At 64.3% G+C, this 113,226-nt stretch carries 104 protein-coding genes, 1 tRNA gene and 1 pseudogene (1 of these 106 running past the window's edge); 29 read left to right on the top strand and 77 right to left on the bottom strand.

Annotated elements, in window-relative coordinates; translation table 11 throughout:
• Positions 1-278 precede the first annotated feature (278 nt).
• A tRNA-Ala gene (locus SLT36_RS05465) sits at positions 279-354 on the top strand.
• 138 nt (positions 355-492) lie between these two features.
• Here the strand turns inward: SLT36_RS05465 and SLT36_RS05460 are convergent.
• The 13 genes and pseudogenes from SLT36_RS05460 to SLT36_RS05400 form a co-directional block, all read right to left on the bottom strand.
• Complete coding sequence (locus tag SLT36_RS05460) at positions 493-1,035, bottom strand: hypothetical protein (RefSeq protein WP_432286227.1); 543 nt, start codon at positions 1,033-1,035, stop codon at positions 493-495.
• A 368-nt stretch (positions 1,036-1,403) separates the two neighbouring features.
• The gene (locus SLT36_RS05455; RefSeq protein WP_432286226.1) at positions 1,404-1,850 is read right to left on the bottom strand and encodes a transposase; all 447 of its coding nucleotides are present in this window, start codon (positions 1,848-1,850) and stop codon (positions 1,404-1,406) included.
• A 112-nt stretch (positions 1,851-1,962) separates the two neighbouring features.
• Complete coding sequence (locus tag SLT36_RS05450; protein ID WP_432286225.1) at positions 1,963-3,057, bottom strand: quaternary amine ABC transporter ATP-binding protein; 1,095 nt, start codon at positions 3,055-3,057, stop codon at positions 1,963-1,965.
• Positions 3,058-3,070: 13 nt separating this feature from the next.
• Complete coding sequence (locus SLT36_RS05445; RefSeq protein ID WP_432286224.1) at positions 3,071-4,948, bottom strand: ABC transporter permease; 1,878 nt, start codon at positions 4,946-4,948, stop codon at positions 3,071-3,073.
• A gap of 132 nt (positions 4,949-5,080) precedes the next feature.
• Entirely contained in the window at positions 5,081-6,031 is a 951-nt protein-coding gene (locus SLT36_RS05440) for an ABC transporter substrate-binding protein (protein ID WP_432286223.1), read from the bottom strand.
• 292 nt (positions 6,032-6,323) lie between these two features.
• Positions 6,324-7,589 carry an amidase gene (locus SLT36_RS05435; protein ID WP_432286222.1) on the bottom strand — a complete coding sequence of 422 codons (1,266 nt, stop codon included), beginning with the start codon at positions 7,587-7,589 and terminating at the stop codon, positions 6,324-6,326.
• A 71-nt stretch (positions 7,590-7,660) separates the two neighbouring features.
• Positions 7,661-8,596 carry a LysR family transcriptional regulator gene (locus SLT36_RS05430; RefSeq protein ID WP_432286221.1) on the bottom strand — a complete coding sequence of 312 codons (936 nt, stop codon included), beginning with the start codon at positions 8,594-8,596 and terminating at the stop codon, positions 7,661-7,663.
• Between the two features lie 33 nt (positions 8,597-8,629).
• Positions 8,630-9,841 carry a DUF1116 domain-containing protein gene (locus SLT36_RS05425; protein WP_432286220.1) on the bottom strand — a complete coding sequence of 404 codons (1,212 nt, stop codon included), beginning with the start codon at positions 9,839-9,841 and terminating at the stop codon, positions 8,630-8,632.
• Positions 9,842-10,453, bottom strand: a complete 612-nt coding sequence (locus SLT36_RS05420; protein ID WP_432286219.1) for a hypothetical protein — start codon at positions 10,451-10,453, stop codon at positions 9,842-9,844.
• On the bottom strand, positions 10,450-11,319 hold the full coding sequence (locus tag SLT36_RS05415) for an NAD-dependent epimerase/dehydratase family protein (protein WP_432286218.1): 870 nt from the start codon (positions 11,317-11,319) through the stop codon (positions 10,450-10,452). The genes SLT36_RS05420 and SLT36_RS05415 overlap by 4 nt, the downstream gene beginning before the upstream one ends.
• Positions 11,320-11,331: 12 nt before the next feature.
• Positions 11,332-12,327, bottom strand: a complete 996-nt coding sequence (locus tag SLT36_RS05410; protein ID WP_432286217.1) for a PDR/VanB family oxidoreductase — start codon at positions 12,325-12,327, stop codon at positions 11,332-11,334.
• 19 nt (positions 12,328-12,346) lie between these two features.
• A complete protein-coding gene (locus SLT36_RS05405) occupies positions 12,347-13,531 on the bottom strand; it encodes an aromatic ring-hydroxylating oxygenase subunit alpha (RefSeq protein ID WP_432286216.1) in 1,185 nt (394 codons plus the stop codon).
• A gap of 115 nt (positions 13,532-13,646) precedes the next feature.
• Positions 13,647-13,888 (bottom strand): annotated as a pseudogene (locus tag SLT36_RS05400) (VOC family protein); the annotation flags it as partial.
• 270 nt (positions 13,889-14,158) lie between these two features.
• Here SLT36_RS05400 and SLT36_RS05395 point away from each other — a divergent pair.
• Entirely contained in the window at positions 14,159-15,343 is a 1,185-nt protein-coding gene (locus SLT36_RS05395; protein ID WP_432286215.1) for an MFS transporter, read from the top strand.
• Positions 15,344-15,470: 127 nt separating this feature from the next.
• On the opposite strand, the gene nadE is transcribed toward SLT36_RS05395, so the two are convergent.
• The 5 genes from nadE to SLT36_RS05370 all read right to left on the bottom strand — a co-directional run bounded on the left by nadE (position 15,471) and on the right by SLT36_RS05370 (position 20,388).
• Entirely contained in the window at positions 15,471-16,289 is an 819-nt protein-coding gene (gene nadE / locus SLT36_RS05390; RefSeq protein ID WP_432286214.1) for an ammonia-dependent NAD(+) synthetase, read from the bottom strand.
• Between the two features lie 207 nt (positions 16,290-16,496).
• Positions 16,497-17,690, bottom strand: coding sequence for an amidohydrolase (locus SLT36_RS05385; protein ID WP_432286213.1), 1,194 nt, complete (start codon positions 17,688-17,690; stop codon positions 16,497-16,499).
• Between the two features lie 48 nt (positions 17,691-17,738).
• On the bottom strand, positions 17,739-18,509 hold the full coding sequence (locus tag SLT36_RS05380; protein ID WP_432286212.1) for an amino acid ABC transporter ATP-binding protein: 771 nt from the start codon (positions 18,507-18,509) through the stop codon (positions 17,739-17,741).
• Positions 18,509-19,477 carry an amino acid ABC transporter permease gene (locus tag SLT36_RS05375; protein ID WP_432286211.1) on the bottom strand — a complete coding sequence of 323 codons (969 nt, stop codon included), beginning with the start codon at positions 19,475-19,477 and terminating at the stop codon, positions 18,509-18,511. The genes SLT36_RS05380 and SLT36_RS05375 overlap by 1 nt, the downstream gene beginning before the upstream one ends.
• Positions 19,478-19,482: 5 nt before the next feature.
• The gene (locus SLT36_RS05370) at positions 19,483-20,388 is read right to left on the bottom strand and encodes a transporter substrate-binding domain-containing protein (RefSeq protein WP_432286210.1); all 906 of its coding nucleotides are present in this window, start codon (positions 20,386-20,388) and stop codon (positions 19,483-19,485) included.
• 308 nt (positions 20,389-20,696) lie between these two features.
• Between SLT36_RS05370 and SLT36_RS05365 the strand changes: the two genes are divergently transcribed.
• Positions 20,697-21,563, top strand: a complete 867-nt coding sequence (locus tag SLT36_RS05365; RefSeq protein ID WP_432286209.1) for a LysR family transcriptional regulator — start codon at positions 20,697-20,699, stop codon at positions 21,561-21,563.
• A gap of 55 nt (positions 21,564-21,618) precedes the next feature.
• On the opposite strand, the gene SLT36_RS05360 is transcribed toward SLT36_RS05365, so the two are convergent.
• Positions 21,619-23,097, bottom strand: coding sequence for an amidohydrolase family protein (locus SLT36_RS05360; RefSeq protein WP_432286208.1), 1,479 nt, complete (start codon positions 23,095-23,097; stop codon positions 21,619-21,621).
• Positions 23,098-23,211: 114 nt separating this feature from the next.
• On the bottom strand, positions 23,212-24,780 hold the full coding sequence (locus SLT36_RS05355) for an ABC transporter substrate-binding protein (RefSeq protein ID WP_067956292.1): 1,569 nt from the start codon (positions 24,778-24,780) through the stop codon (positions 23,212-23,214).
• Positions 24,781-24,972: 192 nt separating this feature from the next.
• On the opposite strand from SLT36_RS05355, the gene SLT36_RS05350 reads away from it, so the two are divergent.
• Complete coding sequence (locus tag SLT36_RS05350; RefSeq protein WP_432286207.1) at positions 24,973-26,448, top strand: amidohydrolase family protein; 1,476 nt, start codon at positions 24,973-24,975, stop codon at positions 26,446-26,448.
• Between the two features lie 61 nt (positions 26,449-26,509).
• Here SLT36_RS05350 and SLT36_RS05345 read toward each other — a convergent pair whose 3' ends face one another.
• Positions 26,510-27,256: an aspartate/glutamate racemase family protein gene (locus SLT36_RS05345; RefSeq protein WP_432286206.1), complete on the bottom strand. Its 747-nt coding sequence runs from the start codon at positions 27,254-27,256 to the stop codon at positions 26,510-26,512.
• Between the two features lie 11 nt (positions 27,257-27,267).
• Positions 27,268-27,903 carry a flavin reductase family protein gene (locus tag SLT36_RS05340; RefSeq protein ID WP_432286205.1) on the bottom strand — a complete coding sequence of 212 codons (636 nt, stop codon included), beginning with the start codon at positions 27,901-27,903 and terminating at the stop codon, positions 27,268-27,270.
• Between the two features lie 137 nt (positions 27,904-28,040).
• Here SLT36_RS05340 and SLT36_RS05335 point away from each other — a divergent pair, with 137 nt between their 5' ends.
• Positions 28,041-28,718, top strand: a complete 678-nt coding sequence (locus tag SLT36_RS05335) for a GntR family transcriptional regulator (protein ID WP_192313353.1) — start codon at positions 28,041-28,043, stop codon at positions 28,716-28,718.
• 16 nt (positions 28,719-28,734) lie between these two features.
• Here SLT36_RS05335 and SLT36_RS05330 read toward each other — a convergent pair whose 3' ends face one another.
• From SLT36_RS05330 to SLT36_RS05295, 8 genes are all read right to left on the bottom strand, one after another.
• Positions 28,735-29,715: an ABC transporter ATP-binding protein gene (locus SLT36_RS05330; protein WP_263005727.1), complete on the bottom strand. Its 981-nt coding sequence runs from the start codon at positions 29,713-29,715 to the stop codon at positions 28,735-28,737.
• Positions 29,712-30,695: an ABC transporter ATP-binding protein gene (locus tag SLT36_RS05325; RefSeq protein WP_432286204.1), complete on the bottom strand. Its 984-nt coding sequence runs from the start codon at positions 30,693-30,695 to the stop codon at positions 29,712-29,714. The genes SLT36_RS05330 and SLT36_RS05325 overlap by 4 nt, the downstream gene beginning before the upstream one ends.
• Positions 30,688-32,184: an amidohydrolase family protein gene (locus tag SLT36_RS05320; RefSeq protein ID WP_432286203.1), complete on the bottom strand. Its 1,497-nt coding sequence runs from the start codon at positions 32,182-32,184 to the stop codon at positions 30,688-30,690. Before SLT36_RS05320 ends, SLT36_RS05325 begins: the two co-directional genes overlap by 8 nt.
• The gene (locus SLT36_RS05315) at positions 32,181-33,374 is read right to left on the bottom strand and encodes an amidohydrolase family protein (RefSeq protein WP_432286202.1); all 1,194 of its coding nucleotides are present in this window, start codon (positions 33,372-33,374) and stop codon (positions 32,181-32,183) included. Before SLT36_RS05315 ends, SLT36_RS05320 begins: the two co-directional genes overlap by 4 nt.
• Before the next feature lie 5 nt (positions 33,375-33,379).
• On the bottom strand, positions 33,380-34,330 hold the full coding sequence (locus SLT36_RS05310; RefSeq protein WP_432286201.1) for an ABC transporter permease: 951 nt from the start codon (positions 34,328-34,330) through the stop codon (positions 33,380-33,382).
• Between the two features lie 17 nt (positions 34,331-34,347).
• Positions 34,348-35,316: an ABC transporter permease gene (locus tag SLT36_RS05305; RefSeq protein ID WP_154387000.1), complete on the bottom strand. Its 969-nt coding sequence runs from the start codon at positions 35,314-35,316 to the stop codon at positions 34,348-34,350.
• A 59-nt stretch (positions 35,317-35,375) separates the two neighbouring features.
• On the bottom strand, positions 35,376-35,519 hold the full coding sequence (locus SLT36_RS05300) for a hypothetical protein (protein WP_432286200.1): 144 nt from the start codon (positions 35,517-35,519) through the stop codon (positions 35,376-35,378).
• 391 nt (positions 35,520-35,910) lie between these two features.
• Complete coding sequence (locus SLT36_RS05295) at positions 35,911-36,213, bottom strand: hypothetical protein (protein WP_432286199.1); 303 nt, start codon at positions 36,211-36,213, stop codon at positions 35,911-35,913.
• Positions 36,214-36,316: 103 nt separating this feature from the next.
• On the opposite strand from SLT36_RS05295, the gene SLT36_RS05290 reads away from it, so the two are divergent.
• Complete coding sequence (locus SLT36_RS05290) at positions 36,317-38,125, top strand: HAMP domain-containing methyl-accepting chemotaxis protein (protein ID WP_432286198.1); 1,809 nt, start codon at positions 36,317-36,319, stop codon at positions 38,123-38,125.
• A gap of 151 nt (positions 38,126-38,276) precedes the next feature.
• On the opposite strand, the gene SLT36_RS05285 is transcribed toward SLT36_RS05290, so the two are convergent.
• The 6 genes from SLT36_RS05285 to SLT36_RS05260 all read right to left on the bottom strand — a co-directional run bounded on the left by SLT36_RS05285 (position 38,277) and on the right by SLT36_RS05260 (position 43,085).
• The gene (locus tag SLT36_RS05285; protein WP_432286197.1) at positions 38,277-38,708 is read right to left on the bottom strand and encodes a GlcG/HbpS family heme-binding protein; all 432 of its coding nucleotides are present in this window, start codon (positions 38,706-38,708) and stop codon (positions 38,277-38,279) included.
• A 98-nt stretch (positions 38,709-38,806) separates the two neighbouring features.
• Positions 38,807-39,619, bottom strand: a complete 813-nt coding sequence (locus SLT36_RS05280) for an ABC transporter ATP-binding protein (protein ID WP_432286196.1) — start codon at positions 39,617-39,619, stop codon at positions 38,807-38,809.
• Positions 39,620-39,642: 23 nt separating this feature from the next.
• Positions 39,643-40,407: an ABC transporter permease gene (locus tag SLT36_RS05275; protein ID WP_432286195.1), complete on the bottom strand. Its 765-nt coding sequence runs from the start codon at positions 40,405-40,407 to the stop codon at positions 39,643-39,645.
• Positions 40,408-40,559: 152 nt separating this feature from the next.
• Positions 40,560-41,102: a VOC family protein gene (locus SLT36_RS05270; protein WP_208993677.1), complete on the bottom strand. Its 543-nt coding sequence runs from the start codon at positions 41,100-41,102 to the stop codon at positions 40,560-40,562.
• 28 nt (positions 41,103-41,130) lie between these two features.
• The gene (locus SLT36_RS05265; protein ID WP_432286194.1) at positions 41,131-42,123 is read right to left on the bottom strand and encodes an ABC transporter substrate-binding protein; all 993 of its coding nucleotides are present in this window, start codon (positions 42,121-42,123) and stop codon (positions 41,131-41,133) included.
• A 50-nt stretch (positions 42,124-42,173) separates the two neighbouring features.
• Positions 42,174-43,085 (bottom strand): fumarylacetoacetate hydrolase family protein, encoded by a 912-nt coding sequence (locus tag SLT36_RS05260; RefSeq protein ID WP_432286193.1) that lies wholly within the window; start codon positions 43,083-43,085, stop codon positions 42,174-42,176.
• Positions 43,086-43,215: 130 nt separating this feature from the next.
• On the opposite strand from SLT36_RS05260, the gene SLT36_RS05255 reads away from it, so the two are divergent.
• Together SLT36_RS05255 and SLT36_RS05250 are read left to right on the top strand one after the other, a co-directional pair.
• On the top strand, positions 43,216-44,025 hold the full coding sequence (locus SLT36_RS05255; protein WP_432286192.1) for a glutathione S-transferase family protein: 810 nt from the start codon (positions 43,216-43,218) through the stop codon (positions 44,023-44,025).
• Positions 44,026-44,036: 11 nt separating this feature from the next.
• Complete coding sequence (locus tag SLT36_RS05250) at positions 44,037-44,636, top strand: malonic semialdehyde reductase (protein WP_432286191.1); 600 nt, start codon at positions 44,037-44,039, stop codon at positions 44,634-44,636.
• Between the two features lie 104 nt (positions 44,637-44,740).
• On the opposite strand, the gene SLT36_RS05245 is transcribed toward SLT36_RS05250, so the two are convergent.
• The 3 genes from SLT36_RS05245 to SLT36_RS05235 are packed head-to-tail and all read right to left on the bottom strand — an operon-like array spanning position 44,741 to position 47,018.
• Complete coding sequence (locus SLT36_RS05245; protein ID WP_432286190.1) at positions 44,741-45,145, bottom strand: RidA family protein; 405 nt, start codon at positions 45,143-45,145, stop codon at positions 44,741-44,743.
• Positions 45,142-46,056 (bottom strand): dihydrodipicolinate synthase family protein, encoded by a 915-nt coding sequence (locus SLT36_RS05240; protein WP_432286189.1) that lies wholly within the window; start codon positions 46,054-46,056, stop codon positions 45,142-45,144. Before SLT36_RS05240 ends, SLT36_RS05245 begins: the two co-directional genes overlap by 4 nt.
• A 5-nt stretch (positions 46,057-46,061) precedes the next feature.
• Entirely contained in the window at positions 46,062-47,018 is a 957-nt protein-coding gene (locus tag SLT36_RS05235) for an alpha/beta hydrolase (RefSeq protein ID WP_432286188.1), read from the bottom strand.
• 197 nt (positions 47,019-47,215) lie between these two features.
• Here SLT36_RS05235 and SLT36_RS05230 point away from each other — a divergent pair, with 197 nt between their 5' ends.
• The 5 genes from SLT36_RS05230 to SLT36_RS05210 all read left to right on the top strand — a co-directional run bounded on the left by SLT36_RS05230 (position 47,216) and on the right by SLT36_RS05210 (position 51,555).
• Entirely contained in the window at positions 47,216-47,620 is a 405-nt protein-coding gene (locus SLT36_RS05230) for a VOC family protein (RefSeq protein ID WP_067956254.1), read from the top strand.
• A gap of 99 nt (positions 47,621-47,719) precedes the next feature.
• A complete protein-coding gene (locus SLT36_RS05225) occupies positions 47,720-48,655 on the top strand; it encodes a 2-hydroxyacid dehydrogenase (protein ID WP_432286187.1) in 936 nt (311 codons plus the stop codon).
• 81 nt (positions 48,656-48,736) lie between these two features.
• Entirely contained in the window at positions 48,737-49,387 is a 651-nt protein-coding gene (locus SLT36_RS05220; RefSeq protein WP_067965975.1) for a GntR family transcriptional regulator, read from the top strand.
• A 305-nt stretch (positions 49,388-49,692) separates the two neighbouring features.
• Complete coding sequence (locus SLT36_RS05215; RefSeq protein WP_432286186.1) at positions 49,693-50,637, top strand: sugar ABC transporter substrate-binding protein; 945 nt, start codon at positions 49,693-49,695, stop codon at positions 50,635-50,637.
• Between the two features lie 114 nt (positions 50,638-50,751).
• A complete protein-coding gene (locus SLT36_RS05210) occupies positions 50,752-51,555 on the top strand; it encodes a sulfite exporter TauE/SafE family protein (RefSeq protein WP_432286185.1) in 804 nt (267 codons plus the stop codon).
• Positions 51,556-51,663: 108 nt separating this feature from the next.
• Here the strand turns inward: SLT36_RS05210 and SLT36_RS05205 are convergent, their stop codons facing one another.
• From SLT36_RS05205 to SLT36_RS05165, 9 genes are all read right to left on the bottom strand, one after another.
• A complete protein-coding gene (locus SLT36_RS05205) occupies positions 51,664-52,725 on the bottom strand; it encodes an Ldh family oxidoreductase (RefSeq protein ID WP_432286184.1) in 1,062 nt (353 codons plus the stop codon).
• 2 nt (positions 52,726-52,727) lie between these two features.
• Positions 52,728-53,690 (bottom strand): hydroxyacid dehydrogenase, encoded by a 963-nt coding sequence (locus SLT36_RS05200; protein WP_432286183.1) that lies wholly within the window; start codon positions 53,688-53,690, stop codon positions 52,728-52,730.
• Between the two features lie 51 nt (positions 53,691-53,741).
• Complete coding sequence (locus SLT36_RS05195; protein ID WP_432286182.1) at positions 53,742-54,527, bottom strand: FadR/GntR family transcriptional regulator; 786 nt, start codon at positions 54,525-54,527, stop codon at positions 53,742-53,744.
• Complete coding sequence (locus tag SLT36_RS05190; protein ID WP_432286181.1) at positions 54,524-55,606, bottom strand: four-carbon acid sugar kinase family protein; 1,083 nt, start codon at positions 55,604-55,606, stop codon at positions 54,524-54,526. The genes SLT36_RS05195 and SLT36_RS05190 overlap by 4 nt, the downstream gene beginning before the upstream one ends.
• Complete coding sequence (locus SLT36_RS05185) at positions 55,603-56,595, bottom strand: ABC transporter ATP-binding protein (protein ID WP_432288257.1); 993 nt, start codon at positions 56,593-56,595, stop codon at positions 55,603-55,605. The genes SLT36_RS05190 and SLT36_RS05185 overlap by 4 nt, the downstream gene beginning before the upstream one ends.
• On the bottom strand, positions 56,595-57,605 hold the full coding sequence (locus SLT36_RS05180) for an ABC transporter ATP-binding protein (RefSeq protein ID WP_432286180.1): 1,011 nt from the start codon (positions 57,603-57,605) through the stop codon (positions 56,595-56,597). The genes SLT36_RS05185 and SLT36_RS05180 overlap by 1 nt, the downstream gene beginning before the upstream one ends.
• Positions 57,602-58,567 carry an ABC transporter permease gene (locus SLT36_RS05175; RefSeq protein ID WP_432286178.1) on the bottom strand — a complete coding sequence of 322 codons (966 nt, stop codon included), beginning with the start codon at positions 58,565-58,567 and terminating at the stop codon, positions 57,602-57,604. The genes SLT36_RS05180 and SLT36_RS05175 overlap by 4 nt, the downstream gene beginning before the upstream one ends.
• Before the next feature lies 1 nt (position 58,568).
• Positions 58,569-59,525, bottom strand: coding sequence for an ABC transporter permease (locus SLT36_RS05170; protein ID WP_432286177.1), 957 nt, complete (start codon positions 59,523-59,525; stop codon positions 58,569-58,571).
• Between the two features lie 79 nt (positions 59,526-59,604).
• Positions 59,605-61,254: an ABC transporter substrate-binding protein gene (locus SLT36_RS05165; protein WP_432286175.1), complete on the bottom strand. Its 1,650-nt coding sequence runs from the start codon at positions 61,252-61,254 to the stop codon at positions 59,605-59,607.
• A gap of 378 nt (positions 61,255-61,632) precedes the next feature.
• On the opposite strand from SLT36_RS05165, the gene pdxA reads away from it, so the two are divergent.
• The 9 genes from pdxA (at position 61,633) to SLT36_RS05120 (ending at position 71,480) form a co-directional block, all read left to right on the top strand.
• On the top strand, positions 61,633-62,616 hold the full coding sequence (gene pdxA / locus SLT36_RS05160; RefSeq protein WP_432286174.1) for a 4-hydroxythreonine-4-phosphate dehydrogenase PdxA: 984 nt from the start codon (positions 61,633-61,635) through the stop codon (positions 62,614-62,616).
• Positions 62,613-63,530, top strand: coding sequence for a dihydrodipicolinate synthase family protein (locus tag SLT36_RS05155; protein WP_432286172.1), 918 nt, complete (start codon positions 62,613-62,615; stop codon positions 63,528-63,530). Before pdxA ends, SLT36_RS05155 begins: the two co-directional genes overlap by 4 nt.
• Positions 63,531-63,562: 32 nt before the next feature.
• Positions 63,563-64,726: a sialidase family protein gene (locus tag SLT36_RS05150; protein WP_432288255.1), complete on the top strand. Its 1,164-nt coding sequence runs from the start codon at positions 63,563-63,565 to the stop codon at positions 64,724-64,726.
• A gap of 37 nt (positions 64,727-64,763) precedes the next feature.
• Positions 64,764-65,894, top strand: a complete 1,131-nt coding sequence (locus tag SLT36_RS05145) for an iron-containing alcohol dehydrogenase (protein ID WP_432286171.1) — start codon at positions 64,764-64,766, stop codon at positions 65,892-65,894.
• A gap of 310 nt (positions 65,895-66,204) precedes the next feature.
• Positions 66,205-67,332, top strand: coding sequence for an ROK family transcriptional regulator (locus tag SLT36_RS05140; RefSeq protein ID WP_432286170.1), 1,128 nt, complete (start codon positions 66,205-66,207; stop codon positions 67,330-67,332).
• A gap of 50 nt (positions 67,333-67,382) precedes the next feature.
• On the top strand, positions 67,383-68,138 hold the full coding sequence (locus tag SLT36_RS05135) for an ABC transporter permease (protein ID WP_432288253.1): 756 nt from the start codon (positions 67,383-67,385) through the stop codon (positions 68,136-68,138).
• Positions 68,138-68,914 carry an ABC transporter ATP-binding protein gene (locus tag SLT36_RS05130; RefSeq protein WP_432288251.1) on the top strand — a complete coding sequence of 259 codons (777 nt, stop codon included), beginning with the start codon at positions 68,138-68,140 and terminating at the stop codon, positions 68,912-68,914. Before SLT36_RS05135 ends, SLT36_RS05130 begins: the two co-directional genes overlap by 1 nt.
• Positions 68,915-68,945: 31 nt before the next feature.
• The gene (locus SLT36_RS05125) at positions 68,946-69,920 is read left to right on the top strand and encodes an aliphatic sulfonate ABC transporter substrate-binding protein (RefSeq protein ID WP_432288250.1); all 975 of its coding nucleotides are present in this window, start codon (positions 68,946-68,948) and stop codon (positions 69,918-69,920) included.
• A 69-nt stretch (positions 69,921-69,989) separates the two neighbouring features.
• Positions 69,990-71,480, top strand: coding sequence for a sulfatase family protein (locus SLT36_RS05120; RefSeq protein ID WP_432286169.1), 1,491 nt, complete (start codon positions 69,990-69,992; stop codon positions 71,478-71,480).
• A gap of 125 nt (positions 71,481-71,605) precedes the next feature.
• Here the strand turns inward: SLT36_RS05120 and SLT36_RS05115 are convergent, their stop codons facing one another.
• The 7 genes from SLT36_RS05115 to SLT36_RS05085 form a co-directional block, all read right to left on the bottom strand.
• Positions 71,606-71,962, bottom strand: coding sequence for a DUF779 domain-containing protein (locus SLT36_RS05115; protein ID WP_432286168.1), 357 nt, complete (start codon positions 71,960-71,962; stop codon positions 71,606-71,608).
• Positions 71,963-72,118: 156 nt separating this feature from the next.
• Positions 72,119-73,636 carry an aldehyde dehydrogenase gene (gene adh, locus SLT36_RS05110; RefSeq protein ID WP_432286166.1) on the bottom strand — a complete coding sequence of 506 codons (1,518 nt, stop codon included), beginning with the start codon at positions 73,634-73,636 and terminating at the stop codon, positions 72,119-72,121.
• 172 nt (positions 73,637-73,808) lie between these two features.
• Entirely contained in the window at positions 73,809-74,213 is a 405-nt protein-coding gene (locus SLT36_RS05105; RefSeq protein WP_432286164.1) for a GFA family protein, read from the bottom strand.
• An 88-nt stretch (positions 74,214-74,301) separates the two neighbouring features.
• Complete coding sequence (locus tag SLT36_RS05100; RefSeq protein ID WP_432286162.1) at positions 74,302-75,267, bottom strand: helix-turn-helix domain-containing protein; 966 nt, start codon at positions 75,265-75,267, stop codon at positions 74,302-74,304.
• Between the two features lie 137 nt (positions 75,268-75,404).
• Complete coding sequence (locus SLT36_RS05095) at positions 75,405-77,207, bottom strand: NAD(P)/FAD-dependent oxidoreductase (RefSeq protein WP_432286161.1); 1,803 nt, start codon at positions 77,205-77,207, stop codon at positions 75,405-75,407.
• 29 nt (positions 77,208-77,236) lie between these two features.
• On the bottom strand, positions 77,237-77,500 hold the full coding sequence (locus SLT36_RS05090) for a hypothetical protein (protein ID WP_432286160.1): 264 nt from the start codon (positions 77,498-77,500) through the stop codon (positions 77,237-77,239).
• 11 nt (positions 77,501-77,511) lie between these two features.
• Positions 77,512-79,410 (bottom strand): sigma-54-dependent Fis family transcriptional regulator, encoded by a 1,899-nt coding sequence (locus SLT36_RS05085; RefSeq protein WP_432288249.1) that lies wholly within the window; start codon positions 79,408-79,410, stop codon positions 77,512-77,514.
• Positions 79,411-79,655: 245 nt separating this feature from the next.
• Between SLT36_RS05085 and SLT36_RS05080 the strand changes: the two genes are divergently transcribed.
• A complete protein-coding gene (locus SLT36_RS05080) occupies positions 79,656-80,381 on the top strand; it encodes a hypothetical protein (RefSeq protein WP_432286159.1) in 726 nt (241 codons plus the stop codon).
• Positions 80,382-80,437: 56 nt separating this feature from the next.
• Here SLT36_RS05080 and SLT36_RS05075 read toward each other — a convergent pair whose 3' ends face one another.
• From SLT36_RS05075 to SLT36_RS05045, 7 genes are all read right to left on the bottom strand, one after another.
• The gene (locus SLT36_RS05075) at positions 80,438-80,977 is read right to left on the bottom strand and encodes a chromate transporter (protein WP_432286158.1); all 540 of its coding nucleotides are present in this window, start codon (positions 80,975-80,977) and stop codon (positions 80,438-80,440) included.
• Between the two features lie 3 nt (positions 80,978-80,980).
• Positions 80,981-81,565: a chromate transporter gene (locus SLT36_RS05070; RefSeq protein ID WP_432286157.1), complete on the bottom strand. Its 585-nt coding sequence runs from the start codon at positions 81,563-81,565 to the stop codon at positions 80,981-80,983.
• A gap of 1 nt (position 81,566) precedes the next feature.
• The gene (locus SLT36_RS05065; protein WP_432286156.1) at positions 81,567-83,201 is read right to left on the bottom strand and encodes an ABC transporter ATP-binding protein; all 1,635 of its coding nucleotides are present in this window, start codon (positions 83,199-83,201) and stop codon (positions 81,567-81,569) included.
• Positions 83,202-83,203: 2 nt separating this feature from the next.
• Positions 83,204-84,103 carry an ABC transporter permease gene (locus tag SLT36_RS05060; protein ID WP_432288248.1) on the bottom strand — a complete coding sequence of 300 codons (900 nt, stop codon included), beginning with the start codon at positions 84,101-84,103 and terminating at the stop codon, positions 83,204-83,206.
• A 1-nt stretch (position 84,104) separates the two neighbouring features.
• A complete protein-coding gene (locus tag SLT36_RS05055) occupies positions 84,105-85,022 on the bottom strand; it encodes an ABC transporter permease (protein WP_432286155.1) in 918 nt (305 codons plus the stop codon).
• Between the two features lie 72 nt (positions 85,023-85,094).
• Positions 85,095-86,621, bottom strand: coding sequence for an ABC transporter substrate-binding protein (locus SLT36_RS05050; RefSeq protein WP_432286154.1), 1,527 nt, complete (start codon positions 86,619-86,621; stop codon positions 85,095-85,097).
• 47 nt (positions 86,622-86,668) lie between these two features.
• Complete coding sequence (locus SLT36_RS05045) at positions 86,669-87,295, bottom strand: RraA family protein (RefSeq protein ID WP_432286153.1); 627 nt, start codon at positions 87,293-87,295, stop codon at positions 86,669-86,671.
• 130 nt (positions 87,296-87,425) lie between these two features.
• On the opposite strand from SLT36_RS05045, the gene SLT36_RS05040 reads away from it, so the two are divergent.
• On the top strand, positions 87,426-88,316 hold the full coding sequence (locus SLT36_RS05040) for a LysR family transcriptional regulator (protein WP_115730255.1): 891 nt from the start codon (positions 87,426-87,428) through the stop codon (positions 88,314-88,316).
• A 178-nt stretch (positions 88,317-88,494) separates the two neighbouring features.
• Positions 88,495-89,430 (top strand): Lnb N-terminal periplasmic domain-containing protein, encoded by a 936-nt coding sequence (locus SLT36_RS05035; protein ID WP_432288246.1) that lies wholly within the window; start codon positions 88,495-88,497, stop codon positions 89,428-89,430.
• A gap of 277 nt (positions 89,431-89,707) precedes the next feature.
• Here SLT36_RS05035 and SLT36_RS05030 read toward each other — a convergent pair whose 3' ends face one another.
• Positions 89,708-90,802 (bottom strand): fatty acid desaturase, encoded by a 1,095-nt coding sequence (locus SLT36_RS05030; protein WP_432286152.1) that lies wholly within the window; start codon positions 90,800-90,802, stop codon positions 89,708-89,710.
• A 225-nt stretch (positions 90,803-91,027) separates the two neighbouring features.
• On the opposite strand from SLT36_RS05030, the gene SLT36_RS05025 reads away from it, so the two are divergent.
• Positions 91,028-92,293, top strand: a complete 1,266-nt coding sequence (locus tag SLT36_RS05025) for an AGE family epimerase/isomerase (RefSeq protein WP_432286151.1) — start codon at positions 91,028-91,030, stop codon at positions 92,291-92,293.
• A 22-nt stretch (positions 92,294-92,315) separates the two neighbouring features.
• Here SLT36_RS05025 and SLT36_RS05020 read toward each other — a convergent pair whose 3' ends face one another.
• Positions 92,316-94,292 carry an acyltransferase family protein gene (locus SLT36_RS05020; protein WP_432286150.1) on the bottom strand — a complete coding sequence of 659 codons (1,977 nt, stop codon included), beginning with the start codon at positions 94,290-94,292 and terminating at the stop codon, positions 92,316-92,318.
• 232 nt (positions 94,293-94,524) lie between these two features.
• Here SLT36_RS05020 and SLT36_RS05015 point away from each other — a divergent pair, with 232 nt between their 5' ends.
• Entirely contained in the window at positions 94,525-95,856 is a 1,332-nt protein-coding gene (locus tag SLT36_RS05015; RefSeq protein ID WP_432286149.1) for a sensor histidine kinase, read from the top strand.
• A gap of 11 nt (positions 95,857-95,867) precedes the next feature.
• Here the strand turns inward: SLT36_RS05015 and SLT36_RS05010 are convergent, their stop codons facing one another.
• Positions 95,868-96,950, bottom strand: coding sequence for a DNA topoisomerase IB (locus SLT36_RS05010; RefSeq protein ID WP_432286148.1), 1,083 nt, complete (start codon positions 96,948-96,950; stop codon positions 95,868-95,870).
• A 204-nt stretch (positions 96,951-97,154) separates the two neighbouring features.
• On the opposite strand from SLT36_RS05010, the gene SLT36_RS05005 reads away from it, so the two are divergent.
• Entirely contained in the window at positions 97,155-97,922 is a 768-nt protein-coding gene (locus tag SLT36_RS05005; RefSeq protein ID WP_432288245.1) for a metallophosphoesterase family protein, read from the top strand.
• Here SLT36_RS05005 and SLT36_RS05000 read toward each other — a convergent pair.
• The 6 genes from SLT36_RS05000 to SLT36_RS04975 form a co-directional block, all read right to left on the bottom strand.
• Entirely contained in the window at positions 97,919-100,303 is a 2,385-nt protein-coding gene (locus SLT36_RS05000) for a polysaccharide biosynthesis tyrosine autokinase (protein WP_432286147.1), read from the bottom strand. The genes SLT36_RS05005 and SLT36_RS05000 overlap by 4 nt on opposite strands.
• A 152-nt stretch (positions 100,304-100,455) precedes the next feature.
• The gene (locus tag SLT36_RS04995) at positions 100,456-101,349 is read right to left on the bottom strand and encodes a UTP--glucose-1-phosphate uridylyltransferase (RefSeq protein ID WP_067956202.1); all 894 of its coding nucleotides are present in this window, start codon (positions 101,347-101,349) and stop codon (positions 100,456-100,458) included.
• Between the two features lie 64 nt (positions 101,350-101,413).
• On the bottom strand, positions 101,414-102,364 hold the full coding sequence (locus SLT36_RS04990; RefSeq protein ID WP_432286146.1) for a glycosyltransferase family 2 protein: 951 nt from the start codon (positions 102,362-102,364) through the stop codon (positions 101,414-101,416).
• A complete protein-coding gene (locus SLT36_RS04985) occupies positions 102,354-103,283 on the bottom strand; it encodes a glycosyltransferase (protein WP_432286145.1) in 930 nt (309 codons plus the stop codon). The genes SLT36_RS04990 and SLT36_RS04985 overlap by 11 nt, the downstream gene beginning before the upstream one ends.
• Positions 103,280-104,266 (bottom strand): glycosyltransferase family 2 protein, encoded by a 987-nt coding sequence (locus SLT36_RS04980; RefSeq protein ID WP_432286144.1) that lies wholly within the window; start codon positions 104,264-104,266, stop codon positions 103,280-103,282. Before SLT36_RS04980 ends, SLT36_RS04985 begins: the two co-directional genes overlap by 4 nt.
• Positions 104,267-104,295: 29 nt before the next feature.
• The gene (locus tag SLT36_RS04975) at positions 104,296-105,456 is read right to left on the bottom strand and encodes a glycosyl transferase family 1 (protein WP_432286143.1); all 1,161 of its coding nucleotides are present in this window, start codon (positions 105,454-105,456) and stop codon (positions 104,296-104,298) included.
• Positions 105,457-105,622: 166 nt separating this feature from the next.
• Here SLT36_RS04975 and SLT36_RS04970 point away from each other — a divergent pair, with 166 nt between their 5' ends.
• Positions 105,623-107,026, top strand: a complete 1,404-nt coding sequence (locus tag SLT36_RS04970; protein ID WP_432286142.1) for a polysaccharide pyruvyl transferase family protein — start codon at positions 105,623-105,625, stop codon at positions 107,024-107,026.
• Here SLT36_RS04970 and SLT36_RS04965 read toward each other — a convergent pair.
• The 6 genes from SLT36_RS04965 to SLT36_RS04940 all read right to left on the bottom strand — a co-directional run.
• Positions 106,928-108,388 (bottom strand): lipopolysaccharide biosynthesis protein, encoded by a 1,461-nt coding sequence (locus SLT36_RS04965; protein ID WP_432286141.1) that lies wholly within the window; start codon positions 108,386-108,388, stop codon positions 106,928-106,930. The two genes, SLT36_RS04970 and SLT36_RS04965, sit on opposite strands and share 99 nt — an antisense overlap.
• Entirely contained in the window at positions 108,385-109,566 is a 1,182-nt protein-coding gene (locus SLT36_RS04960; protein WP_432286140.1) for a glycosyltransferase, read from the bottom strand. The genes SLT36_RS04965 and SLT36_RS04960 overlap by 4 nt, the downstream gene beginning before the upstream one ends.
• A gap of 33 nt (positions 109,567-109,599) precedes the next feature.
• A complete protein-coding gene (locus SLT36_RS04955) occupies positions 109,600-110,679 on the bottom strand; it encodes a glycosyltransferase (protein WP_432286139.1) in 1,080 nt (359 codons plus the stop codon).
• 40 nt (positions 110,680-110,719) lie between these two features.
• Positions 110,720-112,051 carry a UDP-glucose dehydrogenase family protein gene (locus SLT36_RS04950; protein ID WP_432286138.1) on the bottom strand — a complete coding sequence of 444 codons (1,332 nt, stop codon included), beginning with the start codon at positions 112,049-112,051 and terminating at the stop codon, positions 110,720-110,722.
• 64 nt (positions 112,052-112,115) lie between these two features.
• Complete coding sequence (locus tag SLT36_RS04945; protein WP_432286137.1) at positions 112,116-112,937, bottom strand: glycoside hydrolase family 16 protein; 822 nt, start codon at positions 112,935-112,937, stop codon at positions 112,116-112,118.
• 121 nt (positions 112,938-113,058) lie between these two features.
• Positions 113,059-113,226, bottom strand: partial view of a hypothetical protein gene (locus SLT36_RS04940; RefSeq protein WP_067956188.1) — the final stretch only. The gene runs 234 nt beyond the window's last position; 168 of the gene's 402 nt are visible here — the last part of the coding sequence; its start codon lies off the right edge, out of view — the gene reads right to left on this strand; it ends in the stop codon at positions 113,059-113,061.

Genomic DNA, 113,226 nt, shown 5'->3' with positions numbered 1-113,226 from the left:
CCATTGCACGCCTGAGCGGCAAGTCCCGCCCGGCCGAACCTGCTTCTTCCGCCGGGAGGGATCCCCGTTGCACAGCCAACGCCCACCGCAAGTGTCGCCGCCGTTCCCTTGGAATTAGCAGCGCCTTCCACGGCCCGTCTCGACCAACTTCTCGGCAACGTGTGTGCTCGTCGAAATACGGAGCCCCGCCGCAGCCCATGCGGGCGACGTCGCCCCTACGTCAACTGCTCGCTTGACAGACGGCTCCGGCCGCCAATAAATGCGGCCATCCGCTGGACGGGGCTGTAGCTCAGCTGGGAGAGCGCGTCGTTCGCAATGACGAGGTCAGGAGTTCGATCCTCCTCAGCTCCACCAGCGGATTAGCTGCTCCGAATTTGATTGAGAAATCAATACGTTGGACAGCCGTCGGCTCCAAATTGGCTTTCATTCAGACCAATCATTCAGACCAATACAACGGCGGCCCCGCCCAAATTTGAACGGGGCCCTTTCAGATCATCTTTCGGGCCGATCCTCAATGAGCGCCCCGAGGGACGCCGTGAAGGGTATCCAATTGCCCAACGGCATCAGACGAGCGGCGGCATGCATCTGCTGCTGCGTCAGTTCCTCGCCCTTCCACGCCGACCTAATCACGCCCCGCCCGAAGTTTCGGAGGCCGTCGAGGTTGTCGAGCGCCGGGGAACCGAAGAACGCATCAGCCGTGGACCCGGAAGCCCTAGCGTTCCCGAAAAGTGGCCCCATCGGAGTTGCCATTGCAAGCGTATCGAGGAACATTGGGACCACCGAGGCGGTCGCCGTGCGGGCCCAACCGTTCTTGAGGAGGTTCGCCGGGTCCATTGTCTCCTCGAAGAACTTCTCACGGCCTTCGTCGGTCGTCATCTGACCTGACTGGCGCACCATGAAGGTGGCGGTGCCGGCGGCGAGTTCCCCGAGCATGAGGACCATCATCCGAGGATCGGTCGCCATGCCGTGGTTCATCGACCAAAGAGTGGACTTTGCCCACGCGCCGAAGACGAACGAGCGAAACTGCGTGAACAAGTTGGCCACCGGCCATGACATCCACTTCGAGAGGGCCCCGAAGTCGTTCTGCTGGACGAGACGGTCGCGACATGGCCGCCCGGAAGCCCGTAAGGCTCACCAGCTTCCACGTTTCCTGCACCTGATTGAGGCCCATGTTCGACATCAGACGGACGAACTGGAACGCCTTGATGCGGCGGACCCACTGCGCGAACTCCTTCTCGGAGCCGTAGATCGGGATGCCGTTGATCCGCTTCCAGCCGAAGTCGATGTTCTCCAGCATGTTTTGAAGCTCCTTGTCCTTCTCCCGCTTGCTGCCCGGCATGAGCCGGTAGCTCTCCGAGAGGGACTGCTTGAGCCTCGCCAGATCGGCCTCCGAGCGGATGCCATCAGCGATGCAGTTGCTTCAGTTCGGCCAGCAGTTCTTCCCGGCTTTTGGCTTCGTCACTGGGTGCAACAGGCACTGCGGGGGCCGGCGGCTTCGACATGGGGCGTCCTCCGGGACGTCGGCCGAGTGCCTCTATCCCACCCGCATGATAGCGCTTCTCCCAGCCCGCCAGGCAACTGGCATTGCGGATATTGAACAACGCCGCCGTCTGGCGATACGACAGACCTTCTCGCCACATCCGCTCGAGCACTGACAGCTTGAACGTCGCGTCGTAATGATCGTATTTGCCCGACAGGCCCGCCCAGCCATGCGCCTGGTACAAAGCCACCCACTTGCGGACAGTCGCCGCGTCAACTCCACGCTTCGACGCCGCACTCGCGTAGCTTTCATCCCCGCACAAATAGCTATCGACAACCGAGCGCTTGAAACGCGCACTGTGTTTGGACATGCAAAACCCCCGAAGGTTGTGTCCAACTTTCGGGGGTCAGTTCAATCCGGCGGGCTTTTTTCTTGTACCTGTTGGGCCAGAATTGTCTGGCGTTCGCGCCGACGGGCCGCTGCTAGGCAGTTGCAGGGCGGTCGAGCAACGCCGCGATCACCGCGTCACGCTGGACCGCACCGACGACCGTTCCCGCGGCGTCGACGACAGCGACCGGTCCGGAAGCGGCCAGCACCTGGTCGGCAACCTCGATCACCTTGGCCGTGGCCGGAACGGCGCGCGCGATGCAGGCGACCTCGCCCATCGGCCGCGCCAGAGAACCAACCGAGATGACATTTGCGCGGCGCACATTCTTGGTGAAGTTGGCGATGTAAGCGTCCTTCGGATTGAGCACTATGTCCTCGGGCGTGCCAATTTGGACGATACGTCCGCCTTCCATGATGACAATACGATTCGCGAGCCTGACCGCCTCGTCAAAATCATGGGTGATGAACAGGATGGTCTTCCTGACAATCTTCTGCAGGCGCAACAACTCGTCCTGTAGCTCGTGGCGGATGAGCGGGTCGAGCGCCGAGAATGGCTCGTCGAGGAACCAGATGTCGGGGTCGACGGCGAGCGAGCGGGCGATGCCGACGCGCTGCTGCTGGCCACCGGACAGCTGCGTCGGGAAATGGCCGCTCCGGTCCTTGAGACCGACAAGCTCGACCATCTGCCGGGCGCGCTCCTCGCGTTTGGCCTTGGCTTCGCCACGCACCTCGAGCGGCAGCGCGACATTTTCCAGCACCGTGCGGTGCGGCAACAGGGCGTAGTTCTGAAACACCATGCCCATGCGGTGGCGGCGCAGCTCGATCAGCCGCTTCGGAGAGGCAGCCAACAGGTCCTCGTCGTCGATCAGAACCTGGCCGCAGGTCGGCTCGATCAACCGGCTGACGGTGCGTACCAACGTCGATTTGCCGCTGCCCGAAAGGCCCATCACGGTAATCAGCTCGCCTGGCCAGATGTCGAAGGAAGCCCCCTTTACCGCCCCGAACAGGTTGTGTTGGCGCAATTCCTCGTCGGTCGGAGGCGCCGACCGCCTGGCAAACAGTTTGTCGGCATTCGCCCCGTAGACCTTCCAGAGGTCGCGGACCAGCAGCTTGGGCTTGTCGTGGGATTGAGCCATTTCCGGCACCTTGTTGGCGGAGGTGAAGTTCGATGCATAGGGATGTGCGGTCATTGGAAGTGTCCCGTTAAGCCGAGGCAGAAGCCTGCGCTGCCATTCGTTTTTCCGCGAGGCCGCCGACGAGGCGATTGGCCACCACTGCCAGGCAGGCCACTGCGAGACCTGCCGTAAGCCCCTGCCCGGGATCGACCCGTGCCAGAGCCGTCAGTGTCTCGCGGCCGAGGTCCTTGGTGCCGATCAGCGCCGTCACCACCAGCATCGCCAGCCCCATCACCATTGTGCCGTTGATGCCGAGCAGGATCTGCGGCGCCGCGGTCGGCAGCTCGACCTTGAACAGCGCCTGCCGCGAAGTCATGCCGAGCTGCGTTCCCGCTTCGCGCAACGACGAAGGAACGCTGCGGATTCCGAGCTCGGTGAAGCGGATGGCCGGACACAGCGCATAGGCGGTGATCGCCACGAAGGCCGGAAAATCGCCCGCGCCGAAGAACATGATTGCCGGAATCAGATAAACGAAGGCTGGCAAGGTCTGCAGCGTGTCGACGATCGGCAGGATGATGCCGGCGGCACGCCTGCTGCGACCGGCGAGGATGCCGAGCGGGATGCCGATAGCTGAAGCCACGACGACGGCCACGGCACAGAGATAGACCGTCAGCATCGTCACCTGCCATAAACCGACGATCACTGTGGCAAACATCAGCGAACCGACGAGTACGGCGCGGCGCCAGCCACCGACGAGATAGCCCAGCAAGGCTGTAAAGAGCACGCCGGCGACCCATGGGATGCCCGCCATGAAGGCCTTGACCGGCATCAGCAGGTTGACCAGCAGCAGGGTCTTGATACCGTCCATCAGCCAGAACAGGTTGACGTTGGTCCATTCGACGATGCTGTCGGCGAAGGAGCCGGTCGTGGCACGCCACTCGGCCGGATAGGCGGCGAGTTGCGGAACCGTCAGCGACGCCACGGTCGGCACCACGAGCAAGGCGCCGATCAGCACCAAGAAGCTCTTCAGCGGCATGCGCGGCGCATCGTTGCGACTGACCGAGCTCTGGAAGAACTTGTCGAGCAGGATGGCCATCAGTGTAATGGCGAGGCCCGCCTCGAGGCCGCGCCCAAAATTGAGCTGGCGCAGGGCGACGAGGATGTCGTAGCCGAGCCCGTTGGTGCCGACCAGCGAGGCCAGCACGGTGCACGAGAACGACAGCATGACGATCTGGTTGATGCCGACGCGCAGCTCGGCCTGGGCGGTGGGAATGAGCACGCTCCACAACTCCTGCCTGCGGTTGCAGCCGAGCGAGCGCGACAGTTCGCCGACCGAATTCTGCGCGAGGTTCAGACCGGCGACGGTGGTGCGGATCATCGTCGGCACCGCAAAGATGACGGTCGCCAGGATCGCCGGAGCGTAGCCGAGTCCAAAAAACACGATGATCGGCACGAGATAGGCAAAGATCGGCATGGTCTGGAGCTGGTCGAAGGCGAGCAGAGCCGGCGCCTGGATGCGCGGACGCCGCCACAGCATGATGCCGAGGCCAAGCCCGAGACCGGCGCCGATGGGAACTGCGACCGCCAGAAGCGACACCGTCTGCATGGCGCTGCGCCAAAGACCGAAGGCCAGGAGGTAGCCGGCGGTCAGCGCCGCGAGCGAGGCAAGACGCACGCCGCCGAGGCGCCAGCCGGTCAGCGCGGCCGCAGCGGCGAGACCCAGCCAGGACAGCGGCGGAAGGATGGTCGAGCGCTGGGCGCCGAAGCCTTTATAGATGCCATCGACCAACACCACCTGGATGGCCTTGGTCGGCCATTCGATGACGGTGGTCAGGGAGCGCGAGACGTCTTTGACGGCGAAGTCGCCGACGAGGCGCGCCTCGGACGCAGATTTCAAAGCGCCAGTCAGCCATTTGGCCACCGGCACGATGCGCTCACTTGGCCATGCGACGAGCCATTGGGACATATGCGGAGCCATCGCGAAAACCATCGCGATGGCCACGAGGCAGGCCAGAAGAGCGGCCTGCCGCGCGTTGAACGCGGGCGCAGGCGATGAGATTTGAGCTTGGTACGTCATGTCGTCACCTGCACCATCAACTTACTGGAGCCAGGCGGTCCAGCGGTCCTTGTTCTTCTCCATCCAGATGTCGATGGCCTCGGAGACACTCTTACCGTTGAGGCTGATGTCGATAAGCGACTCGCCATATTCCTTGTTGTCGAGTTTGAAGGCCTCGAACACCTTGAAAGCCTGCGGCCACTTCGCCTTGGCGTCGTTCCAGGCGAGCTTGTAGATCCGGCCGTGCGGCCGCTCGCAGGCGTAGCTCTTGGTGGCGTAGCATTCCTCGGTATAGGGCGGCAGCGTCACATACTGGCCTTTGAACTGGACCGGCGCCCAGTGCGGCTCGTAGAGCCAGGCAAGGATCGGCGCCTTGCGCTGCACCGCCGACTTGACCTCGGCGAGCAGCGCCGCCTCTGAGCCGGCATGGACGACCTCGAAGTTCAGGCCGAGATTGGCGAGGCGCTCCTCGTCATGACCGCCCCAGCTTTCCGGATAGACCAGCAGACGGCCCTTTTCACCGGTTTCAGCAGTGGCGAACAGCTTGGCGCAGCCGCTCAGTGCCTTGTAGTCGGGCAGGCCTGGGCACATGTCCTTGACGTAGTCGGGATACCAGTAGCGGTCCATGCCCTGCAGGCCGGACTCGCCGACGTCTGTCATCTTGCCAGCCTTGATCAGCGGCGGCATCTCGGGATGGTTGCTTGACCATGCCTCGACCTGGAAGGCGAGATCGCCATTCTCCAGCGCGGTGTAGACCGAGCTGGAATCGATGGTCACGACCTCGACATTGTAGCCGAGCTCGCCGAGCAACCGAGCCAGGAGGTGCGAGCTGAACTCGCTGCCGGCCCAGTCGTGCTGGGCGATGCGGATCGGATCGGTCGACTCAGGCGAAAACGCCGATGCGCCGGACGCCAGCATGACCGCGCCCGCCATTGCGCCGACGAGAGTTGAGAAGGTGCGGCGCAGGGCCGTCGAGTGAAGCAGTTTGGACATTCTTGTAGTTCCCCAGTTGGACGGTTCAGCCTCGCGGCTGGTAGCCATTGCGACAGTTCGGCGATCGCGATTTTGGCTCGCGGTGGCATTCTGTCGGTGATCTGCACTGAACTCTGACGATGGCGCCTTCGTCGGAAGACATTCAGAAACGATCCCGCTCGATGGTCAAATATGATTCCTTGAACAGCCTCCTCAGCCTGATTGAACCTGGGTCAGCACGTTGGAAGCTTGCCGGAACGAAACGCCGGCAAGGCACTCAAGCCACTGGAATTCATATGCCTTTCATACCACTCTAAGGGCGGAGCACACGTGGCTCGGGTCGCGCCGGCAACAGTCGCTCGGCCCACAGCGCGTGGGCCAGAAGGCGCTCGTCATCATGGAGCCTGGCGATCAGTTGGACCCCGACCGGCAACCCGCTTGGACCGACGAAACCCGGCAACGTGATCGTCGGCAGCAAGAGCAAGGTCCAGAGGCGGCTGAAAATCGGATCGCCCGTCGCGGCCAGCCCAGGCGGCGCCTCGCCGACGGCGGCCGGCGCAAGTATCAGGTCGCACGCGTCCGCAACCTCCTCGAAGCGCCGGCGCATCTCCGCCGCGCGGTGCAAGTTGCCGACATGTTGGGCGCGGCTGATGTCGGCCCCAGTTTCAAGCAGTTTCAGCAAGACAGGGCTGAACTTGCCGGGCATCGTCGCGCGTTCCCCGGCCAGCGTCTGCGCCGCCTCGAAGGCCATGATTGCGCCGTGCAGATCGGCAGCCTGTTCGAACGCCTGCAGATCGATGTCGACGGTTTCGACGTCGCTGCCGAGCGCACGTTGCGCCCCGGCGAGCGCGTCGACCGTGCCCTTTTCGGCGCGGCCCCACCAGGGCGTCCGGCAGATGCCGATACGCCGGGGCGCGACCGCTGCCGTGACCGGTTGGGCTCGGCCGGCGTTGGCCAGCACGGCATGAACGGCGGCAAGCGTTCCAACGTTGCGCGTCAATGCGCCGAGCGTGTCGAAGGACGGCGACAGGCCCCCGACGCCGGCCAGGCTGTAGGAGCCGTAGCTCGGCTTGAAGCCGACGACGCCGCAGAACGATGCCGGCCGCGTGATCGACGCCGCGGTCTGCGAGCCCAGCCCGGCATCGATGAAGCCAGCGGCAACGGCGGCCGCCGAGCCGCTGGACGAGCCGCCCGGTGTGTGCGCCAGATCGTGCGGGTTGCCCGTCGGCCCGGGCGAGAAGAAGGCGAATTCTGTGGTCACCGTCTTGCCCATGACCACCGCGCCGGCGGCGCGCAGCTGCGCCACTGCGGCGGCATCGAAGGTTGGCATTCTGCTTTTGTGGATCGGCGAGCCGCGACCGGTCGCATAAGGCGTGGCATCAATGATATCCTTGACGCCGAGCGCAAGCCCGGCGAGCGGCAACGACCCGGTCCTGCTGTCGAGCACATCCAGTTCGGCCCGCACCAGCGCGGTATCATGCGCCTCGAATGCCTTGAGTTCCCGCTCGCCGGCCTCGATCCTGGCGAGACATCGCTCGACATGCGCCCGGCCCCATGGAAGCTTCTCGCTATGGTCCATCTGCTCCTCCCGCAAATGCCGGGCACCGCGCGCCCTTCGGCGCACGTGACGCTCCAGCACTCCCCGTTTGTCTATTCGCCGTCTTCGACGGGCGACCGCATACCGGGCACCCCTTCCTTGAACCGCTCGCTGCAATAGGTCTCGAACGCCCTCACCGCCGGCGTGTTGGGCCCCTGGTCGAGCACGACCATGCCGAGAGGCAATGGCGCGACGTCACCACCCAGTGGGATGCTGGTCAGCGGATGTCCGTCGAGCGCGATCTCGCAGCGCGGCAATATGGTCGAGATGGTGGCGCCATAACCGCTGGCGACCAACGAGCGCACCACCTCTGGGCTCTTCGAAACATAGGTGATCCTCGGCGACACGCCGGCCCTTTCGAAGACCGAGAGGAAGTACTCCCGGCTGATCGGCAGGTCGAGCATGATGTAGGAAAACTCGGCCAGCTTGGAGACTTCCACCTCTTCCATCTGCGCCAGCGGATGATCCCGCGCGACCACCACATGCGGCCGCAGATCGGCAAGCTTGGTGAAGCGGATATCCTTCGGCAGTTGCATCTCGTAGGTCAGGGCGATGTCGATCTGAGCTTGCCGCAACTGGCGGATGATCTCGGCCTGATCCATGTCGGCGAAGGACAGCTGCACCGCCGGATGCGACGCATGGAACGGCGCAAGCAGGCTGGGCAGCACGACGGGCGCCAGCGTCACCAGGCAACCCATGGACAGCGGCCCCTGCACCACCGAGCTCAGTTCGTTGGCGACGACATAGAGCCCACCCATGCGGGTGATGATGTCGCGCACCTCGCGCGTCAGACGCTGGCCGGCGGCGGTGAGCACGATGCCCTGCGCCGGGTTGCGCACGAACAAGTTGACGCCGAATTCCGCCTCCAGCGAGGAGATCGCGGCCGAGATCGACGGCTGCGAGATCCGCGCGCGTGCAGCGGCAATGGTGATGCTTCCCGCCTCAGCCGCTGCGAGAAAATATTCGAGCTGTTTGAGTGTGAAGCGCATGCCAGATTCCTCCCGTATATGGTGGCGCAGAATTTACTCCGCCGCCGCCCCTACGTCTGGTCCGACGGCGAACAATTCTGGTGGTGCGTCAACGACTCCGCCGCCTAGCCGGCCGGCCTTGCCCTCAGCGTCGATCATTCCGAGCAGGATGATCGGACCGACACCCGCGCTGATCACTCGTTCGGCGGAACACGCCACCATGCGGCTGCCGAAGCCGGGATGCCGACCCGCCAGGATGATTTCACTTCGCACGAGCGCATCCTTGGGCAAGTGCTCGGCAAGCGCTGCCGCCAAAGTCGGCGCGCCGGCGAGGTTCATGCCGCCGAGGCCGAACAAGTCGAGTACGGCGCTGTCGCCCAACGCGCCTGTCGGCACACTTGCGCCAAAGCGCGCCTCGACCGTCCCGGCAAGCCGCGGTGCGTCAGCCACGCGCCATCGGCCGGCCTCGCCAGCCAACATGTAGCCGAAGCTGACGCCGTTGCCCCCTGCCCGGGTGACCAGCGTCGAGCCGGCAACCCCTTCGGCGGCGCCGGACGCAAGCGCAATCGTTGCCATCCAAATGTTGAGAGCAAACGCCGCAGAGCCCTTGAGAAACTCGCCCACCGCCTGCGGCGTGTCGAAGGCGCGCCTTCGCAGCGCGGCGGCGACCAACTGGGAGCCAGCACCCGTCTGGGCATGTCCGTCATCGCCTTGCGCGAACGACTCCAGCAACAGCGGATAGATGCTGAGCGGCTCCGCCAGGCAACCGCTCAGCCAGTCGGCCAGATCGCCGTTCAACCAGCGATGATGCTCCAGCAGTCGCTCGTCGCGGCGGCCGAGCCGTGTGGCGATATCGGCACCTTCGTTGAGCACGCAATGGCGCACGCCGGCAGACCCCTGGTCGGAGATGCGGACCGCAGCCATCGACGGCGAGGCGACGCCGGCGAGCGGCACGAGCAGTCCGCTTCCCTGTGCCGGCATGATCGCGACGTCGCCTGCGACTATCATCGCATCGGCCTCGTCCCAGCTCTTGGCCCAGCCTTCGTAGAGACAGCCGAAGGCAAGGGAATTGCGCACCGGCGCAGGGATTTCGTCGGTGCTGGCGAAGGCCGGCCCGGCATGGAACAGGCAAGGCCGGTCCTGTCCGGCGACGTCGCCAATCCTGACGACACCGTCCCAGCGCGGCTTGACGGCGATGATGCGCCGCAAGGCTTCCGCATCGGCGACGGACAGAACGGCAGCTGGGCCAGCAGACTTCTTTGGCATCTAGGCTGCCCTGATCCAGGTTTCGCTGTGGGCGAGTGCGGCGGACTGTGCCCGGCCGCCGAAGAAATCGCGCTCGACGGTCACGCCCGGCAAAGCCTTGCCGTCGACGATCACCTCGGCGCTGGTCGCCGGCTGGAAGATGCTCAGCATGGCATGTTCGCCGGTCTGCGTCTGGTCGGCCGGCACGTCGGCGACGAACGCCGCCTGAAGGCCGCACCATGTGAGGCTGGCGTTGCGCCCGTCCGGCGTCTCGGCATGTTCGGTGACGAGGCCTGGATAGTCATGACGGACGCCGAAACTGGCATCGGCCAACATCTCGACCTTGGCCAGTGCGGCATGCGCCGGACGGAAGAGGCCGAAGCGCTTGACGAAACGCTCGATCAGGTCACGCGCCAGCGGCTCGTTGTCGGTGAAACAGACCCGCACGCCTTCGCGTCCGGCGTCATAAGGGTCTTCGAGTACCAGGATGACATTGCCGCGTCCCTTGTCGGAGCAGACGACACGGAAGAACAGCGACAGGCTCGACCAGTCGCCCGACGGATCGGTCTTGAGATAGACAAAGGGGTTGTCGCCGGTCCAGTCGACCACGCCCGCACGCACGCCGTTCGTCATGCCGCCTTCTCCTCGACGAGCGCCTTGCGCATCTCCAGGTAATTCGAGCTTGGCTCCCAGCCGAGATAGTCACGCGCCTTGGTGCTGGAGAAGATCGAGGCGCGCGGATTGTTTTCGAAGACGCGCGGATTGGGAATCTCGGGCAGCGCGCCAAAGCGGTCGGCATACCAGTCAAGTGTCGGCTCGGCACGTGACGTGTCGGCTGCGCTGAGAAAGAACTCGCCCTGCTTCACCTTCGAGGCAATGGCCGCGGCGAAGCCCCGAGCGACATCCTCGGCGGTGACATAGTAGAACAGCCAGTTGCGATCAGGCGCCTCGACCAAGGAGACGTATTGCGAAAAGGTCTCTGGCAGCACGACGGCCAGCGGCCGTAGCGACAGCACACTCATCGGCGTGCCACGGGCGAAGCTGCGTGCCATGTTCTCCATCAGCTGCTTGCTGACGCTGTAGGCCTGCACCGGACGGTTCTCGTGGCGCTCGTCGACCTGCAGATATTGCGGCCGCCAGTCCGGACGCATCTCGGACAGTCCGCACGCCGAGATGCTCGAACACAGCACCACCTTCGACAGGTCGTTTTCGGCTGCTGCCTGCAGCGCATGCCAGGTGCCAAGCGCGTTGACGCGCATGTATTTTTCGGGCGCAGCCTTCCAGTCGAAGTCGATGGCGGCAAGATGCACCAGGGCATCGGCGCCCTTGCAAACGCGGCGCAACGCGTCGAGATCCATCACGTCGACCGTCTCATGACGCACGCCGCTGTCACAGGCGATGAGGTCGGTATTGACCACGTCGTAAGACTTGGCGAGTTCGCGGACGACGTAGCGTCCGACCCGGCCCGAACCGCCGGTCACAACAACTTTTCTTATCATTGGCAGGGTCTCCTAGAGATCGAGAACGAGGCGGTCGCCGGCGGCGCGCGACACACACACCATCATGGACCTGCCCTGCCGGCGTTCTCCCGGCGTAAGCACCTGGTCACGATGGTCGATGGCACCTACCAGAACGCCGCATTCGCAGGTGCCGCAGGAGCCGGAACGACATGAGGATTCGATTGCAATGCCGGCCTCCAAGAGCACGTCGAGCACCGAACGGTCGGCCGGAACCGGAAGCGTCTTGCCGCTGCGGGCGAGTTGCAACTCGAAGGGGCGCTCGCCGTCACCGAGTTCGGGCTCTGTGAAACGTTCGATGGACAGCTGCCAGCCGCGGGCGCCATTTGCAGCATGTGCTTCCAGCGCGTTGAGCAGCGGCAATGGCCCGCAGGCCTGCACCGCCGTACCGTCCGGCAGGCTGCCGAGTTTTGCCTCGAGGTCGAAACGCGGCTCGGCCGAGGCGAGGAAATCCACGGTGCCACCGGCAATGGTGCGCAGCTCCTGCGCATAGGCGAAGCGCGACTCTTTGCGCGCCAGATAGACAAGCTCCCACGCCTTGCCGCGTCGCGAGACCTCCTTGATCATCGGCAACAGCGGCGTGATGCCGATGCCGCCGGCGATGAACAGATATCGGTCAGCCTCGATCAGGGCAAAGGCATTGCGTGGCCCGATCGCCGGCAGGATCGAGCCCGGCACGGCTCTGTCGTGCATCCAGGTCGACCCGCCGCGGCCGTCGGCCTGCTTCAACACGGCGATCCGCCAGCGCATGCGATTCTCCGGATCACCGAGCAGCGAGTAACTGCGGCCCGCCCGTTCACCGCCGAGCTGCAGCTGGAACTCGACATGGGCGCCCGGCTTCCAGGCCGGCAGCGGCGAGCCGTCAACGCTGGCGAAGGTGAACTCTTCGATGCCTTCAGCCACCGCACGCCGTTCCGTCACAGCAAGGGCGAGCGAAGCCGCGCTCAAGAGCTTGGGTTCAATCTGTCCAATGGGAAGCATCTGGTTCATCGCGGGTGTCCATTGGGGATCAGGATGCGGCGGCGCGGTAGCGGTCGATCAGCCAGCCATACATCTGGGCTATGACCTTCTCTTTCGGCGACAGACGACCGCGGGGGGCAAAACGCGACCGCAGGCCGGCCTGGGTGCGGCTCCAGCCGAACAGATCTTCCAGCATGACCGGCCCGAGATCGCTTTTCTCCATCGCCGCCGTCTCGACGAAATCAGGGCCTTCGCGGGTGGATTGTGGGAACAGCCAGGAGACGCCGAAGGACGACTTCTGCGAACCGACCGGCAGCCACAGGAAGTACTTCACCTTGTCCGACATGGTGACGATAAGAAGGTTTGGCATGACGCTGACGTAAATGAGACCCGAGCGCTCCTGCTCGGTCAGACCGGGCAGCAGAGGGTGCAGAATCTTGCCGGTCCGGGTCGGCGCGCCATCCATCACCTGGCTCTTCAGGAAATAGGCGATGATGCCGTTTTCGACATCGGTGTAGGCAGTGTCCTCGTCGATCGCGCTTTCGGGCGTCGGGTAGAAGTTGCACCACGTGCCGCTATGGAGGTGCGTGCAGTGATAGCATTCGTCACCGTAAATTTTCCAATCCCAATCATAGGTGTCCATCTGCAGCGGCGTCGCCGCCGACAGTGCGGACATGCGGAAATTGGCCAGTTGTTCCGACAAATGTGAGAGCCGCTCTGAGACCGGCGCAAGGCTGTCGTCGAAGGTGATGAAGATGAAGCCTTCCCAAAGCTCGCTGCGAATGCGCGGCAGGCAGACTGCACTCTTGTCGAAGTCGGCGAAGTCATTCAATGCCGGGGCGGACAGCAGGTCGCCCTCCAGGCTGTAGACCCAGGAGTGCATCGGGCAGCGGATTCGCCTGGTGTTGCCGTGTCCCTCGACCAGCAGCATGCTGCGGTGCTGGCAGACATTGGTCAGAACGTTGACCGTGCCCGATCCGTCACGGATGGCGACCAGCGGCTCGTTGCCGACGGTGACGGTGAAGTAGTCGCCGGTGTTCGGGATGTCGGTGGCGCGACCGATGCAGAACCACTCCTTTTCCCAGATCGCCTTGAACTCGAAGTCAAAGAATTCCGGCGAGGTGAAAGTTGCCGCCGGCAAAGAGTGTGCCGGACCGTCGACGCCGTCGGAGAGATCGAACTCACTCAGCGGGATCGGGCACTTCACCTTCGCGGAATTGTTCTTGTCCAGCATTTTCAATCTCTTCTTGGGCTATGGCTGAAAGGCTTGGCGTTTGTTGCGGAATTTATAGGTCCCGAAATGCTGGGCCGAAAACCGCCAAAACAACGAAGCTTGTCCTCAGCAAAACCTAGGTCGGAGAAGAGCGACATTCGCGTTGCCAGCCGCCGCTGTTTGGCAGCGATGCCCAAGGCTCGGCTGGATGCAGCCTCTCGCCTTGCCGCAACAACTCGATCGAGTTGCCTTCAGGAGAGCGGATAAAGGCCATGTGTCATCGCGTGGTGGCCGGTTGATCAAGATACCGCAAACTGGGTGGACGTCGTCGACCTCGAAAGCCAAGTGCCCGACATTGCGGCCGCCGCGACACTGTTCACACTCCCGATAAGAGTCCCTGGTCATCCACCCATCGGGAGTGCGCATGTTGGCCATGAAAACATCTAATTGGCGCATGCGGCGCACAACGGCTAACCGTCAGCCTATGTGGCGATCATCCTGTGGCAGCGAACGGCATGCCAGGATCGTCGAGATGCTGATCAACACGCCGACGACCTCTACCGCTCCAGGACGGCACGTTCGGCTTGCAAGGGATAGCCCGCGCAAATGGACAAGACCAAGACTGCGTGGGCAAACCAACGATGGACGATGCTCGCCCTCGTCGTAATGATCGGCGTCAATCTACGACCCTTCATCACCGCACCAGCCACCCTGCTCCCGTACATCGTCGAAGACACCGGCATGGGATATGCCGGCATCTCGTTGCTCACTTTGATGCCGATGGCGCTCATGGGCATCGGTGCCTTCGTCGCGCCGGCCATTCAGGCCATGGTCGGAACACGGCAAGGGTTGCTGGCAGCACTCGCCTTGCTGATGGCGGGGTCCTTGCTGCGGTTCGTCGCCTTCAATGACGCTACGATGATCCTGACGGCCATTCTGTGTGGCGCGGGCGTCGCCTTCGTCCAGGCCGTGTTTCCCGGGATTATCAAAGCTCGCTTCCCCGCAAGCGTACCGACGGTCACCGGACTGTATTCGGCCATGATCATGGCCGGCGGCGCCGTTGGTGCGCGGCTGATGCCCGCGTTGGCAAATGCAGGATACAGCTGGCGGGTGGCTCTCGCCTGGCTGGCCGCTCCCGTTTTCGTGGCATTGCTGGCCGCCTCCCGCGTCCTCGCCAATGCGAAAGCCACGGGACCTGCCAGGCCGATGACAAGGCTGCTTCTGCTGCGCCCGCGCACCTGGGCACTGATCGCAGCGTTCGGGCTGGTCAACAGCGGCTACTCGTCGATGGTCGCCTGGCTTGCACCCTACTACCAGGCCCAGAGCTGGACGAATTCGCAAAGCAGCAACCTGGTAGCCATCATGGCACTGTGCCAGGCAGTGGCGGCCTTCGGCCTGCCTTTCCTGGCCCGCGGCGCAAACGATCGGCGACCCTGGCTCTTGTTTACGGCCGCCGTCCAGATCATAGGCTTCCTGGGCCTGGCATGTCTTCCAGCACCCTGCGCCTGGCTATGGGTCGCACTCTGTGGCGTAGGCCTCGGCGGCAGCTTCGCGCTCGCCATGGTAACCGCCCTCGACCATCTGCCCCGCCCAGATCAGGCGGGCGCGCTTGCCGCTGCCATGCAAGGAGGCGGGTTCCTGATCGCGGCGCTGGGACCTTACGCCATTGCACTGCTGCATGGTTTTACTGGGAGTTTCGCGGCCGGCTGGGTCATGCACGCCATGCTCGTAACCGCAAGCGCGCTCGTCTATTTCCGTTTCGATCCCAGCCGTTACGGCGAGGTCATGGAGCCGATCGAACCATATCGATCCAGTCCCTCTGGCGCTGCCTAGTTTGACAGCGCATTGCCTTCCGGTGACGCCCGGAAGCACGGTTCGGAGGATAGATCTGCACGCTTTTGGCCGCTAGCCACAAGCACCGCCAACAGCGCATTCAACAAAGAATGGGGTCGGCAAGCGCTTATTCCGGCGCGACCGGCAAGGCACGTTTGTGCGCTGTCGCCAGATGCATCGCGAGGATCCGCTGGCGGGCCGGTTCGGCAATCGATTTGCCTTCCAGAAAGTCGTCGATGTTGTCGTATGTCACGCCATACACCTCTTCGTCGGGCCGCAGCGGCGCATCGTTTTCAAGGTCTGCAGTAGGCACCTTTTCGATCAGTGTCTGCGGTGCGCCAAGATGCGCGGCGATCGCCCGAACGCGCCGCTTCGTGAGACCTTGAAGTGGCGTGATATCGGCAGCACCGTCGCCGAACTTGGTGAAGAACCCCATCAGCGCCTCTGCCGCATGGTCGGTCCCGATCACCAGGCCGCGCACGGCACCCGCCAGCCCATATTGCGCAATCATGCGCTGGCGAGCCTTGATGTTGCCCAGGTGAAAGTCCAGCCGGGCCGGCTCGAAGAGGTCACCGGCATCACGACGGACGTCCGCCAACATGGCGTCCGCCGCCGGCTTGATGTTGATCGTCACCGTGCGGTCCGGGCCGATCGCATTGAGCGCAGTCTGCGCATCGGCCTCATCAGCCTGGATGCCATAGGGCAGGCGAACGGCGATGAATTGCGCCTCATGACCGTGGTCGCGCAGGCGCCGGACGGCGGCTTGCGCCAGCATCGCAGCAGTCAGGGAGTCGACACCGCCGCTGATCCCGAGGACATAGGCGCGCATCGCGGATGCCCTGAGATAGTCGGCCAGAAACGTGATGCGCCGCTCGGTCTCCGCATCGGCGTCGAAGACCGAAGCCACGCCAAGGGTCCGGATGATGTCAGCCTGTAGCTCAAGCACGATGCTCGCTCCCCTGTTTGGCGTGGCAGTGCCCGCTCTGGCGAAAGAAGTTCAGCTCGCGCAGGTAATTCGCGAAGTATCGGCAGTGTCAATGCCCCTACATGGAGAAGGCATTGCCGTCTTGCCGGACTTTCACGAGCCGAGGCCGCGCCAGCCCTCTGGGGAAGCTGACGCGGCCTGTTCTGGTCATTTCGGAGTGCGAGGGGCTCAGACCAGCACGTCGCCGTCGCGGGCGACGATGCGTCCGCCCGAAATGACCAGCTTGCGCGGGGGGCAACGGATCAGCGCATCGGAGACGTTTTCGGCATCGACCAGCACGATATCGGCGCGCGAACCCGCGACCAGGTCATGCACGTCGCGTCCGACAAAATGCGCGCCGCCCTTGGTTGCCAGTTCCACGGCAGCAAGGAGTTTGTCGTCATGGCGCAGACCGCTCAACCGTGCGAACTGATGCGCGACGCGCAGCATATCGCCATCGCCGAAGGGCGACCACAAATCGCGGGTGCCGTCGGTGCCTAGCCCGAGAGGCACGGAACGCTGCCGCATCTGCTGCCAGGGAAGCGGCGCCGTACCGCCCATGGCAACCGTCGTCCATGAAACACCCGCTTCCGCGAGCTTCTCGACGATCTCCTCCTGTACGTTCTGGGGCAGCGTGCCGAGCACGAAGCCGTGCGAGATGGTGACGCGACCCTGCAGGCCGGCATCGATCGTGCGACGCATGACCTGCCGAAACTCGTAGACGCCGAGCGAGCCGAACTCGTGCAGGTGGAAGTCGAGCCCGACGTTGCGCTTCACGGCGATGTCGAAGAGCCCGTCCAGCACAGCCTCGACATTGCCGTCGATGGTACCAGGGTCGAGGCCGCCGATATTGTCCGCGCCCGCCTTTGCCGCCTCGTCGAGCAGCTGCATGACGCCGGGGCGGCGCAGCACGCCGTCCTGCGGGAAAGCGACGGTCTCGACCTGGATGGCATCTCCGAGCTCGGCCTTTGCCGCCTCGACGCACTCCAGCCCACGCAACCCGACGCCCAGGTCGACGTCGACATGCGTGCGGGTTGCCGTCGTGCCGTTGCGCACGAACTGGCGCAGCACGGCGGCCGAGGACGCTGCATTCGGAACGCCGTACTTGTCGCGCTGGGCGCGCTCGTTGGCGATCCAGCCTTCGACGGTCGGGCGGTCGGAGTAGGTGTAACCGACCCAGGGCTTGCCCCACCAGCTCTTGTCGACATGAGCATGGGTGTTGACGAAGCCGGGCATGGCAAGCAGGCCGTTGCCGTCGACGTCGCCGGCTTCCGCCTTCGAGGCCGGGCGTATGCCGGCAATCCGGTCACCCTCGATCAGGATGTCCACCGGCTCGGCGCCCCACGGGCGCACGTTGGACAGCGCGTAACTCTTGTCTCTCATCATGTTGGTCCTTGAATTGTCGTCATACGGTCGCGGTCGGACCGAGGCTCAGCGGACGCGACGCAGGAATGCCGCGGTCCGTTCATGCCTTGGGTTGTCGAGCACATCGCGCGCCGGCCCGTCCTCGAGAACGCGGCCCTGGTCCATGAACACCACCCGGTCGGCAACCTCGCGGGCGAAGCCGATCTCGTGCGTGACGACCAGCATCGTCATGCCTTCTTCGGCTACCTTTCGCATGGTGGTGAGCACCTCGCCGACAAGCTCGGGGTCGAGTGCGCTGGTCGGTTCATCGAACATCATCAGACGCGGTTCCATCGCCAGCGCCCGGGCGATGGCCACGCGCTGCTGCTGACCACCCGACAGCTGGCTCGGATAGGCATCGGCCCGCTCGGACATCCCGACAAGCGCAAGCAGCTTCTCGGCCTTGTCGACGCTCTCCTTGCGCGGGCGCTTCAGGATCTGCACCGGGCCGTAGACGACATTCTCCAGGGCGGTCATGTTGCCAAAGAGATTGAAGTGCTGGAACACCATGCCGATATGCTGGCGCGCCTTGGCGACGGCGCGCTCATGCTGTTCGTAGAGCACGCCGCCGCGAAGCTCGTAGCCGATGCGTTCGCCCGCCACCTCGATCAGACCACCATCGACAGGGTCAAGGTGGTTGATGCAGCGCAGCAGCGTGCTCTTGCCCGAGCCGGATGGCCCCAGGACACAGACGATCTCGCCCTTGCGGACCTGGATGTCGACGCCCCGCAGGACATGGTTTTCGCCAAGCCACTTGTTGACGCCCTCGACCTTGAGCATCGTGTTTGTCGCCCCCATCACGCCGTCCCTCCGCTCACGGCGACGGCCACATTTGTGGTCGTCGGACGTTGCTTCTTCCGGCGCGCCTGGCGCGACCCCGGCTGGCTCACATTGAAGTGCTTTTCCAAGAAGTGCTGGCCGATGCTGGCGACGGTGACCAGGAGCAGGTACCAGAGCACCGCGACGATCAGCAGCGGCAGGATCTTGAAGTTCTGGCCATAGACCAGTTGTGCCCTGGTGAGCAGGTCGCTGCCGCCGATGACGGAGACCAGCGACGTCGCCTTGAGCATGCCGATGAACTGGTTGCCCGTCGGCGGGATGATCACGCGAATGCTCTGCGGCAGGACAATCTTGCGAAGCGCCTCGCCGCGGGTCAGTCCGAGGCTCATTCCCGCATCGATCTGTCCGGCCGGCACCGACAGCATGCCGCCGCGGATCACCTCAGCCATGTAGCCGGACTCGGCCAGCGACAGCGCGATCAGACCGGCGGAAAATCCTGAGATGAGGCTGTTCGTGCTGTACCCGAAGATCGTCGGGAACAGCACCGCGAGATTGTACCAGAGCAACACCTGCACCAGCATCGGAACGCCGCGGAAGAACCAGACATACCCACGCCCGATGACGCTCGCGACCTTGTTCTGGCTCTGCATCATCAAGGCGATGACAAAGGCGAGCACGATTGAGATCAGCATCGCGAGCACGGACAGCTGGATCGTCACCCCGACGCCGCCGAGAATGACCGGATGGAACATGAATTGAGCAGCCACGCCCCACTCCATGTTCGGATTGCCGGCCTGGGAAACCGTGAACATCGACAGCAATGCCGCGACAATCAGGGCGGAGACGATCTGCCCATATTTCATGCGTTGCTTGGCGCGCAAAGGCGCAGACTGCGTTGCGGGCTCTTCGCCCGGCCGCCGCACATAGTGCGCAACGACCGGGCTGACTTCGCTTTGCTCAGAGCCCTCGAAATTGAGGTGCGACATGAGGTTCAGTCCTTCGCCAGATTGACCCCGTAGTCTTCGAGTTTGATGACTTCGACCTTCCAGTCGGCAAGGATCTTGTCATAGGTGCCGTCTTCATGGATGGCCTTGAGTGCCGCGACGAAGCCGTCACGCAGCGCGCTCTCCTCCTTGTTGAAGGTCACCCCGAGATAGACCTTCGGCTCGAACTCGATCGGCAGGGAGTCGAGCACATCGCCGGTCTCGCGCATTAAGACGGACACGGCCAGGTCAGGCCAGATCATCGCATCGATGCGGCCGGAGGTGAGGGCAAGGTTCTTGTCGCTGCTGTTGGGGTAGGACACGAGCTTCGTCGGTTCCTTGCCTTCGGCAGTGCATGCCGCGGCCATCAGGTCGACCAGACGCTGCGCGTCGCTGCCCTTGACGTCACCGATCGTGATGCCGCAGCCGCCGTTTACCGCACCCGTTATACCCTTGGGATTGCCCTTGGCGATCATGAACACCGAGCCGGCCAGCTGGTAGTCGATGAAGTCGACCTTTTCCTGGCGGTTCTTGCGGTCGGTCATGCCCGCGATCGCTGCATCAAACTTCTTGCTCTGCATGCCAATAAGGATCTGGTCGAAGGGCACCTTGTCCCACTGGACCGGCAGGCCGAGCTTTGCTGCCATCGCCTCCATGAGGTCGACATTGTAGCCCTTGATGGCGGACTCGCCGATCGGAGTGAAGTTCGCGGGCTCGAAGTCGGGCTGGGTGGCAATCACCAACACGCCCTTTTCGCGATACTTCTCAGGCACAAGCTTGGCCAGCGGGGCGTCCGGCTTGAACCCGGCCTCCGTGGCGCCAGCCGGACTGTAGGCGGCACCACCGAGCAGGGTCAGGCTCGCTGCCGCTGCACCGATGGCCATCCGGACGCGATGCTTCCAAGGGTATGACATTGCTATTTCTCCTCCGTCTGTTGCAACCGATAAACCGTGGGCCTCCTCCGGCCGCACGTCGGTCAGGGGTTTGCGCTACGATCGGCTTACGGTCTCGGCAGTGGTCTTAGGGACACGGCGGGCAGGCGTGGCGCGGACCCGGAAATGACCTGTGTCGGAGCGTGTTCTGGTCATGCAGTCCAATCTGTCCGAGATGGCTAAGGCGTTTGCAGTCAGCAATTCTCAGTAGCTTCAAATTAGAGCATTTGAAAATTAAATAGATGGATGATATCCATTCGGAAATTTAATTCGAAGAGAATGCGCAGCACGTGCTCGATCCCCGCCTTCTCCGCGCCTTCATCGGCATCCTCGACACGGGCAGCTTCACCCGTGCCGCAGAGCAGCTGCACCTGACGCAATCGACGATCAGCCAGCAGCTCGCCAGGCTGGAGGAGACTGTTGGCCATGCGCTGATTGATCGGGAAGCAAGACCGATCAGCGCCACCGCCTCGGGCGAGCGCCTGCAAGGCTATGCCCGCCGCATCCTCACGCTTCAGCAGGAGGCTCAGGCCGCGCTGGGCGACCCTGCAGGCTTGACGGCCATTCGCATTGGATTGGCAGAAGACATCTTCGACGGCCCGATGGCGGCCTTGTTCCGGGAGTTCGCGCAAGGACGCCGCGAGATCCGGATGGACGTGACATCAGGGCTGAGCCGCGACCTGACCCGGCGCTACCGGGATGGCGAGTTCGACATCGCCGTGGTCAAGGAGCCCGCCCCGAGCGCGGATGCGCGCGCGTCCTTCCCCGAGCCCATGGCGTGGCTCGAGGCGGTCGATTCGGATCGCGACTGGCCGGACCCAATGCCGCTGGTGGTCTTCTCACCGGGCGGCCTGTACCGCGACCAGATGTTCGAGCGCATCGAACGGGAACGCCGCCGCTGGTATGTCGCCTTCTCGAGCAGCAGCCTTCTGAACATTCTTGTGGCTGTCGAGGCTGGCTTTGGCATCACCCTGCTACCCGTCGCAACCACCCCCGGAAGACGGGTCAAGACTTACGCGCCGTTCGGCACCGAACCACCGATTGCCGTCTCCATTTACTCCTGGGAGCAGACCGGCCCGGTCAAGGAACTTGTCGACTGGATGTCTGCCATGCTGGGCCTGCGCGCCAGCGCGACCAACGCCATCATTCAAGGCTGATCAGCACAATTCGCAAACCGCCTGGCGCGGGCATCAGCCGACTGCCCCGTCCTGCTCAATTCAGGATTGGATAGCTCGGCGCGAAGATCTCCGACACCGGCGGATGCTCAAAGCTTCTGTCGGGATACTTGGCGATCAGCCCTTCGAATTGCCCCTGGGCGCGTTCGCGAGCGGCACGTATATCGAGACCTGCGAGCTTGCCCTCGAGCATCGACAGGCGGCCGTCGACGAACACCGCCTGCGTGACCTTGCCCGAGCCGCCGAGAACCAGTGTGGTGATCGGATCGACAGTTGGCGTCATGTAGGGGTCGTCGAGGCGGAAGATCGCGATGTCGGCCTTGGTGCCGGCGGCAAGCCGGCCGATATCGGTCCGGCCCAGCGCCTTGGCGCCGCCCAGCGTGGCGGCATCGTAGAGATCCTTGCTGAGAACGGCGTCGGATGCCTTCTCGCTGATCCGGCATCCGACGAGTCCCATCAGCAGGTTCATCAGCATGTCCTGCGGTGCCGTGTCGGTTGCCATGCCGATGTTGATGCCGAGCTTCCGGCAGGAGGCGAAGGAGTTCAGCGTGCTGCCCATGCGCGCAGACACCAGTGGCGAGTGCGCGATAGAGACGCCGTTTTCGGCATAGAGCTTCAGGTCGTCGAGCGAGGCATGGGTGCCGTGCGGGGTGATCAGTCGCTCGCTCAACAGGCCATGATCGCCCATCCAGCGCGGCCCAGACACGCCATGCAGCTTGTGCATGGTGTCGAGCTCGAGCTTGCCCTGGGCCATATGCAGCCGCACCCGGCAATCGAGATCGCGCGCCGCAGCCATCGTCCGCTGCAGGACTTCGAGCGTGCAGGTCTCGACCCGGTCGGGCGCGAGCATGCCGTTGACCAGCCCGCCATGCCGGCCGTGCTGGCGCTCGATGAAAGCTATCGCATCGTCGAGACCGGCCAGCCCTCGTGCCTCGTCGAAGTCAGGCACGATCTTGCCCGGCGCCTCCAGCACCATGCCGCCCGAGCGATAGGCGGGGCTCAGAAACACGCGAAGACCGAGATCGCCGGCTGCATCCGCTGCCGCATCGAATTCGGCGGCCGTCTCGCCCCATTCGCGATAGTAGAGCGAGGCAATAGGTGCGGCCGACGTGACGCCGTTGAGCAAGGACAGGCCGAAGGCGAACTTCTTCTGGAAGGCCAATTCCTCGGGCGAATACATCTCGTAGGGTCCACGCTCGACATAGGAGCGCGGCCAGATGCGGCCCTTGGCCCATCCGGGCTGGTTGTCGTGGACGAGCACATAGGTGTCGATGTCGGACAGCGCATCGAGGTCGATCAGGCCGGGGCTGATCAGCGCTGCGCCGAAGTCGATGCGCCGGGCGACCGCGCCGTCGAAGCGGCGGCCGGCGAAGACGACTTCGCTTCCCTCGATCACCAGCTCACCACGCGGCACCAGGCAGTGCGCTTCGCCACGGTGGGCAAGCAGCCAGTCGGCGGTCAAAAGCGTGCGGCCGGCGGGCCGCTGGCCGAGGGTCAGCTCTTCGGGACGTGTCATCGCCAATCCAGTCTGAAGTCGTCGCGCCTGCCGGCGAGCGGGCGCTGCTAAAGAAAGGGCGCTTCACCTTTCAGGATGAAGCGCCCAGGTCTTGGGAGTTGCTGTCGGCTGGGCTTAGTCGCCGGCCATCTGCGTCAGCCAGTGGCGTGGCTTGTTGTCCGAACGGAAGTCGACGCTCTTGACCTTGGCCTGCGTCGCCCAGGCGATCGGCTGCTGGTGCAGCGGAACGAGGATCGTGTCGTCCTTGGCGATCTTCAGGGCTGCTTCTTCCAGCGCCAGGCGCTTGGCGACGTCAGGTTCCTGCACGGCCTGCGCTACCAGCTTGTCCAGCTCCGGATAGGACCAGCCGCCATAGTTCGAGACGCCGACCTTGTCGTTCTTGGTCGACAGCACCTGGGCCAGGATCGAGTAGGCGTCGAGCGTCGGCTCGTTGGCCCAGCTCAGGTTGAACATATCGGCCTTGCCCTGCGTGCGCTTGGGCGACTGGACGGCACGCGGCGCAATGTCGATCGAGACGTCAAAGCCGGCGCGCTTCAGCATGTTGGCGATGCCGGCGCAGAAGTCCTCCTCGTTGATGCTCTCGTCGTTGGAGCACATGTAGGTGAACTTCAGGCCTTCCTGGCCGGCTTCCTTGAGCAGTGCCTTGGCGCGTTCCGGATCGGCCTTGCTGTAGGTGTCGAGCGACTTGGCATAGCCTGCGATCTCAGGCGCGATCAGCGAGCCGGACGGACGGGCAAGGCCGCGCATCACCTTGGCGTTGATCAGGTCGCGGTCGATCGCAGCCTCGACGGCCTGACGTACACGCACGTCGTTGAACGGGCTGGGACGACCGTCTTCCAGCTTCTCCTTGCGGTTGAAGCCGAGGAAGACCGTGCGGAACTCCTGCTTCTTCAGCACCGTCAGGCCGGGCGTGCTTTCGAGACGCGGCAAATCCTGGATCGGCGCGGAGTCGACGAGGTCGACTTCGCCCGACAGCAGGGCTGCGACACGGGTCGCCGGCGAAGCGATCGGCATGTATTCGATGCGGTCGAGATTGTGCTTCTTCTCATCCCACCAGAGATCGTTGACCAGCAGCACGGTCTTGCTGTCGGCGACGCGGCTTTCGAGCTTGAAGGGGCCCGTGCCGTTGGTGTTGTGCGTGGCGAAGCCTTCCGTCTTGGTGTCGACGGCGGTCGGCTTCTCCGTGTTGTTGTCCTTCAGCCACTTGCCGCTGAACATGAAGATGTTCGTCATGTCGTTGAGGAACAGCGACGTCGGCGCCGAGACCTCGATGTCGACCGTATGGTCATCGACCTTCTTGCTGCTGACGTAGAGCGGGATGTTGCCGCGCAACGGCGAGGCCGGATCGGTGACGCGGTTGAGCGAGGCGATCACGTCGTCCGCGGTGAAGTCGGCACCGTTGTGGAACTTGACGCCCTGGCGCAGGGTGAAGCGCCAGACCTTGTTGTCGATCAGCTCCCACTTGGTCGCCAGCGCCGGCTCGATCTTGAAGTTGGCGTCGTAGCGAACCAGGCCCTCATAGATGTGGTTGAGGAACGACAGGTTGAACGTCGACGCGATCGAATCAGGATCGAGCGAATAGATATCGGCGCGGCCGCCCCAACGCAGGGTTTCGGCACTGGCCGGTGCCGAGATGGCGATTGCTGCAACGGCACCGAGAATGAGTTTCTTAAAGCGAGACATTTTACCTCCCAAGGATCGCGCTTACTGGACCCCACCATCGATCTGATCGACAGGATTGTCAACAATCTTGTTGACGCAATTTCGCTGAATCGGTAGCAAAATTACGTCGAGTCACGCTGGCGCCATGCGGCGTCGAGCCAACCGACGGGGCTGCAGAAGGCCGGCGGCCAGCGGAAATGGAGGAAAAACCGCATGAGCGATCTGCTGTTGCTGCACGGAACCATCGTCACCGTCGACCCCGATCGACGCATCATCGAAGACGGCGCGATCGCGATCAGGGATGACAGGATTGTCGACATTGGTTCGGCGAGCGAGCTCGAACCACGGCATCAGGACAAGAAGGTTGTCGACTGCCGTGGCAAGCTGATCATCCCCGGTCTCATCGACGCCCACGGCCATGCCGGGCACGTGCTGATCCGCAGCATCGCAGCAGACACAAACTCGATGTGGATGCAGATCGTCACCCCGACCTACTACCATTACATGACGCGCGACTATTGGTATGCCGACGGCCTGGTATCGGGCCTCGAGCGCCTGCGCGCCGGCGTCACGACAGGTGTCAGCATCATCGCGTCGATGCCGCGCAGCGACGATCCGGTCTTTGCCAGCAACCATGCCAAGGCCTATGGCGAGATCGGCCTGCGCGAGATCATCTGCGTCGGCCCGGCCGGCCTGCCCTGGCCGCATCCCGTCACACGCTGGGAAAGCGGCAAGCCGGAACGCCGACACATCTCCTTCGACCAGATGATCGAGGGCGCAGAGGCAACGATCCAGGAGCTGAACGGCAGCGCCGACGGACGCATCAAGGTGTTCCTGACGCCTTTCACCATCGTGCCGTCGCTCGATCCGTCCAACGCCAGCACACCGGACCGAGCGGTCAAGCTCACCGACAATGACCGCATGCAGGCCCGCCGCGTGCGCGAAACCGCCCGCAAATGGGGCGTTCGTATCCACTCCGACGCCTTCGCCGGCCAGATCCGCATGGCCTTCCAGGACAAGGAAAACGCCATCCTCGGACCCGACGTCCACCTGCAGCACTGCTGGGGCATATCACATGAAGAGGTCGACATTCTTGCCGAGACCGGCACCTTCGTCACCCACGCCCCACCCGGCCGCTCGACGCCTATCCTCGACATGATCTCCAAGGGTGTGCCGGTTGCCGTCACCTCCGATGGCGTCTCGCCGAGCCGCCACTTCGACATGTTCCAGATGGCGCGGCTTGCCCAGTACACGCAGCACCTGCTGCACAATCACGACCGCTATTTGCTGCCGCCGGGCAAGATGTTCGAGATGATCACCATCGACGCCGCGAGAGCACTCGGCATGGACCACGAGATCGGCTCGCTGGAGGTCGGCAAGAAAGCCGATATCGCCATCATCAACATGCGCCAGCCGCATCTGACGCCGAACTGGATGGTCGTTCACCGGCTGGTCCAGCAGGTTCTCGGCAGCGACGTCGACACCGTCATCGTCGATGGCAAGATCCTGATGGAGGGCGGCAACGTGCTGACCACCGACATGGAACAGGCGCTCGACTTCGGCGAGCGCGAGGCGCAGGCCCTTGTCGAACGGGCAGGCCTGCAGGCGCACATGCACGATCCCGCCTGGGGCAAGCTCTATCGCACCTTCGAGGAAGCGGTAGTGCCACCGGCGCCACCGGTTCTGTAAGATCGGGCAGCCACCATCCACCAAAGCAAAGGGGCCAAGGGCCCCTTTGTCGTTTCCGATACTAGCTGTTCGCCGCTCTCAGCGGCAGATCGACATCGGCAGGCGCCGGTCCCTTCTCGCGCGGGAAATCATAGGCGTTGACCTTCGACGTGACATAGCCGGCGCCGACAAGCGCCTCTGCGATCTTCAGCGCGGCGGTGACGCCGTCGATGACCGGCACGCCCGTCGCCTTGGCCAGACGATCGCACAGGCTCGACATGCCGGCACAGCCGAGGATGATCGCCTCGGCGCGGTCATAGAGCTTTGCCCGCTCGATCGTCTCGATCAGCAGGCGCTCGGCCGTCTCCGGGTCTTCCTCGAGCCCGAGCACCGGCAGGTCGATGGCGTGCACGGCGCGGCAATGGTGCCCGGCGCCATAGGCCTGGACGATGTCCTCGATGATCGGCACCGAGCGCGGCAGCGTGGTGACGACGGAGAAGCGGCGGCTGATCGTCATGGCCACCTGCACGGCAGCCTGGCAGATACCGATCACCGGCCCCTTGGCGACTTCGCGGGCGGCATGCAGGCCGGGGTCGTCGAAGCAGGCGATGACATAGGCGTCGACGCCCTCACCCTCGCCCTTGCGGATTTCAGACAGCATGTCCGGCACCGCCAGCGCCTCGTCGGCGCTGCCTTCGATGCTGACCGGTGTCCTGGTCGGGTTGACGGCGCTCACATGCGTCGCCGCATTGGCAACACGCAGCGCGCTTTCCAGCGCCTGGTTGGTCATGGAAGCGGTCGAATTCGGATTGATCAGGCGGATATGCACTTTGCTGGATCCTACTCGCCGCGTTCGTTTGCCTTGAGCACATCCGCGATCGTCGGTGCCTTCAGCACGAACTGGCGGTCGGAGGTGATGTAGTTGTCTGCGTGAAGCCGGGCGATCGGCTGGTAGACTTCGGGGTTCACATAACGTCCGGCCTCATCGAGGCAGTCGCGGCGCACATGCATGTGCACCACTTCGCCCAGCACGAGCAGGCGGCGCGGATATTCGATCAGCCGCTCGACACGGCATTCGAATGCACATGGCGCGTTGGTCACATAGTCGACGTCGATCTGGGCGCCGCGAGCGGTGGGCAGCCCCGCCATCTCGAGTTCGTCGACATCGCTGTCGAAGCCGAGGCCGCAGACCAGCATTTGCTGCGACAGCGCCATGTCGACCATATTGACCACGAACTCGCCGGTCCGCCGGATGTTGACCACCGTGTCCTTGTCCTCGCCGGAAAGACGCGGCTGGATACCCAGCACGACGATCGGCGGCTCATGCGAGAATACGTTGAAGAAGCTCATCGGGGCTGCATTGCTGCGCCCCGTGGCCGTGCGGGTGGTGACGAGCGCAATCGGCCGCGGACCAATGAAATTGGTCAGCAGGCGATAGCGGCCTTCCATCTCCAGCCTGGTGAAATCGAACTCCATATGCCCTCTCAAACCCGAACCGCTTGGTACACAATTTTATGCTAGATTGTCCGCAAAATGGGATTCGGGTAATTTATTGGAATGTTGACTTTTAAGTGTCCATGACGAATGTCGGCCATCGCAGGAGGCAGCGCTTCATGACCGAACAAGCAAGCGTTTCGACACAGCAGATCGTCGAAAAAGTGTGGCTTTCTATTGCCGAGCGGCGGCTGCGTCCGGGCGTCCAGCTCAAGGAAGGCCAACTGGCCGAAATCTTCGACGTCAGCCGCGCGCGCATTCGCCAGGCATTGACCGCGCTCGAGCGCGAAGGCCTTGTCACCATCATCCCCAATCGCGGCGCTTTCGTTTGCCAGCCATCCGTCGACGAGGCCCGGGAGGTGTTCTTCGTGCGCCGATCGGTTGAGCGCTGCGTCATCGAGCGTATCTGCACGTCGCGGTCGAAGGCCGACGTCGTCAGGTTGCGCAGCCATGTCGCGCGCGAAAGGGTCGCAAACGCCAACGACGCCACCACCGACATCATCAAGCTGTCCGGTGGCTTTCACCTCCTGCTCGCCGAGCTCTCCGGATCGGACTTCCTCTTCGGCATGATGCGCGACCTGATCTCGCGCACCTCGCTGATCACCGCCGTGTATCGCAACACCGCGCGCTTCAATTGCGGGCCGGACGAACATGACGAAATCGTCGAGGCCATTGCCGCCGGCGATGTCGAAAAGGCCTCGCGGCTGATGCAACATCATCTCGACCATGTCGAGTCCGAGCTGGACCTCAGGGAGGTCCGCGACATGTCGCATGACCTCAAGGCCGCCTTGGCGTAACCCGCATCCCTCATCGTCATTCATCGGTCACGAGGTGACATGCCACGCGCGTTCCACCCGCGAGCGTGCGCACTGCCGGGAGCTCGGACGAGCAGCGTGCGGTGGCCATCGGGCATCGCGGATGGAACGGACAGCCCGACGGCGGCTTGAGCGGGCTTGGCACCTCGCCACCTGCAACGACGCGATCCCGGTGCGGATCCTTGACGTTGGGGATCGTCTCGAGCAGCAATTGCGTATAGGGATGGCGCGGCTTGGCAAACAGTGCCTCCGTCTCCCCCTCTTCGACGATGCGGCCGAGATACATGACCGCAATGCGGTCGGACATGTGCCTGACCACGCTCATGTCGTGGCTGATGAACAAATAGGTCAGGCCGAACTCGTCCTGCAACTTGCGCATGAGGTTCAGCACCTGCGCCTGCACCGAGACGTCGAGTGCCGACGTCGGCTCGTCGCAGACCAGAAAGCGCGGCTCGCCGGCAAGCGCACGCGCGATCGAGATGCGCTGGCGCTGGCCGCCGGAGAATTCGTGCGGGAACTTGTCGCCGTCCGACGCCGACAGGCCGACGGTCATCAACAGCTCCACCACGCGCTCTTCGATCTCCGCCGCCGTGTTCCTGAGCTTGAGCTCGCGGATCGGCTCGGCGATGATGTTCTTCACCCGCCAGCGCGGGTTGAGCGAGGCGTAGGGGTCCTGGAAGATCATCTGGGCCGCCAGCGGCTTGCCGTCCTCGCCGGGAGCGAAGCGCATCTCGCCGCCATTGGCCCGGTAGAGGCCCGTCACCAGGCGGGCGACCGTCGACTTGCCGCAACCGCTTTCGCCGACCAGGCTGAGGCAGCCGCCCAACGGCACCTCGAAACTGATGTCGTTGACCGCCTGCAGGTACTGGCGCGGCTTGCGCTCGACCACGCGGTTCAGCCACGGCGCCGACACGTCGAACGTCTTGACCAACCCGTTGACGCTCAGCGCCGAGGTCTTGTGTGAAGTCATCGCGGTCATGCGGTTCCTCCTGCATTTATCCAGCAAGCGCTTGCCCCGGTGCCCGCAGTCACGAGGCCCGGCCGTTCACGCAAACAGCGTGGCCCGGCGTCCTTGCAGCGCGGGTTGAAGGCGCAGCCATCGGGAATGGCGTCGAGCCGCGGCATCGAGCCGTCGATCTGATTCAGCTGCTTGACGCGCGCGCCGAGTGCGGGGATCGAAGCCATCAGCCCCCGCGTGTAGGGGTGCTTGGGCGCATGCAGCACCTCGGCGACAGGTCCGATCTCGACGAGGCGACCGGCATACATCACCGCAATGCGGTCGGCGGTCTCGGCGATGACGCCCATGTCGTGCGTCACCAGCATCACCGCCGTCTGCTTCTCCTTGCACAACTTGCGCAGCAGCGAGGTAATCTGCGCCTGGATGGACACGTCGAGCGCGGTGGTCGGCTCATCGGCGATGATCAGCTTGGGCGAGGCGGCCAGCGCGAGCGCAATCACCACGCGCTGTCGCATGCCGCCCGAGAACTGGTGCGGATACTGGCCGAAGCGATCCTCCGGCGAAGGAATGCCGACATCCTTGAGCAGTGAGATCGCGCGTGCCCTCGCCTCGGTCTTGCCCATGCCGAGATGCTGACGGATGGTTTCGGTCAGCTGTGCACCGACGGTGAACAGCGGGTTGAGCGAAGTCAGCGGGTCCTGGAAGATCGCACCGATCTCGCGGCCGCGGATCGTCTCCATCTCGCGGTCGTTGAGCTGGTCGATGCGGCGATCGCCAAGCCAGATCTCGCCTTCGGCGATGCGGCCCGGCCGCTCGAGCAGGCCCTGGATCGCCAGGCCCGTCATCGACTTGCCGGCACCGGACTCGCCGACGACGCCGAGGATCTCGCCGGGTCGGATCGACAGGCTCACGTCGGAGAGCGCGGTGGCAACCCCGCGGCGGCCGGGAAACTCGACCTTGAGGTTGCGTACTTCAAGCACTGCCTTCTCGGCTTCAGCCATTGTCGTTGACCTCTATCGGATAGCTGGGCGGGAAGATTTCCGAAACAGGCGGGTTGCCCCAACTGCGTTCCGGATACTTGGCGATGAGACCGTCGAACTGGCGCTGCGCAAGCTGGCGCGCGGCCTTCATGTCGATGCCGGCAACCTCGCCGAAGCGCATCGACAGGCGCCCGTCGACGAACACGGCTTGGGTGACCTTGCCCGATCCGCCGGTTACCAGCGTGGTGATCGGATCGATAGACGGCGCCATGACCGCGTCGTCGAGGCCGAACACGGCGATGTCGGCGCGCGCGCCTGAGATCAGCTTGCCCAGGTCGTCGCGGCCCAGCGCCTTGGCGCCGCCGAGTGTCGCTGCGTCGAACAGATCGGCACTCCGGACACGGTCCGGAGCCCGGTCGTTGATGCGGCAGGCGATCAGGCCGACAAGCAGGTTCATCAGCATGTCGGCAGGCGTCGTGTCGGTGCCCATCGCGATGTTGATGCCACGTTCCTTGCACTTGGAGAACGAGTTGAGCGTGCTGCCGCCACGGGCCGAAACCAGCGGGCAATGCACGATCGACACGCCGTTCTCGGCATAGAGACCGAGGTCTTCCTCGGTGGCGTTGGTGGCATGCGGCGCGATCAGACGGTCGTTGAGCAGACCGGCGCGTGCCAGCCACACAGGTGCTGTCGCACCATGCAGCTTGCGCACGGTGTCGACCTCCATCGAGCCCTGCGCCATGTGCAGGCGGATCTTGCAGCCGAGTTCGGCCGCAGCTGCCTGCGTCTGGCGAAGCAGCTCTTCCGTGCAGGTCTCGACACGGTCAGGCACCAGCATGCCGCGCACCAGGTCGCCGTGGCGGCCGGTCTGCCGGCCGATATAGTCGACCGCATCGCGCAGTCCGGCAAGACCGCGCTTTTCGTCGAACACCGCTTCCATGCGGCCCGGTTCTTCAAGCACCATGCCGCCGGCGCGATAGGCCGGGCTGAGATAGACGCGCAGGCCAAGCTCTCCGGCCGCATCGGCCGCCGCGTCGAACTCGGCAACCGTCTCGCCCCACTCGCGATAGAACAGCGAGGCGATGGGCGCAGCCGTGGTGATACCGTTCAGCAGCAGCTGGCCGAAGGCAAAACGCTTCTGGAAGGCCAACTCCTCCTGCGAATACATCTCGTAGGGGCCGGCTTCGACGTAGTGGCGCGGCCACACACGGCCCTTGGCCCAACCCGGATGGTGGTCGATGCCCAGGATGGTGGTGTCGAGATCCGACAGCGCATCGAGATCGATGAGGCCGGGGCTGACAAGTGCATTGCCGAAATCGATGCGGCGGGCGACCTCGCCGGCAAAATCGGTACCGACATAGATCACCACGCCACCATCGATGACGACCTGGCCATTGGGGATCAACCGGTGGCCACCATCGCGGTGACCGAGCACCCAGGCGGCGGTGATGAGCGTGCGCCCTTCGGGACGCTTGCCGAGTTCGAGCGTGTCGAGAACCTGTCTTGTCATGGCATTTCCACCGTGGCCTGGCCGTTGCGCGCGGTGACGCGGCCGCCCTTGACGACAAGCGGGCGCGGCGCGACATCGACCACGGCGTGGGCCAGCGTCTCGCCGGTCAGCAGCGTCAGGTCTGCGTTGCAGCCTTCGGCGAGGCCGTAGCCCTCGATGCGCATGACATCCGCGCCGCCCTGCGAGACGACGTGCAACACATGCGCCAGCTCGATGTCCGAGCGCAGGCCGTTCTTCATGCCGACCACCTTGGCGCGGTCGAGCATGTCGGGCTGGCCCCAAGGGCCCCAGGTGTCGCGGATGCCGTCACAGCCGGCGCCGACGCGGACGCCTGCCTGCTTGAGGCGCATGATCGACGGCACGGTGGCCGACGGCGCACCCGTGGTCAGGATCGCCACGTCGAGTTCGGCGATCTGTTCGATCAGCTGGCCGACGCGCTGATAGTCGTTCATGCCGAGTGCAAAGGCGTGGCTGATCGCAACCTTGCCCTGCATGCCGTTGGCGCGGATGCGCTCGAACATCAGCTCCATGGTGAAGGCGCCAAGATCGCCCGCCTCATGGAGGTGAATGTCGATCGGGCACTGGTGCTTCAGCGCCAAGGCGAAGAGCGCGTCGAGCTGGCCCTTGGGGTCGCGGTCGATGCCGCAGGGATCGATGCCGCCAAGAACCTCGCAGCCCTGGCTGAGTGCCTCGTCGAGCAGTTCCAGCGTGCCAGGCATGACCATCAGGCCCGACTGCGGGAAGGCGACGATCTCGATGTCGATGACGCCTTTCAGCTTCTCGCGGGTTTCCATGATGCCGTCGACGAGCGCCAGCTTGTGGACCGGATCGATGTCGACATGGCTGCGGATATGCGTCGCGCCATGGGCGGCGAGGCCGATGGCATGGCGCATCGACTGGCGATGTGGGTCGATGCCAATCTCGATGCGGTGCTCGCGCTCGAAATCGATGCGCTCGCGCAGCACGGCGCGGCGATTGTTCTCGTGCCAGGGCATGCCCCAGGTGGTCTTGTCGAGATGGGTATGCGCGTCGATCAGGCCCGGAATGGCGATGGCGCCCTTGCCATCCTCGACCGGCATGCCGGGGTCTGGCTCGAAACGGCCAATGCCGGCGATCCGCCCGTTGCGGATCAGCACATCGGAATTCGCGCCGCCATAAGGACGAACGTTGCGAAGCAACAGGTTGGTCATCACGCTTACCTCAGTTTCGGATTGAGCAGGTCGCGCAGCCAGTCACCCAGAATGTTGACGACGACGACGAGCAGGCAGAGCTGGATCACCGGAAACAGTACGATCCACCACGAACCGGAGAACAGGAACTGGTTGCCAATGCGGATCAGCGTTCCGAGCGACGGCTGGCCGGGTGGCATGCCGATGCCAAGGAACGACAGCGTCGCCTCGGTCAGGATCGCCATGCCGAAGTTCAGCGTGGCGGCGACCAGTACCGGCGTCAGCGTGTTGGGCAGGATGTGATGCGCCAGGATACGACGAGCGGGCACTTTCAGCAGGCGAGCCGCCTGAACATATTCCTTGTTGCGCTCGACAATGGTCTGGGCACGCACGGTGCGCGCATATTGCACCCAGGACGACAGCGCGATCGCGAACACCAGCACGGCCGCGGCACCGATCTCGCGCAGGTCATCCGGCAACATCTGGCGCACGACGGTCGATACAAGGATGGCGATCAGGATCGTCGGGATCGACAACGTGATGTCGCCGAAGCGCATCAAGAGATTGTCGACGACACCGCCAAAGAAGCCGGCGCACAGGCCCGCGGTCATGCCGATCAGCAAGGACAGCACCACCGAGAAGAGGCCGATGACGATGGATATGCGCGTGCCGTAGAGAATGGCCGACAGCATGTCGCGCCCTTGCGTGTCGGTGCCGAGCAGGTAGGGCCACTCACCCGTTGGCTCCCAGATCGGCGGAAGCTCGGCCTTCCACATATCGAGCTGGGCAGCATCATAAGGGTTCTGCGGTGCGATCAGCGGCGCAAACACCGCAGCCAACACCAGCACGGCCAAGATCACGGCGGCGATCATCGCCGACTTGCTGCGGGTGAAGGACCACCAGACATCGCTGTTGCGGATGCGCTTGAACAGGCCGGGACGGGCGGCAGCGCCAGTTTTGGTAACGTCTGTCGTCATCGACTGGACTCCAGCTGTCAGTGCGAGGCACGCAGGCGCGGATCGATCACGGCATAGGTGATGTCGACCAGCGTGTTCAGCGCGACGAAGATGAAGGAGATAATGCAGAGATAGGCGGCCATGACGGGGATATCGAGGAAAGTCACCGCCTGAATGAACAGCATGCCCATGCCGGGCCACTGGAAGACGGTCTCGGTGATGAGCGCGAAGGCGATCAGCGAGCCGATGTTCATCGCGGTCATGGTCACCACCGGCATCAGGCAGTTGCGCAGGGCGTGGCGGAAATAGATGCGCCAGCGCGGAATGCCGCGGGCGCGGGCGAACTTGACATAGTCGGAGCGCAGCACTTCAAGCATCTCGGCGCGGACGAGGCGCATGATCAGCGTGATCTGGTAGAGCGAAAGCGACACCGCCGGCAGGATCAGCGCCGCGCGTCCGGACGGCGTCAGAAGGCCGGTCGACCACCATCCCAGCTGCACGACCTCGCCGCGACCGAAGGACGGCGACACGCCGAGGATGACAGAAAACACCAGGATCAGGAGAATGCCCACGACGAAGCTCGGCAGCGACACGCCGACGATCGACAGGAATTGCAGCGACTCCGTGTACCATCGCCCCCGCTTGATCGCGGTCAGCACGCCGAGCGGCAGGCCGACGACCAGCGAGATCAGTGTCGCCACCAGAACCAGCTCCAACGTCGCCGGGAAGCGCTCTCCGATCAGGGTCAGCACGTCCTGGCCATTGCGGTAGGAGATGCCGAAATCGCCCTGTGCCGCATTCGCGACGAAGCGCGCGAACTGGGTGGCAACGCCGTCGTCGAGACCCAGCCGCTCGCGAATGGCATCGCGGTCCGCCTGCGTCGTCTGCTCGGTGACCATGAGCTCGACCGGGTCGCCGGCGAGACGGAAGATCAGGAAGGCGAGCATGGCGACCGCCAGCATGACCATGATGGCATTGGCAATGCGGCTTATAGTGAAGACCAGCATATGGAGCCTCGCGGGGTAGACGGAACCGGAGCGCCTGCTGCGCCGGTTCCACGTGGTGTTTACTGGGCGAAATGAGTCAGCCGGTGGTGCGGCTTGTTCTCGGTGAGCTGCACGATATCAGCGCGGAAATCCTCTTGAGGGGCTCCGCATGGCAAGGCGTCGAAAAGCCCGCGGCCTGCCGCGAGGATCAGCTTCCTGAACATGTGAATTCTCCACCACTTCGTTTTGCCCCAGCCCCCTTTGGCGGGGATCTTTTCATGAAGCGACGGCGGCTCGGGGCCGCCAACCTGCTCGCCGCATCAACCGGCTGCACCTCCACTGCCTTGCCGATTGCCGCCTGCGTGCCAAAAGCTACGAAGTCGCAACACACATGTCAACCATATTGTCGACAATCTTTGTTATTTTTGCCAACAGGCGCGCAAACCAGCCTTGAGCAGCCGACAGCCGGACCAATGGCGGTGTCAGTCAGCCTGCTCGACGTCGGCCCAGCCACCGGCATGCTGCCACATCTATGAAAAGATATGCGCCCAAGCCCCACCTCCTTGCCGGCCACCAGTGCTTGCAGCCGTAAGAAGCGGAGAGCGTCCGAGGCGCTCATCGAACATCGCCGGAATCTCCCGCCCGATCTGGAAGATCGGCCTGAGACATCGCTCGGTCCGTCAATCGCCAAAGCCCGGCAAACCAAGTCCGACGACGTAAATCCTGCAACAACGCCCCCCTCACATGGCGTGTCGTCGGGCGATTGTTCTTTGCCTGCCTTGGACGCCGCATGTCGCGCTTCGATGGCCAGGCGCGCATCAGCACCGATTTATTCTGTTGAATCAAAGTATAAACATAAAAATGAATCGACAAGTTCTTTTGAAATCGCTCTGGTTGCAGCATCTCGAAATTGTTCACGCATTACGATAGGGAATTTCGTGGTGCCGATACATAGCAGTTTAATAAAGTTGCAATCTGCGGCGCGGTACTGAGCCATATCAAATCGAGCCGGAACCCCGTCATGACGATTAGATTAAAGCTCATTGCCAGTATCTCCCTTCTCGCCGCCTTGTTGCTGATTTCAGGCGGCACCGCCTTTTTGGCGCTGCAATCAGTGTCGGAGCGCACCCGCACCATTGTCGTCGATCGCGTCGAGCCGATGACCCATCTGAAGACCGTCGCGGACATGTATGCCGTCAACATCGTCGACACGGCCCACAAGGTCAGAAGCGGCGCGCTCGATTGGGCGGAAGGCGAAAAGGCGTTGCGTGTCGCCATCGATGCCATCGACCGCTCCTGGAAGGCCTATGCGTCAACGACGATGACAGCGGATGAAAAGGCGCTGGCCGACGGGTTCGCAGGGCTTCGCGAGAGTTCGAGAAGTGAGATCGACACTCTGGTCGGTATCATCGCGCGAAAGGATCAGGCAGCCCTCGATCGCTTCGTCGGCGAGCGGCTCTATCCGACGATCGATCCGCTTGCCACGCCCATCAGCGACCTGGTCTCGCTCCAGCTTCGCGTGGCGCAGGAGGAATTTGCCGCCGCAAACGAGCTGAAATCTACCATCGTCCTGTGGATGGGCGCGCTCGCGGTCGTCTCGTTGGCCATCGTTGCCTTCTCGGTCTGGCTGGTGATCGGCGGCGTCACGACCCCACTCAAGCGCATGCAAGAGGCAATGCGCCGGCTGGCGTCCGGCGACACGGTGACAGGAGTTCCCTATTCCGGGCGCCGCGACGAGATCGGCGATATGGCCGGAGCGGTCGAGGTGTTCCGCCAGGCGGCCATTGCCAACCGGCGCATGGAAGAGGAGGCGCAAGCCACGCGGGCACGGGCCGAGAGCGACCGCATCCGCCTGACGGAGGAAGCCGAAGCCGCAGCCCAGGCGCGACTGGAGCAAGCGACATCGGGGCTTGCGGCCGGTTTGCGCCGGCTTGCCTCGGGCGACCTGTCGTTCCAGCTCGATCAAGCCTTTGCGCCGGATTTCGAGCCGCTGCGCCATGATCTCAACGCCGCGATCGGCCAGCTCGGCGACACGCTGTCGGCCATCACCCTGTCGGCCGGATCGATCGACAACGGAACCCGCGAGATCAGCGTCAGCGCCGACGACTTGTCGCGCCGCACCGAACAGCAGGCAGCGTCGCTCGAAGAGACGGCCGCCGCGCTCGACGAGATCACCGTCAATGTCTCCAACTCCGCCAAGCGCGCCGACGAGGCGCGTGCCGTGGCGATGCGGGCCAATTCCAGCGCCGCCCAGTCGGGCGCTGTGGTGGGGAACGCGGTCGAGGCCATGGGCCGGATCGAGGAAGCCTCCGGCCAGATCTCCAACATCATCGGCGTCATCGACGAGATCGCCTTCCAGACCAACCTTCTGGCGCTCAACGCCGGCGTCGAGGCGGCGCGGGCGGGCGATGCTGGCAAGGGCTTTGCCGTCGTCGCCCATGAGGTGCGCGAACTGGCGCAGCGTTCGGCCAAGGCGGCCAGGGAAATCAAGGAACTGATCCGCAATTCGAGCGTCGAGATCGAGGCCGGTGTCAAGCTGGTGCGGCAAACCGGCGAGGCACTGAAGACCATCGAGACCTATGTCGTGACCATCAATCAGCACATGGACGCGATCGCCACCTCGGTGCACGAGCAGTCGACCGGCCTCGGCGAAGTCAACACCGCGGTCAACCAGATTGACCAGGTCACCCAGCAGAACGCCGCCATGGTCGAGGAGACCACCGCCGCCAGCGTGACGCTTGCCGGCGAGGCCGCCCGGCTGCGCCAGTTGATCGCGCAGTTCGCGCTTGCCGAGACTTCGCCACCTCAGAGCCAGCGTCGCGCAGCCTGACAGCCCACAGCTGAACCGCAACAGCCTCTCCGGCAAATCGCCGGAGAGGCTGCGCCGGAACTAACGTTGAAGACACTTGGCAGAATCGGCGACCTTGCTGGCGGCTATGACGAACCGCCTCGCCGTCGCCTTCGATGGCTCGTTCAGACCATCACTCGACCTGATGCCTGAGACCTGCCGCCTCGATCCCAGCAACGGCCACGAGTTCGTCATTGTCCGACGTGTCACCAGTGACGCCGACGGCGCCGAGGAGCTTGCCGACCTGGTCGCGCACGAGCACGCCGCCCGGAACGGGCACGATCCTGCCGCCGGAGACGGCATTGAGCCCCTCGACAAAGTGCGGCCGCTCCCTCGCGGTCTGGTCGAGCCAGCGCGACCCCATGCCGACCGCCAGCGCGCCATAGGCCTTGCCCGCGGCGATCTCGTAGCGCAGCAGCGAGGCACCGTCCTGTTTCTGGAAGGCCTTCAGATGCCCACCGGCGTCGAGCACCACAATTGTCAGGGGCTTCATCTTCGCCTCGGCGCCCTTTTCGAAGGCTGCAGCGATGATGGTGTTGGCTATGGAAAGCGTCAGTTCAGTCATGTGGTTTCCTCGGAAATTCTGGGTCAAAAAAAAGCGGCCGCCAGCCAGTGGCAGCCGCGAGAGTGCGATCGAAATGCCGTCAGTGTCCGGCAGCGTGACTACGTCGTCACGCCCATGATCTTGCCGAGATAGGCGACATATTCGCCGAACTGCGGCAGCGCGCGGGTGGCGGCGGCGTCGCGCGGACGCGGCAGGTCGATCACCACCTCTTCGATGATCTTGCCCGGCCGGTCGGCCATGACTAGCACGCGGTCGGACAGGAACACGGCCTCGGCGATGCTGTGGGTGATCAGCATCACCGTCTTGCGGTGCTCCTGCCAGATGCGCAGCAGTTCGACATTGAGCTTGTCGCGGGTCAACGCATCGAGCGCGCCGAAGGGTTCGTCCATCAACAGAATCGGCGGATCGAGCACCAGCGCCTGGCCGATCGAGGCGCGCTGGCGCATGCCGCCCGACAGCTGGTGCGGATGAGCGTCGGCGAACTTGCTCAGCGACAGCACCTCCAGCACCTTGTCGACCGCCTGGTCGCGGGCTTCAGCCGGCATCTTGCGGATGCGGGCGCCGAGCTCGACATTCTTGCGCACCGTGAACCAGGGCAGCATGTTGTTGGTCTGGAAAACCACACCGATGTCCGGCCGCGGCGAATGGATCGCCTCGCCCCTGACCGTCGCCGAGCCACTCTCATAGGGGATCAGGCCGGCAATGATGCGCAGAAGCGTGCTCTTGCCGCAGCCGCTCGGCCCGAGCACCGAGACGAATTCCTGGTTGCGGATGCCGAAGTTGATGTCCTCGAGCGCCTTGACCTTGCCGAAGTGCTTGTTGAGCCCCTTGGCTTCGATGTGGTTGGCCTGAGGCTGGGCGGCCGGCTGCGCACTGCCCTTCTGTGCCTGGTTGGTCGCCGTAGCCGACATGGTGTCCTCCCGAACTGCGATATTCATACCTGGATACCCCGCCACCAGACGGACTTGGCCGCGAATTCGATGGCCGCATAGAGCACCAGCGAGATCAGCGTGATGACGATGATGCAGCCGAAGACGAGGTCGGTGCGCGACGAGGCGGTGCCCAGCATGATGAGGTTGCCCAGGCCGCGGTCGGAGCCGACGAGCTCGCCGATGATGGCGCCGATCATCGCCAGCGGCATCGCCACGCGACAGCCATCGATGAAAGCAGGCAACGCACTCGGCAGGCGCAGCGTCGTGAAGGTCGTCCACGGGCCGGCATTCAAGGCACGGAAATGCTCTTCCAGGTTCTTGGCCGTGCCGGCAAAGCCGCCGAGCGTGGCGACGACGATCGGGAAGAAGGCGAACAGGAAGGCCATCGCCACCTTGGAGACGAAGCCGTAGCCGAACCAGACGATCATCAGCGGCGCCAAGGCGCTTTTCGGAGTCGTCTGCAGCGCCGTCACCAGCGGATAGATGGTGCGCTGGGCGAAAGGCGAGACATAGACGATCATGCCGATGATGATGCCGACGACGACGGCGGCGATGAAGCCGATCAGCACTTCGGCCAACGTGTACATCGAATGTTCGAAGATCTGATCGCGGGATTCCCAGATCGCCACCACGATCGCCGAGATCGGCGGGAGAATGTAGCTTTTCACTTCGAAATAGCGGACGCCATATTCCCAGAAGAGCAGGAACGCTCCGAAAAACGAGATGACTTGCGCATATGCGACAAGCCTTGGACTTACGCCTGACATATTGGCTCCTCCCTGATAGGCGTCCGGGGTGACCTCGCAGGCAGCGGCCCCGGCAAATCTGTGTGTCGCATCCGGTCTGTCCGTTGCGCTCTTTGAGCAAGGGCGCCAGCATGGCCGGCGCCCCTCGTCTCGGTGGCTTGCAGGTCCTCGGCCTACTCGCCCAGCTTGTCCTTCACCACCTGGTGGGGCGGCGGGACAAGGAAGCGCTTGAAATGCCACTGGTCGAAGGCGTCGATGTTGCGCGCCCAGACCTGTGCGACATGCGGGTTGTCTTCGGTCACCTGGATCATGTCGCAATAGATCTCGCAGTTGTTGCCGTCGGGATCCTTGAACACGAGGAAGCAGTTGGCGCCCGGGCCATGCTTGCCGATACCGCGGACGATTTCCACGCCGCGCTCCTGCAGCATCTCGGCCGCAGCCTCCATGTCCTCGAGGCTGTCGACCAGGTAGGAGAAGTGCTCGAGGCCCGGCCTCGAATACTTCGGCAGGTCGTCGCGATCGGGCGAGTCGGCCGGAATCTGCGACAAGGCGAGGTCGTGATGGTCGGCGCCTGCACGCAGGAACACCATCTTGTCCTCGATCCAGTCCGAGACCTCCAGGCCGACGACATTGGTGTAGAAGTCGACGGACTTGTGGATGTCACGAACCATCAGGACCATGTGGCCCAGCTTCCTGACGTTGATCTTCTTCTTCATGGTCCTCATCCAGGAGTGAAGTCAGCCCTCAGCGGCTGATGTTGCGGTAGAGGTCGGCGGTCTTGATGCTGTCGTCGACGACAAAGGCCTCACGCACGAAGCCCATGGTCTTTTCCATGCGGTCGGCACGGACGAAACCCAGGTCCTTGTTCTCGGCACTCGGATCGCGGACCAGCGCATTGATCTGCTTGACCTGCTCCAGCACGATGCTCTTTTCGAGCGTCGGATACTGCTTGACGATCAGATCGGCGGACTCGTCGGGGTTCTGGGCGAGATATTCATAGCCGCGATAGGACGCGTCGAGGAACTTGTCGACGACCTCGGGCTTCTCGGCCAGCATCTGCTCGGTGGTGACGAAGCCGCTGCCATACATGTCGAGACCGAAGTCGCGATACTTGATCATGCCGATCTTCTTGCCGCTCTCGCCGGCATTTTCGGTCAGGATCGGCAGGCTGGCGCCTTCCCAGCACTCGGCGAGATCGACCTTGCCTTCCAGGAAGGACGAGGTGATGACGGCCGGATTCATGCGCAGGAGCTTGAGGTGATCCTTGGGCAGCCCATTCTCCTCGAGCCAGCTCGGGACGATGTTCTGTACCGGCGAGGTTGCTCCGCCGCCGACGGACTTGCCGGCGAAGTCGGCGAGCTTCTTCTCGCTCTCGCCGTCCTTGGTGAGATAGCAGAGCGCGCCCGGCCACACCGTGTTGATCGAGCCGACGAAGACGGCCTTGCCGCCATTGGCGCGATTGAGAATGACGGACACGGGATCGCCATAACCGATGTCGAACAGGCCCTGGTCGATCTCGTTGACGGTGCGCTGGCCGCCATAACCCTGGTAGACGGTGACGTCGAGGCCAGCCTCGTCATAGAAGCCCTTGGCCTTGGCGACCAGGATGCCGCCGACGCTGCCTTGCGGCAGCCACGACATGTTGAAAGAGACCTTCTCGGCCGCCGAGGCGGCAGCCGTCATGCTTGCAACGGCACCTGCCAGCGCGAGCCCGCGCAGTGCCTTCCCGAAACTCATTGCCATACTGTCCTCCTCAGTGTTGGGCCTGGTTTTTCTTGGATGCTTTCTCACCCGACCGGCATGGACCGGATCGGATTTGTTATGGCGCCGACCTTTTCGACGGCAGCCGTGACGATGTCCCCGCAATTGAGGAACTCGCCGGTTCCCATGCCGACGCCGTCAGGCGTGCCGGTGGCGATCAGGTCGCCCGGCCGAAGCGTCAGGATCGACGACAGATAGGAAATCTGCTCGGCGACGGAAAAGATCATCGAACCGGTACTGTCGTCCTGCTTGCGCATTCCGTTCACGTCCAGCGTCAGGCGCAGGCTCTGCGGATCGCCGATGCAGGCGGCCGGCACGAGCCACGGACCGAGCGGGGCGAACGTGTCGAAGCTCTTGCCCCGGAACCAGTCGAATTTGAAGGGGAAATCGGAGCGGCGCGTGAGATCGCGCGAGGTGATGTCGTTGATGACCGAATAGGCGGCGACATGGTCGAGTGCCTTCTCGACCGGAATGTCGCGGCCGCCGATGCCTATGACTGCCGCCAGCTCGACCTCCCAATCGACCTTCTGCGCCCGCTCCGGCAGGATCACCGCAGCATCGGGACCGATGACGCTCGAATCCGCCTTCATGAAGACATAGGGCTGGCTTTCCGACTTGGCGGCCAGCACCGTGCCCATCTCCTGGGCATGCTCGACATAGTTGGACGCAGTGGCGAAAATGCGGATCGGGCGATAGGGCTCGCAAAGCTGCGTTCCCGTTCCCAGCGGCTCATATTTTGGACCCGCAGCGGCAACGTTCTCGGCGAGAGCCGCCAAAGCCGGCGCCACGTCCAGCCAGCGGTCGAGCATGCCCGCCACACCGCCTGAAATCCACTTGTCCCAGGCCTGGGCGTCCTTACCCGCAAGGCGTGCCACCAGCGCGAGGTCATAGACGCCCTGCTCCGTCACCAATACGGGCCGAACTTCGTCCCTGATCACTCGTTGTCCTAGCGCGTGCCACACCACTGGCTGGCTCCTTCCCTGTTGCCTGCTATCGTTGTTGCATACATTTTATCATTTGTGTATGCATGTCAAGCATGAGGTGCGCACGGAGAGCGAGTTTCTAACGATGTCTGAAATCGAATTGTTCCATGAATGGGGTTCGGTTCAGTCCTTCAAGGTCCGCATGTGCCTGGCCGAGCTCGACCTTCCCTGGACCTCGCGCCGCATCGACCTGTCGCGTTTCGACAATCTCACCCCGGCCTATCTCGCAGTGCACCCCAAAGGGCTGGTGCCGGCGCTACGCTGGAACGGCGAGGTCTTCGTCGAATCCTCCGACATCAACGAGCTGCTCGTCGACATTGCCGGCGGCAGGCTGTTGCCATCTTCGATAGAAGAACGCGCACGCGCGCGAAACTGGGCACGCTTCGAAGACGAGGTGGTGCACCCGGCCATCCGCCCGCCGACCTTCAATCTCATCCTCAAGGCGCGTGTAGCGAAAATCGCCCCTGCCGCATTCGCCGAAATGATCTCGCGACATCCGCTGCCGGCACGACGCGATGCCTATCTGGCCGCAGCGCACGCGCCCTTCGATCACGCGGCCGTCGTCACCTCGATCAGGACGTTCCGCGACGTGATGGCCAGGATGGAGCGAGCATTGGCTGAAAGACACTGGCTGGCAGCAGACAGCTTTTCGCTCGCCGACGTGGCCATGGCCGCCTTCGTCGACAGGCTCGACCGACTGGCCATGCCCGCCTTGCTCGCCGCCTTTCCCAGGACGTCCGACTGGGCGACGCGAATCCGCGCCCTCAAGTCATTCGCCGAGGCGAAGGGCTCGGACATCGCTCGCCCCGATCCACTCGTCAACACGGCTGTCGTGGCCACGCTGATCGCCGAGGCGCACGGGCAAGCTCCAACACTGGAAATGGAACGCTTCTGATGGATCACGCCATGAAGATCGAGACACTGGACGACGGCAAGACCCTGCTCGACCGCCTGTTCTTCGACGCCCGCAGCCAGAATGGTTGGCTCGACCGGCCGGTCGATCTCGCGCTGCTCGAACGAATCCACGACATCGCCAGGATGGGGCCGACGAGCATGAACTGCTCGCCGCTGCGTATCGTCTACCTGGCGACCGATACGGCACGCGAAAAGCTGAAGGCGGCGCTGGCTGCGGGCAACGTCTCCAAGATCATGACCTGCCCGGTCGTCGCCATCTTCGCCACCGACTACGCTTTTGCCGAGAAGATGCCGTTTCTGTTCCCGCACACCGACGGCAAAGGCCATTTCGAGCGCAATCCGCATCTCGTCGACGACACAGCCTTCCGCAATGCCACGCTGCAGGCCGCCTACTACATGCTGGCGGCGCGTGCGCTCGGCCTCGACTGCGGGCCGATCTCCGGTTTCAACCGTACCGCCACCGACGAGATCTTCTTTGCCGGCACGGCCATCCGTTCAAACTTCATCTGCGGCATCGGCCACGGCGATCCGGCCAAGCTGTTTCCCCGCCACCCGCGCCTGCCCTTCAACGAAGCCTGCACGGTGCTTTGATCTGCGCCTGAAAAGAAAAAAGCCCCCGACGCAAGCGCCGGGGGCAGGCTATGGGTGCGGTAACAGGCGGTCTGAAAAAGTCTTGAAACAGGTCTGCCTGAAAATCAGTCCGGCCGGTGCGCCACGACCTTGAGCTCGACCACCATGTCCGGGTGCGGCAACTGGCGGACACCGACGGTGGTGCGGGCCGGGCCGTCAGGCCCGAACCACTTGTTGTATTCGCCGTTCATGGCTGGATAGTAGGCCATGTCGGTGAGGAAGATCGTGACGTCGACCAGATCCGAGAGCGTGCCGTCGACCGCGCGCAACGTCTCGGTGATGTTGGTGACGATCGCCCGGAACTGCTCGGCCACGTCGTAGATTGCTTCGCCCGCCTGCCTGGAGACACCTGCAATTGTGCCGTCCTTCTGCCGGGCGCTGACGCCCGACAGGAACAGCAGGCCGCCCGCCTCACGCAGGAAAGGATAGTTGGCGAGCGGCTTCGGCCTGTCGGCTGCAGCAGTGCTCACGCCGCCTTCTCCAGCGCCCAGGGCGAGAAGCCGGCCTCGTCGACCGCAGCGAAGAATGTCTGCTCGGCCTGCGCGTCGAGTTCGACCAGCGGCGCGCGCACGGTGCGCCAATCGTTGGACCCGAGTTCGCGCGCGATCAGTGACTTCATCGCCTGGATCATCGGGAACTGCTGGAACAGCGTGCGCACGGTGGCAACCTGGGCGAAGGCGTCGGTCACGCCCAGCTTTGGCGTGTTCACCACCGCCTCGACCATGCCCTTGGCATTGACGTTGGCGGTCGCCGAGATGCAGCCGACCGACCCCCTGGCCATCGTCTCGCCGAGCAGGATCTCGGAAGCCGGGAAGACCTTGAAGCCGTCGCCGACCTCGAGATAACGCGCCAGGTTTTCGCGGTCGCCCGAGCTGTCCTTGATGCCGACGACGTTGGGATAGCGGCGACGCAGGCCCTCGATCAGTTCGACGGTAACAGGCACGCCTGTGAATTGCGGGATGTGATAGAGCACCACCTGCAGCTTGTCCGAACCGACAGCTTCGATCAGGCGGCCATAGTGGCGGATCAGCCCTTCGGTCGTTGCCGGCTTGAAGAAAAACGGCGGCAGCACCAGCACGGCGGGCGCACCCGCGTCGACCGCCGCGCGTGTCAGCTCAACGGTCTCCCCGAGCGAATTGTTGCCGGTGCCGGGCATCAGCGCCGAGGCAGGGATGCCAGCGGCAACCACCTCATCGAGCAGGCGACGCTTTTCCGAAATCGACAGCGAAGCCGCCTCGCTGTTGGTGCCGAAGATCGCAAGGCCGGCACCCTGCTCGACGACCCAGCGGCAATGGCTGAGGAAATGCTGCGAATTGACTGTTAGGTCCGGATTGAACGGCGTCAGAACCGGGGCGTAGACGGAGAGAAGCTCCTGGGTCATGGGTCTCACTTTCGCTTTTGACAGGACAATCCGCAGGGAAAGAGACCGCATTCGTCGATGGCGAAGCGCATGATCTCGTGTCCCAGCTCCTCTTCGTGCGTATCGAAATGCGCGACGATGGATGTGTGGTTGTGGCGGCTCAGCTGGACGAAGCGCGGCGCCTTGCCGGTGCGCATCGCATGCCGCTGGACGAACTCGGCGCCATAGGCGTCGATGTAGCGGTTCTCGAACTCGGCAACGGCGACCATCACCGGCAGCGCACTGGTTCCCGCATGGATGACCGGCGACAGCGCGTCGTAGGCCGCCTCGTCGTCGCCGAAATACTGGCGGACGTTGTTGGCATTGGGATTGGTGGGCAGGCTGTCGGCCCTGAGCCGCGCGCTGATCAGCACCGCACCCCTGACGTCGGGGTTCGGCAGCCGCCCGACATTGGGGTCGTGGAGATAACCGGCGACATGGCAGCCGCCGGCGGAATGGCCAACAAGCAGGATCGCGCGCGGATTGCCGCCGAAACGCTCGATGTTTGCGGCGATCCAGTCGATCGCCGCCGCCACGTCGCGCGCGCCTTCGGGGTACGGCGCGCCGGGCGCCAGCCGGTACTCGACATTGACGCCGACGAGGCCCTGGCGGCTGAACCAGCGCGGCACATTGTCGTAGATCAGGCCGTCCGTGCTTTTCGAGCCGCGCGTAAACGCGCCGCCATGGACAAAGACCACGACCGGCCGGCCGCGCCCGGACCCGCAACGGCTGCTGCTTTCGAAGACGTCGAGGCGATGGGCGGGATCGGCGCCATAGGCCAGGTCGCGGTGGACGACGATGCCGTCATTGGCGGCCTTTTGCTGGTGATGGTCGCGATAGACGTCGAGCACCACCTTACGGCTCGCGCCGAGATCGTCGTTCCAGACCCTGCCTATGGCATCCAGTCGCGCCCGCTCATCAGGCGAAAGTCCCGCAAATCGCATTTCCGCTGTCCCTGCTCCTCGCAGAGGGGTCCTCAAGCAGGTGTACCCACTCCCGTCATTTGTCGCTGGATAGCAGTCAATTTCACACTTGACAACATATTTGCATACACAGATTAGTATTTGCATACACAGATGAAGAGAGTCTGTGTTGCGGGGTGGCTGCCGCCTCGCCGTCAAACCCTGTGAAAGGAAAACCAATGGCCAAGTTGCGCCATCTCGCCATCGCCGTGTCCGACCCGGAAGCGGCCGCCCAGTTCTTCGAGAAGGCCTTCGGCATGACCCGCGCCGGCCAGGCGATGCGCGGCGTCTACATGTCCGATGGCGTCATGAACGTCGCCCTTTTGAACTTCGGCGAAGAGCCGGTTCCGGGCTTCGAGACCGAGAAGGACTACAACGGCATCATCCACTTCGGCATGTGGGTGGATTCGGTCGAGGAGACCGACGAACTGGTGAAGGCTGCCGGCGGTTCGTACATGAACGGCCGCAAGGAATCGAACCCGAACGTCTTCTACGAAGTGAAGTACAAGACCCCCGAAGGCATCGTTTTCGACGTCACCGAGAACGGCTGGAAGGGCGCGGTCAAGAACGTCAACGCCGCCTGACCTGGCCCGAACCAATGCCGGGGCAACCAGCACCCCGGCATCGGGCCATGTCACGGCCGCCGGCTTGGGCGGCGGCAACAACGCAATGGAGCAATCGAGATGGCCAAGTCCAAGATCGCGGTGACGATCCCCGTATCCGACACCTGCCTGTCGCGACTGTCCCAATCCTACGACGTGATCACGCTGCCCGCAGGACTGGGCAGCGGATCACCGGAGATCGATTTCAGCGGCGTCTGGGCGGTGCTCACCAACGGCAGCACTGGCATGTCCGACGGCGAAATGGGCAGGCTGCCGGACCTAAAGCTGGTTTCCGCCTATGGCGCGGGCTACGAGAATGTCGACGTGGAGGCGGCAAGGCGCCGCGGCATCCACGTCACCCACGCGCCGAACACCAATACGGAGACTGTCGCTGACCATGCGCTCGCGCTGATGCTGGCGATCTCGCGCGACATCTGCCGGCGCGACCGCCGCCTGCGAGAGGGTGCCTGGGGCGCGATCCGCTCGGCCCGGCCGACGCTGTCGGGCGCAACCCTCGGCATCATCGGCCTCGGCAACATCGGCCAAGGCGTGGCAAAGCGCGGCGAAGCCTTCGGCATGCGCGTCGCCTACACCACCCGCAATCCAGTAACCGACGTCGACTGGCAGCACGTGCCCGACCCGATCGTGCTTGCATCGATGAGTGATTTCCTCGTCGTCGCCTGCCCCGGCGGGCCGTCAACGCGACATCTCGTCGACCGCCGCATGCTCGCGGCACTCGGGCCGCGCGGTTTCCTGGTCAATGTTTCGCGCGGCATGGTCGTCGACACCGCGTCACTGGTCGAAGCCCTCCGTGAAAGCCGAATTGCCGGCGCCGGCCTCGACGTCTTCGAAGGCGAGCCTGAGCTGCCCGCCGGCCTCGCCGACCTCGACAATGCCGTGCTGACACCGCACATGGCCGGACGCTCACCGGCGGCGGAAGACGCACAGATCGACGTCTTTCTCCACAACCTCGCCGCGCATCGCAACGGCGGTATACTCAAAGCCCAGCTTGCATAAATCTCGGGCTGTCACTAAATCGATTTGGGATTTGCCTCGCGGCAGATCGCCATTTGCCGTGAAAACCGGAAAGCCGAACGCATGACCACCATCGCCTCGCAGATCTACCAGGCCCTCGCCGAGGAAATCGCCAAGGGCGTGATGGTTCCTGGCCAGAAGCTCGAAGAAAAGGTCATCGCCGAGAAGTTCGGCGTCTCCAGAACGCCGGTGCGCGACGCTCTGCGCGAACTCGGCGCCCGCGGCCTGATCGAGATGAATCCGCGCCGCGGCGGCGTCGTCGCCCGCATCGACACCGAACAGATGGCCGACATGCTGGAGGCCGAATGCGAGATCGAGGCCCTGTGCGCCCGCCTCGCCGCGCAGCGCATGAGCGCGCTCGAGCGCGAGCAGCTTTATGAACTGCACCGCCAATACGCGGCCTGCGCCGCCGAAAAGGACATCGAGGGCTGCCGCGACATCAACCGCAAGTTCCATGATGCCATCTGCCGTGGCGCCCACAGCGTCACCATCACCGCGATGGCGGTCGACCTGCGCGTGCGCCTCGCCCCTTTCCGCCAGCATCAGGCCGGTCCCGCCGACATCCGACTGCAGCAGTCGCTCGACGAGCACCAGAAGGTGGTCGACGCGATCCGCGCCAATGACGGCCCGGCTGCCTTCGCCGCCCTTTACCAGCACAACGCCCGCCTCAGCGCCGGCGTCATGAGCCGCTTCGCCGCCGAAGCGGCCAAGTAGCCCAAGGCGGCATCATCCCGACACCGAAGTTGACCTTACCTGGCCACCGGCCGGGCCGCTTGCGCTCGCCTTGGGCTGACCGAGCAACACCCTGCATTCCCGCCAACTCACGCCTTCCTGCCCGCGCAGCCGCACGCTTTTGCGCAAGCAGGTATACAAGAATGCAGATGTGCATATCAAATCATTTGCATTCTCAAACTCATCTGTGCATACATGATAATCGCATTGCATACTACAAGGTACCTGTAGCCGCCGGCACATCGAGCAACGGCGATATTCAAGACCCGAATTCTGGAGGAGAAATCATGGGCAAGAATGCACGGTATTTGACTTTGGCTCTGGCGATGGCGGCAACAGGCATGCTGTCGGCACCGGCCATGGCGGCCGAGAAGACGATCGGCGTCACGGTCCCCTATTTCGGCTCGCCGTTCTGGAAGGCCGGGCTCTACGGCGTCGAGACTGCAGGCAAGGAAAAGGGCTACACGGTGCTGAAGGGCGACGCCAAGGACAAGGCCGAGGTCCAGATCGAGCAGATCCGCAGCTACATCGACAAGAAGGTCGACGCCATCATCATCGGCGCCGCCGACGCCGCAGCCGTCGGCCCGGCGGTCGAGGAAGCCATCGACAAGGGCATCCCTGTTATCGCACTGTCGGTGCCGCCAAAGTCCGACCGCCTGACCTCGTTCGTCGGCGCCGACAATATCGGCATGGGCCGCCTGCAGGGCATCTGCCTCGGCCGCGCCATCGGCGGCAAGGGTGAGGTCGGCCTGTTCGCCGGTCCGGACGAGATCTGGGCCAAGCTGCGCGTCACCGGCTTCAAGAACACCATGGAAGCCGACTTCCCAGATATCAAGATCGTCGCCGAAAAGGCCGGCGGCACCAAGGATGCGGGCGTCGCCGCGGTCGAATGGGCCAAGGCCCATCCCGACATGCACGGCATCTTCACCGCCGCCGACACCATGGCCGTCGAGTCGATCAACCAGCTCGGCGCCTCCGTCGAGAAGATCAAGGTCTCGACCTCCAACCTCAACGACGATGCACGCACTGCCCTCGAAAATGGCAAGCTGACCTGCGCCTCGCTGCAGCCGGCGGTGGCCATGGGCCGCGACGCCGCCCGCGAGGCGATCGCCGCGATCGAAGGCGGCAAGGTGCTCGGCCGCATCGAAGCCCCGGCCCTGCTCGTCACCAAGGAGAAGGTCGCCGGCTACGACTTCTCCAAGATCATCGCCCCGGCCGACTACCAGCCGTAAGCGCAACGTCCGGCGGCACTTCAGCCTGACACATCAGCAAAGGGGAATCCGGCCAGCCCGGATTCCCCTCGTCTTTACCAGCCCAGAGAAATCAAGCCCCAGAGAAATCCAGCGATGTTGACCCTTGCAATTGCCCTCGTCCTCTCCGGCGCCGTGGCCGGCCTTCTGGCCGGACTGTTCGGCATCGGCGGCGGCGCCATCCTTGTCCCCGTCCTGGTGCAGGCGCTTGCCATGCTCGACGTCGATGAAAGCATCCGCATGCATCTGGCGGTGGCGACCTCGCTCGGCATCGTCGTGCCGACCTCGATCCGCTCCTTCATGGCCCACCGCAAGCATGGCGCGGTCGACATGCCGCTGCTCAAAAGCTGGGCAATCGTATTGCCGGTCGGCGCCATCCTCGCCTCGGCGGTTGCAGCCGTCATTTCCGGCGCCAGCCTGAAGTGGATCTTCACGGCGATCGCCACCGTGGTCGGCGTCAAGATGCTGATCAACAAGCCGGGCTGGATCGTCGCCCAGGACCTGCCCGGCCAGCCGGTGCGTTCACTCTACGGTCTGTTGATCGGCTTCTTCTCGACGCTGATGGGCATCGGCGGCGGCATCATGAACAACACCTTCATGATGCTCTACAACCAGCCGATCAAGCGTGCGGTGGCGACCTCTTCAGGCGTCGGCGTGCTGATTTCCATCCCCGCCGTCATCGGTCTGATCGTCGCCGGCTGGCACAAGACCGACCTGCCCGAATTCTCGCTCGGCTACGTCAACATGCTTGCCGTGGCGCTGATCATGCCGATATCGCTCGTCACTGCCCCCCTTGGCGCGCGTATGGCCCATGCTGCCTCCAAGCGGGCGCTCGAAGTGTCCTTCGGCGTCTTCCTGCTCGCCGTCTCGGCCCAGTTCGCCTGGTCGCTGCTGGCATAGCGGGAGCACGGCACCGCTTCGGGCTCGCTATCGAACAGGGGCGCGCGCCGGCTTGGGTGCGCCCAATGATGCGGGCACGATAGCTCCCCGCCAATCCTGCGATCCGGATCAGCTCCGTAACGCCGGGCCAGCTTCGACACCAAGCTCCGCAGCTTGGACCAGCAGCTTTTCGAACACGCCCGGATGCAGCATCACCCCTTCGGCGAGCGCCTTGCGCTTGTTCTGCGCAGCGCTTTCGCCCGGCAGGCGGACGCGCTCGATGCCGGGGCGGGGCGGGTTGCTGCGGCAAGCGTCGGCCAGCCAGGCGGTCTGGTCGGTGAAAGCCGCTTCGCCGGCAAAGGCGGTGGGGTCGATGACCTGCAGAAACACCGAAGCGTTGGTGCCCGAGGGCTTGTCGGCGCGGCCGAAGCCGGCGAGCCCTTGCGTCAGGGCTTCGACGAGGATCGCCAGCGCATAGCCTTTCTGGCCGTGGTCGAGCCCGCCGGCGGGCAGGATTGTGCCGCCCTCGTTGAGCACGCGCGGGTCGTGGGACGGATTGCCATCACGGTCGAGCAGCCACGGGTGTTCGAATGTCCTGCCCTCGGCGATCAGCCGCGAGCTCATGTTGTTGGTGGTGATCGAGGCGCTGACGTCGATCAGGATCGGATCGCCGTCGGTCGGGATGCCGGCGGCGATCGGGTTGGGCGTGAACACGCCACGCGTGCCACCGAAGGGCGCGACCGAGGCGCCCGAGGGACTGGAGCTTGCCAGAAGCGCGACATAACCACGATCGGTGGCGCGGGTGAGATAGGCGGCGAGGCAGCCGATATGGTGGCTGTTGCCGATGGCGACAGTGACCGTGCCATAGGTTGATGCTCGCTCGACGGCGAGGTCCATGGCGGTCGCCGTCAGCCAGGCGCCGGGCAGGCGCAGGCCATCCCAGGCAACGCAGGCGCCGCGATCGGAGATGATCTTCGGCTGGCCCGCCTTCGTCATGACGCCATTGCGGATGCTGTCGAGATACCAGGGCGCCAGTGCCAGGCCGTGGGTGGTGTGGCCCATCAAATCGGCCTCGACGAGGATTTCGGCGACAGCAAGGGCCTTGTCCGTTTCGAGGCCTGCCGCCCTGAAGAGCGCGAAGGCGAGATCGGTCAGCGTGTCGGCGTCGTGGCGCGCATCATCGGAGGCCATGGTCAAACCCTTGCATGGAGGTTCTGGGCGAGCGGCTCGCCGCGGAGGAAGGCAATCACGTTGGTCGCGGTCATGATCGAGACGGCACGGCGCGCGTCCTCGGTGACGCCGGCGACATGCGGGGTCAAAAGCACGTTGGGCAGCTGCCACAGCGGGCTTTCGACCGGCGGCTCCTCGGCGAAGCTGTCGAGCCCGGCACCGGCGATGCGCCCTGCCTGAAGCGCTGCTGTCAGCGCAGGCTCGTCGACGACCTCGCCACGCGCCGTGTTGACCACGAACGCCGTCGGTTTCATCAGCGCGATCTCGCGCACGCCTATCAGCCCGCGCGTTCCCTCCGTCAGCGGACAGTGCAGGCTGACGACGTCGCTGTTGGCCAGAAGCACGTCGAGCGACATCGCCCTGATGACGCCACCTGCGAAGGCTTCTTCTGGTGCGAACGGATCGTAGGCCGCGACCTGCATGCCGATGGGTGCGACCATGCGAGCGAGGATCTGGCCGATCAGCCCGAAGCCGACCAGGCCGAGCTTCTGGCCGCGCAGTTCGCGCCCGGCATAGAGCTTTTTGTCCCACAGCCCGTTGCGGATGTGGCCGTCCTGGCGCCGGAAATCCTTGGTCAAGGCGAGGATCAACCCAAGCGTATGCTCGGCCACCGAATGGGCGTTGGCGCCGGTCGCCATGATGACCGGGATGCCGAGCGCCTTGGCGGCGGCCACATCGATGTCGTTGGTGCCGACGCCATGCTTGGCGACGATCCTGAGATTGCGCGACGCAACCATCATGTCGCGGTCGACCAACTCGACCAGCCTGACCACAAGGGCCGCCGGCTGGTGCTTTTCGACCAGCGCCATCACCTCGGCTTTCCCAGGATAAGGCTCGGTCGAGATGCACGCGACACCAGCATTTTCGAGCATGGCAAGACCCTCGGCGGCCATGCGGCCGCCGATCGTTACGATCGTCGTCGTCATCGTTCTTTCCTGTCGTGCCGCCAGCGCGGCTGGAGTTCTGCCGACGCCTGGTCAGCGCGAGAGGTCGAGCACCTTGTTTTCGAACAGGCGGTTGCGCGAGCCTTCCAGATGTTCGCGCATGCGGTCGCGCGCCAGCTCCGCCTCGCCGGCGGCGATCGCATCGCAGATGCCGCGATGCTCGTCATAGACCTGTTCGAGCTTGGTCAGCGGGCCCATCAGGGACAGGCCGTGCAGGTTCATGCCGACGGCGATGTGCTGGCGCAGCGCATCGAGGCAGGCGGTGTAATAGTGGTTGTTGGCGGCCTCCGCCACCGAGCGGTGGAACAGGAAGTCGACATCGGAGCGGTGGGTCTGGTCGCGCGTCGCGTCGCGCAGTTCGGAAAGGGCAGCACGCATCTTCTGCATCGCGGCGGCGTCGTGGCGCAGGGCGGCGAAATAGGCGGCCTCCGGCTCGATGGTCAGGCGAAACTCGTAGCAGCGCTGGATGTCGGCAATGGTCTTGACCGGCGAGAAACCGAGATTGGTCTTCTGCGTGTCGAAGACGCGGACATAGGTGCCCGATCCCTGGCGGGAATAGACGAGACCGACATCGCGCAGGCGGCCCAGTGCATCGCGCACGACAGGCCGCGAGACGCCGAGCAACGTCGCCAGATCATGCTCGCCCGGCAGCTTGGATCCGGAGGGGAATTCGCCCGAGACGATGCGTTCCTGCAACTGGTCGAACACCTTGTCGACCAGCTTGGGCGCCTTGGAAGCGCCCTTGCTGCCATTGCCCGACTTGTCGCCTGCCTCGGTGGTGTCGGGCTCTGTCCCGTCCTGCTGCAATTCGGTCGTCATGTGCGTTCCGCCTGTTCCCCGCTCGGTGGCCGCAAGAGATCGGAGAGAACCGCGGCCGTCCCGAATCCGCCGGATTTTACGACACAGCGCAGCCCCTCGCCATGGCGCATCGCAATGGTGAACCAGGGCAGGCCCGGCGCCACCTCGCCCCGCGGAAATAACACGTCGGCGCTGAACGCGCCAAGTATGGCCAGTGCCGTATCCCCACCGCCCATGACCAGCGTCGACGGGCGTATCAGGTGGACGGCTTCGGCGACCCCCTCGGCGAAACGGGCAGCGATTCGCGCCGGCTCCTCGACCATATCGCCGGTGCAACGGACAACGATCGGCAGGGCGCTGTCGGCAGACAGGGCGAAACGACCGTTCAGGGCGTCGACGATCTGGACATCGGGATTGTCCTCGACCAGTCGGGCGACCTGCTGGTCGGTGATCGGGTCGCGCGAGCCGAAGGCAAACAGCACGGTCTGGTCGCTCGCCGGTGAGACTGCTGGCCGGGCATTGCCGTTGGCGTGGAGCTGACGGGCGAACGCCAGGCCCAGCCCACGCGCGCCGACGGCAACATTGGTGCTCCAGTCGGTGTCGGCGACAACCTGGTCGAGATCGGCGTCGTTGGCGGCATTGCGCACGGAGACCCGCCTTGTCGAGCCGGCGAATGCCGGCAGCACCGGCAAGGGCGCATCGATGCCCCGGCCGACCACCGCGCCATCTCGTGTGGTGCGGCCCTGGTCGGGAACGGCCGGTGCCACGACGAGCGTATCGCGGCCGGAAGCTTCGGCCAATGCGTCGGCTTCGGCGCCGACATTGCCCTTCAGCCGCGAGTCGATCTTCTTCATCACGATCCCCGGAGCATGTGGCATCAATCGCTTCGCCGCGTCGCGCACCCTAGCCGATGCCACCTCGGCCGGCAGGGCCCGTGACGCCGTGCTGACGGCGAAAACATCGGGCTTGATCGCCAGTGCCTTGCCAGTCGCCTTGGGCGTGACTGCCACCGCTACAGTGAGCCCGGACGCGACGAAGGGCGCCGAGGTGTCGAGCGCTCCGGTCAGGTCGTCGGCAACGATGGCGAGCATCAGCTTCATTGCGCCGTCCCCATCTCGACGGCATGACAGGCGACGTGGTGGCCGGGCACTGCCTCGCGCCACTCGGGGACGACGCTCTTGCATTTGTCCATGGCGATGGGACAACGCGTGTGGAAACGGCAACCGGCGGGCGGCGCAAGCGGGCTCGGCACATCGCCTGTCAGGATCTGGCGCTGGCGCGTCTTCTCAAGCTCGGGGTCCGCTTCCGGCACTGCCGACAGCAGCGCCCTGGTGTAGGGATGCAGCGGGTTGGAGAACAGCTGTTCGCGGCTCGCCAGCTCCGCAATGCGACCGAGATACATGACGCCGACGCGGGTGCTGATATGGCGCACCACGGCAAGGTCGTGGGCGATGAACAAATAGGTCAGCCCGTACTTCTCCTGCAGATCGAGCAGCAGGTTGATGATCTGCGCCTGCACCGACACGTCGAGCGCCGAGATCGCCTCGTCGCAGACGATGAATTTTGGCTGGCAGGCGAGCGCGCGGGCGATGGCGACGCGCTGGCGCTGGCCGCCCGAGAGCTCATGCGGATAACGCTGAGCGAAGCGCGCCGGCAGGCCGACATCGGCGAGCAGGCGCGACACACGATCCGGCAGTTCCGCCTTGGTGGCAAGTTTGTGGAACAGGATCGGCTCGCCGACCACTTCGCCGATGGTCATGCGCGGGTTGAGCGTCGAATAGGGATCCTGGAAGACGATCTGCAGTTCACGGCGATAGGGCCGCATGCGCTTCTCGTCGAGCGAAACGATGTTCTCGCCCTGGAAGATGACCTTGCCCGACGTCGCCTTCTGCAGGTTGAGCAGCGTGAAGCCGGTCGTCGACTTGCCGCAGCCGGATTCACCGACCAGCGACAGCGTCTCGCCGGCGAAGATGTCGAAATTGACGTCGTCGACGGCATGCACGGTGGCGCCGCGCTCGCCGAAGGCACCGAGGCGGACGACGAAATGCTTGACGAGGTTCTCGACCTTGATCAGCGGTTCGGCAGCCATCATGCGGCCTCCTTCATCTGGCGCTGGGCGACGAAGCAGGCGACGCGATGGCCGCCTGAGCCCGCGACCGGCTCGAGCACCGGCACGCGCTCGTGGCACACGCTTTCCGCCAGGGCGCAACGTGGCGCAAACGGGCAGCCCTTGGGGCGACGACCCGGTTCGGGCGGCGTGCCGCCGATCGACGACAGCCGGCTGGCGCGCTCGTCGGACAGTTTGGGGATCGAGGCCAGCAAGCCGCGCGTATAGGGATGCGTCGGCCGGGCGAACAGCTCGCCGACCGGCGCATCTTCGACGACGGTACCAGCATAGAGCACGGCGACACGATCGACGAGACCGGCAATCAGCGCTAGATCGTGGGTGATCCACACCACCGACATGTTGAGCTTCTTGCGCAGGTCCTTCACCAGGTCGACGATCTGCGCCTGGATGGTGACGTCGAGGGCCGTCGTCGGCTCGTCGGCGATCAGAAGTTCCGGATCGCAGGCTAGGCCGATGGCGATCATGACACGCTGACGCATGCCGCCGGAGAGCTCGTGCGGATAGGCCTCGATGCGCTGTTCCGGGCCTGGAATGCCGACGAGGCGGAGCAGCTCGATGGCACGCTTGCGCGCATCGGCCTTGCTCATGTTGCGGTGGTAGATCAGCGGCTCGCACAGCTGGTCGCCGATGCGCATCACCGGATTGAGCGAAGTCATCGGATCCTGGAAGACGAAACCGATCTTGCCGCCGCGTACCTGGCGCAGCTCCGACTTCGACATCTGGAGCAGGTCGCGTCCGTTGAAATCGGCCGAGCCGCCCTTGACCCGGATCTTGTTGGGCAGAAGCCGCACCAGGCTGAGCATGGTCAGGCTCTTGCCGCAGCCGGACTCGCCGACGACGCCGACGGTCTCGCCTTTGCCGACGGTCAGGTTGATGCCGTCGACGATGACGGCGGGGCCGCGGCGGGTGTCGATCTCGATGGTCAGGCCGCGCACGTCAAGCAGCGGCTTGTGGTCTGCGGGAGCGGTCATTTGCTGCCCCTCGGGTTGAGAGCATCGTTGAGGCCGTCGCCGAGGAATGAGAAGGCGACAGTGGCGAGGCCGAGCACGGCTGCGGGTGCGGCGAGCAGATGCGGATAGTGCTGCCAGACACGCAATCCGTCGGAGATCATGTTGCCCCAGCTGGGCGTGGGAGGATTGACACCGACTCCGAGGAAGGAGAAGGCGCTTTCGAGCACCATGGCGGTGCCGAGGCCGGCACTGACCGAGACGATCAGCGGGCCGATGGCGTTGGGCACGATGTAGCGCATCAGGATCAGCCTGTTGGTCAGGCCGAGCGCACGGGCGGCGGTGACATAGGGCCGGCCGCGGATCGACAGCACTTGCGCGCGGACGAGGCGGGCATAAGGCGGCCAGCTGATCAGCGCCATCGAGCCGAACACCAGCAGGAAGTCGACCCAGATTGTCTCGCGGTAGAACGGGTTGAGCGTCGCCTGGTAACGCGCTTCCATCCATGCGGTGATCGGCGTCTTCAGCGAGGCGTTGATGACGACGACCAGGAGCAGGTTGGGCACCGACATTGTCATGTCGGTGAACCACATGACGGTACGGTCGAACAGGCCACCGAAGAAGCCGGCCATGGCGCCGAGCGTCACGCCGATGGCAACCGCAATGGCAGTCACCACGATCGCCACGACGAAGGCGGTGCGGGTGCCGTAGACGACGCGGGAGAAGACATCGCGACCGAGATCGTCGGTGCCGAACAGATGCGCCAGCGACGGCGCCTGGTTGCGGGCGTTGAGGTCCTGGGTCAGGAAGTCGTACGGCGTCAGCCAAGGACCGAAGATGGCGACGAAGGCAAGCAGGACGACCACGACGAGACCGGCGACCGCCAGCTTGTTGCGCAAAAGGCGGTGCCAGGCATCGCGCCACAAGCTGACGGGGGGCTCGTCGTCGGCCACGGTTGAGGAGAGATTGACCGGTGTTATCGTCATGTCAGCGGCTCCTCATCGTGTCGTTGGCGCGCGGATCGAGCAACGGGTAGAGCACGTCGACAAGAAGGTTCGACAGCATCACCAGGAACGAGCCGATCAGCGTGATGGCCAGGATGACGGGATAATCGGAATTGGTCAGCGCCGAGACGGTTAGGCGGCCGAGGCCGGGCAGGCCGAACACTAGTTCGACGAAGATGGCGCCGTTGACGATGGTGATCATGATCAGGCCGAGCTGGGTGACGACGGGCGTCAGCACCGGCCTCAGGATATGGCGCAGCGCCACCACCATCTCGGGCACGCCCTTGGCGCGGGCGGTGCGGACGAAATCCTCCGACAGCACCTCGATCACCGCCGCGCGGGTCTGGCGCACGATCAGCGCGATCGGCTGGAACGAGAGCACCAGCAGCGGCAACAGGATACGCAGGTCGAAGACGCCGCCCCAGCCATAAGGAACCTTGCCGCCGGGCAGGACGAAGATCAGCGCCACCATCAAGAGCGGGCCGGCGACATAGGCCGGGATGGCCCAGAGGAACAGCGCCGAGCCGAGGATCGTGTAATCGATCTTGGTGTTCTGGTTCATCGCCGCGATCATGCCGAGCGGAACGGCGACGATCGCCGTCAGCACCACCGCGCAGAGCCCGAGCTTGAACGAGACGGGGGCCGCGGCTGACACCATCGCCCAGACCGAGCGGCCCGAAGTCAGCGAGTTGCCGAAATTGCCCTGCAAGAGGTTGAGGATGTAGCTGCCGAACTGGACGAGAAACGGCCGGTTGAGGCCGGCAGCGTCGCGGATCGCCTCGATCTTTTCGGGATTGTAGGCGACGTCGCCGGGCGCGCGCAGGAAGATCAGCTTGATCGGGTCGCCGGCGCCAAAATAGGCCATGGCGTAGACGGCCAGCATGACCAGCAGGACGGACGGAATCCACAGCAGCAGCCGTGTTGCAATATAGCGCAGCATGGCGGGCGGCCTCCCACCGCACGGTATCAGTTCGAGAGAGTAGCACGGGGGACGAGCCCCCGTGCGCTTTACCGGAGCATCAGCCGATGGTGATTTCCCAGGGCGCGACAACCTGCCAGTCGAGGTTCTTGTCGATGCCCTTCACATCGGCATTGGCCCAGCGCGACATCGCCTGTGCGTACCAGGGGATGAAGGTCCAGTCCTCGCGGAAGGCTTTCTGGGCCTCCTGGGCAAGGGCGACACGCTGCGGATCGTCGGCCGCCTTGGTGGAGGCTTCGGCCAGCAACTGGTCGACCTTGTCGTTCTTGTAGCCGCCGAGCTTGTTCTGGGCGTTGGACGAGGTCGAAGCGATGGAACCGGCGAGATAGCTCGCTGCATCGGGCACACGGGTGCCGACGTCGTCGCGGAAGATCTGCACCGCGTTCTGGTCTGGGCCGGCATAGGCGTCCTGCTGCGGCTTCATGTCGACGGCGGTGATGCCGAGATTCTGGCGCCACTGTTCGGCGATGAACTGCGCCGCCGCCTCGTTGGCCGGCGAGGAGATGCCGACGAACAGAATCTTGGGCAGGCGCTCGGGACCGCCATAGGTCGACTCGGCGAGCAGCTTCTTGGCGCCTTCCGGATCGTAGGGGTATGGCTCGAAGCCGGAATTGTCGGCGCCGGGCACCGAGTTGATGACCTGGTCGGTCTTCTTGTGCGGGCCGTCGGGGAATGAGGCCTTCATCAGCCCGTCGCGGTCGACCGCCATGATCAACGCCTGGCGAACCTTGGGATCGTCCATCGGCGCGCGCTTGGAATTGAACCAGAAGTGCTGGCTGGTGGGGATCAGCGGGCCGGAAGCAAATTCGGCGCCGAGGTCCTGCACGATGGTCGAGGTAACCAGCTCGGTGTGGGCGTTGAACTCGCCCGACTTGAGCAGCGAGGTCGCCGTCACATTGTCCTCGATCGAGGCGATCTCGATACGGGCGAGCTTCGGCTTCGGGCCAAAGAAGTTCTCGTTCGGCTCGAACACCAGCTTGCCGCCGTCAATGTCGATGCTGGTCAGCTTGAACGGGCCGGAATAGACGGCGCCTGCATCGGGCGTGAACCAGTCCTGGATCTCGTTGCCGTCCTCGCCGCGCGACTGCGAGGCCTTGGTGATCGGCACGATGTGGTTGGCGACGCGCATGAAATAGATCGGGTCGGCCTCGGTCAGCGTCACGACGACGGTGCCCTCGTCAGGCGTGGCGACGCCGGAAATGGTGTTGGCGCTGCCGCCGGTAACCTCGGCGAAGCCGGCGACCTTGCCGAGAACCTGGTCGGCACGCTGGCTCTTGGTGCCGGGCATGGCCGCAACATTCCACGAACCGGCGACGTCGGCCGAGGTGATCTTGCTGCCGTCGGAGAAGGTCGCCTTGGGATCGAGCTTGAATGTCCAGGTCTTGGAGTCGGCCGAGCCCTCCCAGCTCGTGAAGACGTAAGGATGAATCTTGCCTTCGCTGTCGAAATACATCGGCGAGGCCCACCAGGCCGAATTCCAGCGATAGGGCACGCCGCCGCCGCGCAGCGGCGACCAATCCTGGTTGAAGGCCGGATTGGCAACCTTCAGCACCTGCCCTTCCTGAGCAAAGACGATCTTGGCGTTGAGGCCCAGCAGCGTGAAGCCCACAGCGCTGCCCAGGCCGAGCCTGAGCGCATCGCGGCGGGTCATCCCGGCGCGCGACGGAGTCTCGGTGTTCCGTTTCGACATCACATTTCCTCCCTGAAACCCGTGAACGGCGATGCTCTGGTCGGTCGAAAGGCAACAGACGCGGAAGCGGCAACCGTGGCCAAACAAATGCGGCCGCATTGTAAACATGTCAATTCATTTTTTCGGATTGCGCCAGAGAAAAATCAACCAGAGGTGAAATGACACCAATTAAATAATGTAATATCAATTAGTTAATTCAAGCGTCGCGGCCACCCCTCCAATTCATCAGGAAAAAGCAACTTGACAACTTTGCCGCTTGTGATCAGTTTCGGGCCACAGCCAAGTGCAGCTGGCACCCCCCGAGGTGCATGCGCTCGGGAGGATTCCAGATCGCCGCGCGCCCAAGGGCGTCGCCGGCAGACAGACGGACAGGGAGCGATGACGAGCCGTACGATTGGCATCACCATGGGGGACCCGGCAGGCGTCGGCCCCGAAATCATCTGCAAGTCGCTGGCCGAGATGAGCGCTGCCGACCGCGCCACCATCCGCGTCTTCGGCAACAGCGACAGCCTCGAAGCTGCTGCAAGGATCGTCGGCGCACCGTTGAAATTCGCGCCCACCTCCGGCGGCACCGGCACGGTTGCCGTCGAGCATGTCGCCATTGAGGACGGCCCGATCGCCTTCGGCAAGATCGACGTCCGCGCCGGCGATGCCTCGTTCCGCTTCATCGCGCGTGCGGTGGAAGCAGCGACCGCAGGCGAGATCGGCTGCATCGTCACCGCCCCGATCAACAAGGAGGCGCTGAACCTCGCCGGCCATCACTATGACGGCCACACTGGCATGCTGGCACATCTGACCGGCTCGCGCTCGTCCTGGATGCTGCTCGCCGCCGAGCGTATGTCGGTGATCCACGTCTCGACCCATGTGTCGCTCAAAGAGGCGATTGCCCGCGTGAAGCCGGAGCGCATTCTCGAGACCATCCGTACCGGCCATCGCCATCTGCGCCGCATCGGTATCGACAACCCACGCATTGCGGTCGCCGGCCTCAACCCGCATTGCGGCGAGAACGGCCTGTTCGGCACCGAGGACGACGAGTTCATCGCCCCAGCCGTCGCCGCGGCCAAAGCCGAAGGCATCGACGCCTATGGCCCGGTGCCGCCTGATACTGTCTTCCACCGCGCCTATTCGGGTGCCTTCGACCTCGTCGTTGCCCAATATCACGACCAGGGCCACATCCCGATGAAGCTGGTGGCCTTCGAAACGGGCGTCAACATCTCGCTCGGCCTGCCGATCGACCGCACCTCGGTCGACCATGGCACCGCCTTCGACATCGCCGGGACCGGCAAGGCCAACCACGTCAACATGAATGCGGCGATCGCCTATGCGCGCAAGCTCGCCGGAACGCCTCGGGTGACAGCATGACCAGTTTCGCAATCTCGGGCGTCTTTTCCGCCGCCGCCACGCCCATCAACGCCGACCTGACGACCGACCACGGCCTGCTTGCCAGGCATTGCCAGCGGCTGCTCGACGAGGGTTGCCATGGCGTCGCGCTGCTCGGCACCACGGGCGAAGCCAACTCGTTCTCGCTCACAGAGCGCAAGGCAATGCTGGAAAGCGTCGTCGAGGCTGGTGTCTCGGCCGACAGGCTGATGCCCGGCACCGGCGTCGCCGCCATCCCCGAGACCATCGAGCTGACCCGCCACGCGCTCTCGATCGGCATCGACAAGGTGGTGATGCTGCCGCCCTTCTATTACAAGGGTGTATCAGACGACGGCCTTTTCTATGCCTATGCGCGCATCCTCGAAGGCGTCGCCGACGACCGGCTCAAGGTCGTGCTCTACCACATCCCCCAGGTGTCGGGCATCGCACTGTCGGTCGAACTGGTCGGCCGGCTGATCAAGGCCTTTCCGAAAACCGTCGTCGGCATCAAGGAATCCAAGGGCGACTTCGCCAACATGCAGGCGCTGGTCAGGGCCTATCCCGGATTTGCCGTCTTTCCGGGCGCCGATCCGCTGATGCTGCCGCTTTTGCGCGAAGGCGGCGCCGGCTGCATCACCGCCACCTCCAACCTGATCGCGGATTCGCTGCGCACCGTCTTCGACAACCATGCCAATCCGGCCGAAGAGGCAAAGGTCGAGGCGGCGCAGGCGCGCATCAATGCCTGGCGCAACCTCTCCAACAGCTACGCCCAGATTCCGACCATCAAGGCGATGGTCGGCCTCAAACATGGCGAGAAGGCATGGCAGCGCCTGAGGCCGCCGCTGATGGGCCTGAGCGAAAGCGATATCGCCGCGCTCCGGCCGCAGCTCGAACAGCTGCCAGGAGCGGGGAGATGACGATGAACGCGGCGCAAGCGGACGCATCCGTCATGACCCATGCCGAGGTCGCGGCCCGCATGGACGGCAAGATGCGGGCGACAGCGCCCGGCCGCGCCGAGGCCTTCCTGCCGTCGCCGACGGTGCAGAACCACGCCGCCAACCTGTCGCTGCTTTCAGACGGCACGCTTGCATGCGTCTGGTTCGGCGGCACCATGGAAGGCATGGGCGACATCTCGATCTACATGTCGCGCCTGGCGCCCGGCTCGGACGTCTGGTCGGAACCGGAGAAGATGTCGGACGATCCCCAGAAGTCCGAACAGAACCCGATGCTGTTCAACGCGCCCGACGGCAAGGTCTGGCTGCTCTACACCTCGCAGACCTCGGGCCACCAGGACGGCGCCGTGGTCAAGCGCCGCATCTCTGCCGACGGCGGCAAGACCTTCGGCGACGTGGCTGTCCTTTGTGACATCCCCGGCACCTTTGTGCGCCAGCCGATCATCGTCAACGACCGCGGCGAATGGCTCTTGCCGGTTTTCCGCTGCATCGGGGTATCAGGTGCCAGGTGGAGTGGCGACGCCGACACCGCTGCCGTGCTCGTCTCAACCGATGCCGGCGCAAGCTGGACCATGCACGACGTGACCGACAGCATCGGCGCCGTGCACATGAACATCGTGCCGCTCGACGGCGACGAGATGGTGGCAGTCTACCGCAACCGCTTTTCCGAGCAGGTGCTGCGCAGCCGTTCGTCCGACGGCGGCCGCAGCTGGAGCGCGCCTGAGCCGACCGACCTGCCCAACAACAACTCTTCGGTGCAGGCCGTGCGCGCGAGCGATGGCCGCATCGCCATCGTCTACAACCACGCCAACGCCTCGATGTCGGCTGACCGCCGGCTGTCGCTCTATGACGAGATCGAAGGCGAAGAGACCGAGGCACCCGCTGAGGCAGCCGAGCCGGTCGGCCGCAAGGCCGTCTGGGGCGTGCCGCGCGCACCGCTCAGCCTCGCCTTCTCCTCCGATAGCGGCGAGCGCTTCGGCGGCCGCATCGATCTCGAGACCGGCGACGGCTTCTGCCTGACCAACAATTCCAAGGACGGGCTGAACCGCGAATTCTCCTACCCGTCCATCCTCGCGACTTCGGACGGGGCGATCCACGTCGCCTTCACCTATTTCCGCCGCGCCATCAAACACATCCGCCTGTCGCCGGGAACATTCTGACCATGCGCGACGGCGGCAGCCACCTGGAGCACTGACGATGAACGGTCTCAACACGCCCATCATGATCGTTCGGCCGCCCGTCATCGAGTTCGGCCCCGGCGTCGTCTCGCGGCTGGCCGGCTGGGTCAAGGCACGCAACATCAAGAAGGCTCTCGTCGTCGCCGACGCCTTCAATGCCGCCCGCATCGACACGCTCGCGCTCGGCGTCGAGACGGTCGTCTTCGGCGAGGTAAGGCCCGAGCCGGACCTTCCCAACCTGGACAAGGTGCTTGAACTCGCCGCCCGTTCGGAGGCGGACTTGGTCATCGGTTTCGGCGGCGGCAGCGCCATGGATCTCGCCAAGCTGGTCTCGGTCATGGTCGGCACCGGCCAGCGCCTGCAGGACATCGTCGGCACAGGCAAGGCGGCCAGGCGACGGGTAGCCCTCGCCCAGGTGCCAACGACATCTGGCACCGGCAGCGAGGCAGGCATCCGCGCCTTGGTCACCGATCCTGAAACGCAGGCCAAGCTCGCCGTAGAAAGCATCGAGATGCTGGCCGACATCGCCATCGTCGATCCGGCGCTGACGATGACCGTGCCGCCGGCCGTCACCGCCGCCACCGGCGTCGATGCCATGGCGCATTGTGTCGAGGCCTACACCAACAAGAAGGCGCATCCGATGATCGACCTCTACGCGCTGGAGGGCGTGAAGCTGGTCGGCCGCTATCTCGCCCGCGCGGTCAAGGACGGCAGCGACGTCGAAGCCCGCGCAGGCCTGTCGCTCGCCTCGCTTTATGGCGGCTTCTGCCTCGGGCCGGTCAACACCGCCGGCGGCCACGCGCTTGCCTATCCGCTCGGCACGCGCTGGCACGTCGCCCATGGCGCCGCCAATGCCTTGATCTTCCCGCATGTGCTCGCCTTCAACCTGCCGGCGGCGGTGGAGAAAACTGGCCATGTCCTGTCAGCCCTTGGGCTGCCTGAGGCCCAAGCCGTGCAGGATGTGTTCGGCGCGACGCACGACTACTGCGCTTCGCTCGGCATCGAGATGCGCCTGTCGAAACTAGGCGTACCGGAAGACGACCTGGCGACCATGGCCGACGATGCCTTCGCCATCCGCCGCCTGCTCGACAACAACCCACGTGAATTGACCCGCGACGACATCCTGTCGATCTACCGCGCGGCTCACTGACTGACTCCTCACGGGTGCCGCTGGCGTCAAGATGTCGGCGCTCCCGACGCTTTGACGCCTGCCCTCCTTAGCGGGCGTGGCCCGAGATCGTATTTCAGCCTTCGATACCATCACTGCCGGACATGCATGTGCCACATCTGACCGTCCGGGCCGCCAATGTGCCTGCGACCGGCGCGACCGATCTCATTCGCCAGCCGGGACACTCTGGCCGTTCGTCGGTTCGGATGTCGATCCTCTGCTCGCCAACCGAACCAGTTGACTCCTCCCATATTAATTTCTAAACTTTAGAAAATAATATGGGAGGAACCGGATGGGTGTTCATCACGGCCATATCTTGCGCATCCTCAGGGATGAAGGACCGCAGTCGCGGGCCGACCTGTCGCGCCGGTCGAAGCTGTCGGCGACGACGCTGACCCATGTCACGGCTGCCCTGCTGCGTGATGGCTCGATCCTCGAAGGCGACACCAGCCTGCCCAACGGCGTTGTCGGCCGCCCCGCCCAGGCGGTGAAGCTGGCGCCCGACGCCCGCAGCGTCGCCGGCGTCCATATCGGCGCTGGCAACGTCCAGGTGGCGATCACCGATCTCCTCGCCCGCCCCAAGGCCACCGCCGCCTTTGCCTTCGACACCGAGGCTGCCGATCCCGACGAGATCGTCGGCCAGGTGTCCAGGACTGTCACCGAGCTTGCCGCCGAAGTGCAGGTCGAGACCAGCAGGCTGCTTGGCGTCGGCATCGGCGTGCCCGGCCCGGTCGATCCGGCGCGCCGCACGGCGCTCGCCTCGATCAATGTCGGCTGGCGCAACGTGCCGCTCGCCGACAAGCTCGAAGATGCGCTTCGACTGCCGACGACGGTCGAACACAATGTCAGCGCCATGGCTCTGGCCGAAAGCCACTACGGCATCGGCAAGAATGTGCCGGCCCTGCTCTACATCTACCTGCGCACCGGCCTTGGCGCCGGGTTGATGGTCGATGGCGCGCCGTTCAGGCCGGGCGGTCATGGTGCGGTCGAACTCGGCCACATCCAGATCGTGGCCGAGGGCAAGCGCTGTGCCTGCGGCAATGTCGGCTGCCTCGAAACCTTCGTCTGCGAGCGCGCTTTGATGGACGCTGCCGGCCTCAAGGGCGCGGCGCCCGATAACCTGCTCGCCAGGGTCGAGCAGAACACCATCGCCTGGGACGTCGTCGTTCGCCACCTCACCACCGCGCTCGCCAGCGCCGTCAACATATTGAGCCCCGACCTGATCGTCTTCGGCGGTCATCTCGGCGACGCGCCGCAATCGCTGTTCGAGCGGCTGGAGCGGGACCTGCCGCTCCGCATCATGCCGCATATGCGCGACATATTGAGCATCCGCCGCGCCACCTTCGGAGCGCAGTCCGGCGCCATCGGCGGCGCGGCCGTTGCACTCGACCAGTTCTTCTATTCGGGAGCACTCCATTGAGCGCCGCCCCGTCGACCGTCGCGGCCCCCACTGGCACGCTTCTTTCGCGCATCGGACCACACCTCCCCGGCCTCGCTCTCAACGCCCTCGCCTTCCTCGTCGGCCTCGCCATCTGGTGGGCGATCACGGCAGCCAAGCTGGTTGTCCTGCCCGGGCCGCAGGAAGTGTTCGTCCGCGCCATCGAACTCGCCGCCAACGGCCAGCTCGCGCTCGATATCTTCTCCAGCCTCAAGCGCGTGCTCACAGGCTTCCTGCTCGGCGCAGCACTTGCCATCCCGGTCGGCTTCCTGATGGGCTGGTACAAGATCGCCCGCGCGCTGATCGAACCTTATGTCCAGTTCTTCCGCATGATCCCGCCGCTGGCGGTGATCCCGCTCGCCATCGTCACCATGGGCATCGACGAGGCCCCCAAGATCTTCGTCATCTTCCTTGCCTCGTTCCTGTCCTGCGTCGTCGCCACCTATCAGGGAGTCATCAGCGTCGACCGCACTTTGATCAACGCAGCTCGCGTGCTCGGTGCCAGCGACAGGATCATATTCCCGCGGGTCGTCATCCCGGCGTCGACCCCCTTCATCCTCGTCGGCGTCCGCATCGGCCTGGGATCGGCCTGGGCAACTGTCGTCGCGGCCGAGCTGATCGCGGCGCAGTCGGGCCTCGGCTTCCGGATGCAGCAGGCCCAGCTCTATTACGACCTGCCGACCATCTTCGTCAGCCTGATCACCATCGGCGTGCTCGGCCTGCTGATGGATCGCCTGCTTCAGGCGACCGAACGCCGCCTCACCAGTTGGCAGGAGCGCGCCCAATGATCCAGCCCAAGCTTTCCTTCCAAAATGTCAGCCGCCGCTTCGGCGAAGGCGACAAGTCGTTCCTGGCGCTTGACCGGCTCAACCTCGACATCGCCGACGGCGAGTTCGTCACCGTCGTCGGCCCGTCCGGCTGCGGCAAGTCGACGGCGATGAACATCGCCGCCGGCCTGATGGACGTCTCCGACGGCAAGGTTCTCGTCGACGGCAGGCCGGTCAGCGGCCCGGGGCCGGAACGGGGCGTCATCTTCCAGCAATACGCCCTGTTCCCATGGCTGACGGTGCGCCAGAACGTCGAGTTCGGGCTGCGCATCAAGGGCCTGCCGGCGTCGGAGCGGCGCCGCATCTCCGACCATTTCATCGGGCTGGTCGGGCTCCGTGATTTCGCCGACGCGCTACCCAAGACTCTGTCGGGCGGCATGAAGCAGCGTTGCGCGATTGCCCGCGCCTATGCCGTCGACCCGACGATGCTTTTGATGGACGAGCCGTTCGGCGCCCTCGACGCGCTGACCCGGGTGCACATGCAGGACCAGTTGCTCGACACCTGGAGCCGCGAGCGCCGCACCGTCTTCTTCATCACCCATGACGTCGACGAGGCGGTCTATCTCGCCAACCGCGTCATCGTCATGGCCGCCCGGCCCGGTCGCCTGCACAAGATCATACCGGTCAACCTGCCGGCCGAGCGCAACGAGGATGTGCGCCTGTCCAAGGAATTCACCGAGATACGCAACCAGGTCTGGCACTCGGTCTACCACCAGAAGCCGCAGGTCGAGGCCTGACACCAAAGGGAGGACTACAATGAAGATCAACCTGACCAGGCGCGGCTTTCTCGCCGCAACCGGAAGCGCGCTGGCCGCACCCGCAGTGTTGTCGCTCGGCAGTCCGGCCCGCGCACAGGCCAAGCCGGTGCGCGTCGGCTACATCGCCGACTATTTCGGCACCAGCCTGACCGCTGTTGCCAGCGACCAGGGCCTGTGGGCCAAACATGGCCTCGAACCGGAGCTCAAGGTGTTCACCAACGGTCCGATCCAGGTCCAGGCGCTCGGCGCCGGCAGCCTCGACTTCGGTTATGTCGGTCCCGGCGCCTTGTGGCTGCCCGCCTCTGGCAAAGCCAAGATCGTCGCCATGAACGCGCTTGGCCTGTCCGATCGCGTCATCGCCCAGGCCGGTTTCAACTCGATGGCCGACCTCAAGGGCAAGAAGGTCGGCGTGCCCGAGGGCACTTCAGGCGACATGCTGCTGCGCCTCGCGCTTGCCAAGGCAGGCATGCAGCTCTCCGACGTCGAGGTGGTCAAGATGGACCCGAGCACCGTGGTCTCGGCCTTCGCCTCCAAGCAGATCGACGGTGCCGGCATCTGGTACCCGCTCGTCGGCGTCATCAAGAAGACCGTGCCCGACCTGGTCGAGGTCGCCCAGAGCGCCGATTTCTTCCCGGCCAATTCCTTCCCCTCGGCCTTCGTCGCCCGTAACGAGGTTGCAGCGGAAGATCAGGACACGGTCAGGAAGATGATCGCCGTGCTCAAGGACGCCAACGACTTCCGCGCCGCCGACGTTCCGCGCTCGGTCGAGATCACCGCCAAATTCCTCGGCGTTCCGGCAGACCCGCTGGTAACCGAGAGCAAGAACGGCAAGTACCTGACCAGTGCCGAACTTGCCGCCGCCACCAAGGACGGCACCGTCGCCGGCTGGCTCAAGGGCCTCAACGAGCAGTTTGTCGCTTTCGGCAAGCTGAAGGACCCGCTCGATCCGAAGGACTACTATCTCGGCGATCTCTACGCCGGCTGATCGAGCCTTCTTGCCTCGCCGCTTTGGCGGCGGGGCCTTTCCCGACCTCTCCCATCCAAGCGTGACCCCATGAACGTTCTCTACATCGACATCGACAGTCTCCGCCGCGACCATCTCGGCTGCTACGGCTACCACCGCAACACCTCGCCTGCGATCGACGCTCTGGCGGCAGACGGCATCCGCTTCGAGAACGTCTATGTCTCCGACGTGCCCTGCCACCCGTCGCGCACCGCTCTCTGGAGTGGCCGGCACGGGTTGCGGACGGGCGTCGTCGGTCATGGCGGCACCGCCTGCGAACCTTTTCGGGAGGGTGCTGAGCGCGCTTGGGCCGGCACCTTCTACGAGGAGGGCTGGATGAAGGCGCTGCGCGACCTCGGCTACCATACGGCAACCATCTCATCCTTTGGCGAGCGTCACGGCTGCTGGCACTGGTATGCCGGCTTCAACGAGATGTTCAATCCCGGCCAGGGCGGCATGGAGAATGCCGACGACGTCGTCCCGGTGGCCGTCGACTGGCTGCGCCGCAACGGCAAGTCCAGGAAATGGTTCCTGCATGTCAATGTCTGGGATCCGCACACCCCCTACCGCGTACCTGAAAGCTTCGGCGACCCGTTCAGGGACGATCCAACCCCGTCATGGATGACGCGCGAGGTCCTTGCCGAGCAGATGAAAGGCTATGGCCCACACAGCCCGATGGAGCCGCGCGGCTATGACGCCGATCCCTCCGGCTACCCTCGCATGCCCGTCCCCATCGATGACCTCGCAAAGGCCAAGGCCTGGTTCGACGGCTACGACACTGGCGTCAGATATGCTGACGACCATGTCGGCATGCTGGTCGCCACGCTGAAGGACCTCGGCCTGTTCGACGACACCATCATCGTCATCGGTGCCGACCATGGCGAGAACATGGGTGAACTCAACGTCTGGGCCGACCACCAGACCGCGGACGAATACACCTGCAACGTGCCGCTGGTCATGCGCTGGCCCGGTGTCGCCGACATGCGCGGCGTCAACGAGGGCCTGCACTATCACTTCGACTGGGCCGCGACCCTGATCGACAAGCTCGGCGGTAAGGTGCCTGAGGTCTGGGACGGCAAGTCCTTCGCGCCTGCTCTGGCAGCGGGTGAACAGGGTGGCCGCGACTTTCTGGTGCTGTCGCAGGGCGCTTGGGCGGTGCAGCGTGGCGTGCGTTTGCGCAGCGAGGATGCCGACTGGCTGATGCTGCGCACCTACCACGACGGCTACAAGGACCTCGAACCGATCGAGCTCTACAACCTGACCTACGACCCGCACGAGCAGCACGACCTCGCCGTCGAGCGGCCCGACATCGTCGCCCATGCGAGCAAGCTTCTGGAGGACTGGCGTTCGGCCACGCTTGCCCGCAGCGAGACCGACGTCGACCCGCTGGTGACCGTCCTGCGCGAAGGCGGTCCCTATCACTGCAAGGGCGAGTTGCCGGCCTATCTCGAACGTCTGAGGGCCACCGACCGCGCCCATCACGCGGACAAGCTGGAAGAGCGCCATCCCGGCCCGAAGGCGCGGACGGCAACGACGCGTTAACGAGGGCACGGACCCCGCCGGGCAAATCGTTCCGTTTCCGCGACGGCTTGTCCGGCTGTCTTCTGCGGCGCACCAGGCACGGTCCGGCGATCATTCGAAGCGCTATGCGATGAGCAGGCGGAGCGTTAGCAGGTCGGTCGGGCGCACACCGTCGAGCGCGTCAGAAAACGCTTCTCGCGGCCGTTGTCGAGCGAGAACATGCCGCCGCGCCCCGGCACGACGTCGATGATCAGGTCGGTGTGTTTCCAGGCCTCGTATTGGGAGGCGCTGATGTAGACAGGCGTTTCGCCGATGGTGCCCAGCCGCACGTCGTTGTCGCCGACGATGAAGTCGGAGCGCGGATAACACATCGGCGACGAACCGTCGCAACAGCCGCCGGACTGGTGGAACAGCACCGGCCCATGGTCGGCGATGATCTCGTCGAGCAGGGCGACTGCTTCGGCCGTGGCGGAGACCTTGTCGAGGGGAGGATGCGAGGGCATGGGCGGAGTTCCGGTTCTTCCTTCTCCCCGTTCATGGAGAGAAGGTGTCACGAAGTGACGGATGAGGGGCCCGGGCGGATGCGGTCAGGGCAGCGCCGCCACTCACCTGGCTGCCGGCAGCCTCTCCCCGTGAACGGGGAGAGGAACGCGTCACTCTCAGAAAAACCCGAGCTTCTTCGGGCTGTAGCTGACCAGCATGTTCTTGGTCTGCTGGTAGTGGTCGAGCATCATCTTGTGCGTCTCGCGGCCGATGCCCGACTGCTTGTAACCGCCGAAGGCAGCGTGCGCCGGATAGGCGTGGTAGCAGTTGGTCCAGACGCGGCCGGCCTGAATGGCGCGGCCGAAGCGGTAGAGCCGGTTGGCGTCGCGGCTCCAGATACCTGCGCCCAGACCGTAGAGCGTATCGTTGGCAATCGACAGCGCGTCATCATCGTCCTTGAAGGTGGTGACTGAGACAACCGGCCCGAAAATCTCCTCCTGGAAGATGCGCATCTTGTTGTGGCCCCTGAACACGGTCGGCTTGACGTAATAGCCGCCGGCAAGGTCACCCGGCAGGTTGGCGCGTTCACCGCCGGCCAGCAGCTCGGCGCCTTCCTGGCGGCCGATGTCCATGTAGGACAGGATCTTCTCCAGCTGCTCCGACGAGGCCTGGGCGCCGATCATCGTCGCCGGGTCGAGCGGGTCGCCCTGGACGATCGCCTCGACGCGCTTCAGTGCCCGCTCCATGAACCTGTCGTAGATCTTCTCATGCACCAGCGCGCGGCTCGGGCAGGTGCAGACCTCGCCCTGGTTGAGCGCGAACATGACGAAACCCTCGATCGCCTTGTCGAAGAAATCGTCGTCTTCCACTGTCACGTCCTGGAAGAAGATGTTGGGCGACTTGCCGCCGAGCTCCAACGTCACCGGGATCAGGTTCTGCGAGGCATATTGCATGATCAGTCGGCCGGTCGTCGTTTCGCCGGTGAAGGCGATCTTGGCGATGCGCGGGCTCGACGCCAGCGGTTTGCCGGCCTCGAGGCCGAAGCCGTTGACGATGTTCAGCACGCCCTCGGGCAACAGGTCGCCGATCAGGTCGGCCCACAGCATGATGGTGGCGGGCGTCTGCTCAGCCGGCTTCAGCACCACGCAGTTGCCGGCAGCGAGCGCCGGTGCCAGCTTCCAGCAGGCCATCAGCAGTGGGAAGTTCCACGGAATGATCTGGCCGACGACGCCGAGCGGCTCGTGGAAATGATAGGCGACAGTGTCGTCGTCGATCTGCGACAGGCTGCCTTCCTGGCCGCGCAGCGCGCCGGCGAAGTAGCGGAAATGGTCGATGGCAAGCGGCACGTCGGCGGCGGTCGTCTCGCGGATCGGCTTGCCATTGTCCCAGGTCTCGGCCAGCGCCAGAAGGTCGAGGTTTTCCTCCATACGATCGGCGATGCGATTGAGGATCAGCGCGCGGGTCGCAGGTGCCGTCTTGCCCCAGGCGTCCTTGGCCTTGTGGGCGGCATCGAGTGCCGCCTCGATGTCGGCCGCATCGGAGCGGGCAACCTCGCCGAGCGGCCGGCCTGTGACAGGCGAGATGTTTTCGAAATAACGGCCGGCCTTCGGCGCTACCCAGGCACCGCCGATATAGTTGTCATAACGCTTGGCAAACGGCACCTTGGCGGTACGCGAGAATTCCACCTTGTTCATGCTCTTCCTCCCGAGAAGCAGCGCCGCGGCATGCGGCGCGTCGGGAGGCAGACTTGCCGGGACTTCGACAGTTGTCAGCCGGGCTGCAAGCGGGGCCCGTCGCGATGTGTCGCAGTTCTGCGACACATCTGCCAAACGGACTGGCAGCCGGCCGAAAAGCGGTGCCGGGACCTCAGATGTAGGAGGTGACCGCAGGCGGTTCCCACCACCTATTGTCGCGGCCATTGCCATAGTTGACGGGCGCCGCGGCAAGCTCGTTCGGATCGACGTCGTCGAGACAGCCGATCTGGACGGCGACGAAATCGCCGCCGATCGCCTCGACATGACCTTGGCTGAACGGCGCGCAGCCGCATGTCGAACAGAACAGATGATGCCCCTGCATGGTGCCGAAGCCGTAGTCGGTCATGACGTCCTCGCCCGACAGCAGGCGGAACTGTGCCGGCTTGACCAGCGCGTTCCACGATCGCCGCTTGGAGCAGATCGAACAGTTGCAGCGCGCGGTCCCTGCCGCGAGATCCATGTCAGCCTCGAAATGCACCTTGCCGCAATGACAGCTGCCCCGGTAAGTCTTGATCACGACGTCCTCCTCGATGAACTGGCCGCAATCTACCACGCCCCTCCTGCCATCCTCATGTCAGGAGGAATGTCAGCATGTCCTGATGTCGTCAGTTGGCGCGGTGAAGGTCGAGCCGGTTCATCTTGCGATGCAAGGTCGCGCGGCTGATGCCGAGCATGCGCGCGGCAAGCGCGACATTGCCGCCGGCGCGGGCCAGCGCGCGCTGCAGCACGGCCCGCTCGGCCTCGCGCAATTCTCGCTCCGCCACCACGCTGCCGCCCAGCAGGTCGGCTGCCGGCATGGGTTTGGCAAAGCTTTCGGCGGTCAGCCCGAGCGCCAGCCTGGCGCTGCGCGTCGCGCCGATGACGAGATCGTCGGCATCGATGGCAAGCAGGGCGCCGGCGCTGCGTTCGGCCACCGGCGCCAGCATGATGCGGGCATCGGGGAAGGCGAGCCGGAAATTGTCGGCTTCGATGCGCCGGGCGGCGTCCCCCACCGCCAGCGCGATGAGGTTGACAAAGCCCTCGGTCAGGTCGGCACGGCAGGACGAGACGTCGAGCGCCGCGGCCAGCTTGCCTTCGTGGTCGAAGATCGGCGTGGTCGTACAGGACAAAGCCGTGTTGCGCGTCAGAAAATGCTGGCCGCGATGGATTGTCAGCGGTCGCTGCTCGACAAGGCAGGTACCAATGCCATTGGTGCCCTCGCTCTCCTCGCTCCACACCGTGCCGGTCCACAGTCCCCAGTCATGGAAGGTCTCGTCATCGGCCAGCGCACCGCGGCGCTCGACCGGCACGCCGTCGCGATCGGCCAGGAGCACGCAGCAGCCGACCCCGCCGACGGCGAGGTAGAGCCGGTCGAGGCTGGCCTGGGCGACCGCGATGAGCGGCTCGATGCGCTGCCGGGCGAACACGAGCTCGGATTCGGTCAAGCGTTTGGGCGGGCTGCGATGGGTCGGATCGAGATGGTGATGCGACGATCGCTGCCAGGACGCGACCAGCGCCGAACGCGCCGCCTCGCTCGACTTCAGGGCAGCCTGCACCTTGTCGGCATGCTCGGTGACTGCGGTGCCTCTCATCCTCTCCTCCGGCGGCGTCTGCACCTCTTCCCGTACCGCATAGTCGTTGCCTGCTTCCGAAATCGGGTCAAGTAGCCCTTAGACGTATGCGGATGCCGGCCGGCGGAGCCAACGCCCGCCGGCCGCGTGGTTTGACATCAGGACTTGTGATGGACCTCCTGCAACCCGTAGACGTCGGTTGCGATCCCTTCCTTGCGCGCCTTGAGCTGCAGCGACAGATACTGCGAATAATGCCTGGACTGGTGCAGGTTGCCGCCATGGAACCACAGCGCGTCCTGCCGGGTCGGCTTCCACATGTTGCGCTGTTCGCCTTCCCACGGCCCGGGATCCTTGGTCGTGCTCGAGCCCAGCCCCCAGCACTTGCCGACCTTGTCGGCGACGTCCTGGTTGATCAGGTCGGCGGCCCAGCCGTTCATCGAGCCATAGCCGGTGGCATAGACGATGAGGTCGGCTTCCAGCTCGCGCCCGTCTTCGAGCACGATCGAGGTCTCCGTCAGCTTCTCGACGCCGACACCGCTGACCAGCTTGATCCGGCCATCGGCAACCAGCTCGCAGGCGCCGACGTCGATGTAGTAGCCGGAGCCGCGCCGGAGGTACTTCATGAACAGGCCGGACTCGTCGTCTCCGAAGTCGAGCATGAAGCCGGCCTTCTCCAGCCGCTCGTAGAAGGCGGCGTCCTTCTCGCGGATCTTGTTGTAAATCGGCACCTGGAACTCGTGCATGATACGATAGGGCAACGAGGCGAAGATCAGGTCCGCCTTACGTGTCGTCATGCCGGCAGCGACCGCGCGCTCGGAATAGAGATCGCCGAGCCCGATCTCCATCAGCGAGTCCGACTTGACGATGTGGGTCGAGGACCGCTGCAGCATGGTGACGTCGGCGCCACCCTCCCAGAGGGCCGCGCAGATGTCGTGCGCCGAGTTGTTGGAGCCGACAACGACAACCTTCTTGCCCCGGTAGGCATCGGGCCCCGGATGCTGGGAGGAATGCTGCTGCTCGCCCTTGAAGACGTCCTGTCCCTTGAACTTGGGAACATTCGCCTTGCCCGACATCCCCGTCGCCAGCACCAGCTGCTTAGGCTTCAGCACGATCTCCCGTCCGTCGCGCTCGACCACGACCGTCCACTCGCGCGTGGCCTCGTCATAGCTGGCGGACTTGCAACTGGTCGAGCTCCAGTAGTTGAGCTCCATCACCTTGGTGTACATCTCCAGCCAGTCGCCGATCTTGTCCTTCGGCGCAAAGACCGGCCAGTTCTCGGGGAACGGAATGTAGGGCAGGTGATCGTACCAGACCGGATCGTGCAGGCAGAGCGACTTGTAGCGCTTGCGCCAGCTGTCGCCCGGCCGCTCGTTGCGTTCGACGATGATGGTGGGCACGCCGAGCTGCCGCAGTCGGGCGCCCAGCGCGATGCCGCCCTGGCCGCCGCCAATGATGACGACATAAGGCTGCTCGGAGAAGCCGAGTTCTGCGGCTTCCGCCTCGCGCTTTTCCTTCCACGTCCGGCGGCCGGCGTCGCTGCCATGTTCGGCACCCATCGGACGCAGCAGGCCCTTGGGCTCTTCGTGACCCTTCAGCTCGCTCATCGTCGTCAGCAGCGTCCAGATGAGACCGTTCTTGAGCCTGACGTGGCCATAGCCGCGCGCCACTGCAGTCTCGAACTCGAACCAGCCATCGGTGATGCCGTCATTCTGGCTGGCAAGCTCCTTTTCGTCCTGGCGGAAGCGCCCCGGCTTGATCGATGCCAGCTGGCTCTTCAACATGTCGCGGATCTGGTCGTGGCCCTCCATTGTCTTGAGGTTCCAGGTAAACGTCACCAGGTCACGCCAGTAACAGTCTGCTTGGAACAGGTTTACTGCTGCTTCGACATTTCCGCCGGCGAGTGCCTTTTCCAGCTTGGCGAGAACGGTGTCGATCTTGGTCTGTGGGCTGTCGTCGAGCATGTGTTTTCCTCCGAATTGCCGATGATTGTTCAATTGGCGAGAACGCGCCGCCGGGCGCGATCACGGGCGGTTCGGCCGACGGGACGAATGATCGTCACAGGCCGTTCCGCAGCTTTCAGCAGGACGTCGCGGCCCCGGCTGTTCGACATGGCTTCCTCCGATCCCAGTCGATCCAAGGACAGCAAGTGCCGTGCCAAGTCGCCGGCTTCAGGGAAAAGCTTGGTTTCCAGGGAAGAGGCAGGCACGACCTGTTGCAGCAGACGTGGCGCACGCCACAGCTGTTGCAGCGGCAAGCCGCAACAGCTCAGTTGAGCGCGGTCAGGCCGTAGCGCTTGATCTGGCGGTGGATGGTGGAGCGGTCGACGCCCATGCGGCGAGCGGTCTCGGAAATGTTCCAGCCGCAGGCCCCGAGCATCGCTTTCAGCGCCGCCGGTCCGGCACTGGCGTCATCGAGCCGCACGGCGACCGCTGCCGCCGATGTCAGCGTCTCCGGCAGGTCGCCGGGTTCGATCACGCCGTCCTGGCAAAGCGCTGCCGCAACGGCAATCACATTGTCGAGCTCACGGATGTTGCCCAGCCAGCCATGGGCGCGCAACGCCAGGAGTGCCGCCGGCGAGACTGCGAGTCCCTCGCCGACCGGCCGGTGGCGGGCTACGACCGTCTCGAGCAGCCAGTCGAAGTCGCGGCGCTCGCGCAGTGGCGGGATCGATAGTGTCGCCGCATTCAGGCGGTAGTAAAGATCCTCGCGGAAGCGTCCCTCCCGCACCAGCAAGCCGAGGTCTCGGTGCGAGGCCGAGATGACCTTGAGGTTCACTGGCTTTGGCCGCGCAGCGCCCACCGGCAGCACCTCCCGTTCGGCCAGGACTCGCAGGAAACGGCTCTGCAGTGAAAGCGGCATGTCGCCAATCTCGTCGAGGAACAGTGTGCCGCCGTCGGCCTCCTCTATCAGGCCCTTACGCCCCTTCGCGGAAGCACCGGTGAAGGCGCCCGGCAGGTGGCCGAACAACTCGCTTTCGATCAGTTGCTCCGGGATCGCGGCGCAGTTGATGGCGACGAACTTGCCCTTGACGGCAGCACCGTCATGGATCGCCTTGGCGAGATATTCCTTGCCGGTGCCGGTTTCGCCCTGGAGCAGGATCGGCAGCGGCTTGCCGGCCAGCTTCGCCGCCTTCGCCTGGAGGGTCGCCATCTGCGGATCGCCGCCGCTCAGGCCACGCAGCGACACCGGGATCTGCTCGCGTGCCAGCACCGGCGCCTGCACCTTGTGGTGCGGCTCGATGGCGTGGGCAAACAGCGCGTTGCCGTCGCGTGCGAAGACCAGGCGATCCTGAGTCGGCCGCCGCCGGGTGAGATCCGGCAGGTCGTCGATCTCCATGTCGAAGAATCGCGCGATCGGCTGACCGATCAGCCCGTCCGGCTGGCGCCAGTCGAGTCCGACAGAGCGCGCCAGTATCTTGGCGCCGCCATGGGTCATGCCGATGATGCGGCCCGCGCCATCGATGGAAATCGCCGCCTCCGGGTCGACGTCGAGGAACTCCGGCGAGCGGGCAAAGCGCAGCACCCATTCGTCCCGGGTCTGGGCCATCAGATTGGCCAGCTCGATGCGGCGCACGGTGGCGGCGACCAGATGCAGCGCAAGGTTCTGGCTGGTCTTGCGGATCGGCGAGCTCAACAGGGAGATGTCGAGCACGGCGGCAAGATCGCCACTGGTATCGTAGACCGGCGCGGCGGTACAGGACAGCGGCGTGTGCGTGTTGTCGAAATGGTCGGTCTGGTGGATCGTCAGGGCCTCACCCGCCTCCAGGCAGGCGCCGACGGCGCAGGTTCCGGCGCGCGCCTCCGACCACTCGGAGCCGAGATACAGGCCGGCCTTGCGCAGATTGTTGTCGAACAGCGGGTCGCCCAGAAACTCGACCGTCACGCCCTTGCGGTCGGACAGCAGCAGGACGTAGTTCTGGCCCGCCACCTGCCGGAACAGGTTTTCGAGGCCCGAGCGGGCAATGGCGATCAGCTCCTCGGATTGCTGGCGATGCGCGCGCAGTTCGCCATCGGGCAGGATATAGGCCTCGCATACCTGGGTGGGGTCGAGACGATGTTGCTCGATGCAACGCAGCCACGACTTGACCACCTGCTCGTCACGCCCCGTCGAGGCACCGAGGCTGACGCTTTCGATCTCGCGAATATGGTCGGAATGCGAAAACATCGGCACTGCAGCACGCCTCCCAACGCACCGCCTCCCATTTCCTCCTGATGCCACATGACTGCATGGCATCCCGGCAATGTAAAGCAGGCAGTCGATGCTCGCGATCCCGGAGTGCGACCCTGCCGTAATCATGAACTAGGTCTGCCACAGCATTCGGGTTAGAACTGTTTCCCTGATCGGGGTTTTCGTGACAAGTTTTGTCAATGAAGAGATCTGATCGCCAATTCCACGAAATGGAGCCGATCTTGCACTTCAGAATTTCGACAATTCCTGTTGCGTTGGTATTCGCCTTTGGCCTTGGGGTAACGGCATTTGCTGCCACGAACCCCGGCATTGCGGTTTGTGCCTCCGTCAACTTCTTGCCTTTGACCCGGCTGGAAGACGGGACGCTGGTGGGGTCCCATGCTTTCGACACAGGTCAAGCTGCGGTCACCCAGCAGCTTCTGGTCGACAGCAAAGACAGGATCGGGGACACTTTCGGCGAACCTCGATCGGCCCCGATAGTCGTCTTCTTCAACAGCGCGGCAAGCTTTTGGCCATTCCGGCTCAACGACTATGGCAGCACCCACGTCATTGGCACCAGAACCTGTGTTCTGATCGGACCCAACGGGCGAAACGTGGACGTCGTCGCGCATGAACTGATGCATGCCGAAATCGTCGACCGCGTCGGCGTCCTGGCCAAGTTCACCGAGTTGCCGACATGGTTTGATGAAGGCCTCGCCATGCAGGTTGATTTCAGGCCCGAGTACGACATTGCGGGCGGAGCAAACGCCGAAACGAAGTCCGTCAGGGCACTGCAGTCCGCCGGAGACTTCTACGTTCCGGATTCCGCGCAGTTGACCTACAATTATGCGTCCGCAAAGGCTGAAGTTGCCTTATGGACAAGGCGGGTGGGATACGCGTCTGTTCTTGCACAGCTTGAGCGCTTGAGGCGGGGCGAAGCATTTGAACCCGTCGTGGGCATGAACTGAACAACCGCCATCGGCGAAGCGCACTGACCGGTAGCGATTGACGTGTGTCGGATGGTTCAGACGTCCAGGCTGTAGATCGCCATTGTCGTGGCCGCCCCCAGCACCAGTACGCCGAGCGTTGGAAATCGCGGAATCCAGATCAAGACGATCGCGGACGTAACCGTGATCACAAGTGCCGAAAGCCCACCTCCGGCGAGCCGGAAGATGGAAATGACGCCGGCGATGACCAGCCCGACGCCAACCGGCGCCAGGCCTTCGCGCATTGCCTTGTGCCACCGCTTTGCCTTGTGGGCGTTGGACACCTTGATGACGCCGTAGCAGAGCAATGACGATGGAAGGAACAGGGCCATGGTGGCGACCAGCGCCCCCCACCAGCCGGCGACCTTCCAGCCGATAAGCGTTGCCAGCATAGTGCCCGGCCCGGGTGCCGCACGCGAGATGGCGAACAGGTCGATGAATTCGCGGCTGCTGATCCAGCTGTGCACCGCGACGGATTCATGCTGGATGCCGGCGATGATCGCCGAGCCGCCGCCGATCGACAAAAGCGAAAACGGCACGAAGACGGCGATCAGCGTGAGGAGATCGTCGTCGCGCATCGCTCAGCTCCTGCGCCAGGCCAGGGCAACGCTGACTGGTGCCACGACAAGGACGACGGGGATCAGCGGCAGCTTCATCAGCCCGACGGCGATGGCGACTACGGCAATCACGACCAAGCTTGGGGGAAACTTCATGGCGCGCTGGGCGCCCTTGAAGCAGATCACCAGCAGCAGGCCGAGCGCGGCATAGGCCACGCCATTGGACGCCGCCTCCAGCATCGTGACATCCGGCAGCGCGTCGAACACGGCGCTCAGCGCGATCACGGCGAAGAACGGGCCGACGAGGAAGCCGAGCACGCAGGCGACGCTGCCGGCCAGGCCGCGCAGCTCGTCGCCCATGCAGATGACCAGGTTGACGACATTGGCGCCGGGCAGCATCTGCGAGATCGCCAGCGAGCTGGCGAAATCCTCGTCGCTGATCCAACCGTGGCGCAAGACGAATTCCTGGTAGAGCCAACCCGACAACCCGCCGCCGAAGCTCAGCAGCCCGATCTTCAGGCAGGCGAGGAACAGCGCGCCCAGGCCTGGGGCAGGCCGCATTGCGTTCAACAGCTGCGGCTCTACAACCGGATCGGGAATCGACGTCATCTCAGGCCGCCAGCGCGCCCGGCTGCACTTCGCTCGCCGCCAAAAGTCGCCTGGTGTAATCGTGCTGCGGGTCGCCGTAGACCTGCTCGGTCGGGCCCTGCTCGACGATCTTGCCCTGGTACATGACGATGACCGAGGTGGCGAAGTCGCGGACCAGCGCGAGATCGTGGGCAATGAAGATGTAGGACAGCCCCATGTCGCGGCGCAGTTCCTTGAGCAGGTCGATGATCTGCGCCTGGATCGAGACGTCGAGCGCCGACACCGCCTCGTCGCAGACGATCAGCTCCGGCTGCAGCGCCAGTGAGCGGGCGATGGCGATGCGCTGCCGTTGGCCGCCGGAGAACTGGTGCGGGTAGCGCTCGGCATGGTCCGGCAGCAACCCGACCTTCTCGAGCAGTTCGGCGACACGCTCACGCCATTGCTGCCTCGGCAGCACGCCCGCATGGATCGCCCACGGTTCCGACACGATCTGCTGAATGGTCATGCGCGGATTGAGCGAAGCGGTCGGGTCCTGGAACACGAATTGCATGCGACGCCGAACCTTGAAGGTCTCGGCCTGCGACAACTTGAGCAGGTCCTTGCCGTCGAAGTCGATCGATCCCGCCGTGGGTGTGTCGAGCCCAAGCAGCATGCGCGCCAGCGTCGACTTGCCGGAGCCGGATTCGCCGACGATGCCAAGCGTCGTACCGCGCGACAGCTTGAAGCTCGCGTCGTCGACCGCCTTGACCTGCGGCTGCGGCGCGCTGGAAAACAGCTTGGGGCGGCCGAAATAGACCTTGGAGACATTGCGCACCTCGAGCAGCGGCGTCGGTCCCGCCTCGGCTGCCTCGTTGACGCTGAAGCCATGGCGCCCCGGCACCGCGTCGAGCAGGCGCTGGGTATAGGGATGGCTCGGCTGCGATAGCACCTTGGCCACAGGTCCTGCTTCGACGATGCGCCCGCCCTGCATGACGACGACCTTGTCGGCCACCTTTTCGACGACGCCGAGATCATGGGTGATGATCACCATGCCCATGCCGCTGTCACGCTGCAGCTCCTTCATCAGGTCCAGCACCTGCGCCTGCACGGTGACGTCGAGCGCGCTTGTCGGCTCGTCGGCGATCAGAAGGTCGGGCTGCAGCGCGATCGCCGAGGCGATCATGATGCGTTGGCGCTGGCCGCCCGAGAACTGGTGCGGATAGTCGCGCGCGCGCCGCTCCGGATCCGATATGCCGACGCGGCCGAGCAGGTCGATGGCGCGTCGCCGCGCCGTGTCGGCGTCGATGCCGTGCACGCGCATCGTCTCGGCGATCTGCCAGCCGATCGGGTATACCGGGTTGAGCGCGGCGAGCGGGTCCTGGAAGATCATCGAGATGCTCTTGCCGTTGACCAGGCGCCGGTCCTCGGCAGAAGCCTTCAGCAGGTCCTGGCCACGGAAGAGAATCTGCCCGGACGAGATCATCGCCGGCGGCGTGTCGACGAGGTTCATCACCGCAGAGGCGCTGACACTCTTGCCGGAACCGCTTTCGCCGAGGATGGCCAGCGTTTCGCCCCTGTCGACAGTCCAGCTGACGTCGTTGACGGCATGCACGATGCCCTTGCGCGTCGGGAACTGGATGCTGAGGTTCTTGACCTGCAGAAGGCTGGGTTCTGACATTGTCATTCCGCCGAGGTTTGCAGGCGCCAGCGTTCGACCGGATCGGTCACGACGCGGAGCCAGTTCGAGAACAGATTGAGCGACATGGTGACGAGCATGATCGCCAGGCCGGGCCAGAACGCCACCCACCAGGCCGAGCCGATGTAATTGCGCCCGTCCGAGACCATCAGGCCCCAGGTGATCTCGGGCGGCTGGATGCCGATGCCGAGGAAGCTCAGGCCGGATTCGACGAGCATGACGAAGGCCATTTCCAGCGCCGCGAGATTGATGACCGTCGGCAGCACCATCGGCGCGACATGGCGGAACAGGATGCGCCATGTCGAAGCGCCCATGGCGCGCGCCGAGGTGACGAACAGCCGTTCCTTCAGCTCGAGCACCTCGGCGCGGACCGTGCGCAGGAAGATCGGCACGCGCGAGATGGCGAGCACCAGGATGACGTTGGCGACGCCGGGCTCGAACACGAACAGAACGATGACGGCGAGCAGAAGCGACGGAAAGCTCATGATCGCGTCCGCCAGGCGCAACAAGATCGCGCTGACGGCGCCCTCCTTGAAGCCGGCGACGAGGCCGAGCGCGCCGCCGACCACCAGCGAGGTCAGCACCGCCGTTCCGGCGATCAGAATGGTGTTCTGGCTCGCCACGATGATGCGGGCGAGAACCGAGCGTCCGAGCGCGTCGGCGCCGAGGATGTAGAGCCATGGCCGATCGAACGAGAACGGTGCTGCGTTGCGCTGCATCAGGTTCATGGCGCGAGCCTGGTCGGCGAGCAGCGTCGGCCCCAGTGCAACGCAGACCAGGACGATGGTCAGGAAAGCAGCCGAGACCAGGGCGACCTTGTCGCGCAACAGGCTCGAGGCGATGTCGCGGAGTGCCGACGGAGCTGCCTGTGCGGGCCTGGCCATCTCAGCTGTGCCGGATGCGTGGATCGACGAGCGCATAGGTGATGTCCACAACGATGTTGATGATGAAGACGGCAAGTGCCGTGACCAGCACTGCCGCCTGGATGACGGCAAAGTCGCGCAGGAGCACGGAATCGATCATCAGCTTGCCGATGCCGGGGAAACCGAACACCGTTTCGACGATGACCGCCCCGTTGACGATGCCGGCGGCCTGGTCGCTGGCGACCGTGATGACAGGCAGCAGCGCGTTGCGCAGCGCGTGAACGAAGACGATGGCCCTGGCGCGCACCCCTTTGGCCCGCGCCGTCTTGACGTAGGCCGAAGACAGCGCGGTGATCATCGACGAGCGCACCACCTGTACCAGAACGCCAGTCGGCCTGAGACACAGAACGGCGATCGGCAGGACCCAGTGCCAGGGCGTGCCGGTTCCTGAGGTCGGCAACACGCGAAGCCAGACGGCGAAGACGATCACGCCGACGATCGCCACCCAGAAGTTCGGCGTGCTGGCGCCGATCAGCGAGATCAGGCTGGCGATGCGGTCGAACAGTCCGCCTGGACGAAAGGCAGCGAGCGAACCGGTGACGATGGCGACCGCGATGACGATCGGCATGGTGATCGCCGCCAGCATCAGGGTCGTCGGGAAGGCATGCAGCACGACCTCGACGGCCGGCTTCGAATACTGGATCGACTCGCCGAGATCGAACTGCAGCAGGCCGCCCAGGAAACGGAAGAACTGGACATAGACCGGATCGTCGAATCCGAAGCGCTGGTTGAACTGGTCGCGCATCTCCTCGGTGGCGTCGAGCGGCAGATAGAGGTCTGCAGGCGAGCCGGTGAACCTGGCCAGAAAGAAGACGAGGATGATCAGCAGCGCCAGCGACAGCACGCTCTGCAACGATCGCCTGAAGATGAAATTGCCCATTCTCCGCCTCCTCCGCCGGACATGGTTGACACGGGAGGGCGGCGCCGGCGATCGGCCGGCGCCGTTCCAGCGTTACGACGGTGACTTGACGACCAGCTTGGCAAGCTGCAGCTCGACCGCGTTGGCAATTGTCGGTGTGAAGTCGAGGCGCTTGCCGACCCGCATGTAGTTGACCATGTGGAACAGCGGCGCGTCGGCGACCAGGTCCTCGTAGATGTAGCGGAAGGTCTCCTGGTAGAGCTTGGCGCGTTCCTCGCCCGAGGCCATGCCGGCGTCAGTGATCAGCTTGTCCACCTTGGCGTCGTGGATTTCGCTCTGGCGGCCGTCGCTGTGATACTTGAAGAACGCGGTGAACTGGGCGTCGCCGCTGTTGTTGTCATGCATTGTCAAAAGCGCGTTGGCCTGGCGACCGGCGGCGAACGGCTTGTTGGCCGCCTCCAGCCACTGTGTCATCTCGAGATTGTCGAGCTTGATCTTGAAGCCTACGGCGCGCAGCATCTCGGCGGCCGCCTCGACGAACTCGTTCGAGTTGGCGAACATGCCGGGGCGGCCGATCATGCGGATCTCGGTGTCGACGGGCACGCCCGCGGCCTTTGCCTCGGCGAGCAGCGCCTTGGCCTGTTCCGGGTCATAGGGCCACGGCACGAGGTTCGGGTTGTGGCCGAGCACGCTCGGGCCGACCTGCTGGGTGGCGAGTTCCGCCTTGTCGCTGATGACGCTGCCGAGGAATGCCTTGCGGTCGATCGCCAGGTTTAAGGCCTTGCGCACGCGAATGTCGTTGAGCGGCGGAATGTCGGCGGAGAGACGGAACATCGCACTGTCGGAGTTCGGGTAGACCTTGTCCGTCTCCGGATTGGTCGCATCCTGCGGCGCGATCGAGAAGGCCAGGTCGGCCTCGCCGGTTTCCACCATCGCGGCCGCGACCGAGGATTCGCTGCGCCAGACATAGGTGGCGTCTTCGATCTTCGGCTTTTCGCCCCAATAGCCGTCGAAACGCTTGATCTTGACGTTCTCGCCCTGGGTCCAGCTGACGAAGTCATAGGGGCCGGTGCCGATCGGCTCGGTCGTGTATTCGCCCTTCGGCGTCTTCGCCGATGCGATCGCCAGCTGCGCCAGCAGCGTCGGCAGGATCGGCATCGGCGTCTTGGTCGTGAACTCGACAGTGCTCTCGTCGATCGCCTTGGCAGTGATGTCGACGCCGCCGAAATATTTGGTGCGGGTGATGCAGGTCAGCTTTGGATCGAGCGTGCGCTCGAGCGAATAAACCACCGAGGCCGCATCGAACGGCGTGCCGTCGTGGAACTTGACGCCCTTGCGCAGGTTGAAGCGCCAGGTCGTCGGCGAGGTCTGCTCCCAGCTTTCGGCGAGGCGCGGAATCGTCGTCTGCTTGGCATAGTCCAGCTCGACCAGCGTCTCGACGACATTCTGCTTGATGATGCGGCCAATGACCGAGCGCGGCGTCTCGCACGGATCGAGCCGGTCGGGCCCGCCCGGCAGCACGATGGTCACGGCGTCGCCCGACTGGGCCATGGCCGCCGACAAGGGCGACAGAAACAGCGCCGTCGAAAGCCCCAGTACGGTTTTCCTGAATGCGTTCATTTCAAACTCCTCCCGAGTTCTAGTTGATTTTGTGAAGTCCGTCGCCGCTAGACCGCGCGAAGTCGGGCGCCCGATCTGAAGCCCTCCAGCTTCAGCCGTTCCTTCTCTTCCTGGGCACGGATGCCGGGCAGGATGTCGGCCGCCACCTTGGACGACAGGGCGACGACGCCGTCCTCGTCGCCGACGATGAGGTCGCCCGGATGGACGACGAGGCCGCCGACGGCAACGTCGACATTGATCGCGCCGGGACCGTTCTTGTAGGGCCCGCGATGAGTGACGCCGCGGGCATAACAAGGCAGCTTGCTGGCCCTGATGGCTGCGACATCACGGATGGCTCCATCGATGACGAAGCCGGCGACACCAAGGGATTCGGCATGGGCCAGAATGATCTCGCCGATCAGCGCCTGGCTGGTGTCGCCGCCGCCATCGACGACGATGACGTCGCCGGGACGTGCAATGCGCAGCGCCGCATGGATGGCGAGATTGTCGCCACGACGCGTCCGCACCGTCAGCGCCGTGCCGACCAGATGACCGCCGGCATGAAAGGGCAACAGGCCGACCGCGCCAGGCAGACGATCCAGATTGTCGCTGACGATCGATGTCGCGACATTGGCGTATTGCTTCAGCAGATCGTCCGCAACGGGTGCTGCGGACGGCAGTTCGGTGACGGTCATGATAGCTCCTCCCTTGGTGACCGCGGACCAGCGGCCTCCAGTCATCAAAGGGATAGGAGTGTCACTTCCTGAAGAAAAGCGATATTAATGCATCGGAAGGCATCGCTATTCTTCATATCAGGAGGAATTCATGTTCACGATCAAGCAGATGGAAGCGCTCTACTGGGTCAGCACGTTGGGCAGTTTCGAGGCCGCTGCCGACTATCTGAACATGGTCCAGTCGACGATCTCCAAGCGCATCGGCGAACTGGAGGCCAGGTTTTCGACGCCGCTGTTCCATCGTACCGGGCGCAAGCCGGTCCTGACGACCAAGGGCGAAGAGATCCGTGCAATCGCCGAGCAGATGCTGCGCCTGAACGATCGCCTGAACTCACTGGCAAAGAAATCGTCGGTTCCGTCATTCCGCTTTCGCCTCGGCGTCACCGATCTCGTCGCGCTGTCATGGCTGCCCGAACTGTTGTCCGGCATTCTCGACCGCTATCCGATGATCACGCTCGAACCCGAGATCGACCTCACTGCCTCCCTGCTCGAGCGCCTGGTCGACCGCCGCCTCGACTTCGTCATCTGCCCGCGCGTCATCCAGGAGCCGCAATTCGTCAGCACGCCGCTTGGCGCCATCGAGCTTGTGTGGATGTGCAGCCCGAAGCTGTTGGGCGGCAAGGACAATGCGACGTTGAGCGATCTCACCAAGCATCCATTGCTGATCCAGACGACCGGCTCGATCCTGCGGCCGATCCTGCACAGCGTCATCGACAACCCGAACCTGCCGTTCAAGCGGACGATTTCCTGCAACAACATGGTGGCGCTGGCTCACTTGGCGGCCCATGGCATGGGCGTCACCATCCTGCCGCACGCCTTCTTCAGGAATATGGTCGCCGATGGCCGGCTGTGCGTCGTGCGCACCGAGATGGAACTGCCCAATCTCGAATACTTCGCCACCTTCAGGAACGATTACCATGTGCAGTTCTGCGAGGAAGTCGCGGCCCTAAGCGCCGAAATCTGCGATTTCCGGCTGCAATAGGTGCCGCGCAAATCGCCAATGGCGTGCCGATGCCGCCTTGCCGCGGGGCAGCCGATCTGCGATCTCGGCGTGAGCATCGAAATGAACCCGACCGGAGTTGGCAGTGCGCAGTGTGGGCTTGATCGTTTCGGCCATCGTCCTTGTCATCGCCATCGCGCTCACCACCGCCTGGGCAGCGATGGCGCTTTGGTATCGGTTGCCGGCGCCTGACATCGCCAGGGGACTGGCCGCAGGCTTGTTCGTCCTGCTCGGCATCGCAGCCGCCATCGCCCTGTTCACGCCCTGGCGCCTGCATGGGCTGGCACTGTTCGCCATCGGCTTCGCTGCGGTGCTGATGTGGTGGAATACCATCGTTCCGTCCAACCATGCCGAATTCGCGCCCGACGTCGCCAGGCAGGTCACAGGCATCCGCGACGGCGACATGCTGACCCTGACAGATGTCCGCGACTTCGAGTGGCGCAGCAACAGCGACTTCAGCGAGCACTGGACGACACGCAGCTACGATCTCGGCAAGCTCAAGACGCTCGACCTGTTCATGTCCTACTGGGCGGGGCCCGAGATGGCCCATGTCATCATGAGCTTCGGCTTCGAAGGCGGCGATCAGCTTGCCTGGTCGGTCGAAGTGCGGCGGCAGAATGGCGGCCAGTTCTCGCCGATCGCCGACCTGTTCAAGGCCAACCCGCTGGTCATTGTTGCCGCGGACGAGCGCGATGTCGTCGGCGTCCGCTCGAATGTCCGCGGCGAGGACGTCCAGCTCTATCGCCTCAACGTCTCGCCTGCCGCCGCCCGGGCACTGCTGCTCGGTTATGTCGCGGATGCCAATGCGCTGGCCGCAACGCCGCGCTTCTACAACTCGATCACCACCAACTGCACCACCGTCATCTTCAAGATGATGCGCGCCGTTGGCGACGTGACGCCGTTCGACTGGCGCCTGATCGTCAATGGCTACCTGCCTGAATACGCCTATGACCGCGGCGCGCTCGACAGCCGCCTCTCGGTGCAGGAACTGCGCAACCGCGCCCACATCGCCGAACGCGCGCTGGCGACCGGACTGACCGCCGATTTCTCGCGTCTCATCCGCGAAGGGGTGCCGTCGCCGCTTCAAGCGCGATAGGCATGGACGTTGGAAAATCATGCGCACCCGGAAATCGCCGACCTTGCGCGTCAGGTTCTGATGCCGCGCATCGGCGGCCAAAGACCGAGCTGCCGCTTGACCAGCTTAGCCTGCTGGCGCGTCACCTAGTAAGGCAAGGCAAGGCAAAGAAAGCGGCCAAGCACACGCGTCGTGCATGGCGGCAGCAGGCCTGCCCGCCCTGTAGCAGAGAAGACAGACGTTTGCCGACGCCGCCGCGTTCTGCCGTAGCAGGCTGTCACATTGGACCTGTAGGTAACTACACCCTGGCTTCGGCGAACGTCACCAGCCGCCGGCGGTCCTCGCACCACAGCGCGAGATTGATGCAGCCGACGCTCTTCCAGAAGGTCAGCCTGACCGTCTGGCTGGCATCGCGAAGCTCGGCATTGCTGTCGAAGCAGGCCTGCAGGCGATAGAACGGCACGCGGCTGCACAGATGGTGGATGTGGTGCAGGCCGATCGAGCCAGTGATCCACTGCGCCACAGCGGGCAAGGCATACCACGAGCTGCCGCCAAAGGCCGCGACATGCAGGTCCCAGGCGTCGCCCGCATCCCAGCGCGTCTCTTCGAACTGGTGCTGGACGTAGAACAGCCAGCCGCCGGCCCAGGCGCCCATCACCACGACGGGCAGAACCGCCAGCATCACCGCCCAGCCGGCCAAGAGCACGAGGCCGCCATAGACCAGCACCAGCGCCAGGTTGAGGCCGCCGGCGCTGCGCCATGCCTCGACGCGCGGAATGGCGTCGTTGTAGGGCAGCCGGTGCATGATCAGAAAGTAGATCGGCACGCCGATGACGATCAGGATGATCGGGTTGCGATAGATGCGATACATCAGCCGCTGGCTGGTGGTCATCGCCTCATATTCGGCAACCGTGCGCGTATCGATGTCGCCGATGCCGCGTTTGTCGAGATTGCCCGAGCCGCCATGGTGCACGGCATGCGCCTTCTGCCATAGCGTGTAGGGCGTGAAGGTGAAGACGCTCAGCGCCCGGCCGATGGTCTTGTTGGCCATACGCGAACTGGTGAACGAGCCGTGGCCGCAGTCATGCTGGATGGCAAACAGCCGCACCAGGAACGAGGCACAGACCGGCGCCAACGCCACCATCAGCAGCCAGCGCCAGCCGCCGAGCAGCGGGCCGGCATAGGTTGCGAGCCAGACAAGCGTGGCGCCCATCACCAGGAAAGGTATCAGCGTCACCGCCAGTTCGAACGCCGCGCGGCGGTCGTCGGGGTCGCGAAAGCGGTTGCAATGCGAGGCTAGCCGGCGAACGAGCGCCTTTTCAGCCGCATGATCCGCACCCTGGGCAGACCCTTTGGGCAGGTCGTCCGCCTTGGACGACATCAATTTCGTCATTTAGTCCCCGAAATCTCGCTGCCAACTCGGTCAAGCGCGCCATTTGTCCATAATGCGCGGCACGCGCCATGGCTAGTGGCACCACCGTGGCATATTAGCCGTATCCAGCGTCTATGCACCGCTGGACGCAAATCATGGCGTTTTCCTGTTGAGTGCGCGGGCCATTACGTCTTAGGTCGGGGAAATCATCGAGGCGCGGCCAGCCGCCGCAGGGAACTCCTATCCATGGCTTCTTTGGAAATTTCCGCCGGCTCGGCCAAATGGACCACGCTTCCAAGCCATCGCTTGTGGCTGCTGCAGCAGGCCGACGCGCTGTTCTCCTTCTTCGAGCGCCAGAGCCTCAATCCGCTCGGCGGCTTCCACGACCTCGACGATCATGGCCACCCGCTCGCACCGGGCGCCGTCCCCGGCCGCTTCGCCGGCCGACAGATCCACGTCACCACACGCATGGTGCACTGTTTCTCGATTGCCCATCTGATGGGACGCCCCGGCGCCGACGTGCTCGTCGACCACGGCATGGAATTCCTCTGGAACGGCCATCGCGACACAGCCAATGGCGGCTATTTCTGGGGCGTCGGTTATGACGGTCCGACCAACGACACCAAGCAGGCCTATGGCCATGCTTTCGTCCTGCTTGCCGCCTCCAGCGCCAAGGTCGCCGGACACCCCGACGCCGACCGCCTGCTGACCGACATCTCGACAATCCTGTCTGAAAAATTCTGGGAAGAGGCGCATGGCGCGGTGGCGGAAGAGTTCAGCCGCGACTGGCAGCCGCTCGACAGCTATCGCGGCCAGAACTCCAACATGCACCTCACAGAGGCGCTGATGGCCGCCTTCGAGGCGACTGGCGACAGCACCTATCTCACCATGGCCGAGCGCATCGCCGACCTGATCATCCGCCGCCATTCGGCTGCCGCCGGTTGGCGCCTGCCCGAGCATTTCACCGCGGAATGGAAGCTCGACCGCGAGTACTCCGGCGACCCGATGTTCCGCCCTTATGGCACGACGCCTGGCCATTCGCTCGAATGGGCGCGGCTGCTGCTGCAATTGTGGGAGCTCGGTGGCCGCAAGCATGCCTGGCTGCCGGACGCGGCAAGGAACCTGTTCGGCCAAGCGACGGCAGACGGTTGGGACGCCGCCAAGGGCGGCTTCTATTACACGCTCGAATGGGACGGCTCGGCCCGGATCAGGGACCGCTACTGGTGGCCGTGCTGCGAGGCGATCGGTGCCGCGTCCGTACTCAACGCCATCGGCGTCGACGCTGCCTACGAGGCCTGGTACCGCCGTATCTGGAGCTTCTGCGCCAGCCGCTTCATCGACCGCGCCAATGGCGGCTGGCACGCCCAGCTCGACGACGACCTCAAGCCCAATGCCGGCCCGTTCTGCGGCAAGCCCGACATCTACCACGCGCTCCAGGCCTGCCTGATCCCGCTGCTGCCGACCTCGGGCAGCATCACCCGCGGCTTGCTGCAGACAGGCATCCGCCTCTAGCAAGATCGGTCCGGCCACACGGTCAGCGCGCCGCCACCTGGTTGCCGAAGATCGCGCGCTGCATCGAACCGGCAAGGGTCGCCGCAAAAGGCGTGGCGATGTGGTGGCGGTCGCGGAAGGTCAGCTTGCCGCCGATCATCGCCGGGCAGGTCGTGTCGTTGCAGAACAGCTCGGTCAGGTCGACATAGCGGACGCCATCAAGCCCGGCGCTCGCCACTTGTTCAGTCTTCGACACCCGTTCGTCGATCGCTTCCCGTCGCGGCGTGTCGCAGACGGTGCTGCTCCTGCCCTGCCACAACGAACGGGCGACACAACGGTCGAGATATGACTTGTGAACGGGAACATCCCTGAGCAGCACAACCTCGGCGCCGGTCTTGCGAAGCGCCGCAAGCGATGCCCTCAGGCCACCCGCCCAGACGTCGCGGCTGACCAGATGCTCCAGCCCGCCATTGACGTCGTTTTCGACGTAGCTGTAGGAAAACTGCGAAACGATCACCGCATCGGGCTTGAGGCTGGCGATCTCCTTCATTGCCGTCTGCCGCCACGCATCGCATTCGGAATAGGCCCGCATCAAGCGCACGTTCCATGTCGGCACCGCCGCCACCGAGCAGGACGATTTCAGATAGGTCACCAGCCGCCAGTTGTTGGTCTCGGCAATCTTTGCCAGCGGCGTCGACCAGTGGTCGGCATGCGAATCGCCGAACAGCACGATCGTCTTTTGCGGCTTCGATGCACCCAGACTGCAGCTGCGCGGCTTGGTCTGCTCGAGGCTGGCAACGCAGGCGCTGTCTATCTGGCGCGCCGACGACGAACGTGCAGCACTGTCTGCGATCAACATCTGCTCCGGGCCGACACTTCGCGCAGCAATCTGAGCTGCGCCATAGGACAATGTCACGCCGAGCGAGGTCAGCAGCGCCGCCAAACCCAGCGAGCGCAGCGAACCGGCCGAAAGCCAGCCATTGGAGCGAACAGGATTCTCGACATACCGATAACTGAGGAAGGACAGGCCGGCCGTCACCGCCAGGCAGGCAAGCCTGCCGGCAAGCGTAAGGTCAGGCCACAGGATCGTCGCATAGACGATGACGGGCCAGTGCCAGAGATACAGCGAATAGGACAGCTTGCCGGTCCATTGGAACGGCGGCAGCGACAGCAGGCTTGCCGGCCCGACAGCACTCTTGCGGGCGCCTGACAGCAGCAGCATCGCCGTTCCCGCGACCGGCAGCAACGCGATGAAGCCGGGGAACGGATCGGTCTCCGAGACGCTGAGATAGGCGACGACGATCAATGCGATACCAGTCCAGCCCATGACAGGCGAGAAACGAAAACCCGATGCCCAGCGTTCCGCCACAACAAGCGAGACGAGACCGCCCACAGCAAATTCCCAGGCCCGCAGCGGCGAGAAATAGAAGGCCCAGGGCTGCGACTCCGAGGTCATCCAGGCGCTCACGCCGAACGACACCAGTGCAATCACGCCGAGGATGAGCGCGATACTCCTTGCCCCCGGCCGGAACCACGCGACCAACAGCAGGAATGCCGGCCAAAGCAGATAGAACTGCTCCTCGACCGACAACGACCAGAAATGCAGAAACGGGTTGCTGGCCGTGTCGGCGGCGAAATAATCGAACGACCAGCGCAGCAGCCAGAGATTGATGACGTAGCTCGACGCAAACAGCGCACCCTTGGCGTAAAGCTGCTGCTCGGACGGCGCGAGGATGAAATAGCCGGCGGCAAGCGTGCTGGCGATCACCAAAAGCGATGCCGGCAACAGCCGTCGGGCGCGACGCCCATAGAAGCGCCAGAGGTCGACGGTCCCGCTGCGGCCGATCTCCTGCATCAGATGGCGGGTGATCAGATAGCCCGAGATGACGAAGAAGATATCGACGCCGATGAAGCCGCCCGGCAGGTCCGACATGCCGAAGTGAAAGGCGATCACGCCGCCGACGGCGATGGCACGCAGGCCCTCGATGTCGGGGCGGAAGGTGGTAACAGGTGCCGTCATGTCTTTGCTGCAACGTGTGCTGTGATGTGCGTGCTGGACATGACTGCAGGTTGGGCGACCACGCCCGCGGGCACAATTCAAACTATGTTGCAACGCAACATGAAAGCCGCCTTTCCGAACACCTTACCTGGGAGAAACGGGCTCATTTCCGCGCCTTCGAGCGTCGATTTCTGTATGAACGGAACTCATGCGGGCATTGGTCGTTAATGCCCTACGGAACCAGGGCGGCCAGATGACGAATCGCGAGACTTTGCTCGGCGGGCTGCCGGCTGCGGTCTATACGACCGATGCCAGCGGGCGGATCACCTTTTTCAATGAAGCCGCCGCAGAACTCTGGGGTCACCGGCCCGAAATCGGCAAGGACGAGTGGTGCGGCTCTTGGCGGCTCAGGACGGCGGAGGGCGAGCCGCTGGCGCATGGCGATTGCTCGATGGCCTTGGCGCTGAGGGAAGGCCGGGCGATCCGCAACGCCGAGGCCATGGCCGAGCGCCCCGATGGCACGCTGGTGCCGTTCCTTGCCTTCCCCGCGCCGATACGAGACGAAACCGGCGCGATAACGGGTGCCATCAACCTTTTGGTCGACATCTCGGCCCAGAAGCAGGCCGAAATACAAACCCAGCGCCTCGCCTCGATCGTCGAATCTTCCGACGACGCCATCGTCAGCAAGGACCTATGCGGCGTCATCCAGAGTTGGAACGCCGGCGCCACCAGGCTTTTCGGCTACAGCGCCGATGAAGCCATCGGCAAGCACGTCCGCATGCTGATCCCAGATGACAGGCAGGACGAAGAGGACGTCATCCTCGGCAAGGTCCGCAGCGGCCAGCGCGTCGACCACTTCGACACGATCAGGAAACGCAAGGACGGCAGCCTTGTCTTCATTTCGCTCACCGTATCGCCGGTGCTGAACGGCGCCGGCAAGGTCATCGGCGCCTCGAAGATCGCCAGAGACATCACCGAGCGCAAGGAAAGCGAGAGCCGCATCCGCATGCTCATGCGCGAGGTCAACCACAGGGTGAAGAACCAGTTCGCCGTCATCCTGTCGATGATCCGCGAGACGGGCAAGCACGCAACGACGATCGCCGAATTCGACACCCAGATCCGCAACCGGATCATGGCGCTGTCGCAATCCCAGGACCTGCTTGTCGACGGCGACTGGCGCGGCGCCGATCTCGCCGAACTGGTCTGCAACCAGATCCGGCCGTTTGCCGCCGAGCGCCGCATCAGCATATTGGGCGAGCCGGTCCTGCTGTCGACGATGGCGGTCCAGAACCTCGGCATGGCCTTCCACGAGCTTGCCACCAACTCGGCCAAGCATGGCGCATTGTCGTCCGACCTCGGGACTGTCGAAATCGGTTGGACTGCAACGGATCGCTTTCGCCTGAGTTGGAAGGAAACCAACGGACCGACAGTCGAAAAAGCGTCCCGCAAGGGCTTTGGGCGGATCGTCCTCGAGCGCGTCGCGCCTTTGGCGTTGAACGGCGTCGGCCATCTCAGCTTCCAGCCGGATGGCGTTACCTGGACGCTCGACGCGCCGCTCGATCTGGTCAGGACGCCCGCTCCCTGACGGCAGTAGCTTCATCTCTGCCGTCGGCTTCGCTTCTCTTGCCGCGAAAGCCAGGCAAGAGTGATGCGCTCGTCGACGTCAAGCTGCGAGCTGGCCTTGGGGCGGGACGCAGCCAGCTCGTCGGACAACCGCCCTTCCGACCATGCCAACATCACTTCCGGATGAATGTAACCTTTTCGGCAGACGGCCCGCGTGTTGCCGAGGTGCCTGGCAACGTCGTCAATGACTTTGTTGCATGCCTGCGCCCTCGCTTCCGCCCGCTCGGGCACCGGCGTTCTGGAAAACAGCGCCATCGCGCGCACGGTTCCGCCCCAGGTGCGGAAATGCTTGGAGCTGAAAGCTGCGCCCGCCGCAGCTCGAATGTAGTCATTGACGTCCTGGGACGATATCGGCGCCCGCGCACCATTGTCGTCGAGATATTGAAACAGGGTCTGGCCGGGCAGTTCCTGGATGCTGCGCACGATCTTTGCCATACGCCTGTCGACCAGCCGCAAACGCCATTCTTTTCCCGATTTGCCCTTGAAGGCGAATCTGAGCGTCGAACCTTCGATGTCGACATGGCGGTTGCGTAGCGTCGTCAGCCCGAAGCTGCCATTCTCCCTGGCATAGGCGGCGCCACCCACCCGGATCATTGTATTGTCCAGCAGCCATACCACCGCTGCGACGACCCGCTCGCGCACCATTCCGCGCAGCCGCAAATCCTTGTCGATCCGGCGGCGCAGCAGCGGCAGCGCGCGTGCAAATTCGGCCAGGCTCGAGAATTTGAGCTCGTCACGCTTTTCCGACCAGTCGGGATGGTAGCGATATTGCTTTCGGCCACGCTGGTCGCGTCCCGTCGCCTGGATATGACCGTTGCTTTCGGCGCAAATCCACACGTCAGTCCATGCCGGAGGAATGGCAAGCGCATCGATGCGTGCAAGAACCGCCTTGCTGGCGACCTTTCCGCCATTGGCCGCTTCGTAGAGAAAGCGCATGCCTGCCCTTTTCCTTGATATGCCGGGCTCGTCGTCGCTGACATAAGCCAGAGATGCGTTATGCGCGGCCTCGGCATTTTCGTCCGGCACGCGCCGGGACTGCTCGGTGTCTTTCCGCATCGGTGCGATCCCTCGGGATCAGCGCTAACTCGGATGCAGCTCATGGGTTCCGGCACGCTGTTGCTTGCAATGACATCCTGGTTCAAATCAAGCGTGCCAACGGCTACGTTCAGGAAACGGAAACGCCCGCCGCGCACTGTGAATCTCAGGCACTGACGTGCCCGGCGTCGGGACGCGACCCGACAATTTTAGCGAGGCGACAGGCTGGTCAGCTTTCTGAATTTCCGTTCGCAAGGACAGTCACCCGGGCGCCGGCGCATCGAGATCGACCTGTTCGGAACGGTCGTCTATGCAATCGGCGACGTCCATGGCTGCTATCGCGAACTGCGCACGCTCGAGGACAAGGTCGTTGCCGACGCGGCCATCCTGCCCGGCCGCAAGCTGATCATCATGCTTGGCGACTATATAGACCGTGGCCCCGATTCGGCACAGGTGATCGATCACCTCATAGCCCCGCCGCCACCAGGCTTCGAGCGTCTCTGCCTGATGGGCAACCACGAGACCCAGACGCTCGACTATCTCGACGGCAAGCTGTCACTGGCTCGGTGGCTGTCCACGGGTGCACGCAGCACGCTGTTCTCCTACGGCATCGACGCCGAGCATCTCGGCGAACTCTATGGCGGCGGCAACAGGCTCGACGACCATATTCGCGCAACCATCCCGCCGGAACACATCGCCTTCATGCGCGACCTGCCGATCATGGCCTATTCCGAACGCTTCGTGTTCGTTCATGCCGGCATCCGGCCCGGCGTGCCGCTGCTCGACCAGGAAGACGACGACCTGCTCTACATCAGGGAGGAGTTCTTCGAGGCGTCGCGCCGGCTCGACCGCTGGGTCGTGCATGGCCACACGCCGGTTGACCATCCGCGCATCGACGGCCGCCGGCTGGACATCGACACCGGTGCCTTCAAGACCGGTCGGCTGACGGCGGTGCGCATATCAGGCAAAGGCGGCAGGCTGTTTTTCTCCTAGCTCGCGACCTTGGCCCTGGCTTTGGTTTCGCTCGTGTCGATGTAGTAGCTGGAATAGCGTTCCAGGAACTGCTCCGAGCCGCCATAGGCGCCGTAGCGCGGCAGTTTCTTCAAGTCGACCTTGTTGAGCACCAGGCCGAGCACCTTGCTGGCGATCTGCGGCTCGGCGCCGAGCCCGGAGCGGACCAGCGGGCGCGGCGTGGCGCCCCATTCCGCCACCAGCACGAAGCCGTCGGCCAGCGGGGCGAACGCCTTGGCGTCGACGACCGGCCCAAGTGGCGGCAGGTCGACGATGATGTAGTCGAACGTCGCCTTGGCGTCGTCGATGAAGCGCCGCATTCCGGCCGATGACAGCAGTTCACTGGTATGCGAAAAGCGGCCGCGCACCACCGCAGGCACGATCGCCATCTTGCTCTGGCGGTCGACCTTCACCACCGACTGCCAGCCCTGGTCGTTGACCACGGCTTCCACCAGCCCTTGCTCGGCATCGATGCCGAGGCTGCGGCTGAGGCCTGGATTGCGCAGGTCGGCGTCGATCAACAGCGTCCGTGCGCCATTGCTGGCGATCAGGCCGGCCAGATTGGCGGCGACCGTCGACTTGCCCTCGCCCGGCAGCATCGAGATGACACCGATCACCTTGCTGCCGATGTCCTGCAGCACGACGTCGCCGGCGATCTTGGTGCTGCGCAGCGTTTCCGCGAACATCGACGCCGGCTGGTCGACCGCGATGCGCATCCTGGCCCGGCGTTTCATAAGCTCCGCCGCGCGCGACGGCGGCGGCGTGCCCATATTGCCCGTCTTCCCGGCGTCCTTCCTGTCCTCGTTCGAGGCGATGAGTGGCAGATAGCCGAGGAACTTGACGCCCAGCCTTTCGCGCACGTCCTCCGCGGTGCGGAAGAAGCGCTCGTTGAATTCGTTGAGTGCGCCGAAGGCAGCACCCAGGACGACGCCGAGCACCAGCGCCAGGCCAAACACCATCGAGGTCCGCGGGCTCGACGGGCCGCGCGGCATCGTTGCTTCCGAAATCACCCGGACCTTGGCGATCGGGAAGGAGCGCTGCTGCGACGCCTCCTCGTAGCGCGACAGGAAGGTCTGGTAGAGCGTGCTGAGTGCCGTCGCCTGTTGCTGCAGTTCGCGCAGCCGCACCTGCGCCTGGTTGGCGCTGGAGTTCTGGCCAGTCGCCTCCGAGACGGAGTTGCGGAGCGCGGTCTCGCGCGACTGCGCCACCTCGAATTCGTTGCGATAGGTTTCGGAAAGCTGGCTCAGCTCGCGGAAAATCTGGTTGGCGAGGTCGCTCTGTTCCTTGCGCAGCGCCACCGCCTGAGGGTGATTGGGACCGAAGCCGGCCGAAATCTCCTGCTCGCGCTTCGACACGCCGGAATGGCGCTTCTTGAGCTCGGAGATCAGCGGATTGCCTGCCTCGGCCGCCGACAGGGTTGAGTTGCCGACCGCCGCTTCCGGCCCGCTCTCGACGATGGTGCGGTATTGTTCGTAGCGCGCCCGCGCCTTGGCGGTATCGGCCTGTGCGAGGATCAGCTGGGCGTTGAGATCGGAAAGCTGCTGCTCGGCGATGGTTTCGCCGCGCGCCGCCGCAAGGCCGTTCTCGGCGCGGAATTTTTCCACCTCGAGCGCGGCCTTCTGCGAACTCGTGCGCAGTTCCTCCAGCCGGCCTTGCAGCCAGACGGCCGCCTTTTCGGTGGCGTCGAAGCTGGCATCCAATTGGTCGGCGACGAAGGCATCGGCATAGGCTTTGGTGATCGCAGCCGCCAGCTGCGGATCATGCGCGCGGTAGGCCATGGAAATGACATAGCTGCGGCCGGAGCGCTCGGCCATGATGTTGTTCTGCAGCATCGCCACCGCCTGCTCCTTGCGGGCGGCGTCGGCCATCGCCTTGCGTTGCGCATCGGTAAGTTCGGCGCCGCCGGCGATCTCGGGCGCGGAACGGAAAACCTGCAGGAAGCCGCGAGCGTAGCCGACAAGCGTCGACAGCAGCGATTGCGGCGGCTGCATGAAGCTGGCGTTCTGGTCGAGCTTCTGCTTCTCGACCACCACGGCAGCCAGCCGCGCCGACTTGATAATCTCGATCTGGGACAGGATCGCCGCATCGGTCTGCATGTTGACAGGCGTCGCCGACACCTCGTCGACCATCTTGTTCATGCCCTCGTCGATCAGCACGCGGGTCGACGCCGTGAAGGTCGGTGGCGTCGTCTGCAGATAGACAAGCCCGAGCAGCAGGCCGATAACGGCGCCGACGCCGACCACCTTGGCCTGACGCTTGGCCATCGCCAGCAGGCGTTCGAGGTCGATGAAGTCGCTCCCCTCGCGCGCGTCCTCGCGAGACGCGGCAAGGCGGTTGCCGAAGGGAAAGCTGGCGTAGTTCATCTGCGTTCCAGTTCTTGCCTGAGCAGCGGCCGCTGCTCGCTGGGTTCTGGCGAAGCCGACTTCAGCTACGCAATTTGCCGTGCCCGACAGGCACGGCTCTTTTCGAACACCGTCGCGGCGGCCATTCCAGCCGCCGAGACGAACCGATCATATCAGGCCGCGACGACGTGATCCTGCTCGGCGACCATCTCGCGGATGGCATCGAGCACGGAATCGCGGATGTCGGCCCGCTTCAGGGCAAAGGCGACATTGGCCTGGATGAACCCTTCCTTGGAGCCGCAGTCGAACATCCGGCCATTGAATGGCCGGGCGAAGAAGGCCTGGCTCGCGGCAAGGCGCACCATTGCGTCGGTCAGCTGGATCTCACCGCCGGCGCCACGCTTCTGCGTGCCCAAAAGGTTGAAGATTTCCGGTTGCAGGATGTAGCGGCCGTTGATGTAGAAATTCGACGGCGCCTGGGCCGGTGCCGGCTTTTCGACCATCGCCGTCACCTCGAAGCCCGAACCGACATCGGGGCCTTTGCCGACGATGCCATACTTGTTCGTTTCACTCGGATCGCACTGCTCGACGGCAATGACGTTGCCGCCTGACACGGCATGCAGATCCATGATCTCGGCCAAGCAGCCGCGCTTGCCGAACGACACCATGTCGGGCAGCAACAGCGCGAAGGGCTCGTCGCCGATGATGTCGCGGGCGCACCAGACGGCGTGACCGAGGCCGTGCGGCGCCTGCTGGCGGGTGAAGCTGGTGGCGCCGGGCACAGGCAGCAGGCTCTCCAGCGACCTGATCTGGTCGACCTTGCCGGCCTGTTCGAGCGTGCCGACGAGTTCGGGGTGAAGGTCGAAATAGTCCTCGATGACAGCCTTGTTGCGGCCGGTGACAAAGACGATATGCTCGATGCCGGCCTCCAGCGCCTCGTCGACGGCATACTGCACCACCGGCCTGTCGACCACGGGCAGCATCTCCTTGGGCATCGACTTGGTCGCGGGAAGGAACCGCGTGCCGAGACCCGCCACCGGGATCACCGCTTTCCTGACTTTCTTCATCGTGCCAATCCTCTCGCTCATGTAACTCTCCTCGTCTTGTTCTTGGCCGCTCCGGGCACGCGCATCATGTGCCGGACCGGTATGCGAACTGCCTGGCAAGCCGGCGCAGCCGGACCTCTATAGGCATCCGCAAATGTCGAACCGCCGCCGGGTCCCCCAGTGCGGTCCGTACCGCCTTGAGCGGCGACCGCTGCTTGATGTGCGTAACCAGTGACAGGAATGAGGCAGCCCGGGAGAGGCTCCGGGCACGGCGCGTGAACGCCTTTTTCGCCTCTCCGTCGAGCCAGTAAGCCGCCTCGAACGTGGCATCCGCCCGCTGCATCGCCTCGACGTGATGAAGCTCCAGAACCCTTGAAATGGAGCCGTTTCGGACGTGATAGGCATAGCCTACAGCGGGTTCGACGATGCAGCCGCCGCCCCGCGCGAGCGCGCTGGCGAGCAGGATATAGTCCTCTCCGATGCGCAAATTCTCGTCGTAACGGAGCTCATTTGTCTCGAGATATTCACGCAAGAATATCGGCTTCATGTAACCAAAATTGAACGTCGCCTCGAAGACGACATTGCTGCCGATGAAGTCCGCCAGCGTCAGATTACCGAGTTTTTCGAGATAGCTTTCGGCGAACATTACTTCGCTTGGCCTGCCGTCGTCGTGGACAACCACGATGTTGTCGACCGCTATCGCCGCAGAGCCAGCATCAGCCCTGCCGATCATTGCCGAAAGCCTGTCGGGCAGGACGGCATCGTCCGAATCGAGCACGGCGACCCAGCGCCCCAGCGCCGCATCGAGGCCAGCGTTGCGCGCTCCACCTGGGCCGCGATTTTTCTCCAGCGCCACGACCCGCACACGCGGATCGGCATAGGCCCGTGCAAGCGCAATCGTCGCATCGGATGAGCAGTCGTCGACGACGATCACCTCGACGGTGACGCCTTGCTGTGCCAGCGCGCTGTCAATGGCGCGGCCGAGCGTTGCCTCGGCATTGTAGGCGGCGATGACGAAGCTGACGTCAGGCTGCATCCTGGCCTCCCTCATTGCCGTAGAGGCGTAGTTCACGTGCGCCGGCCAGCCCGCTCAGCACGCCCAAATGCATCACGCCACGAAGCAGGCTGCGGTTGCGGCTGACCGGCTGCAGCGCGGTCAGCCCCGCCGCAGCAAAGCAGTAGCCGGCCTTGGCCGAGGCCCGTACGAGCTCACCGAAGCGACCAACGCCACTCCGCTTGGCGCCAAGCAGGCGACCATGCGTCTGCCCGACACGGAAACGCCGCGTCGTCAGCCAGCCGAACGAGGCGCGAGATGCCGGAACCGGCTCCTCCACCCAGGCCTCCGCGGCATAGCTTATGCGACCACCGGCACCGAACACCTGGTCGAAGAATTCGGTGTCCTCGCCGCCCGACTGGCCGCGCTCCAGGCTGAAGCGGCGGCCGGCGATGCTGGGAGAAGCGATCCGGAGCAAGGCATTACAGGTGTAGCCGGTGCGGATCTCGCCCCGAACGAACACCGGATAGGTCGAGTGAAAGTCGCCGACCTGCATCCAGCCCGGGGCTCCCGTCCCATAACGCGCCTTGACCGGCCCGAGCACCACCTCGGCACCGGTCGCCTGCGCGGTCTCGACGAGCCGCTTCAGCCACATGCCTGTCGCCTTCTCGTCATCGTCGATGAAGGCGACGAAATCGGCCGAGCTGGCATCCAGGCAAGCATTGCGGGCAAGCGAGATGTTGCGCGCCGGGCAATGGACGTAGCGAACCTCGAGGGAAAGCTCGTCGGCCAGAACGGAGACCAGTTCCGCAGCACTGGGCACCTCGTCATTGTCGGCGACGACGATGCCGATGCGATACCCCGCGGGTAGGTCCATCGCCGCAAGCGACTGCAACGTGTCGGCCAGTTCGCGCCGCCGGAAGGTGCAGACGCAGATGTCGATGCTGGGCATTTCGGTCATGCTGGGCGCCCTCTTGCCGGCAAGGCAACGAGTTGGAGCCAGAAGCCGAGCGACCAGGCGAAATGCATCACCATCGCCGACACGCCGGCGAGCGCTAGCCCCGGCTTGCCGGCCCGCAAGGCAAGGGCAGCGCCATAGCTCAGGCAGATCGCCGCCCAGACGAGGACAGGCACGGCGAAGATCCAGTGAACGACGGCGAGGCTTGCGAGCAGCGCCGTCGGCGCCACCATCAGCGGCACCATCTGGCGGAGCCTGGGGATGACGCGGTGTTTCAGCACGTTCCGCGCCCGCCCCCTGCCATAACCGAGATACTGGTGGAACAGGCCGCCAAGTGAAGCACGCGGAAAATAGGTCATGCGGGTGCGCCCGCTCATCCAGATGCGGTAGCCGGCCTGGCGCAGACGATGGTCGAGCTCGGCATCCTCATTGTGACTGAAGCTCTCGTCATAGCCGCCGACATCGCTGAACGCTGCGATGCGCATCAGGGCGTGATGGCCGTGATCGACCCATTCCCCAGCCGAGCCATGCCTGTGCTTCGACCCACCTGTACCGAGCTTCGAGTTCTGCGCAGCCGCGGCCGCCTGCTGCACGGTGCCGCGGCCTTCGGTCAGCATCGAAACGACGAGGGAATCGGCGCCCGTCGCCAGCGCTTCCTCAAGCAGCCGGTCGCAATAATCGTCGGGATAGCCGCCATGAGCATCGATGCGGATCAGATAGTCGACGCCACGACCGAAGCGTTCGACGGCCAGGTTCACTGCCGCACTCTGGATGCGCGCCGGATTGTCGATCAGCACGACATTGTCGTCTTCGGCGGCAATGCCGGCAACGATGGTCCGGGTCGCATCGCGGCTGCCGCCATCGGCGACGATGATCAGTGCGCCGAGCCGCCGGGCAGAGGGCCGCAGCTGGGCCAGAAGGCCGCCGATATGGCGCTCCTCGTCGAGGCACGGAATGATGATGATGGCGGAGGACGTTTCGGTCATGCGTCTGCTTGTGTTGATTGCGTTGAAGGTCAGGCGGCGACGGCGCCGGGGCTTTCGCCGTTTTGGGCGGCGACCCGTTCGAGCTTCGCCACCAGCGCCCGGCAATCGGCCAGGTCGCAGATCCAGTTTCGCGGATCACGGGCAAGCACTTCACCGCGCAAGGCGGCGTAACGTTCGCTCGTCATGCCCGAGAGCGCTTCCGCCAGAGCTGATGCCGACGGCTCGGGCAGCATCAGCCCGATATCGAGGCGCTCGAGGAAGCGCGCCGTCTCGGTGCCGGCCATGGCGATCGGCACCTTACCGAACCGGCAGCTTTCATAGAGCCGGTTGGGCAACAGCCATGTCGAGTTCTGACCTTCCTCGAAGAAGTCGATCGCCCAGGCAAAGTGCACCTGCGCATAGATGTCGGCCATGTCCTCGGGATTTCTGTAAGCACCTTTAAACGTCAAATGGGGCTCGGATTCGACGAAACCGTGAAAATCAGGAAACTCCGAAAGCGCCGGCCGGCCGCGCAGCACGATCTCGAACCGCCCCTCCGCCTTGCGGGTGAAAGCGGCCAGAAGCTCGATCGACTTGCGACAGCGCAGCGCCCCGAACCAGCCGATCGTCCAGGGCTCATCAGCCAGTGCCGACGGCATCGAATCAATACGCGGCTCCAGCTCGAGGAGCTTGTTCTCGACCAGTTCGATGGGGGCATCGATCTGGCCGTACCGTTCGAAATAATGCCTGACGAAAGCCGGCGAGCTTGTCAGCAGCAGGCCGACATTGCGCCCGAAGAGGCGCTCGGCCCCGCGCAGGCCCTTGCCCAGAAAATCCTCGCGCAGCACCAGCCGGTGGATGTCGAGGCACTCGTAGACAACAGGCATCGAGGCGCCGAGGGCCGAACGGGCACGTTGCGCCAACGCCAGCATTTCGAGATTGCGGGCAACGATCACGTCGGGCGCAGCCACCGCCCTCAGCGCAGCGCCGATGCGCGTCGCAGCAACCGCCACCGCCCCCAGACGCTGCGCAAAGCGCCCGTCGCGGGTGTGACCCAGGTCGATCGGCGTCAGGCCCTCGACGTCTTCGCGTTCTTGCGTCCGGCGGAAACCAGCGAGCGTAACGCGCGCGCCACCAGCCTTGAGCATGATGATCCGTCGACGGACTGCCGGGTCGGAAACATCGTGCACCAGGTACAGAACATGCAGCATGAATTCACGCTCGCAGTTTGGCCCACCGACGACGAAGCTAGTGCACTCATTGCTGCGCCGCAACAATTATTGACTGCTCGCACCTCAATTATTGTTGCGCCGCAAAATGGCCCGGTTAGCCTGTACTTATCTTCCCGACGCGACCAATCCTAGGAGGCCAGCGCCCATGAAGACCGTCATCGTCGAAAACACCGTCTGCCTGAACACCGGCGATGCGGCGATCCTGCTGGCCATCAGGCATATCCTCAAGGCGGCCTATCCCGGCGAGTTGCGCTTCCAGGTGTTCGACAGCCAGCCCGAGGTCGCGTCGCGGCTTTATCCGAGTCAGGCCTACCCCGACATCGAGATCCGCAAGCTGCTGTCGGAATCGATCTTCAAATACCCCTATGATGACAACCGCCTGAAGAACCTGGCCAAGCCGATCTACAACCGCCTCGCCCTGAGTGCGCTGCGCCACTACGGCAAGAGCCGCGCCCTGGACGAGACGATGTTCAGCGCCGGGGACCGTCACAGCCTCGACATGTACCGACAGGCCGATCTCGTGGTCACCACAGGCGGCACCTATCTGGTCGAGAACTACAATCTCGAACGCCGTCTCAACCAGTTCCGCATCGACGCGATCTTCGGCAAGGACCCGGTGTTCTTCACCCAGTCGCTGGGCCCCTTCAACAAGGACTACAACCGCCGTGAACTGAAGCCGGCCTTCGACCGCAGCCCGTTGATCCTGTTGCGCGACAAACGCTCGCACGGCCATCTCGACGGGCTCGTCGACGATCCCGGCAAATGCCATGTCGTCGCCGATTCGGTGTTTGCGCTCGCCGACAAGAAGCGCATCGAAACGCTGCTCTCGGCCGGCACGCCGCCGGCGCAGACCGGCCGGGTCGGCATTTCGGTACGCCACTGGAACTACGTCAATGACGGAGCCGACGGCATGCACCGCTATATGGCCTCGATCCGTGATATCGCCACCACCCTGGTACGCAACCACGGCAAGCAGGTGACCTTCGTCTCGACCTGCCAGGGCGTGCCGGAATACGCACACGACGATTCGAAAACCGCACGGGCGATCGTTGCCGAACTCGATGCCGATGTCGCCGCCCATGTCGACGTCGACGCCGGCTTCCACACGCCCGAGCAGTTGATGGAACTGGTCAAGGGCTTCGACTTCGTCGTCGCCACCCGCATGCACATGATGATCATGTCGCTCTGCGTCGGCGTGCCGGTTCTGCCCATCGCCTACGAATTCAAGACCCGAGAACTTGCCAAGCGCGTCGGCCTCGCCGAGCTGCTGCTCGACATCGACTCCGTGACCCCTGAAGAGGCCGCCCACAAGCTCGCGGCCTTCACAGGCGATCTCGACCGCCTCAGGGAAACGACCCTTGCAGCGGTGCTGGAAGAACACGCCTCTGCCATGTCGGCCGCCGATCTGGTCCGGCCGCTGCTAGCGGATGCGTCAGCGCTAGCGGACGCGTCAGCGGATGTTACGGGCGATGGTCTTCCACGTCGCGACGAGGGCGCGGCGCGACTGCGGAACGGCGACCATGAAGGCGAGCGCCACCGCGTAGCTTAGGGCTGCCGCGGTGATCGCCGCCACGATGTTGGACTGTGCGATCAGCGCAGCCGGCAGGTAGTCGTAGGTCAGCCAGGTCATGGCCGCTGCGATGATCAACAGCCCCTGCACCATCAGGAAGTCGAGCGCCGTGACCGGGCCGGTTCGCCCGATCATCACCGCCAGCACTGGCAGTCTGAGCGCGTAGCCTGAGATGGCATAGGCAGCGGCGACACCGACTGCACCCCATTTCAGCCCGGCAGCGAATGACAATACCGTCGTCAGCGCCGAATAGACGCCCCAGCGGAACATCGTGCCGGTCTTGCCCTGGCAGATGAAGATCCAGCCCGTCGTGCTCGACACCGGCTGCATCAGGCCGGCAATGCCGAGCCAGGCGAAGATCGGCGCTACGCCGAGCCAGCGTTCGCCGAACAGGATGGAAACGACCGGCTCGGCGGCAATCGTCAGGGCGGCGATGCCGGGAACGGTGATGAACGCAAGCAACCAGTTGGTGCGCAGATAGAGCTCGCGAAAGCGTGGCTTGTCGTCCTGGACGCGGCTGAGCAGCGGCACCATCAGCCGCGACAGCGGCTGGTTGATGTTCTGCAGCGGAAACAAAAGCAGCTTGTAGGCGCGGTCGTAATAGCCGAGCTCGACCGGACCGGAAAACTTGCCGATCAGGATGTTGTCGAGGTTGCGCGAGAAGAAGTTGACGAGGTTGAAGCCGGTGAGATTGGCGCCGAAGGACAGGATCTCGCGCTCCACCTTGATGCTCGGCCTGCCCGGTTTCCAGCGCGTCGCCAACCATGCACCGGCAAGCGTCACCACGGCACCGGCCGCAGGTCCGATCACCAGCGACCAGTAGCCGAGCCCGGCATAGGCCGCAGCGATCGCCGCGCCCAGGCCGGCAAGGGCGGTCGCAACGTCGTTGATCGCCAGCTGGCCGAATTGCAGGTTGCGGTTCATCAAGGCCAGCGGCAGCGCGGCAAGACTGCCGAGCAGCAAGGGCATGGCGGCGGCAAGCGTGATGCCGGTCATCCTGCCATCGGCATAAAATGCCGACACCGCCGGCGACAGCGCGGCAATCACGATGGTGCAGATCAGCCCGGCCAGCGCGCTGATCCAGAACACCTGGTTGAGCTGCTGACGGCTGATTTCCGGGCGCTGGATAACCGCCTGCTGCAGGCCGAGATTCTGGAACAGCCCGACAAAGGCGATGATCGGGCCTACCGAGGCGACGAGGCCGAAATCCTCCGGCGCCAGCATCCTGGCCAACACCACCACCGAGACGAACTGGATGCCGATCTTGATCGCCTGCGCCGCTGCCGTCAGCGCGCCGCCGCGCAGCGCTATGCGCCCGAGTTGCTGCGTTTCCGCCGTCATGCGGCAACCTTCGTGGCGGCAAGACGGAACAGCGTATTGGCGAAAGCGTCGTTGAGCCGGCCGGAATCGAAATCCTCCTCGACCTTGCGCCGCGCCGCGCGTGCCAGCTGTTCACAGGAGCCGGGATTGTCGGCGATCCAGATCAGCTTCTGCGCCAGCGCGCCGACGTCCCGTTCGGGCGCCAGAAGCCCGGTCCTGCCGTCCTCGATCAGCTCGGGAATGCCGGAATGATAGGTGCTGACCACGGTCAACCCCGCAGCCATAGCCTCCATCAGCGCCACCGGGATACCTTCGAGGTCGCCGTCGCCCGCTTTGACGCTGGGCAGCACGAAGACATGCGCCTCGGCCAGCCGCTGTTTGACCTCGCTGTGCGGACACGGCCCGCGAAAGGCGACGCGCCCGGCAATGCCGAGACTTGCAGCCAGTTGTTTCATGGGATCGAGCAATTCACCGCCGCCGATGATCGTGTAGGACCAGTCGATATCGGGCCTGACGGACTGCACCTCGCCGAGCGCGCGAAGCGCGAACTCGATGCCCTTCTTCTCGGTCAGCCGGCAGACCGAGATCATCTCCACCCTGCTATCCCGGCGCTCGCCGGCCCGAAAACCGATCGCCTCGGTATCGACGCCCATATGGTGCACGGCAACCCGGTCGGCGCGCGCGCCGGCCTCGATCAGCGCATCGCGAAAGAAGCCGTTGACCGGCAGCTGCAGCGCGCCTTGGCGGAACACCACCTCGTAGCGCGACAGCGAGCCGTCATGCATCGGCGCGCCGACATCATGGCCATGGAAGATCGTCACCAGGGGAGCCGATATCCGCCGCTGCTTCATCGCCCTTGCGACCCGCAAGCCGTTGTTGCCGAAATGCGCTACGACGACATCGTATTTTTCGAGCTTGCCGGCAAAGGCAATGTCGAGCGCCGTCGACGCCTTGTCCCAAAGCTTGCCCGACCAGCGGCGCAGCGACGGGCGCAGCGGGCCGAGCGCACCCCACCATTGCGCGACGCCACCGGGCAGGTTGCGCCAGCGCGGATCGTCGATGTTGCGCTCCTTGCCGAAGGTCGTCTCATTGCAGATGACGCCGACTTCGATGCCGCGCGCAAGGCAGCCCTCGATCTGGTCGAGCACGAAGGTCTCGGACAGCGACGGGAACTTGTCGACGACGAAACAGACCCTCATCGAACGGCTCTCCAGAACCCTGACGGCATCACCTCAGGCAGCCTTGTTCAGGCCCTGCGTCACGGCCTGCTCGAGCACGCCCATGAAGGTGGCGAACTGCGCGTCGGGGTCGAGTTGCGCGCGTCCGGCAAAGGCGCGCGCGGCCGCTGACTGACGGTCATACCAGGCCTTGTCCTGCCAGAGCCGACGCACGGTTTCGACCCAGTCGTCGAGCGGCGCATCGTAGTCGAGCACCACGCCGCCCTCGCCAACCGCCTCCGGCAGGCCGCCGCGGCGCGAGCCGATGACCGGAATGCCGCTGCAATGCGCCTCTGAAGCGACACGGCCCCAGGCCTCCTCCCATTTGCTCGGCGCGAGCAGGATCTTCGTCCGGCCATAGACCGTCTTCATGTTGCTGGTTCGGCTTTCGAGCCGGACATTGCCGAGCGGCGCAATCGTCTGCTCGATACGGACGCGGTGATCGTCGGCCAGCTTCCAGCTTTCGACGAACAGGAACGGAATGTCGGGGCAGCGCCCGGCGATGCGCACCGCAAGCTCAAAACCCTTTTCCTCGTAAGGATTGATCAGCGTGACGAAGTCGCCTGACGTTTCCGTGGCGTAGTGGGCAGGGTTGATCGTCGGCGGAATGACCGTCGATTCGATGCCGAAGCGCTGGCCATAGGTGCGCGCGGTGAATTCCGAATTGGCGATGTAGCGCGCCTGTCGCAACTCGCTGAGATCGCCGCCAAGCTCGTGGAATTCGACATTCCGGAGATAGACGACCAGCGGAATGCCCTGGGCCTCCAGCGCTTTCCCGATCGGCACCGACTTGTGGCACTGGACCACGGCGACGTCGGGCTTCAGCTTCTCCACGGCGAAGCCTGCGGCCTCCCATGGAAACCAGGCCCGCACCACGGGATAGCCAGGGAAGCTGTCGATGACGGCGCGTTGTCCGGTCAGCTTCATCTTGGCTCTCGCCTTGAAGCCGAACATGCCGTCGCCGAACAGCGCGGCCAGCACCGAGGCCTCGTGGCCATGGGCGCGCAATTGCTCGACCAGGTGATGCGTCGACGACTGAACGCCGCCGCTGAACTCGGGCGTGTAGCCGTTGCCGCCTGCAAACAGAACCTTCATGTCCCTGCTCCGATATCGAGTTGGTTGACGGCCTCGCGCCTCACCCGGCCCTGCGGCCGATGGAGACGTATTGGATGCCGTGGCGGGCGACGACCGCCGGGTCATAGAGGTTGCGGCCGTCGAAGATGACGGCGGTCTTGAGCTGGTCGCGGATCAGCTCGAAGGATGGCGCCCTAAAGTTCTTCCACTCGGTGGCGATCAAGAGTGCATCGGCGCCGCGCAACGCCGCCTCCTTGGTGCCGCACAAGGTGAGGTCGTCGCGCTGGCCATAGATCTGCTGCGCCTCGTTCATCGCCTCGGGATCATAGGCCTGCACCCTGGCGCCGGCTTGCCACAGCGCCTCCATCAGCACCCTCGATGGTGCCTCGCGCATGTCGTCGGTGTTGGGCTTGAAGGCCAGACCCCACAGCGCAAAGGTCTTGCCGGCGAGGTCGCCGTTGAAATGCGCCTTCAGCTTGTCGAACAGCACCACTTTCTGGGCATTGTTGCGTGCCTCGACCGAGTGCAGCAGCACCGGCTCGAAACCGACATCGCCGGCGGTGCGGATCAGGGCCCGCACATCCTTGGGAAAACACGAGCCGCCATAACCGAGCCCGGGATAGATGAAGTGGTAACCGATGCGCGGGTCCGAGCCGATGCCCTTGCGCACCTCCTCGATGTCGGCGCCGAGCAGTTCGGCCAGGTTCGCCATCTCGTTCATGAAGCTGATCTTGGTCGCCAGCATGCAGTTGGCGGCGTATTTGGTGAACTCGGCCGAGCGCACGTCCATCACGATCATCTTCTCGTGGTTGCGGTTGAACGGTGCATAGAGCTCGCGCATCACCTCCTCGGCCGCTTCGCTGTCGGTGCCGACGATGATGCGGTCGGGCTTCATGCAGTCGGCAACCGCCGAACCTTCCTTCAAAAACTCCGGGTTGGAGACGACGTCGAAGCTTAGCTCCTCCCGGCCTCTCTGTTTCAAGGCAGCCGCAATCGTCTCGCGCACCTTGTCGGCGGTGCCGACCGGCACCGTCGACTTGGTCACCACGATCTTCGCACCCGCCATCTCGCGGCCGATGGCATCGGCCACCGACAGCACATATTTGAGGTCGGCCGAGCCGTCCTCGCCCTGCGGCGTGCCGACGGCGATCATCTGGATCTCGCCATGGCGCACGGCCATCGAAGCATCGGTCGTGAAGACGATACGCCCCGCCGCGTGGTTCTCGCGCACCAGCGCCTCCAGCCCCGGCTCGAAGATCGGGATGAAACCCTGGTTCAGCCGCTCGACCTTGGCCGCATCGACGTCGACGCAGACGACGTCATGACCGACCTCGGCCAGAACAGCCGCCTGAACAAGACCGACATAGCCAATCCCAAATACCGTGAGGTTCATCCAGTCCGTTCCTGTCTGTTGATGATGTCGAAGCGCGGCTGAACCGCGCCTGGGGATCTGCCCGTCATTTCAGGGTGCACGCGACCGAGCCCTCGAACTGACAAGGTTCGCCCGGGGCGGTGAAGGCGACGCGATCGACCGCCATGCTCACCGGCTTGCCGGGATCGGTGAACTCGCCCATCCATTCGCGCAGCGTGCCGGTGCCCCACAAGCTGAAGAATATCTTCTGCGGGTTGCTCGGCAGCTGGGTGGGATCGGTCACCTCATGCACCAGCTGGCCGTTGACATACCAGCGCAGCCGCTCCTTCTCCCAGACGAAGGCATAGTCGTTGAAACTCTGGTCGGCGCCGCCGGGCACGTCGACAAGCTTCTCGTCATTGGACTTGCCGCCGACATAGGCGTTGACCTGCACCTTCGAGGGATCCTTGGTCAGGACCTCGAAGTCAATCTCGTCATGCGGCTTTTTGTGCACCGGACCGATATAGGTGAAAAAGGCGGCATTCAGGCCCGAGCCGGTACCTGTCTTCATCCGTGCCTCATAGGTGCCGTAGCCGAAACGTTCCTTGGTCTGCACCTCGCCGCAGGAATAGTCGCGGTTCTTCAACGGCTTCTTCTCGAAGCCCAGGACCAGATTGCCGTTGGCAACCTTGACCTGGTCCTTCGACCAGGTGCAGTTCTGGTGCTTGCCGTTGTCCCAGCCGTCCGAGATGAACCAGCGCGAAGCGCTCAGCGTGTCGAAGGTCTCGACGAAGGACTTGCCGGTGGCCTCCTGCGCCACGGCACCGCCCGACATACCCAGCAGGCCGGCAAGTGTGACCGACATTGCCAACGCAGCGGCACTGCCGAGAGGTCGGCACGCGCTGTAATCCCTAACGTTCGCGTTCATAGGTCATCCTTGTGTCTTCGCGCCTCCCGCCCGGAAACCGCATTGCCACACCGGCCGGAGATGCCTCCAGCCGGACGAAATCCTCCCATCCTCCCTGATGTCAGGCCCTGTCGCCTCGGGCCTAGAACTGGCGCAGGGCCTCCCCTTGCGCCAAACGTGCCGATGATTCCTCGTCGGTCTCGCGACCTTCATCGGCAAAAATGTCCAGCGAATGACGAAGCCCAGCGACGAAGTCCTTTTGCCGTCCGAGCGCCTCGATCCGTCTCAGACAGGCCTTGAGCGATTCTGT

Source organism: Aminobacter sp. BA135 (genome assembly GCF_050859125.1).
In the GTDB taxonomy this organism is placed as follows: Bacteria; Pseudomonadota; Alphaproteobacteria; order Rhizobiales; family Rhizobiaceae; genus Aminobacter; species Aminobacter ciceronei.
The sequence above is the reverse complement of the archived record's forward strand: the minus strand, read 5'-3'. Positions and strand labels throughout refer to the sequence as shown.

Coding starts and splice junctions, on each gene's coding strand:
- SLT36_RS05455 (WP_432286226.1), bottom strand. CDS start 1,850: ATGTCCAAACACAGTGCGCGTTTCAAGCGCTCGGTTGTCGATAGCTAT.
- SLT36_RS05450 (WP_432286225.1), bottom strand. CDS start 3,057: ATGACCGCACATCCCTATGCATCGAACTTCACCTCCGCCAACAAGGTG.
- SLT36_RS05445 (WP_432286224.1), bottom strand. CDS start 4,948: ATGTCCCAATGGCTCGTCGCATGGCCAAGTGAGCGCATCGTGCCGGTG.
- SLT36_RS05440 (WP_432286223.1), bottom strand. CDS start 6,031: ATGTCCAAACTGCTTCACTCGACGGCCCTGCGCCGCACCTTCTCAACT.
- SLT36_RS05435 (WP_432286222.1), bottom strand. CDS start 7,589: ATGGACCATAGCGAGAAGCTTCCATGGGGCCGGGCGCATGTCGAGCGA.
- SLT36_RS05430 (WP_432286221.1), bottom strand. CDS start 8,596: ATGCGCTTCACACTCAAACAGCTCGAATATTTTCTCGCAGCGGCTGAG.
- SLT36_RS05425 (WP_432286220.1), bottom strand. CDS start 9,841: ATGCCAAAGAAGTCTGCTGGCCCAGCTGCCGTTCTGTCCGTCGCCGAT.
- SLT36_RS05420 (WP_432286219.1), bottom strand. CDS start 10,453: ATGACGAACGGCGTGCGTGCGGGCGTGGTCGACTGGACCGGCGACAAC.
- SLT36_RS05415 (WP_432286218.1), bottom strand. CDS start 11,319: ATGATAAGAAAAGTTGTTGTGACCGGCGGTTCGGGCCGGGTCGGACGC.
- SLT36_RS05410 (WP_432286217.1), bottom strand. CDS start 12,327: ATGAACCAGATGCTTCCCATTGGACAGATTGAACCCAAGCTCTTGAGC.
- SLT36_RS05405 (WP_432286216.1), bottom strand. CDS start 13,531: ATGCTGGACAAGAACAATTCCGCGAAGGTGAAGTGCCCGATCCCGCTG.
- SLT36_RS05395 (WP_432286215.1), top strand. CDS start 14,159: ATGCTCGCCCTCGTCGTAATGATCGGCGTCAATCTACGACCCTTCATC.
- SLT36_RS05385 (WP_432286213.1), bottom strand. CDS start 17,690: ATGAGAGACAAGAGTTACGCGCTGTCCAACGTGCGCCCGTGGGGCGCC.
- SLT36_RS05380 (WP_432286212.1), bottom strand. CDS start 18,509: ATGGGGGCGACAAACACGATGCTCAAGGTCGAGGGCGTCAACAAGTGG.
- SLT36_RS05375 (WP_432286211.1), bottom strand. CDS start 19,477: ATGTCGCACCTCAATTTCGAGGGCTCTGAGCAAAGCGAAGTCAGCCCG.
- SLT36_RS05370 (WP_432286210.1), bottom strand. CDS start 20,388: ATGTCATACCCTTGGAAGCATCGCGTCCGGATGGCCATCGGTGCAGCG.
- SLT36_RS05360 (WP_432286208.1), bottom strand. CDS start 23,097: ATGACACGTCCCGAAGAGCTGACCCTCGGCCAGCGGCCCGCCGGCCGC.
- SLT36_RS05355 (WP_067956292.1), bottom strand. CDS start 24,780: ATGTCTCGCTTTAAGAAACTCATTCTCGGTGCCGTTGCAGCAATCGCC.
- SLT36_RS05350 (WP_432286207.1), top strand. CDS start 24,973: ATGAGCGATCTGCTGTTGCTGCACGGAACCATCGTCACCGTCGACCCC.
- SLT36_RS05340 (WP_432286205.1), bottom strand. CDS start 27,903: ATGGAGTTCGATTTCACCAGGCTGGAGATGGAAGGCCGCTATCGCCTG.
- SLT36_RS05335 (WP_192313353.1), top strand. CDS start 28,041: ATGACCGAACAAGCAAGCGTTTCGACACAGCAGATCGTCGAAAAAGTG.
- SLT36_RS05330 (WP_263005727.1), bottom strand. CDS start 29,715: ATGACCGCGATGACTTCACACAAGACCTCGGCGCTGAGCGTCAACGGG.
- SLT36_RS05325 (WP_432286204.1), bottom strand. CDS start 30,695: ATGGCTGAAGCCGAGAAGGCAGTGCTTGAAGTACGCAACCTCAAGGTC.
- SLT36_RS05320 (WP_432286203.1), bottom strand. CDS start 32,184: ATGACAAGACAGGTTCTCGACACGCTCGAACTCGGCAAGCGTCCCGAA.
- SLT36_RS05315 (WP_432286202.1), bottom strand. CDS start 33,374: ATGACCAACCTGTTGCTTCGCAACGTTCGTCCTTATGGCGGCGCGAAT.
- SLT36_RS05310 (WP_432286201.1), bottom strand. CDS start 34,330: ATGACGACAGACGTTACCAAAACTGGCGCTGCCGCCCGTCCCGGCCTG.
- SLT36_RS05305 (WP_154387000.1), bottom strand. CDS start 35,316: ATGCTGGTCTTCACTATAAGCCGCATTGCCAATGCCATCATGGTCATG.
- SLT36_RS05300 (WP_432286200.1), bottom strand. CDS start 35,519: ATGTTCAGGAAGCTGATCCTCGCGGCAGGCCGCGGGCTTTTCGACGCC.
- SLT36_RS05290 (WP_432286198.1), top strand. CDS start 36,317: ATGACGATTAGATTAAAGCTCATTGCCAGTATCTCCCTTCTCGCCGCC.
- SLT36_RS05285 (WP_432286197.1), bottom strand. CDS start 38,708: ATGACTGAACTGACGCTTTCCATAGCCAACACCATCATCGCTGCAGCC.
- SLT36_RS05280 (WP_432286196.1), bottom strand. CDS start 39,619: ATGTCGGCTACGGCGACCAACCAGGCACAGAAGGGCAGTGCGCAGCCG.
- SLT36_RS05275 (WP_432286195.1), bottom strand. CDS start 40,407: ATGTCAGGCGTAAGTCCAAGGCTTGTCGCATATGCGCAAGTCATCTCG.
- SLT36_RS05270 (WP_208993677.1), bottom strand. CDS start 41,102: ATGAAGAAGAAGATCAACGTCAGGAAGCTGGGCCACATGGTCCTGATG.
- SLT36_RS05265 (WP_432286194.1), bottom strand. CDS start 42,123: ATGAGTTTCGGGAAGGCACTGCGCGGGCTCGCGCTGGCAGGTGCCGTT.
- SLT36_RS05255 (WP_432286192.1), top strand. CDS start 43,216: ATGTCTGAAATCGAATTGTTCCATGAATGGGGTTCGGTTCAGTCCTTC.
- SLT36_RS05250 (WP_432286191.1), top strand. CDS start 44,037: ATGAAGATCGAGACACTGGACGACGGCAAGACCCTGCTCGACCGCCTG.
- SLT36_RS05240 (WP_432286189.1), bottom strand. CDS start 46,056: ATGACCCAGGAGCTTCTCTCCGTCTACGCCCCGGTTCTGACGCCGTTC.
- SLT36_RS05235 (WP_432286188.1), bottom strand. CDS start 47,018: ATGCGATTTGCGGGACTTTCGCCTGATGAGCGGGCGCGACTGGATGCC.
- SLT36_RS05230 (WP_067956254.1), top strand. CDS start 47,216: ATGGCCAAGTTGCGCCATCTCGCCATCGCCGTGTCCGACCCGGAAGCG.
- SLT36_RS05225 (WP_432286187.1), top strand. CDS start 47,720: ATGGCCAAGTCCAAGATCGCGGTGACGATCCCCGTATCCGACACCTGC.
- SLT36_RS05220 (WP_067965975.1), top strand. CDS start 48,737: ATGACCACCATCGCCTCGCAGATCTACCAGGCCCTCGCCGAGGAAATC.
- SLT36_RS05215 (WP_432286186.1), top strand. CDS start 49,693: ATGGGCAAGAATGCACGGTATTTGACTTTGGCTCTGGCGATGGCGGCA.
- SLT36_RS05210 (WP_432286185.1), top strand. CDS start 50,752: ATGTTGACCCTTGCAATTGCCCTCGTCCTCTCCGGCGCCGTGGCCGGC.
- SLT36_RS05205 (WP_432286184.1), bottom strand. CDS start 52,725: ATGGCCTCCGATGATGCGCGCCACGACGCCGACACGCTGACCGATCTC.
- SLT36_RS05200 (WP_432286183.1), bottom strand. CDS start 53,690: ATGACGACGACGATCGTAACGATCGGCGGCCGCATGGCCGCCGAGGGT.
- SLT36_RS05195 (WP_432286182.1), bottom strand. CDS start 54,527: ATGACGACCGAATTGCAGCAGGACGGGACAGAGCCCGACACCACCGAG.
- SLT36_RS05190 (WP_432286181.1), bottom strand. CDS start 55,606: ATGAAGCTGATGCTCGCCATCGTTGCCGACGACCTGACCGGAGCGCTC.
- SLT36_RS05185 (WP_432288257.1), bottom strand. CDS start 56,595: ATGGCTGCCGAACCGCTGATCAAGGTCGAGAACCTCGTCAAGCATTTC.
- SLT36_RS05180 (WP_432286180.1), bottom strand. CDS start 57,605: ATGACCGCTCCCGCAGACCACAAGCCGCTGCTTGACGTGCGCGGCCTG.
- SLT36_RS05175 (WP_432286178.1), bottom strand. CDS start 58,567: ATGACGATAACACCGGTCAATCTCTCCTCAACCGTGGCCGACGACGAG.
- SLT36_RS05170 (WP_432286177.1), bottom strand. CDS start 59,525: ATGCTGCGCTATATTGCAACACGGCTGCTGCTGTGGATTCCGTCCGTC.
- SLT36_RS05165 (WP_432286175.1), bottom strand. CDS start 61,254: ATGTCGAAACGGAACACCGAGACTCCGTCGCGCGCCGGGATGACCCGC.
- pdxA (WP_432286174.1), top strand. CDS start 61,633: ATGACGAGCCGTACGATTGGCATCACCATGGGGGACCCGGCAGGCGTC.
- SLT36_RS05155 (WP_432286172.1), top strand. CDS start 62,613: ATGACCAGTTTCGCAATCTCGGGCGTCTTTTCCGCCGCCGCCACGCCC.
- SLT36_RS05150 (WP_432288255.1), top strand. CDS start 63,563: ATGACCCATGCCGAGGTCGCGGCCCGCATGGACGGCAAGATGCGGGCG.
- SLT36_RS05145 (WP_432286171.1), top strand. CDS start 64,764: ATGAACGGTCTCAACACGCCCATCATGATCGTTCGGCCGCCCGTCATC.
- SLT36_RS05140 (WP_432286170.1), top strand. CDS start 66,205: ATGGGTGTTCATCACGGCCATATCTTGCGCATCCTCAGGGATGAAGGA.
- SLT36_RS05120 (WP_432286169.1), top strand. CDS start 69,990: ATGAACGTTCTCTACATCGACATCGACAGTCTCCGCCGCGACCATCTC.
- SLT36_RS05115 (WP_432286168.1), bottom strand. CDS start 71,962: ATGCCCTCGCATCCTCCCCTCGACAAGGTCTCCGCCACGGCCGAAGCA.
- adh (WP_432286166.1), bottom strand. CDS start 73,636: ATGAACAAGGTGGAATTCTCGCGTACCGCCAAGGTGCCGTTTGCCAAG.
- SLT36_RS05100 (WP_432286162.1), bottom strand. CDS start 75,267: ATGAGAGGCACCGCAGTCACCGAGCATGCCGACAAGGTGCAGGCTGCC.
- SLT36_RS05095 (WP_432286161.1), bottom strand. CDS start 77,207: ATGCTCGACGACAGCCCACAGACCAAGATCGACACCGTTCTCGCCAAG.
- SLT36_RS05085 (WP_432288249.1), bottom strand. CDS start 79,410: ATGTTTTCGCATTCCGACCATATTCGCGAGATCGAAAGCGTCAGCCTC.
- SLT36_RS05075 (WP_432286158.1), bottom strand. CDS start 80,977: ATGCGCGACGACGATCTCCTCACGCTGATCGCCGTCTTCGTGCCGTTT.
- SLT36_RS05070 (WP_432286157.1), bottom strand. CDS start 81,565: ATGACGTCGATTCCCGATCCGGTTGTAGAGCCGCAGCTGTTGAACGCA.
- SLT36_RS05065 (WP_432286156.1), bottom strand. CDS start 83,201: ATGTCAGAACCCAGCCTTCTGCAGGTCAAGAACCTCAGCATCCAGTTC.
- SLT36_RS05060 (WP_432288248.1), bottom strand. CDS start 84,103: ATGGCCAGGCCCGCACAGGCAGCTCCGTCGGCACTCCGCGACATCGCC.
- SLT36_RS05055 (WP_432286155.1), bottom strand. CDS start 85,022: ATGGGCAATTTCATCTTCAGGCGATCGTTGCAGAGCGTGCTGTCGCTG.
- SLT36_RS05050 (WP_432286154.1), bottom strand. CDS start 86,621: ATGAACGCATTCAGGAAAACCGTACTGGGGCTTTCGACGGCGCTGTTT.
- SLT36_RS05045 (WP_432286153.1), bottom strand. CDS start 87,295: ATGACCGTCACCGAACTGCCGTCCGCAGCACCCGTTGCGGACGATCTG.
- SLT36_RS05040 (WP_115730255.1), top strand. CDS start 87,426: ATGTTCACGATCAAGCAGATGGAAGCGCTCTACTGGGTCAGCACGTTG.
- SLT36_RS05035 (WP_432288246.1), top strand. CDS start 88,495: ATGGCGCTTTGGTATCGGTTGCCGGCGCCTGACATCGCCAGGGGACTG.
- SLT36_RS05030 (WP_432286152.1), bottom strand. CDS start 90,802: ATGACGAAATTGATGTCGTCCAAGGCGGACGACCTGCCCAAAGGGTCT.
- SLT36_RS05025 (WP_432286151.1), top strand. CDS start 91,028: ATGGCTTCTTTGGAAATTTCCGCCGGCTCGGCCAAATGGACCACGCTT.
- SLT36_RS05020 (WP_432286150.1), bottom strand. CDS start 94,292: ATGACGGCACCTGTTACCACCTTCCGCCCCGACATCGAGGGCCTGCGT.
- SLT36_RS05015 (WP_432286149.1), top strand. CDS start 94,525: ATGACGAATCGCGAGACTTTGCTCGGCGGGCTGCCGGCTGCGGTCTAT.
- SLT36_RS05010 (WP_432286148.1), bottom strand. CDS start 96,950: ATGCGGAAAGACACCGAGCAGTCCCGGCGCGTGCCGGACGAAAATGCC.
- SLT36_RS05000 (WP_432286147.1), bottom strand. CDS start 100,303: ATGAACTACGCCAGCTTTCCCTTCGGCAACCGCCTTGCCGCGTCTCGC.
- SLT36_RS04995 (WP_067956202.1), bottom strand. CDS start 101,349: ATGAAGAAAGTCAGGAAAGCGGTGATCCCGGTGGCGGGTCTCGGCACG.
- SLT36_RS04990 (WP_432286146.1), bottom strand. CDS start 102,364: ATGCAGCCTGACGTCAGCTTCGTCATCGCCGCCTACAATGCCGAGGCA.
- SLT36_RS04985 (WP_432286145.1), bottom strand. CDS start 103,283: ATGACCGAAATGCCCAGCATCGACATCTGCGTCTGCACCTTCCGGCGG.
- SLT36_RS04980 (WP_432286144.1), bottom strand. CDS start 104,266: ATGACCGAAACGTCCTCCGCCATCATCATCATTCCGTGCCTCGACGAG.
- SLT36_RS04975 (WP_432286143.1), bottom strand. CDS start 105,456: ATGCTGCATGTTCTGTACCTGGTGCACGATGTTTCCGACCCGGCAGTC.
- SLT36_RS04970 (WP_432286142.1), top strand. CDS start 105,623: ATGAAGACCGTCATCGTCGAAAACACCGTCTGCCTGAACACCGGCGAT.
- SLT36_RS04965 (WP_432286141.1), bottom strand. CDS start 108,388: ATGACGGCGGAAACGCAGCAACTCGGGCGCATAGCGCTGCGCGGCGGC.
- SLT36_RS04960 (WP_432286140.1), bottom strand. CDS start 109,566: ATGAGGGTCTGTTTCGTCGTCGACAAGTTCCCGTCGCTGTCCGAGACC.
- SLT36_RS04955 (WP_432286139.1), bottom strand. CDS start 110,679: ATGAAGGTTCTGTTTGCAGGCGGCAACGGCTACACGCCCGAGTTCAGC.
- SLT36_RS04950 (WP_432286138.1), bottom strand. CDS start 112,051: ATGAACCTCACGGTATTTGGGATTGGCTATGTCGGTCTTGTTCAGGCG.
- SLT36_RS04945 (WP_432286137.1), bottom strand. CDS start 112,937: ATGAACGCGAACGTTAGGGATTACAGCGCGTGCCGACCTCTCGGCAGT.